We start from the raw sequence: 115,343 nt of genomic DNA on the forward strand, positions 1-115,343 counted from the left end.
GCTATCTTCAGTCCCTTGTCCAGACTCGTGCGTGCGCCGTTGGCTGTGCGTGCCGATGCGTAAGTGGCGGTCTTCATGCCGAAGAATCCTGCCAGACCCGAGAAGAGTCCACCGGTGAGGAATGCAAACGGAACCCAGGGGTTCTGCACTTTCAGCACGTAAGCCATGAAGGCAAATACGATGGCAAGCACTATGAATACGATGGTCACGACCTTGTACTGCTGCTTCAGATAGGCCATTGCGCCTTTCCTGACGTGCTCGGCAATTTCTTTCATACGGTCTGTGCCCTCTTCTTCTTTCATCATCGAACGGAAGAAGTACCATGCCATACCCAGAGCCACTACGCTGGCAATCGGGATGAGCCAAAATACTAAAGGAATGTTGTTCATTAAGATAAATTTAATTGGTTAGTAATGTATGTTCTTAGTTAATCGTTATAATAACGATGGTGCAAATATAATGAAATATATTGATACGGAAAATAAATTGATAAAAATATCTTAAAAAAAATCAACAATGGCTCCTTGGAGGTTGTCGTCAGCTCATTTTATGCCCGATATGGCGGTGCCGATTGGCCCGTTGCGGGCAGTGCTTTGCCGATGCAGACACAAAAAAACGTGGCTGCTGCTTGCGGGGGGCCAATTGCGCGTTTTATCCACTATTTATTGCGTCTATGAGGGGGTGAAGTAAATACAAAAAGCCGTGGCTGTGGCTGTCGGCTTCGCCTTGGCGTGGCTGGCGGGGCCGACAGTCGGAAAACGAGTTTTCCTCCTTGCCGCCTCCACCATCCCCACCGTCATGCACGGCATGACGACAGCCGCCGCGACGGTATAAAAAGCGGCCCTTGGCCGTAAAAAAAGTCCGCCGTTGGCGGTAAAAAAAACAGCTGCTTATTGAATGCATCTCCCCAGCCGTTTAGAAAGCCCCTCCTCAGCCCTCCTCCAGTGACTGGAGCTAATTCTTGCTGTGTTTGAGGCGGTTATGTGGTGCTCCTTCCCCTTGGGGAAGGCCGGGATGGGGCTTGCAGATGGATGGTGCGCACCCCTGGCAACTCTGTAGGAGTTGCGATTTCATAGCCCAGGGTTGAGGTGCGTAGCGCCTCTACCCTGGGTATAGATATAATAAGGTGTAGCAACTCTGTAGGAGTTGCGTTTAGCCGAAGGCGTTATACTCAGTTTAATGGTATTTTCCTATCCATTCCTGCCAATTGTCCTGGTGAGAGTAACGCCTACGGCTAATCGCAGCTTCTACAGAGTTGCCAGGTTAGTGGGGGCAGTTACCCAGGGTAGCGTGCTTCGCCCGCAACCCTGGGCTGGGGAAACGCAACTCCTACAGAGTTGCTGCTGCTTGCGGAGGGCCGATTGCGGGGTAAATCCATTAATGGATACTTCTATAATAGGTTGATATAAATACAAAAAGCCGTGGCTGTGGCTGTCGGCTTCGCCTTGGCGTGGATGGCGGTGCCGACAGTCGGAAAACGAGTTTTCCTCCTTGCCGTCTCCACCATCCCCACCGTCATGCCGTGCATGACGACAGCCGCCGCGACGGTAAAAAAAGCGGCCATTGGCCGTAAAAAAAATCCGCCGTTGGAGGTAAAAAAACAGCTGCTTGTTGGGAGCCCCTCCCCAGCCCTCCCCAAGGGGAGAGAGTTCATTCCCGTTGTGTTTGAGGAGGTTGTGGTGCACTCCTTCCCCTTGGGGAAGGCCGGGATGGGGCTTGTGGGTGGATGTCGTTGTCGGCCGGTGGGCATCGCAGTGGGGCGTCACTGCGCCTCTTGCTGTCTGCGCAACTCCCGTAACCCACGCCATGTTGCCCATGGTGATTTCGCGGAGCGTGATGGGCATTGCCGCTACCCTGTTGACCGCCATCCCGACTTGCGCAATCATCACGGCTGGCTCGTAACATATGAACCGTGGGCTTGTGCCTACTGAAACGTGGGCTCGTGACTTATGATGCGAGGGCTCGTGACATAAGGTACGAGCTGGCCATGGTGGTAGAGGTGATGGCGATGACGCCCTCTGGCTGACCCTGCGGCATGAGGGGCGAGGCGGAGCGGGTGGCGGTGCTTGGGTGGCTGGTGGCGGCGACGCAAAAAAGCCATCCCCGCTGCCTGTCGTTGGGCAGGGGGGATGGCTATGGTTGCGCCGTGGTGGCGGTGACGGTGGACTGCTGTCGCAGTGGCTATCGCAGAGGGGCGGCGGTGCGGTTCATGAACCGGTAGGTGGTGGTGCGCGCTCCAGCCTCTATCCGCAGGAGGTAGACGCCCTGGGCGAGACCCTGGAGGGAGAGTTCGGCGCGGCGGGCGTCGGTGGCTGGTGCCTGGCCGACCATTGTGCCACTCACGCTGTAGAGCCGTATGGCTCTGAGCCCCTCGGCGCTCACCGCAAGCTGACCGGCGCTGAGGCTCACTGTGGGCGCCGTGGTCGGGGCGTCGTCAATGGCTGTGGCGGTGCCGCTATAGATGGAGAAGATGCTGCCCTCGCGCTTGAGGTAGTAAGCCGGCGCCTTGGGCGAGGTCAGCTCCACATCGTTTCCGTCGGTCTTGCCGGTGACATAGATGCGATAGGTGTGGCCGTCTGCAAAGGGCTGGTTGCTCTGACGCAACCAGTAGCTGAAGAGCGGCACATCAAACGATGAATGGACGCTGACATTATCCTCGATACCCGGTATCTGGATGGTCTCATGGGTCTGCGTGTCTTCGCCAAACATATATACGTAGCCCTCGTAGCTGCGTCCTTCGGTTGCGCGTAGCGACACTCCGAGTTTGAAGAGCGGCATCCTGGTGATGTCGATGCTTCCCGACTCGACCTTGGAGTTGGAGTCGTCGGCCAGGAATATCTCCGCCTTGGCCATAATCGGTCTGTCCTGTCCCTTGACCACATCGATATAGGCGGCATCGCGGTCGTGGATGTTGAGGATGGGGTAGTGGAGCGTCTCTGCCTCGTCGCCCGTCATCTCGAGCTGCACCTCGTAGCGCGCTGGGGCGAGCGAGGCGGGGATGGAGAGGGTGATGGGTATCTCGGTCTCGGTGAAGCCCTCGATTTCGGTCAGTGCGTCCACGCGCGTGTCGAGCACCACTGTCCTGTCGGCATCGAGCAGCCTCACCCTCAGATAACAGTCGCGCGGCACGCCATTGAGATTTTTCACGGGGAAGAACGCCACCACCTTCTCGCCCTGATAGGCTTCGTCGGAGAGGCGGGGCTGGCCCATCAGCTGGAACCGCGCTTCCTCCGAACAGATTTCCGAGATACGTGCGGAGCCGTTGCTCAGTTCCACCTCGATGATGGGCGCCTTCTTTATGGGGAAGAAATCGTCCCACGAACCGTCGTCCTTGCGGGCGGTGCATACGGCGATGAGGCGGTAGTAGCCATCGGCGAGCTGGGCGAGACTCAGGTGGATGGGCTGGGGCTCGTTGATGAGATAGTCGGTGCCCATATATCCGTCGAGGCCGTCGCCGTAGATTCGCTGGGTGAGTCCGCCGGTGGCGTGGTCGTCAGAATAGGCCACGCGGACGAACTTGCCCTGGGCGTCGTAGACCGCCACGCCGATGTCGCCACGGAAGGGGTTGCCGCGGTTCACAAACGAGCTGACCTCTACGGTCTGCGTCTGCGACGGATTGAAGGTCTTGTCTGCGCCCTTGATGGAGAGCGAGCCGCCCTCGTTGAACATCAGTTGGGGCGAGGTCTCCAGCAGTCCGCGGTCGATGTCGGGATATTTGCCGTTGTTGGGGTGGGCGAGGATGGCGGTGAGGGCGCGGTTGAAGGCAAGAGGCTTGCCCTGAAATTCGCTTCCGGTCTCGGTCACGTTGAGGTTGGTGAGCGAGTAGTAGGCATCGCCCTGTCCTTCCCAACCGAAGTTCATGTGGAAGAGTCCGTTCTGGTCAAATCCGTCGGCCACCCAGGCGTGCCCCGATGCCGTCCCTGCGGGCCGTCCGTCCAGATAGACTGGGCACCCGTTGAGCAGTTCCTGCCGCAGTATCTCGGCAAAGCGGCTGGGGCCCTCTATGGCTTTGGTGACATAGGCAGCGGTGTAGTCGAAGTGCTTCTGCAGCGCCTTGTAGGCAAAGAGTCCCTGGGTGCCGCTCGCGTCGGGGGTGTACTGCATGAACGAGGCTATGCCCACGTCGCTCATCAGCAGCGCCACGGCGTCTTCCTGCTTCTGCGTGGCGGCGATGGGGTAGCGGTAGTCGGGCAGCATGTTGGCCCAGTCGTAGCGCGACTGGCTGAAGTCGGCGCTCACCGTCGTGTTGTAGTACTTGACGAGATACTCGTTGCTCCCCTTGCCCTGGGCGGGCCACTGGTAGTAGTACATCATCTGCGCCACCGCCGTAGCCACGCATCCGCTGTATGGGTAACCGGTCTTGGCGTTGAAGGGGTGCGACTGTCCCCACTTGCTCTTCAGCAGCGGCTCTACGGTCTTGGTGTAGAGTGCGTTGCGGGTTCTGGGGCTGAGGGTCACCCGGCCCTCCTTGATTGCCTCGTAGGTCTGGCGGTAACCCTCTAAGAGCAGTTTGACGCAGGGGTTGGCTGTCAGCGTGTCGAGCGTGGTCTCCCTGCTGTAGGCCAGGATTTCTCCCATCTCGTCGTCGCCGGCAACGATGACAAATCCCTGTCCCCGCGCGTCGTTATATATATAATAAGGTGGGATGGGCGTCGCCGTGCGGCTCTGCGCCCTGGCCATGGCGGCACAGTCGTCCGACAGGGTAACCACTCTTCGGGCAATCCTGACAGCCTCCATCGGGCTGATGTCCTTGGCATGCGCCGCAGGGGCAATGGCCGCCAGCATGCTCACCACGGTAGCCACCACAGCCACAGCATGGCTGCGCCACACTGCAAGTCTAAGTATTCGTGCGATATCTTTCATTTCTTTCATACCTTTTCAATCTTGAATTTTTGCCTTTTCAAGCACCACCCACACACCTGCATTAACCTTGCCTTCATGCCGAATGATGCCAGCTTTCTGCATTGCCGCCAAATCACGTTCTACTGTACGCTGTGTCACCGACAATGTTTCCGACATTTCTTTTCCAGTGATTAACGGATTTTTCTTGATAGAAGATAAGATAAATCGTTGACGTTCAGTAAGGTTCGTTTCCGACATGTTTCCGACATTTGTTTCCGACATGTTTCCGACATTATTAGTGTCATTAATGCCATTTACACCGACATTACGGTAAATGGTAATCAATGTGCCGCTGACATGATTCTCTATTTTAGGCTCAGGAAGCCCCATCTTTTTCAAGCCTTGACGTATCTTGTTAATGCCACGTCCCCATGTCTCGATAAAGCCAGCCTTGTAGAAGGCATTGGCTATGTTGCGGTTGCGAGGTTGTGAAGCATGTTCTGCGAACAATTTCTCTTGATCGATGCCTTCGGGCAGTTTGCCGTCGTTCCAAAGCATAATGCAGTCATCGTACACTTTCATCTGTGTATGCACACCCATATAGTCACGGTGTACGATGGCATTGCAAATAGCCTCACGCAACACATCCTCGGGTATTTCCAATTGCTCTATACGTGTTATCCCTTCGTAGTGAATGGGGGACAAAAGGTACTTGGAACGCAACAATTCAATGATACGGTTTACCATTTGCAGGATATTTCCTTCTACTACGTCCTGTGTGATCAAGTCGCTCTCGTCATTACGGAAACGGCCGATACGGAAATCGCAAGACACAAAGAATCTCTTCGGGTTCTTGCCAAAGATCAATAGGGCGGCTTGCTTGAGCTGTCCTTCCTCTGTTATCAAGTTCAGACTATGCAGTACAGCTTCAGTAGATGAAGTATAGGCATCACCCGAAACTCGGCCAACTTCAATGCCTTTGCGCAAGAAGTAGTCGATAGCCTGATGATCAATGTCGTTTAGCGTGGCTCCGGCGACTGGCATATCATCCCATGACCATCCCATCTTTTTCAAGATAAAGTTCTGCAATGCCAGTCCTTTTAATTCTTGCTTGGTAGAACCACTACGATAGTGGTAAGCACCACGGTAAGCCACAGGCACATTGCTTGGTGTCACCACAATCTCGATGTATTCCTTTTTGCCCTCTGTAAGCAAGTTTACATCTTCCACGATACCAAGGTAGTTCACTATCTTGTTAGGAATGTCTTCCATCAGTCTCTTGGCATCAGGCAGACCGATCACTTGTTTTTCATCGTTTACTCCGATAAAAATGCGACCGCCTTGTGCATTGGCGAAACCGCATATCCATTTCAGGTATTCGTCTCACCAAGATTCCTTGTATTCTATATTTTGACTTTCACTAAGCATATCGTGTTCATTGTTAAAGCGTAAAAACCATTTCGGCAAGGTTGCCGTTTACTTTATACTCATTCTTATTGTTTGGTATTTCTCCCATCTCGTCGTCGACGACGATGACAAAACCCTGTCCCCGCGCGTCGTTATATATATAATAAGGTGAGATGGGCGTCGCCGTGCGGCTTTGCGCCCTGGCTTTGGCGGCACAGTCGTCCGACAGGGTAACCACTCTTCGGGCAATCCTGACAGCCTCCATCGGGCTGATGTCCTTGGCATGCGCCGCAGGGGCAATGGCCGCCAGCATGCTCACCACGGTAGCCACCACAGCCACAGCATGGCTGCGCCACACTGCAAGTCTAAGTATTCGTGCGATATCTTTCATTTCCATTGTTCTATATGTAGATTCAGACATAGGGCATTATTGGGTCATTTATTGGGTCATTTATTGGGCCATTGGGCTAACCGAGTATGGCATTGCTTTGAACAAGCTGGTTCAATTTAATCTGTATCGGTTCTGGTTACTCCCGTAGGTAGGGTCTCAAGCAACGCTTCTCATTCCAAGCATTTAATAATAGCGGAAACTCCGAATAGGGTTGTCTCCTCAGCCATTTTGCAGAATATATTATGCTTGTTGCCCACTTCAAGGTATCTCTCTTCTATCCCCACACATCCCTTCAGCCAGTCAGTAGTGGTGTCTTCAAATGTAGAGGCTGACAGCCTGCCCATCGGGTGACCATGAGTGATGACTGCGCAGGTAATGGGGGCTTGGGTATACAAACTAAAAAATCCTAACTGCTTGTTGATAAGCAATTAGGATTAGCGGGTGCGCCTGATAGGACTCGAACCTACACGACCTGAGCCACCAGATCCTAAGTCTGGCGCGTCTACCAATTCCGCCACAAGCGCAATAATGGTGCAAAGTTACGATAAAAAAATGAGAAACGTGACGATGCGTGAGTTTTTATTTGCTGTCATTCAATTTTTTACGGGCTTCCTCGATGATGGTGTCGATGCCGCGCTGGAGGTCGCTGTCGGTAATGCTCACCACATGGTCGGGGGCTATGCCGTCTTCGGTGCTCTGGCGGTTGCGGTCGTAGATGGGGCAGGCAGAGAACCTCACGCTCCATCCGCAGGGCAGCTCGCTGCTGAAGGGCATGCCGCCTCCGCCACCGGTGTGGTCGCCCACGGTGATGACGCGTGGACAGCAGCGCATGTACTTGACAAACTCGTTGGCGGCGCTGAAGACGGTGCGGTTGGTGAGTACTGCCACCGGCTTGTGCCAGCGTATGCCGCGGCTCGGGCGCAACCGCTGCTCCTTCATGGCAGAGAAGTCGTTGTGGCCGCGGCCCGTCTTGTGCTGCACATATCCCACGAGGATGTCTTCGTCGGTAAAGCGGGCAGCCAGCTGCTCGGCGGCGCTTATCATTCCACCGGGGTTGCTGCGTATGTCGATGATGAGGGCGCGGCAGGTGAGCAGGTAGGCCATGATGTCGTCGAGGTTGCCTTCGCCGAAACCGTTGGCAAAGGTGGAGCAGCGCATATAGCCAATGTTGTCGTCGAGGATGCGGTAGCTGATGCCCGACGCGATGCGGTAGTCGGTGCCGAGATAGCGTCGGGAGAGTGTGTCGGAGAAGTTGGAGGGATAGTCTTCGCGCCAACTCCAGTTGCGGCCGATGTCGAAGGTGGAGTAGAGATTGACATGGCCGTCGCGCAGTTCGCTGAGCATGTTGCAGAGAACCTCAAACTGCTGGTTCTCGCTCATGTGGTTGTCTATCTGGCGCGAGTAGCGCTGGTAGACCTCGTTCCAGTCTACGCCCTTCTGGCTGAAGAAGCAGTAGTGCTCGTCCATGATGCGCCATAGGGCTTCAAAGTTGCCGCTCGGCGAGTTGGTGTATTCGTCTTCATCTACGCAGCTGGTCATGCTGATGGCGACAAGACATGCGAGGCATAGGCGGAACAAGAAAGAAAGGCGTGGAAGGGTCATGGCTGTTTAATCTTTTGGATACTGAACTTGCGCACCACACCGATGACAAACGCATGGGTGTAGATGTGTGACTTGAGGTGGTTGACGCTGGCCTGCTGGTAGTCGCCCAGATAGCCGGCGCGCAGGGTGGTGCCCCACAGGTTGTAATCGACGGTGAGCATCTGCCTCATCGACGGCGCGTTGCCTACCCAGGTGGGCACCACGTTGTGGTCGTAGTTGCCCTTGGAGAATATCTCGTAGTAGGACTGTCCGTAATTGGGCGAGAACATGACGCCGGCGACAGGCAGCCACACCTCGTATCTCACTGCCAGCGGATGGCGCCAGTGCAGGGTGTAGGTGGCGGCGGCTGTGGGCGTAAGGTTGAGATAGGCTCTGGCCTGTGCGGGATTGTTGGAGTTGCGGGTGTTGTAGATGAAACCTATGTTGGCGTCGATGTTTCCACCCACGTCGAGTCGCAGGGTGCTTCCCTTGAAATGGAAATCGCATAGATGCCAGTGCCATCCGTACTGGAAATTGTAGCTGCCTGCCATCTCGCCACCGTAGCCGCTCTTGTTTTCAAGAAGAGAGAGGCTGCCCTGGTGGATGATTTCATGGAAGAGGCGCGTGGTGTCGGTCTTCTCGCGCAGGGTGTGTGAGATGTATCTCAGTTCGGTGCCCCTGTAATGGAGCGGGGAGAGATAGGTGTCGAGCACCTCGGCACCTCCAATGCCCACCATGCGGGCATTGGTGACTATGCGCTCGCTCTGGGCCCAAGCGATGGAGCAGGGCACGACTGCCAGAAGCGCCAGGAGGATGATCTTAATTGTCGTCATTGGAGAAAAGGCTGAGTTGGCCGGTGATTTCGTCGATGACCTGCTGCTGGCTCTTGCCGGCATCGGGGTCCAGGTTGGTGTCGTCGGTGCTGTCGTCGGCGTCACTGGCAGTGGGCTCGGGCTCTGGTTGGCGGGTAGGCTCAAGCTCTTCTACCGTCTTGACCTTGTAGATGGTGAGTCGGCGGCCGTGGGCCTTGACCGAGCGGATGGTGGCGAAGTCGGCAGCCTCGACCTCCAGTGGTGGCTGCTTGACATCGACGCCCTCGAAGGTAACCCTCAGACGGGGATAGGGCGTGTCGGTGAGCAGCACCATCTTGCTCTTGGGGTTTTCGCCCATGATGTTGAGCGGCTTGCGCGAGTATTCCAGCGCAAATCGCTTGATGTAGAGCAGACGGTTGTTGTCGGCATCATAGAGCACGGCAGTCCATATCTTCTCGGGATTCCACTTCTCGATGACGACGATGCCCTCGCTATAGTGGTTGTTGGCGTCGAAGTCGGTGAAGTAGTAGCTGTAGTCGTTGAGGATAACCAGTATGCGGTCGTCGTCGCTGAACTCTCCGAGGTAGTTGCCCCGCTCTTCATAGTTGATGCGTCGCACATAGGGGTCGTACCACACCTTGCGTCCGCCCAGAGTGGAGTGGCCGCGGCTCTTGAGCGAGATGCGGTGAACGGGCTTCTTGGTGAGGATATTGCCTCGTGCCGTACGGTTCTTGATAAGTATTTCGGAGAAATCCTTTTCGAGGAATATATTGGCCTTCTTCTTGGCTGTACAGTCGGGTTCGAGCGTTATCTTTATCACTTCGGCCTCGCCGTTGGGGTTGGCAGTGAAGTACATGATGCGCGAACCCTCGGTGCCTTGGGTCAGGTCGTACTCGCGGTCACGGGTACAGCCGTTGACGAAGAAACGCTTGATGAAGCACATGCCCTTGCGGCCGTCGCGATAGACCACGTTGAAGATGGTGCGCACATCGTTCTTCTTGAACACCTGCGCCCAGATTACGTTCTTGCCTACGAAGAACTTGTCGGCCACCTTGACTATCTTGTATTTGCCGTCGCGGTAGAAGATGATGATGTCGTCTATCTTGGAGCAGTTGCACACAAACTCGTCTTTCTTGAGTCCGGTGCCCATGAAGCCGTCGCTGCGGTTGATGTAGAGCTTCTCGGTGGCCTCGATGACCTCGGTGGCCTCGATGGTGTCAAAGTTGCGTATCTCAGTGTGGCGTGGATGGTCGGCGCCATATTTCTCGATGATATACTCATACCAGTTGATGGTCACATCGGTCATGTGGGCCAGGTCGTGCTCTATCTCCTTGATTTCCTTCTTGATGCGTGCCAGCAGTTCGTCGGCCTTGTCCTTGCTGTATTTCAGGATGCGCTGCATCTTGATTTCGAGCAGACGCAGCAGGTCGTCGCGTGTGATGCTGCGCACCAGCTTCTTCTTGAATGGAGCAAACTTCTCGTCGAGGAACTCCACCACGGCGTCCTGGTTGGGAGCCTGCTCGAAGCGGGTCTCCTTGTACATGCGTTCCTCGATGAAGATGCGCTCGAGCGAGATGAAGAACAGCTGCTCGAGCAGCTCGTTGCGGCGTATCTCCAGCTCCATCCTCAGCAGGTCTTTGGTGTGCTCGACCGAGTGGGTCAGCACGTCGCTGATGGTGAGGAAGCAGGGTTTGTTGTCCTTGATTACGCAGCAGTTGGGCGAGATGTTGGTCTCGCAGTCGGTGAAGGCATAGAGCGCGTCGATGGTCTTGTCGGGACTTGTGCCCGGCGCCAGGTGTATCAGTATCTCCACCTCGGCGGCGGTATTGTCGTCGATGCGGCGTATCTTGATTTTACCTTTCTCTATAGCCTTGGTGATGCTGTCTATCAGAGTTGATGTGGTCTTGGTGAAGGGGATGTCGCGTATGGCGAGCGTCTTGCCGTCTACCTGCTCTATCTTGGCTCTCACCTTGACCACTCCGCCTCTCAGTCCGTCGTTGTATTTGGATACGTCTATCGAACCGCCGGTGGGGAAGTCGGGGTAGAGGGCAAACTTCTCGCCGCGCAGATAGGCTATGGCAGCCTGGCATATCTCGGTAAAGTTGTGGGGCAGAATCTTGGACGCCAGACCCACGGCTATACCTTCGGCTCCCTGGGCCAGCAGTAGCGGATACTTCACGGGCAGCGTGATAGGCTCCTTGTTGCGGCCGTCGTACGACAGTTGCCAGTCGGTGGTCTTGGGGTTGAACACCGTGTCGAGGGCAAACTTGGTAAGACGGGCTTCGATGTATCGTCCGGCAGCAGCACGGTCGCCGGTCAGTATGTTGCCCCAGTTGCCCTGGGTGTCGATGAGCAGCTCCTTCTGGCCCAGTTGCACCAGCGCGTCGCTTATCGACGCGTCGCCGTGGGGGTGCAGCTTCATCGCCTCGCCCACCACGTTGGCCACCTTATTATATCTGCCGTCGTCCATGCGCTTCATGGTGTGCAGTATGCGTCGCTGCACAGGCTTCAGACCGTCCTCGATATGAGGTACGGCACGTTCCAGGATCACGTAGCTGGCGTAATCCAGAAACCAGTTCTTGTACATTCCCGAAAGGTGATGCACGGCAGAAGCGTCGAAACGGTCGGCGGGGCGATAGTCAGAGTGCTGGTCGTTGTCCAGTATATCGTCTGTTTCCTCTTTGGTCTTGTCGTCGTCCATAGTTATTATCGTTTATTGCAGAAAGTATACAAAATTAGGAGTTTTTTTTGATTTATGCAACGAAAGAATGGCAAAATGCTTGATTTTTCATGATTATGATAGACACGCCGACCCCTGAAACCGAAGAGACGACAACCGGCAGGGCGCTGTGGGGCCCATCGTCGGCTGTCGTCTCTTCAGTAATGGAGTGTCTTGTATCGTTATTGCTTGTCAGCAGCGTCTTCCTTCTCCTTGGGCAGAATCAGAATGAGCACCACGGCCAGGAGGAATACCACAGCCACACAGTTGTCGGCAAATACCGTACGCACAATCTCAGGGAAGATGTTGAACATGTCTGTGGCCTGGGTGAAACCGAGTCCCACGCTCAGCGAGAGGCTCACGATAATCATGTTGCGCTGAGAGAATCCAGAGCGGGCCATCATGCCGAAACCGGCAAAGAGGATGCTGCCAAACATCATGATGGTGCAGCCTCCAAGTACGGCCTGGGGTATGGTGGTAAGCACATAGCCTATAGCCGGGAATATGCCGCCCACAATCATTACCACGGCACCCACGCCTATCGTGAAGCGGTTGACTACGCCCGACATGGCAGCCAGACCCACGTTCTGGCTGAACGAGGTGATGGGGGTACAGCCGAAGAGTCCTGATACACTGCTCACAAAACCGTCGCAGCAGATGGCAGACCCCATCTCCTTCTGCTTGGGGTCGCGTCCGAGCGCGCTGTTGCAGAGCGCCGATGTGTCGCCTATCGTCTCTGTCGCCGAGACCAGATAGACCGCCGTCACCGAGAGTATCGCGCCGATGTTGAACTCAGGCGTAAAGGGCAGCAGCTTGGGTAGCGCCACAATCGATATATCGCTGAGTCCACTGTAATCAATCATACCCATGAAGAGAGCGAGGATATAGCCCGCGATGAGGCCCATGAGTACCGACAGCGACCGCAGGAAGCCCTTGGCAAACACCTGGCAGAGCAGACAGGCCAACAGCGTAACGCTGCCCACAATCCAGTTGTCCATGCTGCCGAAGTCGGCTGCGCCCAGTCCGCCGGCAAAGGAGTTGGCTCCCACCGGCAGCAGCGAGAATCCGATGGCTGTCACCACAGTGGCTGCCACGACATGCGGAATCAGTTTTATCCAGTATTTGGCGAAAAGTCCCAGCAGTCCTTCCAGCACGCCGCCCACAATCACCGCTCCGATGAGGGTGCCCATGCCATAGGCTGCGCCAATGCTGATGGCCAGCGAGAGAAAGGTGAAGGAAATACCCATCACGATGGGCAGCCGCGAACCTATCCGCCATACGGGGTAGAGCTGCACCAGCGTACCTATACCCGCTATTACCATACAGTTTTGTACGAGCACCGCACTGACTGATTTGTCCAGCCCTATGGCGCTGGCAAGAATCATGATAGGCGCAATGTTGCTGACAAACATGGCCAGTACATGCTGAAGACCGAATGGGACTGCTTTGCCCAATGGCACTCTACCGTCAAGCTGATAGAGATTCTCTGTAGAATTTGTCATAACTATATCAGTATAAATAGAAATATCGCTTGATAACATTTCTTTCCGCTCCGTATCCATCCCACAGCCATAACTGCTTGCGCCGTCAAGCCCCAGGGTTGCCACAGAGATGCTACAAAGTTACAAAAAAACATTGACCCCCAATCCCTCAATCCCCATTTTTTCTTCTGCCATGCACAAAGGGGCGGGATTGGGCGCGGATATATACCTTATTATATATATAGGAGGCGTCACATCCGCTTTGCCATCCGCTGGTGGAGTCGCTTGGGGGAGAATGGCATCTCGTGTTGTCTGTTTCTACATCAAACCACAACTATGGTTCCGTTAGAGCCTGCCGTTACTAGTTGTATATCGTCCGTTTCCTGCATCAAACCACAACTATGCCGGAAAAGGTATTGGCAGTGGTAACGTTGTATATCGTCCGTTTCCTACATCAAACCACAACTTATCCTTGGCTTTCTTGATGGCAGCATTGGTTGTATATCGTCCGTTTCCTACATCAAACCACAACGATGATAAAGCAGTTTCAGGAATTGAAAGGTTGTATATCGTCCGTTTCCTACATCAAACCACAACCGTAACCTATAAAGGTCAAACGTGTGCTTGGTTGTATATCGTCCGTTTCCTACATCAAACCACAACTGGATAATGCTCTTTGCGTCTATATACTCGTTGTATATCGTCCGTTTCCTACATCAAACCACAATAAGGCAGTAATGCCGAAGGGTAAAACCTATACTCCCGCTTCGGTGGGAGTTTTTTTGTTTTTAGCCCCCTTGACTTTATAAATCCTCCATAATGTTTTGTCTCAGCTTGTCCTGGTTGGCTTTGTCGTAGTAGCTGAGTTGCACGAAGCAGTCGAATTTCTGATGGGTTATTTCGAGGGTTATATCTCCGTTCTTGCAGGCAAAGGTGCAATGGTATTTGCAGCGGTCAAACTGAACTTCGTACATGCGGCTGTTGTCGTCATCTGCATACTTGTTTTGAAATTCCTCCACACATACTTTGGGCTCGCCGTATTTCTCGGTGAGCATGTCCTTATAGCTGGAGTAGCAGCTTTCGAGATCGGCCCACTTGTCCATCTTAGGAAACTCTACGCAGACACGGCATATCATGCCACTTTTGTCGGCCACGGCATAGATATGGCAATTCTTGTAACCGGCAAACTCGCCTTTCAGCACCGACACTCCGTCTTCGGTGCCTAAGGGCACATATCCTTTGGCCTTGAGTTTGAGGGTAAACGACAGCAGGGTTCCTTCCATAGGGATGCCCTTAAACTTCATGTGTTCGGTCTGGGCTGAGCAGAGGCATACTGTCAATGTCAACAGCAATGTACATAATAGATGTTTCATAGTTGTATGTGTTAGTTGATTGTTATCGGGTTCTCGGTATACCCTTTTCGGCGATAGACTTGATACGAATTTCCCGGCCTATGGTTTCAGAGATGTCGTATTGCCCCCATCCTTCTTCCCGTGGATTTTTCTTTATCATCTCGTCATACCACCAGTCGTAGTGCTCGCGACTGATGATGCCCAGGTCGTGGGCTTGATGTACCATCGCAAAGCCACAGGGCAGCCACGGATGTGCTGCAAAGTTACAAAAAAACATTGACCCCCAATCCCCATCTCCCCACTTTTTTCTTTAGCTGAAGTGTGCGATGGGAGAAGGAATGGGTGGAATAGGTGCGGCTGTATATCTTTTATTATATTTAGCAATTCTGTTTTTCTGTTTCTGAGATTGAATTATAAAAAGAAGGACGAGAGCAATGTAAATAATGCCCCCGTCCGATTAGTCTTCACAACGGAATAATCTTTATTGGATGTACAAAAGTACTAATATCCTAACTAATCACAACCTTTGACGAACAGGAAATGCAGAAGCCCGGTTGTCGTTGGCATAACAAGTGCTCATAACGCTTCCTGCTCTGCGCGTGTCCGAGTCCAGCGGTCCGCATGCTGATTCTGCCCCAATGTCACGGCCGCTTTCAGCCGCTATGGGGCAGAAGAGGTGTCATCTGGTATATTCTTCGGGCAATACAGGCATGACACCATGCTGTGTGCAGACGTATGCCGATACCTTCACCGCCAGTTCGTGGGCTTCCCTTACGCTCTTGCCCTTCAGGATGCTTGCCACAAATGCGCCTGTGAACGAATCGCCGGCGCCCACGGTGTCAGCCACTTCCACTCTGGGTGTCTCGATAAATGATATCTCGCCTGAGGTAAATACGTAGCTGCCGTTTACGCCACAGGTCAGGATGAGCATCTTCAAGTTGTATTTGCCCAGGAGAAGCCAGCATTTGTTCTCCAGGTCTATGCCTGGATAGCCGAAGAGGCGGCTTATGGTGATCAGTTCCTCGTCGTTGATCTTGAGGATATTGCATCGCTTGATGCTCTCGGTGATAATCTCCTTGTTATAGAATCCTTGACGCAGATTGATGTCAAAGATTTTGAGAGTTTCTTTCTCTTCAGGCATATTGTCGAGAAAACGGTAGATGGTATTGCGTGACACCTCGTTGCGCTGGGCCAGCGAGCCATAGCAGACGGCGGTGCAGTTCTTGGCCAATCTGTCCAGGGCGGGGGTATAGGGTATATTGTCCCAGGCTGCTCCTTCCTTGATGTCATAGCAGGGTATTCCATTGGCGTCGAGCGTCACCTGTACGGTGCCGGTAGGGTAGTCTATCTTTTCTATCTCATAGTTGAGATGGTGGTCGTCGAGTTCCTTTTCCAGTTCCTTGCCCAACTCGTCATCACCCATTGCGCTGACAGCCCAACTGTCGAGCCCAAACTGAGAGACATGATAGGCGAAGTTGGCTGGAGCGCCACCGAGTTTCTTTCCACTTGGCAGCATGTCAAAGAGAGCTTCGCCGATACCTATTACTGATTGTTTCTTTTCCATTGTCGTTTTTAGTTTTAGATTGCTGGATACATCGTCTGTTTTCCGTTGCGTGGGCATCTTTCTGGCGGTGTTCATTGCTGCGGTCCAATCTTTTGGACAGTCTGCACACGTCAGTACATCCTTTCTCTGTATCTGCCAATGGTGTGCAGACTGTCTCTTCTTGCCTGTCTGCTATTTCTTCTCTTGTGGTTTCTGGTCTAAGTCGATAATAACCTTCATACTCGTCTCGCGATGGCTGTCGATGAATCTGTATGCGTCATCATATTCCTCAAAGGCGAAACGGTTGCTTATGAGAGGCTTGAGGTTGACGATGCCTTTGCTCACATAGTCGATGGCGGTGAGATAATCCTCGTGGCGGTACATCATCGATCCGATCAGGCGCAGTTCGTGTTCGCCCAGGTGAAACATGCTAAGAGCTGGGTCTTTGGCAAAGACAGCCACGACCACGATGTCGCTGCCCTTCTCGATGGTCTCCATCAGCGAGCGGATAGAAACCTCTACGCCAGCCACTTCAAAGCCTACCTGATAGCCTTCTTCGCCGAAGAGTTCTTGGGCAGCTGCCTTGAGGGGCTTCTTGGTGATGTTGAGCGTATGCTCGATGCCACACTCGCGGGCTTTGGCCAGACGCAGATCGCTCACGTCGGTGATCAGTACGTTCTTGGCGCCACGGGCGATACAGAACTGGGCGATGAGATTGCCGATGGTTCCAGCACCGCTCACCACTACATTCTTGCCTTTCACCTCGGTGCGGTTGCTGGCATGGGCACCTACGGCGGCAGGTTCTATCATGGCTCCATAGTCGAGGCTCATCCCTTCGGGCAACTTGGCTACGCGGTCATCGTCTACGACGAAGAGGTCCTGGGCTGCGCCGTCAGCCTGGAATGCCTGTACACGCAGATGTTCGCAGACATTATACTGTCCGCGTTTACAGGGGTTGCACTTGCCGCAGACCAGCTGTGGGCGGGCGGTGATGTGGTCACCGGGGCTGCATACGGTTACCTCGCTGCCTACAGCCACTACCACTCCCGAGTACTCATGTCCCTGTACCACTGGATAGAATGTGGCGGGGTGGAGACCGTGGTAAGAGTGTATCTCACTGCCGCAGATGCCGATGCGCTTGATGTTGACGAGCACCTGATGGGCTGTCAGGTCAGCTGCCTTGGGTTCTGCTATTTCCTTAAACTCGATACGTTTGGGTTCTACCAATATTGCTTGTCTCATAGTTGTATTGTTTTTTTATGGTTGTTATCGTTAATGTTAGTGTGTTGGGCAATTTTCGTTTGTCTTGTCCCACCCATCGGCCTGATGACCGATGGAGTTTTATTTCTTTTTGTTTTCCAGTTCTGTCATGATCTGGTTGTATTGTTTCTTGTTGAGTCTGTATAGACAGAGACACCCTGCGGTGATGATCCATAACACTCCTGGTATGGTGCTGAAGGCGTGGTGCATGATGCTCAGCACTTCCGGGTTCTGCACAGCGTTGCTTACATATCCTGCACTGCCCAGGGCAATGGCGAGAAGCGATGTGCCGAGCGCCATGCCTATCTTGTTGCCCAGAGAGATGAAGGCATACTGGAATCCATCGTTTCTGATGCCCGTTTTCCACTCGCCATATTCCACGCAGTCTGGGATGATGGCATAGATGGCAGTGTTGAATCCAGAGAAGAAGAACCATGACAATGCTGAGAACAGGTAGAACATGATGGCGCTACCGTTGGGACTGAAGAAGTACAGAGCGATCATCGTGACACCGGTGAGGAAGGCGAAGATGGCTGCAGCCAGACCCTTGTTGCCGGTCTTTCTGAATACCATGGGGAAGCAGGCGGCACCGATGATACTTGGCACGATGATGGCCATCGAATAGAAGGAAAAGAGCGTGGCCGAACCTTCTACATAAGTGAAATAGTAGAGCATGTCGGCGTTGCGTCCATAGTGGATGAAACCGAAGAGCAGCTGGCCTAAGAGAGCGAGCATATAGGGCTTGTTCTTCATCATGGCACAGAGCTGTACCTTCAGCGGGAGCTTCTGACCCACAGGTATCTCCACCACCTCTCTGGTTTTGCGGAAACAGAACAGATGGCAGGCGGCGAAGATGATGCCATAGAGCACAGCCACGGCGAGATAGCCATATTTGGTGTCGCCGGCGCCAAACCAGCTGATGAGTGGCACGGTTACGATGTTGATTACGCCGATGGCCATCATCGCGCTTACCGAGCGGCTGGTGTTGAGTTTGGCTCTCTCGTCGATATCCTGTGTCATGGCTCCGCAGAGAGTGCCATAAGGCAGGTTGACACAGGTATAGCCCAGTACCAGGATGCAGTAGGTCACTGCCATGTAGATGATCTTGGCGGTCTGGCTCCATTCGGGGTGTGCCCAGAAGGTGAGAATCAGCACCAGTGCCGTGATAGGGGCTCCGAAGAGCAGCCATGGGCGGAATCGTCCCCAGCGAGTATGGGTCTTGTCGGTGAGTGCGCCGATGATTGGGTCGTTGATAGCATCCCAGAATCGGGATATAAGCATCAGGGTGGCTACAGCGCTCATGCTGATTCCAAACACGTCTGTGTAGAATATCATGAGGAAGTTGCCTACAAACATCCAACTGAAGTTGCAGCCCACGTCGCCCATGCCATAGGCGAGCTTGCTGATGAAGGGAACTTTACCCTCTGCATTGTTTTTCTGCGAGCCGTTCAACTGTGAGCAGTTCGCTTGACATTTACTGTCTTGTTCCATCTTTTTTAGGTTTGGGTAGTGTATTGTTGTTTTTAATTCTTAGGTGTTGGGAAGTAGTACTCTCAGAGAGAGCCTGCTCTTCCCTTATCACGCTGTAAAGGTAGCGTGAATTCGCAGGCAATTCAAGAAAAAAAGCATCTTTTTTCCCACAACCGTTCTCGCAACCGTTCCCATTTTCTGCAACCGTTCCCAAAAAGATCCGCATTTTGTTGTTGCTCTCATGGAGAATAAGTATCTTTACAAGCGCATAGACAAAAGACCCAAAGAGATATGGCAAAATACGTCACCATTATGGATATTGCAAGGGTGCTGGGCATCTCCAAGTCCACCGTCTCCCGTGCCCTCTCGGGAGATACCGGCAATGTGAAGGCCGAAACTCTGCAGAAGATTTTGGCAACCGCTGAGCAGATGGGGTATCATCGCAACGAACTGGCAGTACATCTCAGGCAGCAGAGTACCCATAACATCGGCATCATCATCCCCGAAATCGTCACCACGTTTTATATGATCTTTATCAACGAGGCACAGGCCATCCTGCGCAGACAGGGCTACAAGGTGATGATAGCCATCTCCAATGAGAATCCCGAGCAGGAACGTGAGAATATCCTGATGATGGAGCAGCTGCGCGTCGATGGCATCTTGATGAGTGCCTGTGACAAGGAGCGCAACGTAGATCTATATAATAAGGTGATAGAGCGAGGCATCCCCATCGTGTTTTTTGACAGAACCGTGGAGAGGGTCAGGGCTTCCCAGGTGCGCATGGACGATTATATCATGGCGTTTTTCATGGTTGAGGCTTTGCTGCGCAAGGGTTACAAGCACATCATCCATATTCCCGGTCCGTCTTATATCCGCAACAGTTATGAACGGTTGAGAGGTTATCGTGAGGCGCTTGAGAAGTTTCATGTCGAGTACCAGTCGCATGATGTCCTGCTGCCGGCATTGTCGGCCGAAGAGGGCAGTTGGGTGATGGAGCAGTATCTGGCCAAGGGAGTGCCTTTTGACGCCGTCTTCGGATTTACGGAGACCGCTGTCCTGGGAGCCAAGAGCGTCATCCAGAAGCACGGCTTGCGCATCCCTGACGATGTGGCGCTCTGCTGCATGTCGGGTACGACCCTTGCCACCCTGGTACATCCCCAGCTGACGGCTGTCGAACAGCCTATCGCCAAGATGGCGCAGGAGGGGTGCCGACTGCTGTTGGAGCATCTTGCCGATGCAGACAAGCCGATAGAGGAGATTGCTCTGAGAGGCGAAACCGTAATAAGAGAGTCTACATAGAGGCAGCGGGTGTGTCATCCATAGGATATGACACACCCGCTGCTTGTCTTTTCTGCTTCCTTTACGGCTCCAGAGTCTCTGCTTCCGCTTCTGCCATGCAGTTGTAGAAATACAGGAAAATATAGTTGGTTGTCGTGGAAAAATAGTATTTTTGTAACCCGAAGGACAATATATACACTAACAGACAATATGATGAAAGTAATCCATTCTGAACTCGCCCCCAAAGCGGTGGGGCCTTACAGCCAGGCCATTGTGGCCGGTGGCTTCGTTTTTGCGTCGGGCCAGCTGCCCATCGATCCTGCCACAGGTGAATTTGCCGAGGGCGGCATCAAGGAGCAGACCCGCCAGTCGCTCACCAATGTTACCCATGTGCTTGCCGAGGCAGGCATCGACCTGAGCCATGTGGTCAAGACCACGGTGTTCCTCTCTGATATGGCCAACTTTGCTGCCATGAACGAGGTCTATGCCACATTCTTCAGCGAGCCTTATCCAGCCCGTTCGGCTGTGGCTGTCAAGACGCTGCCCAAGAATGCCCTCGTAGAGGTAGAGGTTGTGGCTGCTCTCTGATTTCCCTTCCTCCGCACCCCGATGGCGTGCGAGTCTAATTGACAAGCCGTGTGGTTTCCCGAGGTCATTGTGACTGGTATCGGGTGACCACACGGCTTGTTTTCGGGATGTCCGCAGACGATAGCTGCGCCCTTCCTCCTATGCGACGGCCGCCGAAGGCAGAGAGGAGGTTGTCGCGGTTGCTGTCAGTATGCTATAAGATGACAGGAGCATCATGGTTGCAGCGTTCTTCGCTTGCTGCCAGATGCTCCTGTTATTCGTCTTTCGTCGGTTAGGTGTCTTCTTACTTCACCACAAACACCTTTGTCTCATGCGCGGCCACGCTTCCTTTCCAGCTCTTGGCTTTCCGGGCTATGTCTCGGTGCTGCCATACATCGCGCACGGTGTACTTGCCGTTGAGCCCGAGGCTTGCAAAGTTGAGGCTTATGCGTTGGGCTTCGTCCGAGGGGTTGAGGATGGCCACGGCGTGCGAACCGTCGGCGAGCGGTTTGATGTAGACCTGCTGCGCAGGCAGGTTCACAATGCGTTCGGCAGCCTTGCCCAGAGCGTCTTGGTTGATGGCGATAATCTCCTTGTTGAGCAGAATGCGGCGGTCATCGTCGGTCACCTTGCGCAGGTCGTTGGTCATGGCAAGCACCGACGACAGCATACACCACATGCTCATCTGCGTCTGATATTCGGTCGTGGTGCAGCCTACGCCACCGAGGTCGCTCGACGGCCCGCCCGTTCCGTACAGGCCGACCACCAGCATATCCATGTCGGGCCATTGTCCCGGACGGGCGTGTTTTGCCAGAGGCGCCGTTATGTCGATGATGTCCAGAATACCCATGCCGCCTTGTTTCACGATGTCCTTCCACATATCGCGCACATCGCCTGAGGTACGCCAGAGCTGTCCTCCCACCTCTTCGCACCACTCTTCGCATTGGCGCTGACCCCACTCGCAGATGCCGAGCACGATGTCGCGCCCCGAGTTCTGCAGAGCGTTAGCCATAGTGCGGTAGCGCTGTCGGGCGGTGGCACTGTCGGCAGGAGCGTTGCAGTAGTCGTACTTCAGATAGTCTATGCCCCACGAGGCGAAGGTGCGTGCGTCCTGCTCCTCAAAACCCAGACTCGCCGTCCATCCGCCGCAGGTGAGCTGTGCCGCATCCGAGTAGATGCCGAGCTTCAGTCCTTTGGAGTGTACATAGTCGGCGAGCGCCTTTATGCCCGACGGAAACTTCTCCGGGTCGGGTATGATGTTGTTCTCACGGTCGCGTCCGCCTTGCCAGAGGTCGTCGATGAAGATATATTCGTAGCCGGCGTCGCGGAAACCGCCTTCAACCATGGCGTCAGCGGTTTCGCGTATGAGCTGTTCGTTGATGTTGCCCTGAAAGAGGTTCCATGTCATCCATCCCATTGGTGGTTTCGGAGCAAGTTGTCGACGTGGGGTGGGGGTGTTCTCTGCCCAAGCGAAGAGCGACGCGAGGCAGAGCGCTGCCGATAGGATAAGCGATTTGTTCATAATGATTTGTCAATTGGTTGTTTGTTATTGTACATAGACTGTGCCGTGGCGATATAAAGCACGGGGCTTCCGTCTGCTTTATATGCCTTGCGCATAGGCTTTTATATTATCACGTACAAATTTAGCAATTATTTCCTGAAGTCCCGTACCAAGTCTCCGATTATTTCATTATCGTGGCACCAGCCCCTCAGCCTACCGCCGGCATATATACCGCCCAAAGCACTGCCCTGTATATGATTTTTCCGTAAAAACTGCACGCTTGGCGTATTTTTTTGTATTTTTGTGACCATATTATAGTGTTTACCTATGACTATACATCAAATCACATTCAGTCCCACTGGCGGCACGCGACGCGTGAGTGAGTTGCTGTGTGCGGGCATCGGCACCACGGACACCGCCACCGAACTCTGCTCGTGGGAGGATGACATCGCTTATCCCGACATTGCTGCCGATGACCTGGCCGTCATCTCCATGCCCGTCTTTGCCGGACGCGTGCCGATGCTGGCTGTAGAGCGGCTGAAACGCGTCAGCGCCCATGGCGCCCGGTGCGTGATAGTCGCCGTCTATGGCAACCGCGCCTACGACGACGCCCTCGTAGAGATGCAGGACATAGCCACCGCAGCGGGCTTCCGGGTGATGGCAGCCGTGACAGCCATCGCCGAGCACAGCGTGTGCCGACAGTTTGCCGCCGGACGCCCCGATGCGAGCGACGCCGCGCAGCTTGGTGAGTTTGGTGCTGCCATCCTTGCCCGCGCAGCCCTGTCGGCGCCCATCCCCGAGTTCACTCTGCCGGGTCACCGTCCTTACCGCGAGTATAGCCCATGCGCCGTGCCCGAAGCCGATGACCGCTGTCAGGGCTGCGGAGCATGTGCTGCCCAGTGCCCCACCAGAGCCATCGCGCCAGACCATCCCCAGACCACCGACCCAGCCCTCTGTATCAGTTGTATGCGTTGCGTGCAGGTGTGCCCCGTCCATGCCCGAGGCATCGGACAGCGCCTCTCCATGCTGGCAGCCCATCTCGAACCGCTCTGTCGCGAGCGACAGGAGAACAGCCTCTATCTCCCATGATGCCGACTATACAGGGACCGGAAAACACCATGCACAGGGCTACGGTACGCAAGGTCGTCGCAGCCTTCGACTCGTTCAAGGGCTGTCTCTCTGCCCGGGAGGCATGCGAGGCGTGTGCCCAAGGCATAGGCAGAGTCCTGCCCCACGCCGCAGTAGTTCAGTTGCCGCTGAGCGATGGAGGCGAAGGGCTGGTCGAGTGTGTATGCCGGCTGCTGCCCTTACGCCCTGTGACCGTCGAGGTGCATGGCCCCCTGATGGAGCCTGTCACCGCCGAATATGCCGTGTCCATAGATGGTCGTACCGCCTATATGGAGATGGCGGCGGCAAGTGGACTGACGCTCGTGCCCGTAGGGCGGCGCGATGTGATGCGTGCCACCACCTATGGCGTGGGCGAGATGATGGCCGATGCCGTAAGCCGAGGCTGCACCGAGATAGTGATGGGTATCGGCGGAAGCGCCACCTGCGACGGCGGCAGGGGCATGATAGAGGCCCTGGGCGACTGTCGGCGCCTGGCGTCACGGTGTAGAGTCACCGTGGCCTGCGATGTAGACAATCCGCTGTATGGCGAGCGTGGTGCCGCCTGCATCTTTGCCCCGCAGAAGGGTGCTTCGCCCGAGCAGGTCAGGGCTCTCGACGCTCGTCTGCGCGACTTTGCCCGTGCCACTGAGCGTGCCGGACTCGCCACGTCACTACTCGCCCTCCACCCGGGGGCAGGTGCGGCGGGAGGACTGGGCTATGCGCTCATGGCATACCTCAACGCCGACCTCCGCTCGGGCATAGACATCATGCTCGAGCTTGCCCATTTCGACGACGCCATCCGTGATGCCGACCTCGTAATCACGGGCGAGGGCAGGTCTGACGCTCAGACATTTATGGGCAAGGTTCCCTATGGGGTGATGGTGCGCTGCCGCCGCGATGGAGTGAAGGCGTGGCTGCTGTCGGGCGCAGTCGACGATATCGAGGGGCAGCTCTCGACAGTGTTTGACCTGGTTGCGGGCATCAACGATGCCGACCCCCGACCGCTCGCCGTGCTGATGCAGCCCGAGGTGGCCCGCCACAACCTGGCTGCGACTGTGGCAAGACTCGTTGGTGGGGCGGGGTAGACGGAGGCGTGGAACTCCAAGCCATCATTTCTCATGAATGTGAGCACGTTATTGTATATTCATCCGCATGTGGATGAATGGTTTAAGAAGACAACGCTTCTGAGAAATGACAATTGTCAGACATATTCCGACTTGTTTACATCAAATAGTTCATATATCAAGAAGAAAGCCTGTCGGTAATGAAGAATTTTCACTATCGACAGGCTTATCTGTATTTTATCTATAAAGTTATCTCCATAGAGGATCCGAAATCCAATTCTTAGGGAATCCCATTGCTGCCGGATCTACCTGGGGATAAGAAACGAGTAAGGATTTGAGTTCATTCTTGAAGTCCAATCCATATCCCATGGAATCAAGCCAGAATGCAATACAACAGGCTATAGCATAAACTTTGTTCGCATCAACACCATTAATGTCAACCCACGCACCACGTAAAGAGGCTTTCATTTGTGGAGCGTTGGAAAGATAACGATTCCAAAGTCGTGAGTGGTGAGCGCAACAGTTTCTCAGGACCGTTACACTACGCATCCAGCTTTCCAACACCTCATGCTGTGGAAGATTGAATTGACGAGCTACACGCTGTAACTGACCTCTCCAAGAAATGTTGCAGCCTTGGATGAATCAGCAATATTTAAGCCTCTACTTTTTAGTAGTTCTATTTGTTCCGAAATAGAAACAGCCTGTTTAGTGTATAATCTTAATGTTCCCATAAAAGCAAAAGCCCCGCCCTGGTTCGCTGTTCAAATGGGAAGCGTGGCGGATTCTGTTGCTGCAACAGGTATGAATAATCATTGATAATACGAACTTTTTAGCGAGAAAAATCACGCAAAAGTGGAATTCTTTGACATATTTATATTTAATAATGTTAAATCGGACATTAAAATCATACTTTATCAGCCAAACAAAGTGGTTTCCAAGATGAAAGTGTTATCTTTGTATCGTCTATACCCATGCCGAAAGCCCCGATGGGTAGAGGTTGGGCAGACATATACATAGTAAAAGGCGTATCTGACGCTTTGGTTTTGACGATTCGTGAACTTCGCAAACTCATTTGTCAGTCAAGAACAAAGCAACAAGGAACGTCTCATGGGTGTATTGTATACAGCCCTAATTGGCTTCGGTTGCATTTTGCATTCGTTGCCAAGAAAGGGTATTTATATACTTACACATACGTGGGGCTTTCGGCGTTGCTCGTTTCGGACTGACAGGGCAATGCGAAGGCCTACGAATCGTGGAACGAGTGACAGACTGGCTCCACGTTCTTTTATTTTGTATATTCGCCAATAAAAAATTAACCCTGCTGTGGTAGCCAGGCAGTCATCTTAAAAATAATACAAGATGAAAAGATTTTTATTCGTTACCGCAGCATTGCTCGCAATGTCGGTATCATTCTGTTTCGGTCAGTCCAAAGAGGACATTAAGGCAAGTATCGACCGTTGTGCAAAATTGGAGAAACTTTGCTCTAAGCAGCCAAAGCAAACTGGAGTTGCAGATGTTGACGCCTATGTACAGGGTGTTTACAACGCAGCCATCAGTTCTGCTGCGTCATCAGCTCTACTCCAAGACCTTTATTATCGTCAGATTGGCGAGACGAAGGATGGTGTTACAGACGTAAGTATCAAGAAACCTACTGTAGAGGAACTTGTCGCATTAAGCACAACTCTAACTGCAGAAGGTGTTTCTATCGCTGAGGCTGGGAAAGGTGCAGAAGCTGCAACCAAGGCATCTTCTACTAACAAGAATCCAATGAAAATAGCTAAGATAGCATCAGCTCTCGCCTTTACAAAAGATGCTTACCCTGTCTTGCTTGAAGAGTCAAAGGCGAAGGTCGCAGCCATCAAGCAGATGATTGAAACAGCAAAAACTGCAAAGAATCTGTGATGGGAAATTATCGCATTTTATATGCGGTCATACTTGCGTGTATCCTTTGTGGGTATACGCAAGTTTCTTTAGCAGCCGATGACCGCCCTGTCGTAGGCGTAACTCAGTTTACCTGCGATGAAGAGAGTCCATACACAGGACTTGTAACAGAGAAAGTTGTGGAAATGCTGACTAACACTCACCGCTTTGTTGTAGTTGACAGAACAAGTCGCGATAAAGTAGTTGATGAACTTGAACTACAGAAGAGCGAGGCTTTTCTCGACAGCCATAATCTTGCAGAACAAGGTGCGGCTGTTGCTGCCGAGCAGTTGGTAACAGGACATATTGTTAAGATACCGGTTTATCGCATGAAGAACAGTGACGGAAGCACACGTGGTTATAAAGCAAGTGTAGCATTTCAGTTGAAAGTTGTTGACGTAGAGACAGGCGTAAGCAATGAGGCACAGAGTTTTGATGGAAAATGCAGTAAGGAAATGCTGTCGCCAGAGAGTGCTGTTACAGCAGCCATGCAAAGCCTGCAATCCGACATATATGAATATTTCCGTATCAATTTCCCCGTCAAGGGAAAAGTCTTGAAGACGATAGATAAAAGCACGATACTTCTCAACGTTGGCAAGGAAGCTGGAATCAAGGTCGGTGATACGTTTACGATAGAATCAGTAGAGATGCTTGATGGCAAACCTTATCCATCTGAACTTGGAAAGGCCAAGGTGACAAAACTCTCTGGAGAGTCATTCGCCGAATGCAGCGTGTCACGCAAAGTCATTATCGCTATTGAAAATAGTAAAGCTTCTCACAATTTAGTTCGTTGTAACTTAATTATCAAAAAATGAGTATGAAAAGAATAGCAATAATATTATTGGGACTGTGTGCTTTCTGCTGCACATGGGCACAAAACATAGAGTCTCAAGTTACTCCTTTACCTACGGCACGACCAAAGATTATGGTCATACCATATACAATGCAAGGTGAAGACATACGTACCGTTTTGGAGAATGACGTGAATAAGCGTATCGCTTTAACCAAAATAAAGGAAGCATTCGATCAAAGGGGGTATACTACAGTTGATTTTTTTGCCAAGGTAAAAGCCTTGTCAAAAGCAACCGCATTAGGCAATACCCAACAACAGGATGTTAAGACTATGATTATACAACAGTCTGGTGCAGATGTTTATGTCGAAGCGGAAATAAACCTGTTGGAATCTCCTTCTGGCAATGCCATGAAAGTAATCCTGTCTGGTTATGAAACCTCTACTGCAAATTCGCTTGCCAATGCAGTTTGCGAAAGCGGTAAGTTTTACACCGATGACTATGGTAAACTTACATCAAGAGCTGTTGAGGCAGGGATGGACAAATTCTTGAACACCATGCAGGAGAAACTGATGAACATAGCTGAAAACGGACAATCCATAGCGGTAACAGTCGGCATTGACGAGGCATCATCTCGCTCTATGTCGCAAGAGGTTGGCGCAGACGGTCTTGCTTTGTCCGATGCCTTGGAAATGTGGGTGGAAGAAAATGCCTATAAAGGTAATTACCATATCCAGGGAACAACCGACAAGCAGATGCTCTTCGACGATATTCGCATACCGCTAAAAGACGAGAACGGAAGAACGTATAATATCAATAAGTTTGGATTGAAGTTGTTGACATTTTTCAGGAATCTTGGAATCAAGATTGAGAGAACTACAAGCAACAATATGCTAATTGTAACCATTAAATAACGGGAGTGTGTATTATGAGAAAAGTCTTGCTTACATTGACAATCTTGTTGACTTCTTATGCAACTATTTTCGCACAAGGAATAGAAATAGCCTTTGCGCTTCCTGTTGGTAATTGCCAATTAAGTGATAATACGGCAAAGATGCTGAGGAGCAAGTTCTTGCCAGCCATGACTGAAAGTGGAGTTGAAACAGCCGAGGTAAGTACCATTGCCATAAAGCCAGAGATTAGTTTCGTTAATAAACAAGTTGTTGAAGGCGGTATGAGGAATATACATACAAGCGACATACAGTTCAATTTTGTCTGTACCAATCTTGCCACAAGCACAACTTTTGCAAGTTGTGTCGTTACAGTACGTGGGGAAGGATTCTCTGATGATGACGCAATAAAAGATGCCATTTCTAAATTGTCTGCCCAAGATAAACGTCTAACAGACTTTGTGAATAAGGCAAAAGATAAAATCATAGATTACTATCAGCATAATCTTAATTCTGTTATATCACGTGCTCGCACTTTTGCCAATATTCAACAATATGGTGAGGGACTGGCTCTGTTGTTTTCTTGTCCTGCGACAATCTCAGATTACACAAAAGTCAATAACGAGATAACTACAATTTATCGTCAATACCAAACGCAGGAATGTAATAATGTCATTCAGAAAGCTCGGGCAGAATTCTCTAACGGTAATTTTGATGCAGCAGTCGAATATCTGCAACAAATAGATATGACAAGCTCTTGTGCTACTGAAGCCAAACAACTATGCATGCAAATCAAGCAAACTAAAGATGCAGAAGCTAGACGGGCTGTTGAACTCATTGAAAGGCAATCACAACGTGAGACGGATATTGAAAAAACTAGAATTAAAGCGGCACGTGATGTGGCTGTTGCTTATTGTAAAAGAAGAACTGATGTGTATTTCGTTTGGTAACATTATTCGTGTATTCGATTAGGTGTGAGAAGCCTATATGATTTCTCACATCTAATCATTACTGTTTCGTATAATTGTCGTGTTTTTACGATTCTAAAAGTTTGTTGGCGAATAGAATGTTACTATTCACTGTTCTTTTATCGCCCCAGCCCTTTTCCTTTCTTTTGTGGAACGCTTCCAAGCCCTACCTTTTGTGTTCCGTCCCAATTCGTAAGTTGGTCAGCGCAGCCATTGGAGCCACCAAGCGAAACGTATGTGTCTGCACTACATGACATATGGTCAACAAAAGCGGGAAAGTTGTCAATGGCGTTGTCTGTGAATTGAACTTTATTCGTGGCGAATAGTTTTATCCAACTGGCGACACATTCCTGCTTGAAGTCTGTAAAACCATGCCAAGACATATCAGATAAGAACCTCTTTGCTGCCGATTCTATACAGGCTTTAGAGTCCAATCCAATATTATGCTTTACAGCAGATGCCATAATGCCATAGTATATGGAAGCCGATTCTTTCTCGTTGAAGTTGACTCTATCTGTTTTTGCAAAGGATGATAAAGATTCATGTCCCTCCTTGGTAAACTTGTCAAGCACTTCTATGTATCTATTTTGCCGAGCCATGCTTTCACTTTTGGCTTCGGCTTCTTGCCGAGCCTTTTCTTTTGTTTCTTTCTCCTTACGTGCTTCCACTCGTCTTCAAGCATCAGCCATTTCACCCTGAGTTCGGGATAAGAATGTCTTTGTAAAACTTGGTAATCCCAAGTTTTGGAAGACAACGCTTCTGAGGAATGACAATTGGCAAACATATTCCGACTTGTTTGTTATAATTGAGCCCCTTCTTTAAGGGGCTCTATTATTGATTTGATTTTTTCACCTTATATTATATATGATATATCCAGAAAGCGGACACAACCTGCATAACGGATAATCATATTTTATTTCCTAAACAGTTTCATCGTGCGCCATACATCCTGCATTTGGGCAGATGATGAAATGGTAGGAGTCTGTGATTTGTTATTCACAACTATTGACTTTTGCGATACATTGGTCTTGATATAATCTGCCAAATCGCCAAGAGTTACATTTCCACGTGACTCCTTTAACTTTTTAAGTAGGAAATACGTAAACAAGCCATGTCCTTTCTCTTTATATGGATAAGCTGTTTCGCTCCCATCTGCAGCAGAAAAGACTACTACATTACCAGTCTCCATGTCTTTCTTTGGCTTGATAGCTACACCTCGTGCAGAAACAATCATACCGTTTTCTCTACGGCTACCACTGAAACAGGCATCCATAAAAACTATGACTTGCTTGGCATCGATGCTTCCGATTGAAGAATACAGACCACTTAGTGGTAAACATGCCTCCAACATAGATGGTGTGGCATCTGCTGGCAGCAGATAGGCTTCATTGTTCTTTTCATTTGGCACTCCATGACCGGCATAGTAAAAAATAACATTTATATCACCCTTGTATGCTTGCGAAATCTGTTTTAATGTACTCAACGCGCCCAATATCTTACCATAAGTAGCATCGATATAAACCTTTATGTTTTCTTTCGGAAGACCTAATGTTTTATGACAATACTCAGAAAAGATCTTTGCATCATTGACTGCGAAAGGAACACTCGCCACATTCTGATAATTCTCATTGCCTATTATGAAGGCAAACGTATTCGAAGAGTTGACAGAAGAGACAGGAATGTCTTTGTCTATCGTACGGTCTATTATAGTAACAGGCTGAGTTTTCACTTTTTGTAATGATTGCGGTGTCGTTTGTACTTTATTGTCAGCTACGTCAACTATTATTTCTGGCAAATCTATATTTGCAGACAAATTCTGGTCAGGCACATAGTTGTTAAGCGATTTATATACATTGTTGCCCAGTTTGAATGAGAATGAAACAATAGCGGCTCTATCGTTAACAATATCGTAGTTCGGTGTTATTTTAACATCATTTTTCCATTTTTCCTTAAAAGTCGGAGCTTGCGCAATAGGGACTTTTATGAATAACGTATCTACATTTTTGATATACACAGGAAAGGTTTCATTTTCAGGATCATAGGCAGCAAGAACATATCTCAAGTCCACACGTTTGTTGGTGTTGAGGTATTTTGACTTATACTCTTTTGTCAGTTCCTTTACCTTTAGATTCTGATTGACGGCGGTTACGCGTTTCTTCCACTCTGACTGTTTCTCAAATTCTAATTTCTTCTGCCAATTCTTTATATCTTCCTCTATTAAGGGTTTGGCATAGTTAAACTTAATTTTTACATGCAACCCAAAGCAGAGATGTGGCACATGAGGAAAGCACCATGAAAATCGGCTATAGACGTAGAGCACATTGGTGCTGACATGAAAAAGGGGAACTCCAGTTGAGACGTACAAGTACAATAATGAATAGACGTAAGCATTGAAATTGCACATCGAGCAAGCATGATTCACGTAACAAGTGGCAAAGTGGAAAAGTGGAGTTGCAATATGCTGCAGCCATATTAAAAAGAGAATAATGTCATCCTGAAGTATAAGACGGTTTTGTTCGCTTTTGCGTTTGGCGAATGGATTGACAGATATGATTATAAAAGGAAGAGGCGACGCGGACAAACAGAGGTGAAATATATGAAGAGGGAGTCTATTTTATGAGATTTTTCAATCAAGTTCACAAAGTTGTGGGCCACAACCTTGTGGACTACTTCTTTTTTCATTACCTTTGTAATCTAATTAAGTAAGGAGTAAAGATTATGGAGAAAGCTTTTGTATATGGTATGTCGGTCGGAGGTAATAACTTTACAGACCGAATTGAAGAAACCAAGCGTATCAAGCTTGACTTTGAAAATGGCGTTAATGTTATTCTTATATCTCCAAGACGCATGGGTAAGACCTCTCTTATAAAAAAGGTGATTTCCGAGATTGACAACCCTATGCTAAAAATCGTCTATATGGATATATATGACTGCAGAAGTGAATATGATTTCTATAACCGATTTGCCGAAACAATCATGAAGTCCACTGGCAAACATTTGGAGCAAGTAATGGAGAACATCAAGCGTTTTTTGGTTAGAATCTCGCCCAAAATTTCATTTAGCCCAGAACCTAACTCTGAGTTTTCTGTATCATTGGGTATAACGCCTAAGGATTATTCTCCAGAGGAAATTTTGAATCTTCCTGAACGTATTGCCAAGGAACAGGGCGTTCGCCTTGTAGTATGTATTGACGAGTTTCAGCAGATAGGAGAGTTCACAGACTCGCTGACTATACAAAAACATCTACGCGGTGTTTGGCAGCATCATCAAAATGTGTCTTATTGTTTCTTTGGCAGTAAGAAGCATCTGATGGAAAATATTTTCCAAAGTCGTCGTATGCCTTTTTATCAGTTTGGGGAGATGCTGCATCTCAAGTGTATTCCTACGGAATATTGGGTCCCCTTCATCTGTTCTCGATTCGAGAAGTACGGCAAGAAGATAACAGAAGAGTATGCTGGCAGAATATGCCAAGTGGTAAAGAATTACTCATCTTATGTGCAGCAACTTGCATGGAACGTTATGGCAGAAACAGAAAAAGAAGTAAACGAGGAGAATTTCGAAGAAGGCTTGAAGGCTCTGTTGGAGCAAAACAGCAGTCTCTTTATACAACAGACAGAGGGGCTTACGACCTATCAGCTCAACTTCATTCGTCTTTTGTGCAAAGGCATACATTCAGGATTTACCACTCAAACGGTTTCTGAAATATATCCTTTGGGTAGTAAGTCAAATATAGACCGTATAAAGAAAAGTTTGGTTGACAAAGAGATTATCACCATTGAGAAAGAGGGTATAGTCCTTGCTGACAGTGTATTTGAACTTTGGTTTAAAAGAGAAATGATGTAGTCTATAGACGACACTATGGTTTACCCTTCACCAGCTTAACAATTATAATTAATCTGTTTATTAGCCAAAAGACAGAAAATATGAACGAGTATAAAACAATAGACTCTCTTTTGAAGAAATTTGCTGATCCAATAAAAGAGGATTACGAAGCATTGGCAGTTAGTCTGATGAAAAACTTTTCCATCGCTAAATGTGAAAAAGATAGTGAAGGAGTCAAAAACGTGAAGTACCGAATAGCTGATTTGGAAATATATCTATATTCAACAGACGATACTGAAGACGTAGCAACTTTGAGTAGAGACTGTATCGAAGGGCAATGGTTCTTTCATCGATTTGGAGTAGATGTCGCATTTCGCACTTTACGTGGAGATAACAATGAACTGATACGGTTTGGCGGTGTGCTGATTCGTGGATTGGAGAAGTACGAAAACGGAAAGCATGTCGGCAATATATCAGGTAGCCAAAGATGTTTGTTTGACATGTTTAATGCGTCAGATGATATGCCTAAACTTATTGAAGACAAACCTTTGGATCATATCGAGATATTCAATACTTATAGAGTAGAGAATCAACCTCTACCTTATCGTTATTTCAAAGGCGGTATTGATTGGCAAATGAAAAGAAAATACGTTTTTCAGACCCAGAAGACAACCAATGGGACGACCGAATATCACATATGGCACGACTATAAGGATTTGCCAAAGAATATGTATGAAAACATTCCTAAAGATTTTGATGTAATAAAGAAAATATATCCAAGATAAATCATGATTACTGATGATCAAACAAACAAAGTATACTTTTCTGAATATCTGAGGGCTTACAAATGTTGGAAAAGCATTAAAGAAGCGTTGCTTGAACATGAAATAAACTTCGAAATGCTGCCCGGTACAAAAGATATATGGGTGAGAGACTTCATGCCGATTCAAAAGGATGTAAAATCTTTTATAGGATATGAGTATAATCCAGATTATCTCAAAGAAGAACAACAGTACATCACACCAGATGTGCATAATTGCTTTGAATTCACGCACAATAGTCTAATGATAATGAACGTCATCGTAGATGGCGGCAATGTGATAAAGTGTGATGACAAAGTAATTATGACAGACAAGGTCTTCATCGAGAATAAGGAGAAAGACCGTGAGTTCTTACAGACGGTTCTCGAAGACAGTTTTGGCTGTGAAGTTGTTTTCATCCCATGGGACAAGCAGAGAAATGCGGACATTCAGATGGAATGGTACGCTATGTTGAACCAGGGCATATTGTAATAAACAATTATGCAGATATAGATGAGCAACTTCGCGAAGAATTATTGAAGGTTTTGCGTCTACACTTTTCGAAAATAAGCGAGTTACAATATGGCAAGTATGCGCGAATGAATAGTTGGGCGCATATTAATTTTCTTCGTGTTGGCAATTTCTTGCTTGTACCGCAAATAGGTATTGCCAGTGATACCGTGGCTATTGAACAATTGAAGGAGATATATCGAGACTGTGAAGTCGTGCCTTGTGAAGCAAAAGGCATTGTTGCTAAAGGTGGCGCTTTCAATTGTGTATCATGGAATATAAAAGAATAGCTAAGGTATATAAAAAGGATATAAAGAGGTTATGAAGCCCAGTTTGAAACTTTAGCAAAATATTCCGACTTGTTTGTTGTAATTGAGCCCCTTTTTTAAGGGGCTCAATTATTGATTTGCTTTTTTCACCTTATATTATATATGGTATATCCAGAAAGAGGACACGACCTGCATAACGGATAATCATATTTTATTTCCTATACAGTTTCATCGTGCGCCATACATCCTGCATTTGGGCAGATGATGAAATGGTAGGAGTCTGTGATTTGTTATTCACAACTATTGACTTTTGCGACACATTGGTCTTGATATAATCTGCCAAATCGCCAAGAGTTACATTTCCACGTGACTCCTTTAACTTTTTAAGTAGGAAATACGTAAACAAGCCATGTCCTTTCTCTTTATATGGATAAGCTGTTTCGCTCCCATCTGCAGCAGAAAAGACTACTACATTACCAGTCACAATGTCTTTCTTTGGCTTGATAGCTATACCTCGTGCAGAAACAATCATACCGTTTTCTCTACGGCTACCACTGAAACAGGCATCCATAAAGACTATGGCTTGCTTGGCATCGATGCTTCCGATTGAAGAATACAGACTACTTAATGGTAAACATGCCTCCAACATAGATGGTGTAGCATCTGCTGGCAGCAGATAGGCTTCATTGTTCTTTTCATTTGGCACTCCATGACCGGCATAGTAAAAAATGACATTTATATCACCCTTGTATGCTTGCGAAATCTGTTTTAATGTACTCAACGCACCCAATATCTTACCATAAGTAGCATCGATATAAACCTTTATGTTTTCTTTCGGAAGACCTAATGTTTTATGACAATACTCAGAAAAAATCTTTGCATCATTGGCTGCGAAAGGAACACTCGCCACATTCTGATAATTCTCATTGCCTATTATGAAGGCAAACGTATTCGAAGAGTTGACAGAAGAGACAGGAATGTCTTTGTCTATCGTACGGTCTATTATAGCAACAGGCTGAGTTTTCGCTTTTTGTAATGATTGCGGTGTCGTTTGTACTTTATTGTCAGCTACGTCAACTATTATTTCTGGCAAATCTATATTTGCAGACAAATTCTGGTCAGGCACATAGTTGTTAAGCGATTTATATACATTGTTACCCAGTTTGAACGAGAATGAAACAATAGCGGCTCTATCGTTAACAATATCGTAGTTCGGTGTTATTTTAACATCATTTTTCCATTTTTCCTTAAATGTCGGAGCTTGCGCAATAGGGACTTTTATGAATAACGTATCTACATTTTTGATATACACAGGAAAAGTTTCATTTTCAGGGTCATAGGCAGCAAGAAAATATCTCAAGTCCACACGTTTGTTGGTGTTGAGGTATTTTGACTTATACTCTTTTGTCAGTTCCTTTACCTTTAGATTCTGATTGACGGCGGTTACGCGTTTCTTCCACTCTGACTGTTTCTCAAATTCTGATTTTTTCTGCCAATTCTTTATATCTTCCTCTATTAAGGGTTTGGCATATTCGCTAAATGTCTTAAAGAGGCCACCATACTCAAAGTTGTTGGCTTTTAATGTATAAAATGCAGAACTAAATGGCGTATAACCCCAGCTGTCAAACACCCCGTTATGAATTGTAATTTTGGAAGTGAGTCCATAAATTTCAGTTAGTTTATAACAAAATGCAAAAGCCATATCTCCTATATAGGTCACTTTAGATGGAATAACAATCTTTGACAGACTATGGCAATTATCGAAAGCATAATTACCTATATATTCCAATTGTTTTGGCAGTTCGATAGAAGGAAGTGACATACATCCACTAAAGGCACCATCCTCTATTCGTTTAGTGCCTTCGAAACGGACTTTTCGAAGTCTTGTGCAATCACGCACCATGTTTTTTTCTATCACGGTTCTATAACCCAAATCCAGAGTGTCAAGATAGTTATCCTTATAGTCCCCAAAGATTTGTTTCATGGTCACTCCATGTACATTAACATACGCATAAGTAAGAGATTTGCAGTTGGAGAAAGCGCCATTTCCTATTTTCATGTTCTCATTAAACAAATATATCTTGTTTAGTTTATCACAGTATTTAAATGCAGCGGTTCCTATTTTCTTTATTGATTCAGGTAAATGAATATATTCCAGGTTTGGTAATTGATAAAAGGCGAAATTTCCAATTTCTTCTACTCCATCTTCGAAATCAACGGATACTAAAGACGTATATTTGGTAAAACTATGGTCGCCAATACGTAATGTTTTAGGTATCGTAAGGTAACGAATATTCTTGGCGACATCACTATTAAGGGAGCAAAACAATATAGGATAACTCTTACCTTTATAAGATACATAGGCAGGTATATCTAAGCAAGTAGGGTCTTTCATTTGTTCCGGGTACAAATTATCCACGGAACCATATAGAATACCTACGCTTGTGGTAAGACTATATTCAATACCCTGTATAATGACACGTTTCTCCTTCTTCGCCTCTATTTGGGAGGTGATTCCCCACAAAAAGACAAACAACATCAAATAGCGAAATAAAATCTTTTTTTGTAACATATCATGATAGTGATAGTACGTCCATACTTTGAGAAATTTGGTAGTTTGAGCAGCCACATTTGTTACTAAACAAAAAAGGGAAACCGTAAATGCAAATAATTTTTTCATTGTGATAATCGTTAGTTATTAAATGTTTTTAGTACAATACACCTTAAATGGAAAGTTCTATAAGTATCAGGACAACAACAGCCTGTCCATGATATGCTCATGCCAGACATTTCGCTTGTCTTAGTGTTACACTAAAGATGACCAAAACCTGACTATTGGCAAAAATACAAATTAAATCTGAATAGCCCGCCTCTTTTGATGCTTTTTTTGCAAATATAGTACATTTTTTTGCAATCATGGTTCAACTTGGTATTCTTTTATTCTAAATCACCGCCCCAACCTTAGACTTGCTAACTACCTTTGGTGGATGAATAAAATATCTAACCGCAGTTGCGGGCTCGTATCATTAGTTACGTGGTTGCGTGTCGTAAGTCACGAGCTCACGTATCGTAAGTCACGGGCTCTCGTGACTATTGATACGAGCCGACAACTGTGGTCAGAGGCGCGGCCGGCGTAGTTGCTGCGGTGGTCGGCTTAGTCGTCGCAGTGGTTGGCGCAGTTGCTGCGGTGGGCGGCATGGTCGGTGTAGTGGTGGCGATGGACTCTAAAGAAACCGTGATAATTGACAATCATCACGGATGGAGTGAAAATAATCGCCCTTTTCTTTTGCCATGCACCAACCTTTGGCTAACTTTGTAGAAAGTTAGGTCCCTGCGCCCTGCCCCGATGGCTGCCCTGGTCGCAGACACGATGAGCGCTCGGGCCATACCTTTTAATATATCGGTGAACACTATCTGTATATCGGTGAACACTATCAGTATATGGGTGAACACTATCTGTATATCGGCGAACACTATTAATATATATCGGCGAACAATAACTAAAAAACATATAATGATGAGAAAAATCTTTGTGATGCTGTCGTTGTTGGCAGCGGCCGTGACCCACGCCGCCGAACAGCCCCAGCGCGTGTCGGTGGAGACTCCCCACATGTCGTTAGTCCTGGAAGTGTCGAAAGACATGCAGCCCCGCTATGTCTATCTTGGCGAGCGTCTCGGCAAGCATGACCTCGACAACGCCGTACCTCTGGCGCGCACCCCCATCTATCCCACCTACGGGTCGGAACTGGTGCATGAACCCGCACTCGCCATAACCCACGCCGACGGGTCTATGGCCACCGACCTGCGCTATACAGACACCAAGGTGGTGGCAGAGCCCAAAGCCACGGTGACCATCGTGCGCATGCAGGACAAGGTGTACCCCGTGGTGGTAAACATCTGCTATCGCGCCTATAGCGACGTGGATATCATCGAGACATGGACCGAGATAGAAAACTATGAGAAACGCCCCATCACCCTCAACCGCTTTGCCAGCGCCATGCTGCCCATACGCCGCGGCGATGTGTGGATGACACGCTTCCACGGAGCATGGGGCAACGAGGCAAGGCTCGTAGAACATCCGCTGCAGCGTGGATTTGTGACCGTAAAGAACAAGAACGGTGTGCGCAACTCGCAGACAGAGCATGCCGAGGTGATGTTCTCGCTCGACGGCAAGCCCGCCGAAAACCACGGACGCACCATCGGAGCAGCCCTCTGCTATACCGGCAACTACCGTCTGCAGGTGGAGACCTACAATACCGACTACCACTATCTGCTGGCTGGCATCGACGAGGAGTGCTCTGCTTACCATCTGGCTCGGGGCGAACGCTTTGTCACCCCTGTGCTGGCGCTTACCTACAGCAATGAGGGCAAGGGCGGCGTGAGCCGCACGTTCCACCGCTGGGGCCGCGAGTACAAGCTCTGCCATGGCAACCAGGTACGCGACATCCTGCTCAACAGCTGGGAGGGCGTGTATATGAATGTCGAAGAGAAGAAGATGGACCAGATGATGGCCGATTTCAAGGCCCTCGGCGGCGAGCTCTTCGTGATGGACGACGGATGGTTTGGCGGCAAGTATCAGCGCACCGACGACGCTGCTCTGGGCGACTGGGTGGCCGACACCCGTAAGCTGCCCGGTGGCATCGAGGCTCTGCTCGACGACGCCAAACGCCACGACATCAAGTTTGGCATCTGGATCGAGCCCGAGATGACCAACGAGCGGAGTGAACTCTACGAGCGTCACCCCGACTGGATCATCAATGCCAAGAACCGTCCGCTCGTGGGCGGACGCGGCGGCAACCAGCTGGTGCTCGACATGGGCAATCCTAAGGTGCAGGACTTCGTCTTCGGCGTGGTCGACAATCTGCTTACCCGCTATCCGCAGATAGCCTATATCAAGTGGGACGCCAACATGTCTATCATGTCTCACGGTTCGCAGACGCTCTCTGCCGCCAACCAGAGTCACCTCTATATCGCCTATCACGCGGGCCTGAAGAAGGTGCTCGAGCGCATACGTGCCAAGTATCCCGACGTGGTGATGCAGAGCTGTGCCAGCGGTGGCGGCCGCGTCAACTGGGGCATACTGCCCTACTTTGACGAGTGGTGGGTGAGCGACAACACCGACGCCCTGCAGCGCATCTACATGCAGTGGGGTACCAGTCACTTCTTCCCCGCCATCGGCATGGCTTCGCACGTGAGCGCATCGCCCAACCACCAGACCATGCGCCGTCTGCCCATCAAGTATCGCTTTGATGTGGCTATGACAGGCCGCCTCGGCATGGAGATGCAGCCCTGCGATATGACCGACGCCGAGCGCGACTTTGCCAAGCGTGCCATCGCCGACTACAAGACCATACGGCCTGTGGTGCAGATGGGCGACCTCTACCGCCTGGTGAGCCCCTACGACGACCAGCACATCGCTTCGCTCATGTATGTGACTGAGGCCAAGGACAAGGCTGTGTTCTACTGGTGGAAGATGGCCAACTTCGTAGACGACCATCTGCCCCGCGTGTGCATGGCTGGTCTCGACCCACAGTGCATGTATCGCGTGCACGAGTTGACCCGCATCGACAAGGACCCCCTCTTCTGCGAGGGCCGTCTCTATAGCGGCGCCTTCCTCATGAACCACGGCCTCGACTTCCCCTACAATCACAAGACCGACGTAGAGACCAACGGATGGTCAAGCCGTGTGCTCTATCTCACAGCCGAGTGATCCCTGGGCGCACAGCCCGTGACAGATAACTTACAAATACATAGATTGCAACGCATTGCGCGTTGCAATTTATGTATATGGCAACAGGAAATAATCTTTTCGTGCTTTGATATCATTGCCTCTAACCGTTACTTGATCTTAATTTAGGCTATTTCCGGTTTTGAGCAGATTGGCTCTGGTCTGGGTGAAGCCATAGCGAGTTATGCCTCCATCAGTATGGCATGAATCAGAATCAGCTGACCTGTCGGGTTTAGACCGTTTGGAGCTAATGCGCAAAAAAAGAGGATGACGGCGCTGTGCCGACATCCTCTCGTAAGGGTTGTGATGACGGCTCCGCAGAGGAAGCCGCCATAATGGGTGCTATCAGATGATACTGTTCTTGCGGGTCCACTCGATAATCTCGGGGATGTAACCGAAGGCCAGTCCGGTGACGGTGTCTGCACAACCGTAGTAAACGGCTACGCGTCCGGTCTCGGGGTCATGAAGCTCGGCGCAGGGGAAACATACGTTTGGCACGTCGCCGGTGAGCTCATACTGCTTCTGCGGAGAGATGAGGTAGGGACCGCTGCGGTAGATGGGCTTCCAGGGCTGCTCGAGGTCGAGCAGAGCCGAACCGAAGCTGTATACATAACCATTGCAAGAGTGGAGCACGCCGTGATAGAACAGCAGCCAGCCCTCGCTGGTCTCGATTGGGATGGGGCCGGCACCAATCTTCATGCACTGCCATGCACTCTGCTCGAATGGAGCGGGAGCCATCACGTGGCGGTGCTTGCCCCAGAAGCACATATCGGGCGACTCGCTATAGAAGATGTCGCCGAAGGGAGTGTGGCCAGTGTCAGAAGGACGAGAGAGCATGGCGAAGTTGCCATTGATCTTCTTGGGGAACAGCACGCCGTTGCGGTTGTAGGGCAGGAAGGCGTTCTCCAGCTGGTGGAAGGTCTTGAAGTCGGTGGTCCATGCCACGCCGATGGTTGGGCCGTAGTAGCCGTTGCACCATGTGACATAGTATTTGTCCTCTATCTTGCACACACGTGGGTCGTAGCCATACACCCACTGTCCCACTTCCTCGTTGTCGCACTGGAAACGGAGCGGTTCTTCATTGATGTTCCACTTCTTGCCATCCTGAGAGAAGCCTACATGGAGCACCATGCGGCGGTTGGTATCATCGCAGCGGAAAACGCCAGCGAAACCATTGTCAAAGGGTACTACGGCACTGTTGAAGATACTGTTGCTGGTGGGCAGCAGGTCGCGGGGGATGATGGGGTTGTCGCTGCAACGCCACATTACATTCTTGCAGTCTTGCGGACGCTCTTCCCAAGGCATGTTGGGCAGGGCCTGTCCTTCAATAATCAGTTTGCTCATAATCGTGATGATTTTGGTTGTATGAATATTATTGTTTCTTGTCTGGATAGGTGAATGGCACAAACCAGGTGATAAGCAGTGCGGGTATGATGAATATCAGTACAAAGAGGAAGAAGCCCTCATAGCCCAACAGCGTGGTGAGCTTTCCGCTCGACATGCCGGTGACCATCACGCTGAGGTTCATGATACCCGAGGCGATGGCATAGTGGGACATCTGGTTCTTGCCGGGAGCTATCTGGTGCATCATAAACATGGTGAGGCCCACGAAGCCAAATCCGTAGCCGAAATACTCTATCACGATGCCGCCGCCGATGAGCCAGAGGCTGCTGGGCTGGTAGATGGCGAGGAAGGTGTAGACCAGGAAGGGCAGGTTGAAGATAAGGGCGAGGACAAACAGCACCCGCTTCAGACCGAAGCGTGCGATGACGTTGCCGCCGAGGATAGAGCCCACCACGAAGGCTGCGGCTCCGAAGGTGCCATAGTAGGTACCAATCTGCTCATTGCTCAGTCCGAGTCCACCCTGGGAAACGGGGTCGTGGAGGAAGAGGGGCACCACCTTCATCACAAATCCCTCGGCGAGGCGATAGATGATGATGAAGAGGATGTAGTAGATGATGTGTGCCTTCTGGACAAACTCCTTGAGCACATCCCACAGTTCCTTCAGCGTCTCGCTGGCACTCTTCTTGTCGTCGTTGTGCTTGCCGTCGGTGGGTAGGATGAAGTAGTGGTAGATACCCAGCGCGGTCATCACTACGCAGAGGAAGACGAGGATGGCGGTCCAGGCATTGAGTACTCCCACCATGGGGGTGATGATGCCGGCAATCCATACCAGCAGTCCGGTGGCAAAAATCTTGGCGATATTGTAGAATGCACCTTGCCAGCCTATCCACCGGGCTTGGTCCTCCTTGGACAGCACGCCCATATAGGTGCCGTCGGCAGCAATGTCGTGGGTGGCACCACTCAGTGCAACTACGGCAAAGAGGGCTATAGAGATGGCGAAGAAGTCGGGGAGGTGGAGCGAGATGGCTGCCAGACCGAAGACGACGCCACTGACTACCTGGGTGAGGACTACGAAGAACTTCTTGGTCTTGTAGAGCTCAAGCAGGGGGCTCCACAGGAACTTCAGGGTCCAGGGCAGCATGATGAGGCCGGTCCAGAAGGTAATCTCTGCATTGCCTATGCCCAGGTCCTTGTACAGGAGAGACAGTACCATATTGAGCACCACAAAGGGCATGCCCATGGCAAAATAGAGGGTGGGCACCCAGGCTACGGGGCTCACCTTCTTATTGGCTAAATTGATTTCTTTCATTGTTGTTATCAGGTTCTATTTCTTGCATGAGATAAGCAGGTCGGTCTTGCCGTCCTTGACGAGCTTCAGGATAAGCTCGCCGAAGAGAGTGTTCTGCCAGGCAAACCAGGGACGGGTGTAGTGCATCGAGTCCTTGATGTCGAACGACTCGTGGATGACTCCCGTGTTGGCGTCGGTGTCCATAAGCATCTGCACACACTCCTTGATCTCCTTGTCGTCACGGCTGGTCATGGCGCGCATGATGAGGCTCATAGGCCAAGCCATGTCGTAGCCCATGTGGGGACCACCGATGCCTTCGCCAGCCTTGCCGCGGAAGAAGTAGGGGTTGTCTTCGCTCCACACGAAGCGGCGGGTGTTCTGGTAGATGGGGTCATCTATGTCGACATCACCCAGATAGGGCATGGCGAGCAGACTGGGCACGTTGGCATCGTCCATGAGCAGGTGGTTGCCCATACCGTCGACCTCGTAGGCGTAGATCTTGCCATACTTGGGATGGTCGTAGACGGCATACTTCTGCAGCGCGGCCTTCACCTCGTTGGCCAGGTCTGTGCACTGGCTGGCCATCTGGCTGTTGCCGTTGACACGGGTCAGCACGTCGGCCATCTTGTTGAGGGTGGTCACTGCCATGAAGTTGGAAGGAATAAGGAAGAGGAAAGTGGTGGCATCGTCGGATGGACGGAAGACCGATGCGATGAGTCCGACAGGACGCACGGGGGCTCCAAGGCCCACGTTGCAGACGGTGTCGAGCTGTCGGTCGGTGACGCGCAGGAACCTATAGGAGCCAGGGCCATTCTTGCGCTGCTGCTCGTGGAAGGTGTCAAGGATATTCTTGACCACATCCTGCCAGAGCTGACCCTCGAAGATAGAGGCGTCGCCGGTGACGAGCCAGTACTCGTAAGCCAGGCGCAGCGGATAGCACAAGCTGTCTATCTCATACTTGCGCTCGTGCAGTCCGGGCTTCATGCCGCTGTCGTCGCTCATCCAGCGGCTCTTCTCGGCGAAGTCGCGGTGGAACGCATTGGCGTAAGGGTCGTACTGGATGTTCTTGAACTGACGCAGGATGACTCCCTTAATCATCTGCTGGATATTCTTGTCCTTCTTGGCAAACTGGAGATAGGGCCATACCTGGGCTGCAGAGTCGCGGCCCCACATGGCGTGGATGTCGCCGGTATAGACAAAGGTGTCGGGGTTGCCGTCGGCGTCTTCCTCGTAGTGCACGGTGGTGTCGAGGGTGTTGGGGAAACAGTTCTCAAACATCCAGGCGAGATAGGGCGAGTCCTTCAGACGCTTCTTCATGTCCTTGATGCACTGCTCGATGACCTTGGAACGGAAGAGGCGTTCCTCGACAGCCGGGCGCTTGGATACGTAGGGTGTGGCGACGGCTATGGCGTCGATATACTCCTGTCCGAACTCTTTCTGGTTTACCGAAGCCTGGGCCTGGGCCGAGGTCGTGGCAGCAAAGGTGAGCAATCCTGCGATTGCCACCTTTGTGATATTGCTGATGTTCATAGATAGTGTCATTTAGGGACGGTCCTTAACCTTGGTGCCGAACTTAGAGGGCTTGGCACCCATTACAAACTCGAGCACACCGCCCTTCATCAGGTCGGCATAGTCCATATACGACTTGGTATAAGGACGGCCGTTCCACTTGACGCTCTGGATGTACATATTCTTCTTGCTGTTGTTGCGGGCAACGATGTCGAGAGTCTTGCCTTCGCCGACATTGAGTGTGGCGCGGTCGAAGATGGGTGAGCCGAAGATGAACTTGCCGCCCTCGGGCTCTACCTGATAGAGACCCACGCTCGACAGGATGTACCAGGCTGACATCTGGCCTACGTCTTCATTACCGCTGAGACCGTCGAACTCGTTCTTGTACATCTCGTCGAGTGTCTGGCGGATGAGGCGTGCACCCTTCCAGGGCTGGCCTACGTAGTTATACATATATATTATATGGTGGCTGGGCTCGTTGCCATGGGCATACTGACCGATGAGGCCCGAGATGTCGGGAGAGGCTTCGGCACCAGCGTCGCCGCTGACGATAAAGAGGCTGTCGAGTTTGGAGACAAAACGCTTCTCGCTCTTGAAGCAGCTCACGAGACCGTGGACGTCGTGGGGAACGAGCCAAGCGTACTGCCAGGCATTACCCTCAGTGTAGTCGTCCTGACGGTGAACAGAGTGGAAGGGGTTGAAGGGCTCGCGGAACTTGCCCTTGCTGTCCAGACCACGCATAAAGCCGGTGGCGGGGTCGAAGAGACGGCGGTAAACCTGGCTGCGGTTGTAGAAGTACTGGTAGTCTTCCTCGTGACCGAGCATCTTGGCCACCTTGGCCACGCCGGCGTCGGCGAGGGCATACTCCAGAGCCTTTGCCACAGTCTCATAAGTGGGGTCGAGGTCGCAGGGGATGTAGCCATACTTCTTGAGCAGGTCCATGCCACGGTCGTCCTTCATGGCCGAAGCCTTCATGGCCTCGTAGGCTGCCTCTTTGTCAGCCACCAGACCCTTGAGCACGTAGTCGGCGAGGATGGCCACGCCGGGGTTGCCCACCATACAGTCGGTCTCGTTGCCCATAAGATGCCAGATAGGCAGTTTGCCCTGCTGCTTGTAGATATGGATAAAGGTCTGTGCCATATCAGCAGCCTTGTCGGCATGGATGAGCGACATCAGAGGCATGTTGGCACGGTAGGTGTCCCAAAGAGAGAATGTGGTATAGTTGGTGAACTTGCCACGGTGTATCTTGTAATCGGCACCACGGTATTCGCCATTGACGTCGGAGAATACAGAGGGAGCGGTCATCGAGTGATACATGGCGGTGTAGAAGATGGCGCGGTCGTTGGCGTTGCTGGTCTCAATCTTGATTTTGCCCAACTCGGTGTTCCAAGCCTCGTCGGCAGCCTTGGCTACAGCGTCGAAGTCCCAACCGGGCACCTCGGCCTGCATGTTGAGCATGGCGTTGCCCTCGTTGACGGCTGAGAGACCCACCTTGACCAGCACGGGACGGGTGGCGTCGGCGAGCTCGAGCACGGCGATGGTGTCATTGCTCTGCACCATCTTGACGGGAGTGGAGAACTCGGCTGCGAAATACACCTGCTGGTTCTTGGCCCATCCTGTAGACTTGCGATAGCCTGTTATCAGTGTTGGGCTCACCTGGCGCATGCCGCATACTTTCATCGTATCCCATCCGATGCCCTGCAGCAGGTCGAGCTTCATCAGCGCCTTCTTGGCATTGGCGAATGTGTAGCGATGCATACCCACGCGCTGTGTAGCGGTGAGCTCTACCTTGACATTGGGGTTGTTGAGCTTCAGGCCATAATAGCCGGGGCGGACGGTCTCGTCGCTGTGGGCGAAGATTACAGAGTCCTGCGCAGCGGTAGATACGGGCAGCAGAGCGATGTCGCCCAGGTCACCGATGCCGGTTCCGCTGAGGTGGGTGTGACCGAAACCGATGAGTACATTGTCGCTATAATGATAGCCCGAGCACCAGTCCCATCCACGGGTCTTCTCGGTAGGACCGAGCTGGATGTAGCCGAAGGGAACATTGGCACCGAGGAACACGTGGCCATGGCCGCCGGTTCCCACATAGGGATTCACATACTGCGTAAGATTTTCAGCGTGGACAGCCGTGGTGGCACCACACATTACGCTCAAAGCCAGGAAGGCCTTGACAGATAATTTTCTTAATATTTCCATTGTTAAAGCTAATAGTTTTGTACAAAGGTAGCAATAAATTGGCAGAATTTAGGCCTTAGGGATAAAAAAAACACTTGCAGAGGCATATCCGGCGCTATTTTTTATAAAAATAGCCTTCGCAGCGGCAAGCACCGTGATGATGGCGGCGTCGGCAGCGTTTGTGTAAGCCTCGTCGGGGTGCGGGTTGACCTTTGTCAACATCATCATCGATTATGGCGCGATTTATAAAGATTAACGCTATTGTCACATATTATTGCTGGTTTATCATTAACTTTGCAATAACGTATAAAGACATAGCTGATGAAACTGAAGACGATATTCCTGGCCTTGCTGTGGCTCACGACGCTTGCCGCCCATGCAGCCACCGACGGTCAGGGCAAGATGGAGGCCATGCGCGGCAAGGTTCCGGGAAGCTACAACTTCTGGATATTCACTCCCGAGGAGTACGAAGCAGAGGGACGTGGCGTGCCGCTGGTCATATTCCTCCACGGCGCCAGCCTGTGTGGCAACAATTTGGAAAAGGTGCGCCGCTACGGGGTGCTCCACGCCATACAGAAGGGTAAGATTGTGCCTGCTGTGGTGCTGGCGCCGCAGAACGGAGGTGGAGCGTGGAACCCCAAGAAAATCAACGACCTGCTGGAGTGGACCGTGGCACACTATGCCATCGACACCACCCGCGTCTATGTCCTGGGCATGAGCCTGGGAGGCTACGGCACGATGGATTTTGTGGCAGCCTATCCCGACAAGGTGGCAGCTGCCATGGCGCTCTGCGGAGGCTGTTCGGTGAAGGAGCCCGCGGGGCTGGGCCAGGTGCCCTTGTGGATTATGCATGGTACCGCCGACCGCGCCGTGCCTATAGCCCAGTCCAAGCGAGTGGTCGACTATCTGCAGCAGAGCGGCAACGACCAGCTGCTGCGCTACGACTGGATAAAAGGGGGCAACCACGGCACACCCGCACGCCTCTTCTATCTGCAGAAGACCTACGACTGGCTCTTCTCTCACTCCCTCCACGACTCGCCGCGTACGGTCGACCGCACCTTCGACATCGATATGGACGATATCCGCCAGACCTACGACGAACTGAGATGGTTCAGAGGAATGTATGACAACGATTAGACGATGATAATGAATATCAAAGCACTCTTTTTCGACATCGACGGCACGTTGGTGAGCTTCACCTCCCACACCGTGCCCGCCTCTACCGTTGAGGCGCTCGAGGAAGCCCACCGGCGTGGCGTGGGCATCTATATATCCACGGGCCGACCCATGGCCTTTATCACCAACCTCAAGCCCATCGCTCACCTCATCGACGGATATATCACCACCAATGGTGCCTACTGCGTGGTGGGCGATACGGTGGTGAGCCGTCACCCTATGGACCCCGACGACGTGGCTACCGTGCTCGCCGACGCCATCGACAACCACTATCCGGTGGTGGTAGACGGTGAGCGGACCATCGTGGTCTACAACAATTCCGACCTCGTAGACCGTATCTATGTCAAGGGGCTTGGCGTAGATGTGCTCGACTACAGCCTGACGCTCAAGGACCTGGGCACAGAGGGCATCCTGGAGTTGTCGCCCTTTATGACCCGCGCCCAGGAAGCCGCACTCAGCCCGCGTCTGCGCCATGTCACCTCGGGCCGTTGGCATCCCGAGTTTACCGACTTTACCCGCCAGGGTGTCGACAAGGCACTTGGCTTGCGCGAGATGGCCGGTTTCCTGCACCTCGACATCAGCCAGACCATGGCCTTCGGCGATGGTGGCAACGACATCGCCATCCTCAGCGCTGCCGGCATCGGCGTGGCTATGGGCAACAGCGCCGACGATGTCAAGGCGGCTGCCGACTTCGTCACCACCGATGTCGACAACCACGGCATAGCCCACGCTTTGCGCCACTATAAGATTATAGACTGAAAGGTAGGGACAAAAACTATCTCCTTTTAATCAAGAATTAGAGAAAAAAGGATAACAATCAAACATATTATCGTGGAAAACTGCGTAACTTTGCACACACTTTATAACCATAATAAATACATCGACGACAATGACCTTGACTATTGAAAGAAAGAAGGCAATACGCAAAGAGATACGTGACTATGTGATGATAAGCATAGCCATGATTTCCTATGGATTGGGCTGGACCATTTTCCTGCTGCCCAACAAGATACCTACGGGCGGTGTGCCGGGTGTATCATCGGTACTCTACTGGGGTATGGACATCCCCGTCCAGATGTCCTACTTTGCCATCAACGCCACGCTGCTTCTCATTGCGCTCCGCATATTGGGCTGGCGCTTCTGCGTGAAGACCATCTACGCGGTGTCGTTGCTCACGGCGCTTTCCGCCGTCTTCCAGGAGCATTTGGAGAGCATCCATCTGCTGGAGGGCGACCCCTTCATGACCTCCATCATCGGCGGTGTGTTCATGGGTAGCGGTATCGGCTTGGGACTGGCTTTCAACGGCTCTACCGGAGGCACGGATATCGTGGCAGCCATCATCAGCAAGTATCGCAACATATCTTTGGGCCGCGTGTTCCTCGTGGTCGACCTTACCATCATCACCTCGAGCTACTTTGTGCTGCACGACTGGGAGAAAATCATCTACGGATATGTGACACTCATCGTCTCGTCGCTCTGCATAGACTATGTGGTCAACTCCATGCGCCGTTCGGTGCAGTTCTTCATCATCTCCGACAAGTATGAAGAGATTGGTGCCCGCATCATCAATGACCCCCACCGCGGCGTGACCGTGGTCAACGGCCATGGCTTCTACTCGGGCCGCGATGTCCACATGCTCTTCGTGCTGGCCAAGAAGAGCGAGTCTCACAAGATATTCATGCTCATCAACGAGATAGACCCCAAAGCCTTTGTGTCACAGAGTGCTGTAATCGGAGTCTACGGCGAGGGCTTCGACAAGTTCAAGGTGCGCACCAAGCGTTATCAGGAATAATCCTTCATCCACCATGCGCGACGACAGTCAATACATACACGACCTCACGGCTCAGGGCGAGCACCGGCAGCAGGACTTCAAGTACGAAATCACCGACGCCGGCAAACTGGCGCGCTCGGTGTCGGCATTTGCCAATACCGTGGGCGGCCGCCTGCTTATCGGCGTGCGCGACGACGGTACCATAGCCGGAGTCAAGACCGAAGAGGAAATCTATATGATGACCCGTGCGGCCTACGGATGCTGTGAGCCCGAGGCAGACATCAACTTCAAGACCTATCATGTCGATGGGCGCAATGTGGTGGTTGCCACCATTCCGCCCGCCACTGCCAAGCCGGTGTGCGCCTTCGACGACGAGGGCCACAAGACCGCCTATATGCGCATCAAGGATGAGAATGTGGTGGCGTCGCCCGTAATTATAGAGATGTGGAAGCAAGAGCAGCGCGAAGAGAACGTGATGCCCTACACCGATACCGAGTCGGGGCTGATGGAGATGATGCGTCTCAATCCTCACCAGCCTCTCCAGGTCATCTCCAAGATAGCCCACATCAAGCGTTTCCTGGTCATCAAGATACTGGCACGCCTCATCCGCTACGACATCGTGGGCTGGGAGTGGGACGGCGAGGACTTCCTTTTCTATCTGAAATAGGCTGCATCCGTGGCAGGGTACTCTGTGCATGTGCGGGTGCCCCAGTTGGCAACAAATTGCCACGCAAGACAAAAATGTTAATGGTTTTTGTCTTTTATACCAATAGTATTGAGTAAATTTGTAGGCACAAGACTCAAACAATCATCAATATGGAAATCAACAAGGCTTTTATTACCATCGGACTGGCAACAGCTTTGCTGCAAATGCCTGTCGCCGCAGATGCCCAGCACGCCGGTAGTGCATGCTGTGACCACGGCAACAAGACCTGTCGACAGAACCCGCTGCTCCAGAAGAGCTCTCTGCCCTTTGGAGCGCCCGACTTCGCACGCATCAAGGAGACCGACTACCTGCCTGCTATCGAGGCGGCGGTCAAGCAACAACGTGAGAACATCCAGAAGATAGTGGACAACAAGGCCAAACCTACCTTCGCCAACACCATCCTCGCCTACGAGAACAGCGGTGTGCTGCTCGAGAATGTCAGCAATGTGTTCTTCGGACTCTGCAGTGCCCACAAGACGCCGGTCATCGCCGACACCGAGAAGAAGGTGACACCCTTGCTCACCGACTTGGACAACGAGATATCTTTCAACCAGAAGCTCTTCGAGCGCATCAAGTATGTATACGACCACGAGTACAAGAGCCTTACCGGCGAAGACCAGCGACTCACCGAGGTGATATATAAGGGCTTTGTGCGTTCGGGCGCCATGCTCTCTGCCGACAAGATGCAGCGCATGAAGCAGATTAACTCGCGTATCTCCGACCTCCAGCAGCAGTGGGGCAACCTCCTGCCCGAGGCGACCAACAACGCTGTGGTATGGGTCGACAGCAAGGAGAAGCTCGACGGTCTGAGCGATGCCGACATCGCCCAGTGCAAGAAGGATGCCGAGAGCCGTGGTGCCAAGGCTCCCTACTGCATCGTAATCATCAACACCACACAGCAGCCCATCCTCGCCAGTCTGCGCAACCGCGACCTGCGACGCCAGGTCTATGAGGCCAGCATCCACCGCGCCGACGGCACGCGTCCCGGGTTCAACACCTTCTCCATCGTGGCCGAAATGGCTCGTCTGCGTGCCGAGAAGGGCAGCCTGATGGGTTATGCCAACTATGCCGACTACTCGCTCGAGAAGACTATGGCCAAGAACTCGCAGAATGTCAACAAGTTCCTCGCCCAGCTCATCAAGGAGTATTCGCCCAAGGCCGACGCCGAGACTCGCGCCATCGAAGCCTATGCCCAGAAGACCGAGGGTGCCGACTTCAAGCTCCAGCCCTACGACCGTTTCTACTACTCTGCGCTCATGAAGAAGGAGGTGCTCAACATCAGCGATGACGAGGTGAAGCCTTACTTCAACCTTGACAGCGTCGTAGAGAAGGGTGTCTTCTATGCAGCCCAGCGCGTCTACGGTCTCCAGTTCAAGCACCGCCCCGACATCCCCACTTATCATCCCGATATGAAGGTCTTCGAGGTAAGCAATGCCGATGGCAGTCCTCTGGCTTTGTTCTATTGCGACTACTACCGTCGTCCCACCAAGCGCGGTGGCGCATGGATGAGCGCTTTTGCCAAGCAGAGCAGAGAGCGTCATCAGTTACCTATTATATATAATGTATGCAACTACGCCAAGGCGCCCGAAGGCCAGCCTTCGCTCCTCACCTGGGACGAGGCCACCACGCTCTTCCATGAGTTTGGTCACGCCCTGCACGGCATGTTGTCCGACTGCCGCTACAGCACGCTCTCCGGTACAGCCGTAGCCCGCGACTTCGTCGAGATGCCTTCTCAGTTCAACGAGTCGTTTGCCTCCATCCCCGAGATATTCGACCACTACGTGCGCCATGCCGTCACCGGAGCTCCCATGCCTGCCGACCTGAAGAAGCGCATGCTCGAGAGCATCAACTTCCAGACCGCCTACGCTCTGGGCGAGAACCTTGCCGCCACCAGCGTCGATATGGCTTGGCACCTGATGAAGGCCGACGAGGTGCCCACCGCCGACAAGGCTCCTCTCTTTGAGAGCCAGGCGCTCAAGAAGGTGGGCCTGCTCAACGCGCAGATACCTCCACGCTATTCCACTTCTTACTTCAACCACGTATGGGGCGGTGGCTATGCTGCCGGTTACTACAGCTATCTGTGGACCGAGGTGCTGGCAGTCAACATTGCCGACTATTTTGCCAAGCATGGCGCCCTCGACCCCGCAGTGGGCAAGGCGTTCCGCGAGAAAATCCTCAGCCGTGGCAACACCAAGGACCAGATGGAGATGTTCACCGACTTCACAGGCATGACCTCTCCCGACGCTTCCGGACTGCTCAAGGCCCGCGGTCTGTAGCCCTTCCATTGCCGCCGGTCTTCGTCTGTGGGCGAAGGCTGGCGGTACACAATACGACAGATGACAAGAGTCCCGGCGAAGACGACCATTGCGTCTTCACCGGGGCTCTTCTTTGATGCGCCTGTTGCTGTCTTTGCGCCATCCATCCATCTCTCCAGTGCGCATCTATACAGAGAGGCGGAGCCCATAGGTCATGGACTCCGCCTCATCATTTGGGTTATCATTGTTGCCGTCTATGCGGCGCGATGATTAGTCGAGGTTTGCGAGCTTGTTGTCAGAACCGAGCACGTCAGTAATCTTGTGCTTGTACATCTGCTCCATGAGGTCGCGAGCGGGACCGCAGTACTTACGTGGGTCGAACTCTCCTGGTTTGTCGTGGAATACCTTGCGAACGGCAGCGGTGAAGGCCAGACGAGAGTCAGAGTCGATGTTAATCTTGCAAACGGCGCTCTCAGAAGCCTTGCGGAGCTGCTCCTCGGGGATACCAACTGCGTCAGGCAGCTTGCCACCGTACTCGTTGATCATGTCTACATACTCCTGAGGAACAGAAGAAGAGCCGTGGAGAACGATTGGGAAGCCAGGCAGCTTAACCATAATCTCATCCAGAACGTCGAATGCCAATGGAGGAGGAACGAGCTTGCCGGTCTTGGGGTCGCGGGTGCACTGCTCGGGAGTGAACTTGTAAGCACCGTGAGAAGTACCGATAGAGATAGCCAGTGAGTCTACGCCAGTGCGTGTGGTGAAGTCGATAACTTCCTCAGGCTTTGTATAGTGGCATACGTCTGAAGAAACCTCGTCCTCAACACCTGCCAATACGCCGAGCTCACCCTCAACGGTTACGTCATACTGGTGAGCGTACTCTACTACCTTCTTGGTAAGAGCGATATTCTCCTCGTAAGGCAGAGCAGAACCGTCAATCATTACAGAAGAGAAGCCCAGGTCAACGCAGCTCTTGCAGAGCTCGAAGCTGTCTCCGTGGTCGAGGTGGAGAACAATCTCAGGATGCTTGCAGCCCAATTCCTTGGCATACTCTACTGCACCTTCTGCCATGTAACGGAGCAGAGTCTCGTTAGCATAGTTACGGGCACCCTTAGAAACCTGAAGGATAACCGGTGACTTCAGCTCAGAAGAAGCTTTGATGATAGCCTGCAGCTGCTCCAGGTTGTTGAAGTTGAATGCAGGGATAGCATAACCGCCATTGATGGCTCTCTTAAACATCTCGCGGGTGTTAACGAGGCCTAATTCTTTGTAGTTTACCATAATTGTTATTTGTTATAAAAAATGTAGTCATTTACGGACTATGCCCGTATCGTGATGATACAGGCCCTATTCCGACTGCAAAAGTACAACGAAAAATCGTCAATCCAAAGGTTGACAATGATTTTTTTTGGCTCGTTGTGGTTGTTTTTCACATTATTTTCCTATTGGCTGCGGTTAGGCGCAGAAATGCAAAATCAACTTTGCAAAACCGAGCCGTCACCACCATGGCTTCTACCGTGGCGGAGGCGCAGCGCATAGGTGGTCACCACGGCAAAGCCGATGAGGGGTATCACAAAGGGAACCACCAGGTTGACGTGGTCGGCTATCAGCCCCATCAGCAGAAAGCCACAGCCGCCGATGGGAGTCATCATCAGCAGCGACGAGGCGCTCTTGGTGTAGGCGCCGAGTCCGCGCAGCGACAGGGCGAAGATGGTGGGAAACATGATGGCTTCGAAGAGATAGATGGCCACCAGCGCCACCATCGATACGATGCCTATATCGGCAAGCACCAGCGCCGTACACGCCACGGCGCCAGCGCCGCAAGTCAGCAGCATGGTCTCTGCCGCCACGCTGCGCATAATCCAGCTGCCCACAAAGCGTCCCACCATGAAGAAGGCCAAGGCACAGGTGATGACCATCGATGCCGTCGAGTCGTCCATCCATCCCTGCCCGGTCACAAAGTTGATGAAGTAGCTGTTGATGGATATCTCGGCAATCTCATAACACAGCAGGGCCGCCAGTCCGAAGACGAAGAGGCGTCGGTGCAGCAGCAGTTCGGCGATATGGCTGCGGCTGAGCCGGGCACTGGCGTCGTCGGCATGGGCTATCTCGGGCAGATTGGCGCGGGTGAAGATTAGTGCCACCACCAGCACGGTGGCTCCCATCACCGCGTAGGGCAGCACCACGCTCTCGATGTTGCCCGAGCCGAAGAACCATTGGCCCACGGCAAAGGTGGCGAAGAGGCAGCCCAGTCCGTTGACCGACTGTGAGAGGTTCAGACGGCTGGTCGATGTCTCGGCGGGGCCTAACTCGGTCACGTAGGGATTGGCGGCAGTCTCCAGAAACACCAGTCCGCAGCCTATCACGAAGAGTGCCAGCAGGAAAGCCCTGAATGTGCCTGCCTCGACGCCGGGGATCATCAGCAGCGACCCTGCCCCGAAGAGCAGCAGACCCAGTACTACGCCGCGCCGGTAGCCATAGCGGTTGATAAACAGGCCCGCGGGGATGGCCATCAGGAAGTAGCCCAGATAGGTGGTCACCTGGATGAGCGACGACTGGGTGATGCTGATGTCCATCTGGTTCTGCAGATGCTTGTTGAGTACATCGAGTATGGCGCGCGCAAATCCCCACAGGAAGAACAGTAGGGTTACCAGTACCAGCGGTACCAGATAGCGGCGGTGGGTGAGCGGTGACAGTCTTTTCATCTTTTATTGGTTCCAATAAAGTGGGGCGCACGTCGGTGGAGTGCGCCCCTGTGAGTGATAACTAAAATCAAAGGGCAGATTAATGCCTATTCATCATCTGCTTCTTACTGGTGGCGGATGTGGCGTGCATCATGTGCATCGTGGCAATGCCGCCCGCCGATGGGGCAAAAGTAATGAAAATCGGCGAATTGCCCAACACTATTCCCGATTATTTGTTCACAAAGTTTCCGTTGGCAGTTGTCCTCTATCAGTAGTCCCTGGGGGCAATCGCAGACAGACCTCTGTCTTTTGTCCTTGCCGCCATGGCGAAAAAAAATCACATCAGGGTATTGCCAGACTCGCGATTTCACCGTATCTTTGCAGCAGGAACAAATAATAATAAGGTAGAATATGACAGCTATGACACTTACAATAATCGTGGGGCTTCTGCTTCCGCTGCTGGGTACGATGCTCGGCTCCGCATTTGTCTTTATGATGAAGCGCGATATGTCTGTGCGACTGCAGAAGTCGTTGTTGGGCTTTGCTTCGGGCGTGATGGTGGCAGCATCGGTATGGTCCTTGCTCATCCCGGCTATGGAGATGGTGGCTGGGCGTGGAGCGTGGTCGGTGGTTCCTGCTGCGGTGGGTTTTCTTCTGGGCATTGGCTTTCTGCTGGTTATCGACGAGTTTACTCCCCACCTCCATATAGGCACCGACAAGCCCGAGGGCGTCAGGTCTCACCTGTCCAAGACAGCCATGCTTGCCTTTGCGGTGACTATCCACAATCTGCCCGAAGGCATGGCAGTGGGTGTAGTCTTTGCCGGTGCCGAGAATGATGCATCATACATCTCTTTGGCCAGTGCCGTCACGGTAGCGTTGGGCATAGCCATCCAGAACATCCCCGAGGGCGCCATCATCTCCATGCCCATGAGGGCGGCTGGCAACAGCAGGTGGAAATCGTTTGTCTTGGGGACGCTCAGCGGAGTCGTCGAACCCATCGGAGCCATAGCTGTCATGGTGCTGGCCTCGCTGCTGCTGCCCGCTCTTCCCTATATGCTCGCCTTTGCAGCAGGAGCCATGCTCTACGTGGTGGTCGAAGAACTGATACCCGAAGCCTCCAGCGGTGCGCACAGCAATCTCAGCACGATAGGTTTTGCCATGGGCTTCGTGTTGATGATGGTTCTCGATGTCGTGATGGGATAGCCGTCAGCAGGGCTGCCATTGCCCAGACCCATCGGCAGTCATGCCGTGGGCGATGCCTTGATACTGATTGGAATATACGAAACAAGCCGCAGCGGTACAGACCTGCTGCGGCTTTGTCTTTTTGATGCCAGGCTGCGGCTTGCGCCGTGTTGCCGTGGCTGTAGAGGGTGGGGGGTTAGAGCGGATATTCGTCGAAGGCGTAGAGCACGGTCGAGAGATAACGCTCGCCGGTATCGGGCAGCAGCGTCACGATGCGCTTGCCGCGGTTTTCGGGGCGTTGGGCCAGTAGGGTGGCGGCATATACGGCGGCTCCCGACGAGATGCCCGTGAGCAGTCCTTCGTTGGCAGCCAGTTCGCGACCGGTGCGGATGGCGTCGTCGTTGTCGATGTCAAGCACCTCGTCTATCACCGTCGCGTCGTAGGTCTTGGGCACAAATCCGGCACCGATGCCCTGTATCTTGTGCGGACCGCTGGGCTTGCCGTTGAGCACTGCCGACGAGGCGGGTTCTACGGCGACTACCTTGACATTGGGGTCGTACTCCTTCAGACGGCGGCCGATGCCCGAGATGGTGCCTCCGGTGCCCACGCCAGCTACAAAGATGTCTATCTTGCCCTCTGTCTGCTCCCATATCTCCTTGCCGGTGGTGAGGTAGTGGGTCTGTGGGTTGGCGGGGTTCTCAAACTGCTGCAGTATCACGCTGCCCGGTATCTCGCGCTTCAGCTCCTCGGCGCGCCTGATGGCTCCCGTCATGCCGTCTTTGCCACTGGTCAGTTCTACCCGTGCCCCATAGGCTTTGACGAGGTTGCGACGCTCCACGCTCATGGTCTCTGGCATGGTGAGGATGAGGTGATAGCCTCTCACGGCCGACACCAGAGCCAGGCCCACACCCGTGTTGCCGCTGGTGGGCTCGATGATGGTGGCACCGGGTTTGAGGATGCCACGCTGCTCGGCGTCGGTAATCATGGCGAGGGCGATGCGGTCTTTGACGCTGCCGCCGGGATTGAAATACTCTACCTTGGCAATGATGGGGGTGTCAAGGTGCTTGGTGGCCGAATACTTGTTAAGTTCCAAGAGGGGGGTGTTGCCGATGAGGTCGGTCAACTGTTTTGCAATTTTTGCCATAGTGTTCTTCTTTGTGGTTGGGTCGGCAGCCTCTCCCCACTATAGCGGAAAGAGACGAGGGGAGAGGCCGGCTGACAGTTATTGTGATTATTACTTGACGTAGGTAAGTGCCTCGTCGAGGGCATCGATGAGGTCGTCTACATGCTCGATGCCGATACTCAGGCGTATGGTCGAGGGATAGATGTGCTGCTCTTCGAGCTCCTGGGGAGTCATCTGTGAGTGGGTGGTGGTGGCGGGGTGGATGACCAGACTCTTCACGTCGGCCACATTGGCAAGGAGCGAGAAGATACGCAGGTGGTCGATAAACTCCCAAGCCTCTTTCTCACCGCCCTTGAGCTCGATGGTGAAGATAGAGCCGCCGCCGTTGGGGAAATACTGGTTGTAGAGCTCGTGGTCTGGATGTGAGGCGAGCGAGGGGTGGTTTACCTTGGCCACCTTGGGATGGTGGGCGAGATGCTCGACGATGCGCAGCGTGTTGTAGACATGGCGCTCCACGCGCAGCGAGAGGGTCTCGAGGCCCTGGAGCAGTATCCAGGCGTTGAAGGGGCTGATGGCGGCTCCCGTATCGCGCAGCACCACGGCGCGGATGCGGGTGACGAAGGCGGCAGCGCCAGCCACGTCGGCGAAAACGGCACCATGGTAAGAGGGGTCGGGCTGGGCGAGCGTGGGATACTTGTCGGCATTGGCCTTCCAGTCGAAGCGGCCGCCGTCGACGATGACACCGCCGAGCGAACTGCCGTGGCCACCGATGAACTTGGTGGCAGAGTGTACCACGATGTCGGCGCCGTGCTCGAGCGGACGGAAGAGATAGGGGGTGCCAAAGGTGTTGTCGACCACCACGATGGTGTTGTGGCGGTGAGCTATCTCGCTGATGCGGTCTATGTTGGTGACGCTGGCGTTGGGGTTGCCGAAGGTCTCTACGATGATGGCCTTGGTGTTGGGACGGAAGGCTGCCTCGACCTCGTCAAAGTTGGCGGGGTCTACGATGGTCGATGTCACGCCCTGAGTGCTCAGCGTGTGTTCTATCAGGTTGAATGTGCCGCCGTAGAGATTGTTGGCGGCTATGATGTGGTCACCGTTGACGGCCACATTCTGCAGGGCGTAGGTCACTGCAGCCGCTCCCGAAGCCACTGCCAGTGCTGCCACTCCGCCTTCGAGTGCTGCCATGCGCTTCTCAAATGCCTCCTGGGTGGGGTTGGTCAGTCGGCCGTAAATGTTGCCGGCATCGCGCAGGGCAAAGCGGTCGGCGGCGTGCTGGGAGTTGCGGAACACGTAAGAGGTGGTCTGGTAGATAGGCACGGCGCGGGCGTCGGTGGTGGGGTCGGCCTGCTCCTGGCCTACGTGCAGTTGAAGGGTCTCGAAACGGTACTTCTTGTTGCTCATAATACTTTCCTTTCTAATCGTTTTTGGCTCGTCTGTGGACCTAAATGAGAGGGCAGACAGAGCGCGGTAATACATTTATTGATATTGTCGATGCAAAGTTACGGCGATTTTCACTTTCTCGCAATAGCATACATGGGTTATTTGGACTACCACGATTGTGGTATATTGCATCAGGGGCGGCAATCAGAGGGCTGGAGACGGCGTCAGCGGTCGATGGAGATGGCGTCAGCGGTCGATGGAGATGGCTTCTCCGAGGGGCTGGAGCCATCGTCGGTGGCTCGTGACTTATGATACGTGAGTCCGTGCCTTTTGAAACGTGGGCGCGTATCATAAGGCACGAGCCCACGTGACTTCCGTCACGAGCCGCCAACCGTGGTCTGCGCTCCCAGCAGAGGCGGTGTCTGCCTCGGCGGGGACAATAAAAGAGGGAGCCCGCTTCTATCAGCGAACTCCCTCGGTGTGATAACACTAATTAGGTATGGATTATATCTTGGTAATGATACCTGCTTTGCTTTGGCTCAGAAACTCCACCACCTTGCGCACCTCGGCGCCGTCGGGCACCTGGTCCTTAATCTGGTTGATGGCGTCAAAGAGCGAGGTCTGGCCGTGGAATACCAGTCGGTAGGCATTGGCCACGTGCTTGCGCACCTTCTCGTCGATGCCGGCAGCCTCCATGATGACGTTGTTGGGACCGCCGTAAGCCACCGGTTTGCCACCGGCGAGGATGTAGGGAGGCACGTCTTTGGAGAAACTGGTGCCGGCCTGTATCATGGCCATGTCGCCCACGCGGGTCTTGGCGTTCTCGATGACTGAGGTAGAGAAGATTACGCTGTCGCCTATCTCGCAGTCGCCGGCAATCTTGGTACCGTAGCCGAATACGCACTTGTTGCCCACCACGGTGTCGTGGGAGATGTGGGCGCCCTCCATGAGGAAGTTGCCGTTGCCCAGCATGGTCTTTCCGCCGGCATGGGTGCCGCGGTTGATGACCACATTCTCGCGTATGGTATTGTTGTCGCCTATCACCACATGGCTCTCTTCACCGGTGAAGTTGAAATCCTGGGGAAGGGCGGCAATGACGGCTCCTTGGAACACCTTGTTGCCGCTGCCCATACGGGTACCGTTGAGGATGCTCACGAAGGGATAGATGACGCAGTTGTCGCCAATCTCTACATCGTCTTCGATATAGACGAAGGGATATATGCGGCAGTTGTCGCCTATCTTGGCTTTGGGCGACACGTCTGCCTTGGGACTTATTATACTTGCCATATTAGTTGTAATCTTGATTAATGGGTTAATATTACTTGGCTCCACCGCCGAGGGCGTAGTAGAGGTTGACCACTGCCTGCATCTTGTTGAAGTCGTCGGCCACCTTGGACAGCTGCACATTGAGCAGTGACGACTGGGCGGTGATGATGTCCAGATAGTTGCTGCCGGCGTCGCCCACGAGCTCGCGGGTCTGCTCGACGTTCTTTTGGAGCACCTCTATCTGCTTGGCCTCAATCTGGCTCTTCTCCTCCGATGAGTTGTAGAGCACCAGGGCGTTGCTCACCTCGCTGCCGGCCTTGAGCACGGCGTTCTGCCAGGTGTTGTAGGCCTGCTCATACTGAGCCTTGGCCACGCGGAGTCCGGCGATGAGGCGTCCGTTCTGGAAGATGGGCTGCACGAGCGAGCCTACGGCAGAGAGCAGCCACTTGCCGGGGTTGACGATGCCTGCGCCGGCAGAGTTGGTGAAGGCGCCTGTGCCCGAGATGGTGATGGAGGGATAGAAACGGCTGCGGGCGGTCTCTACGCCATAGAAGCACTGGGCCAGGGCCATCTCGGCGGCATGGACGTCGGCGCGGTTGTTGAGCAGCTGCACGCCCACTCCGGTAGAGAAGCTGGTGGGCAGGCTCTGGGCCTCTATCTTGCCACGGGCTATGGTCTGCGCCTGTTCGCCCAGGAGCAGGCTAAGCGTATTCTCGGTCTCACGGATTTGGCGTTTCAGGTCGGCCTTCTTGGTCAGCACCGAGTAGTAGTTGGACTCGGCGGCCTGGACCGATACCGAACGGTAGCCGCGACGGCTGTCGATGAGCACCTTCATGGTCTCCCAAGTGTCCTTGGTGAGGGTCTCCATGTCGCTTACGAGCTCGAGCTGCTTGTCGAGCATCAGCAGGGTGTAGTAGAGGTTGGCGATATTGGCTATGAGGTTGGTCTTGACCGTGACCTGATAGTCCTTCATCTGCAAGAGCGACATCTGGGCGCCACGCTTCACGGAGAGCAGGTTGCCGAAGAGGTCGAGCGACCAGCTGGCGGTCACGGGCAGGCTGTAGGTCTGGGTGGCCTTGTTGCCGTCCCACGAGGCGATGGTGCCTTGGGGCGTAAAGGAGAGGGCGGGCACAAAGGCGAGCTTGGCCACCTTGAGCTGGTCTTCAGCCATCTTCACGTTGAGGGCGGCGTTGAGCAGGTCGGGGTTGTTGGCCAATCCCTTCTCGATGAGGCTCTGCAGCTGGGGGTCGGTAAACACCGAACGCCAGGGGATGTTGGCAAACGAGGTGGTGTCGGTGACGGCGAGCGTGTCGGTAAGCGACGCAGAGTCGCGCACCAGGCCGGCAGTCTTCACATCAGGACGCTCGTATTTGCCGTAGAGGCTCTTGCAGCTGCTCATGCTGAGCACTGCAAGACCTACGAGCAATATATTCAAATTCTTTTTCATTGTCTTTACTTCAAGTTATTGGTCGGTTTACTACTTCTTGGTCAGTCCTCTGTGGTGGGCGGCAGAGGCATACTGCTCCAGCTCGGCGGCAGCTTCCTCGTTGGTCTCGTCCTCGAACTTGAGCGGACTAATGCGCTCCTGGAGCCACTGGAATACCACGAAGAGGGCGGGCACTACGAATACCTGGATGGCGGTACCGATGAACATACCTCCCACGGCGGCGGCACCCAGAGTCTGGTTACCGTTCTTGCCTACACCCGAAGCAAACATCAGTGGCAGCAGACCGATAACCATGGCCAGTGAGGTCATCAGGATAGGACGCAGACGGGCTGCGGCTCCCAGGATGGCCGAGTACTTGATGGCCATACCCGTGCGGCGGCGCTCAAGGGCGAACTGCACGATAAGGATGGCGTTCTTGGCCAACAGACCGATAAGCATAATCAGCGAAATCTGCATGTAGATGTCGTTGGAGTGGCCGAAGAGGTTGGTGAAGATAAACGCACCAGCCAGACCGAAGGGGATGGACAGCACTACCGACAGAGGCAGGATGTAGCTCTCGTACTGCGCACTCAGAATCAGGTAAACGAATACGATACAGAGTACGAAGATGATGGCGGTAGAGTTGCTCGACTCTGCCTCAGAGCGGGTAAGACCAGAATATTCGTAGCCGTAGCCGTCGGGCAGATTGTCCTTGGACACCTCAGAGATGGCCTTGATGGCCTCACCGGTAGAGTAGCCCGTATTGGGGGTAACCGACACGTTGATAGAGGTGAAGAGGTTGAAACGGTTCACGTTGGACGGTCCGTATACTCGGCGCAGGTTGATAAACTCGCTTACAGGCGACATCTGGCCCGACGAGGTGCGCACGTAGATGTTGGACAGGTCCTCGGGGCGCATACGGCTCGACACTTCACCCTGTATCATTACACGATAGAGCTTGCCGTAGGCGTTGAAGTTAGACGCATACATACCTCCGTAGTAGCCCTGCAGGGTGGCGAGCACCGTAGAGGGTGAGATGCCGGCCTGCTTGGTCTTGGCTACGTCTACATCCACCATGTACTGGGGATAGTTGGGGTTATATGAAGTCATGGCGTTCTGTATCTCGGGGCGCTTGTTGAGCTCGGCGAGGAAGTTCTTGGTCACCTCGAAGAAGCGGTTCAAGTCGCCACCGGTCTTGTCCTGCATGGTCATCGTCACACCGCTCTGGGCAGAGAAGCCAGGAATCATAGGAGGACCGAAGGCCAGAATCTGGGCGTCCTTGATGGTCGCGGTCTGCTTGTAGATCATGCCCAGCACTGAGCCCGACTCCATAGGATTGACGAAGAGGGCCTCGATGCCGCCGCCGGTAATCGCGCTCTTGATGCGGTGGAAGAAACCGCCAGGGCGCTCGTCGAATGGCTTCAGCTTGATGATGAAGGTGGCCTGGTCTGAGCCCTGGCCTGCGATGAAGTTGTATCCGATGATGGCCTCACGCCGCTGGATGGCGGGGTTGCCTGCCAGCATCTTGTCTACCTGGTCCACAATCTTCAGCGTGCGCTCCTGGCTGGTACCAGGGGCTGCCGAAATGGTCACAAAGAGGGTACCGGTATCCTCGTCGGGCACCAGTCCGGTCTTGGTGGTAGCCATCAGGATGACCAGCACGGCAATACCTGCGACTATCGTACCGGCGGTTATCATGCCGTGGCGGATAATCCACTCGACACCACCTTTATACTTATTGGTAATCTTCTCAAACTGGTAGTTGAAGCCAGCGTGGAAGCGGTCAATGAACGACTTGGCCTTGTGGCTGTCGGCGTCGTCGGCATGGGGCTTCAGCAGCATGGCACAGAGGGCTGGCGACAGGGTGAGGGCGTTGATGGCGGAGATGACGATAGATACGGCCATGGTCACACCAAACTCGCGATAGAAGGTACCGGATGTGCCGCCCATGAATGACACGGGGATAAACACAGCCGACATTACCAGCGTGATAGAGATGATGGCACCCGAAATCTCGTTCATCGCGTCGATAGAGGCGGTCAACGCGCTCTTGTAGCCCTGGTCCAGCTTGGCGTGGACGGCCTCGACTACCACGATGGCATCATCGACCACGATGGCGATGGCCAACAGCAGCGCCGAGAGGGTAAGCAGGTTGACGGAGAAACCGAATATCCAGAGGAAGAGGAAGGTACCTATGAGCGCCACAGGTACGGCAATCATAGGGATGAGGGTCGAGCGGAAGTCCTGGAGGAAGATATACACTACCATGAATACCAGCAGCAGCGTGATGATGAGGGTAAACACTACCTCCTCGATAGAGGCGTAGAGGAACTCGGTCACATCCTGCTCGATGGTGTACTCCAGTCCGGGAGGGAAGCTCTTGCTGGCTTCAGCCAGGGCTTTCTTCACGTCGGTGGCTATCTGGGTGGCGTTAGAGCCGGCAATCTGCTGTACCATACCCATCACGGCGGGCTGGCCGTTGTTCTTCAGACTTACGGCGTAACTCAGACCGCCCAGTTCGATGCGTGCCACATCACCCAAGCGCAGGGTCTGACCTGTGGTGTTGCTCTTGAGCAGTATGTTCTCATACTCGGGCACGGTCTTCAGACGACCCTTGTAGCGCAGCACATACTCGTAAGCCATATCCGAGTTCTCGCCAAACTTACCAGGGGCAGCCTCGATGTTCTGCTCACCCAAGGCGGTTGAAATATCAGAAGGTACGAGTCCGTACTCCTTCATCTTCTCGGGCTTGAGCCATATACGCATAGAGTAGTTACGCATAGAGGGACTCTGCACATCACCCACACCGGTGATACGCTTCAGCTGGGGGATGACGTTAATCAGCGCGTAGTTGGTCACGAACTCGTCGTCGTAGCGGCCGTCCTCGGAGGTGATAGAGAACATTATCACGTTGGATGTCTGGCGTTTCGACACGGTCACACCCACGCGGGTTACTTCGGCAGGGAGCAGCGCCTGAGCCTGAGACACGCGGTTCTGCACGTTCACGGCTGCCATATCGGGGTCAGAGCCCTGCTTGAAGAATACGGTGATATTGGCCATACCGTCGTTGGTAGCCGACGAGGTCATATAGGTCATGTTCTCCACACCGTTGATGCTCTCCTCGAGCGGCACGATGACAGAGTTGAGCACCGTCTGGGCATCGGCACCGGTATAGGTGGTCGATACCGAGATTGTAGGCGGTGCGATATCGGGGTACTGCTCCACTGGCAGCGATATCAGACCGATGGTACCCAGCAAGACGAAGAAGATGGAGATTACCGTCGAGAGTACCGGTCGTTTGATAAAGTTTGTAAATGTCATGATTTACTTGTTTTCTTATACCTTATTATATATATGCTTACTTCTTCTTGCCGCTCATGGTGGCAGCGAAGTCGTGGGCGTTGCCCTGGCTCTCGGCCAGCTTGGCAGCCTCGTCTATCTTCTGCTCATAGCGTTGCTCGGTGATGGGGACAATCTCCATACCGTCGGTGAGCTTGGTGATACCCTTGGTCACGATGCGGTCACCCACGTGCAGACCCGAGGTCACGATATAAGTCTGGCCGTCGTTCTGGGGATTTATGGTTATCTCGGTATATTTCACCTTGTTGTCCTTGGTCACTACATACACGAAGGTCTTGTTCTGTATCTGTGAGCAGGCCTCCTGAGGTATCTGGATGGCACCCTGGTCTACCGAGGGCACGATGATGGTGCCGGCGCCGCCGCTCTTCAGCAGCTTGTCGGGATTGGCAAAGTGGGCTATCAGAGATACCGAACCGGTAGTGGCGTCGAGCACACCGCTCATCTTGACTACCTTGCCGGGATGGTTGTAGATAGAGCCGTCGGCCAACTTCAACTTCAGTTCGGGGAAGGAGGCGATGGCAGCCTGGGTGCTACCGTTGGTCTTGCTCAGAGCCAGCAGCTCGCTCTCAGAGACTGAGAAGAACACCTCTACGGTGCTTACATCCGACACCGTGGTCAATGCCTGACCCGACGCGCTTACCAATGCGCCAGCCTTGAAGGGCAGACTGCCCACTACACCGGCTGCCGGGCTCTTCACACTGCACCATGCCAACTGCTCGCGGGCAGCGGCAAGAGCGGCCTCGGCCTGGGCAAGTTGAGCCTGGGCTGTGGCGTAAGAGTTGGCAGAAGAGGTATACTCATACTGGCCGATGATGGCCTTGTCATACAGTTTCTTGTTGTTGTCCATGGTCAGCTTGGCGGTGCTCAGCTGAGCCTTGGCGGTGCTGACGGCTGCCTTGGCCTGACGCACGGCAGCGGCATAGGTCTCGCTGTCGATGGTGAAGAGCACCTGACCAGCAGCTACGGTCTGACCCTCATGCACCAGCACCTTGGTGATGAAGCCTGACACCTTCGGACGTACCTCTACATCCTGAATACCTTTGATGGTGGCGGGGTAGGTGGTCTGCAGCGCAGCGTTCGACGATGCTATCGTGCGTACGGCAAACTCGTTGTCACCGAAGTTGGGCATTCCGCCACCACTTTTCCCACATGAAGCTAAAAGAGTAGCCCCGATACAGGCTACCACAAGCGAGAATTTTCTTACTTTCATACCTAATTATGCTATTAATATTGATGTTTCAATTGTATCCCTAAACACGACGCTGTAGAAAACCTACAGCGGTCAAAAAGTTTTTTGACACTGCAAAGTTAATAAACTTCTCAGTAACGTAGTTCAGTTTTGTGCGTATTTTAACAATAATTGTACACTTTTTTCTGATTTTTGTGCCATTTGTCGTATGTGATTGACATGGCGCAATTTGCGTGGCTTTTTCGCCGCCTGTCGCCAGGCTTGTCACCACCGCTTTCGGCACCCTTTTCTGCCGCTTCCCGACCCTTGGAGACAACACCAGCGGCGTGGAGCATAACTCTGCGTCGCTGGAGGATGTCTTGGCGTCGCTGGAGGATACCTCTGCGTCGCTGGAGGATGCCTCTGCGCAGCTGGAGGATGTCTCTGCGCAGCTGGAGATGACCCCCCGTGCGATTTCTATTTCTTCAGCACTATGGGCAGCATGCACCACACGTTGGCTGGCTTGCCTCCCACCGTTCCTGGTGCCCATGCGGGCATGAGTCGGGCTGCGCGCATCAGTTCGCGGTCTATCCCGGGCGTGGCACTGCTCACCACGCAGGGGCGGCGTATGTGTCCGCTGGCGTCTACGATGAAGGCAATGACAGCGCGAGCCCCTGCAGGGAGCCGCTCGATAGCCACAGGGTCGAGTCTGAGGTTGTGAGCCAGATAGTTCATTAGGCTCTCGCCGTTGAAGTCAAATCGGGGAGCCTGGTCGGCATGGGTGTATACCGTGTCGCCATCCACGCGCGTGGGCAGCATATACTGGTCGGTGAGGAGAGTGACGCTGCCGCTCATGAGCCGCTTCACGTTCTTGGTCACGATACTCCTGATGCGGTCGGGAGCTACCAGCGTGGTGAAGGGGGTGATGCGCTCGCCGTCGGTGCAGCACATGTCTATCAGCAGTGCGTCGTCAGCGAGACAGGCATCGTTTACCTGTAGCGTATAGATGTTGTCGGGCAGCGGGGTGTGGGTTCCGGCGAGCAGGTTGTAGACGACGTCGTCGCCGTAGTACCCGTCGCGCAGTCGGTTGATGCGCAGCAGGTCGGCATCGCGCATGATTGTGCCGCTGCCGAGGTCATACGTGACCAGCATCGACACCGTATCGCCCTTTTGCGTTGAGTTCTGCTCGGGCGAGCATACATAGCTGGCTCTCATCGAGATATAACTGTCGGCACGGTGACCTATCAGCTTGAGCGTACAACTGACGTAGCAGAAGCGGCTGTCGTCGGGGATAGAGTCAAACTGCCGAGTCACGGGCTTGCCAAAGCGTGCGAGAAAGCGGGTGTAGGCACTGTCGAGCGTCGAGTGCTCGTTGCCGAGCAGGGTGCGTGTCAGCAGCCGCTGCAGAGGCACCGCCGCCGACCCGTCGACCATCTCGGGCCACTCCATGTCTATGTCTATCACGTTGGTCTCAGCCCCCCGCTGGTAGAGCAGATGCTCCTTGACATAGCGGGCACAGTAGCGAGGATTGGCGTGGGCGCCCATAGCCGTCACCACTATACCTATTATATATAGTATAAGGCGTCTCATCGGCGCGCCTCCTTGGTGATGTTACCGTTATAGCGTATGCGGTCGCGCTGCCGGCTGTCTACCGTCAGGTCTACCACGCCCGACGGATAGATGTGGAGCGTGTATACGTACGAGTCTTCCTCGTTCTCCACCCATATCTTCATCTGCTGCTCGCCTTTCTTCATCTCTGTCAGCGTCCATCGCTTCATCGGCTCCGAGAAGTCGAGCCCCTTGCCGCCGCCGTAGGGCACCTCGTAGGCACGGCCGAAGTAGGGGAGATACGAGCGCAGCGTGTCGCCGTGAACCTGGATGCCGTAGTCGTAGTTGAGATGGCGCATCGAAGCACCCTGGGGGAATACAGCCGACACCTCTACGCCGAAGCGGCGGCTTTTTACCAGGCTGTCGGTCTCCTGGGCTATCAGGGTCTGCCTGACGAGTTTCTCCGTCTGGCTCAACTTCTGCACGCCACAGGCGGTGAGTGCCAGCGTGGCGATGATGACTGTCAGTGTCTGTTTGGTTTTCATGCTTGTTGTCGTTATCTGAATGTCGGTTTCAAAGATACTCACATTTATCTTACCGACAAAGGTTTGGCACAAAAAAAATGCAGCCGTGCTGCATTTTTCTGAGTGTCGCGTGTCGATGCGCGATGTCCCTTGCTGTCTTTCCGGCCGCTTTCGCCGTCTTCCAGCCTGTCGCTGGTGGATCCGATGTCAGCCAGAGCCGTACCGGGGTAGGCTCTGCGCTAACCCTTGCCGCCACCGCCGCCCTGCTTCACGTCGTCGTTTTCCACGCTACGCTCTGCACGCTTCACCTGGGCCTTGAGCTTGCCGATGCGCAGGCTTGCCGACACGCCAAACGTGCGCTGGCTGTATCTGCTGCTTGATGCTGTGTAGTAGTTAGGGCCCCTCTGCTCGTCGCGCCATGTCATATATCCCTTGAAGGGATTGACGATGAATACCGAGAGATTGAGTCTCTTGTCCATCAATGTCTTGTTGAGCGAGTAGGAGTCCTGGAAGAACCCGCAGCTCTTGCCCTGCAGCATGATTTCAGGTGTGCTCTTGTAGATGTTTGCGCTCACTGTCCATGTCTTGGCGATGGTCTGCTGCACGCCGAGATTGACGTTGGCTACCCATCCATGGTTGCGCAGCTCCTGGCCGTCGCTCATGCTCTTGTATCCGCCCTGTCCGTTGAGTGTGATGCGTGTGTCTGTCCAGGGGTTCCAGTTGACATACGCGCTCAGAGCCGCTCTCTGCGTCTCGCCTATGTTGGCATAGGTGGTGTAGAGCACCTCTTTGCCCGTGGGGTGGGGCAGCCCCGCGATGTCGCGGTCGTCGGTGAGACGGGTGATGCTCTCGATGCTGTTGTTGTTGAAGCGGTAGCTGGCGGTGAGGTTATAGGTGAGCTTGCTCGAGTAGTTGCTGTACTGCAGGCTGATGTCGTGGCTCTTCTCCGACACCAGGTTGGGGTTGCCCTGCATGATGTTCTGTGGGTCCCGGTCTACGAGATAGGGATTGAGAAACCATATACCCGGACGGTAGATGCGCATCTTGTAGCCCAGTGCCACGTTGGAGGCTTCGCCGAGCTTGTAGCCCAGACGGGCGGAGGGCACCACGTCGTCGAAGTCCTTGTGGAAGTCGGCGCCGCGACCCAGCAGATACTTTACCTTCTGCAGCGTGTGCTCATAGCGCATGCCCAGACGTGCCGACCACTTGTCTTTCTGGTAGCCATAGCCCATATAGGCAGCCAGGATGTCGTTGCGGTGACGGTAGTGCGAACTGTTGTCGCTGTCGTAGGTCTCGTCGCTCTGTCCGGGTGCCTGCGTATACTTGTCGTTGTCCGAGCGGTTGTTGCGCAGTATGTATTTCACTCCCGTCTCCCAGTTGTGATACTTGGCGAAGGGCGTGGTGTAGTCTATCTGGAACGTGTGCTCCACAGAGAGCTGGTTGTCGGTGTTGCGCTGGTCGGCTATGCGGTTCATGAAGGCGTCCCAGTCGGCATTGCTGTACCTGTCGGTATATCTCAGCCGCTGTTCGCTGTCAGAGGGGTCGCTGTCTATGCGGTAGGAGAGGGTGAGGCGTCGGTCTTCTACGCTGAACGAGCGCTGGTAGTCTATGTTGGCATACAGTCCGTTCCAGTTGGCGCGGTTGTTACGGTGGATGCCATATCCGTAGAGGCGTTCGCCCGTGGCGGGTAGGGTAGACGAGACGTCGCTGTCAAAGTCGTAGTTGCTGTGATAGCGGCTGATGGAGATTGAGCCCGAGAGCAGTCTGAGCGAGTCTATCTCGTAGCTTGCGTCCAGGTTTCCGCCGTGCCAGATGGAGTGCCCGCGGTCAGTCGATGTGGTCACGTCGCGCTGGGTCTCGTTGCCGCTGTCGTCGGTCTTGACCACCAGCTGGTCGCCATGGCTCTTAGGCTGCCACTGGGGGTAGGCATTGTAGCTGGCGCTCATGGTGAGCTTGCCCTGCTTCACGGTGGCAAAGACGCCGGTGCTCACGTGGTGGTTGCTGGCTCCGGCAGAAAACGAGGCATTATATCCCTCGGGGCCGCTGCCGGTGGTGATGATGTTGAGTATGCCGCCCACGCCCTCGGCATCGTATTTCGGGCCAGGGTTGGTTATCACCTCTATTTTCTTGATGCTCGACGCAGGCATGCTCTTGAGCACCTCCTTGGGGTTCTTGGTCATCATGTTGTTGGGCTTGCCGTTCACATAGATTTTGAACGAGCTGTTGCCGTTGACCCGTATGTTGTCCTGCCCGTCTACAGTCACCATGGGCACCTTCTTGAGCATCTCTATCACTGTGTTGGTGTTGGCCTCGGGGTCGTCCTCCACGCTGTAGGCTATCTTGTCTACATCGGCCTTGACCAGCGGCTTGTAGGCCACCACCTCGACCGTCTCCAGCTGGTTGCCGCCGTCCTGCAGGAGCAGCGTGCCCAGGTCTATGGTGCGTGTGGTGGCGTCTACGGTGTAGGCGCGCTGCATTGGCTTGCGTCCCATCGACCTTACCATGAGCAGATAGCTGCCCGTGCCGCTTGAGCTGATGCTGAAGCGGCCCTTGATGTCGGTGAGCGCCTGCTTTACGGGCTTGGCTGCCGAGTCGGCTCTCGCAATGGTCAGCGTGGCGTAAGACTCACCCTCGTGGGTGACCGAGTCGGCCACCACGCCTGTGATGGTGTAGCTGTGCTGGGTGTTCTGTGCTTTGGCGCATAGCGCGAGCATCAGTATGAGCGCCATGCTTATCAGAGTCTGTTTCATTGTCATGTCTGTTTTGGTTGTTGCAGCGTAGGGCACCGTGTCCATCGGTGCCATCGGTGCGGTTACACTACTAAAGACGATTGAAACGCCGATTATGGATGCCGCAGCCCCCTTTTTTAAGATTGTTTAACGCTGACAGCGCGCCCGACGTCATGGCTGTCGCCGTGGAGGTCATGGCTGTCGGCTCGTAACATAAGTCACGAGCCCACGTGCCTTATGTCACGAGCGCACGTATCGTAAGTCACGAGCTCTCGTACCTATTGATACGAGCCGGCAGTGGCACTCCCCACGTCGCCCATGAGGGTTGCCCCACCCTCAGGTCATGCACGCTCTGCCGGGCTGCGTGGCTTGCGGCTCCCGCGATCGTGCAGCCTACTGGCGCAGACGGTACTGCTGTGGCGACAGCCCCGCATGATGGCGGAAGTAGCGGGTAAGAGCGCTCTGGTCAGAGAAGTTGTAGTCGTCGGCTATCTGCTTCAGACTGCGCTTGGAGGTACGCAGGGCGAGCTTGAGCCTCAGCATGATGTACTCGTCGATGATGCGCTTGGGCGATACGCCGGTCCTGTCGCTGACGATGAGCCCCAGATACTTGCGCGAGATGTTTATGCGCTGTGCATAGTAGTTTACCTCGTGTCCCAAGCGGTATTCGTCTTCGAGCAGCTGCATAAACCGGTTGAACAGCTCTACCTTGCGTTGGGTGCCGCGGTCATTGCCCGGTTCGCGGGGATTGGCGAGCAGATAGTCGTAGAAACCCAGGAAGAACGCCTGCAGCTGCAGGGTCACGATGCGGTCGGTGAGCGTGTAGTGTTCTACGGTGAAATAGAAGCGGAAGATACGGAACATGCTGTCTACGACATGGGCGATGAGCTCGGGGTAGCCACACCGGCGGTCGGCCCTGAGCGTATCGTAGACCGTGTGCTCGATGTTGAGGCTCGCCGTACGCAGTATGTCGCTGCTGTAGATGATGGCGTCGGCAGAGAAGTCGTCGTCCATCATTTCCCATTTTATAACATCTCCAGGAAACATGATAAGCACGCTCTCGCCCTGCATATCCCAGTGGTCGAAATTGATACGTACCGAGGCGATGCCCCTGTGGCTGTAGATGATGGCTCCCCGGTCGAGGGTGTGGCTCTCGCCGTCGATGACGGCACTGCTGATGGTGGTAAGTTGGGTCTCTTGCATGCTGCAAAATTACTCCAAGTTTCCCAAAATGTCAAATTCTGGCGTATTTTTATTCACTGTTGCTTCCCAAATAGTAACTACCTTTGCACCGATTTTTAGAAAAGATATGAACAGAAGACTATTCTATGCGATAACCGTGTGTATCGCCATTACGACCAACGCTCATGCTCAGAATGAGCACAGGATGACTATCGGAGACATGTATGGATTGATAGACCAGCACAACCGCACCATCCGCGCGGGCAAGACTGCTGTGGCAGCTGCCGACGAGGGTGTCAGGGCAGCCCGCAGCCAGCGTCTGCCCGATGTGGGAGCCCAGGTCTCTGCCAGCTATATCGGCAATGCAGTGCTTACCGACCGCGACTTTGCCCATGTGCATGGCCTCCATTCGCCCCACTTCGGCAACCAGCTGGTGGTAGATGCCCGCCAGACCGTCTATGCCGGCGGAGCCATCGATGCAGGCATCCGTCTGGCACAGCTGGGTGCCGACCAGGCTCGGGCCGAGCTGGCTCTCAATCTGCAGAACCAGCGCTTCATCGCTCTGGGCCAGTATCTGGACCTGATGAAGACCGCAAACCGCGAGAGGGTGGTAGAGAACAACATCGCACTCACCCAGAAGCTCATCGACAACATCACCGAGAAGCAACAGCAGGGCGTGGCGCTCAAGAACGACATCACCCGATACGAACTGCAGATGGAGCGGCTCCGTCTGAGTCTTACCCAGCTGCACAACAGCCGCCGCATACTCAACCACCAGCTCTGCAACACGCTCGGGCTGCCTCAGGACTATGCGATAGAGCCTGCCGACGATGCCTGCTCTGCCCTCTATGGCAAGGATGGCGAAGCCTACTGGCAGACTGCAGCCGTGGCGGCAAGCCCTAAACTGGTGATGGCGGGCGTGGGCGAGCAGATGGCACGCCAACAGGAGCGCATCGCCAAGAGCGAACTGCTGCCCAAGGTGGCTCTCGTGGCGCAGAACAACTTCAACGGCCCCATCACCTTTGAACTGCCGCCCGTAGACAAGAACCTCAACGTGTGGTATGTGGGCGTGGGCGTGCAGTATCAGCTGTCGGCGCTCTTCAAGAGCAACCGCAAGCTGGCGCAGGCCCGGCTCAACTCCCGCAACGCCGCCGAGCGCAAGGAGGTGGCTGCCGAGCAGGTAAACAACGACATACAGGCTGCCTACACCCTCTATCTGCAGAGCTATGCCGAGCTCGAAACCCAGCAGAAGAGCGTGGAGCTGGCGCGCCAGAACTATCAGGTGGTCAACAACCGCTATCTCAACCAGCTGGCGCTCATCACCGACATGATAGACGCTACCAATATGAAGCTCGACGCCGAACTGGGCGAGGTCGATGCGCGCATCAACATCGCCTATGCCTATTATAAGATGAAGTACATAGCCGGGCAGCTGTAGCCACCGGCACCCCTACGCCCCATACCCTATACACCAACCCAAGGGTCGCCACCGGCAGACCCGCAACAACCATCAAGATGAAGAATATCAAGAAATACGTTTACAACAGCATGGTGCTCCTGCTCATTGTAATCGGAGCCAGTATCGTCATTGTCAATTTCGGCCACTTCGGCCATGTAGAGTTTACCGACAACGCCCGTGTGCGACAGCACGTCACTCCACAGAACACCCGTGTGCAGGGTTTCGTCAAGGAGGTAAGGTTTGAGGAGTTCCAGCACGTCAAGAAGGGCGACACCCTGGTGGTCATCGAGGACACCGAGTATCGTCTGCGTCTGGCCCAGGCCCAGGCCGACCTTGCCCGCGCCGAAGAGGGCTCCAAGGCCACTGGCTCCAGCATAGCCACCACCGAAGCGGGCATGCAGGTGACCGATGCCAGCATCGAGGAAGCCCGTGCCCATCTGGACAACGCCCGTCGCGAGGACGCCCGCTTCGAAGCCCTGCTCGCCAAGGAGGCCGTGACCCGCCAGCAGTATGACAACGTGCATACTGCCTACCTCAGTGCCAAAGCCAGATACGAGCAGGCGGCTCGCTCGCGTGCCACCCAGACCAGCGTCAAGACCGAGCAGGGCCACCACCTCTCTGCCTCTATCAGCACGCTGCGACTCGCCCAGGCTGCCGTCCAGCTGGCCCAGCTCAACCTCTCCTACTGCTACATCATCGCTACCTGCGACGGCGTGGTGGGTACCAAGGACATCCAGGAGGGCATGCTCGTGCAGCCCGGTCAGACCCTGGTAAACATCGTCGATGCCGGCAGCCTGTGGGTCGAGGCTAACTACAAGGAGAGCCAGCTCGACCATATCCACGAAGGGTCTGAGGCGCAGCTCACCGTCGATGCCGTGCCCGGTATCGTCTATCGGGGTCGCGTGGAGCGCATCAGCCGTGCCACGGGCAGCGCCTTCTCGCTCCTTCCCGTCGACAATGCCACGGGCAACTTCGTCAAGGTAGAGCAGCGCGTCACCGTGCGCATCGCCCTCGACGGCAACAGCGCCGAAGACCTTGCCCGCCTGCATGCCGGGTACAACGTGGAGTGTGAGGTGAAATACTGATTACGACGCCAAGGACGATTATGATACCAATGCCTCCTCCCCCACAGACAGCAGGCATGGGCTTCAATATGCCCATGTTCCGCGACTGGGTGCCACGGTGCATCCGGCCGTGGATATATGTGCTGTGTGCGTTCTGCATCCAGTTCTCTGGCAGTATGTACCTGGGTTCGCTTGAGGCCATCCAGGGTTCCACCAACTTCATGATAGAAGACCTGATGATGCTGCTCTATGCCAGTCTTGCCGGCATGGCCATCTACTTCCCCATGCTCTTCCGCATGAAGTTCCGCTTTACCAACCAGCAGCTGCTCATCACCTCGGCGGTGGTCATAGCCGTGACCAACCTCGTGACTATCCATACCACCTTCATGCCGCTACTGCTGGTGGTGTGCTTCATAGGCGGCATGGCCAAGCTGCAAGGCACCTTTGAGTTGATGAGCAACATCCAGCTGTGGATAACTCCCCGCCGCGACTTTGCCGTGTTCTTCCCCGTGCTCCACATCGTGCTGCTCACGTCTATCGAGGGCAGCGCCTTCCTGGCGGCGTGGTTCGGCTATCACTTCACCTGGCAGATGATGCACGTATTCATCATCGGCGCCATGTGCGTGGTGGTGGGCGTGCAGCTGGTGATGTGCCGCCCCTTCTGCCCCATGCCCAACAGGATAAGCCTGCGTGGCATTGACTTCTGCAACGGTCTGCTTATCAGTCTGCTCATGCTCGTGCTGTCCTACATCTTTGTCTATGGCGACTACAAGATGTGGATGGACAGCCGCACACTGCGCATTCTGACGGGCGTGGCGCTGGCTCTGGCGGGCGTGGTGGTACACAGACTGCTCAGGGTGGCCAATCCCTATGTAGACCTGAGAATCTTCAGGCTGCGCAACATAGTGCCCATCATGGTGGTGGTGACAATGGGCGAGCTTCTCTTAGGCTGCGAGCACACCCTCGAGGAAATACTCTATACCGAGGTGATACGGCTGGAAGAGCATACCAAGGCACAACTGCTCTTATGGGCACTGCCCGGCGTCTATCTGGGCATAGCCATCGACCTGTTGTGGCTCAAGGTGATGAAGTGGAAGGTGTGGAAACTCTTTGCCCTTGGCTTCGGCTTCATCCTGGCTTATGCCCTGCTCATGTATTTCAGACTCGACATGCAGGTCAACATCGAGCAGTTCCGTCTGCCTATCATCTGCTGTGGTGCGGCTTATGCCATTCTCGCCGCCACGCTCATGTGGGCTCTCAACGAGTCTGCCCCCAGTCTGGAACAGTTCTTCATGGGGCTCTTCGTGTTCAATATCTTCCACATGTATCTCGCCGGTGCTGCCGGATATGGCATCTACACCCACTGGTTCTCCTGGTTCATGAACGACGACATAGCCCGCTACGGCCAAGAGCTCACGCTGACGCGTCTGGACCTGTCGCAGATGAATTTCCCTGCCTTTATGGAGCAGTATATACGCAGTATGATGAGCGTAGCCCTCAAGCAGATTTACGGCATCGTGGTCTGGATGAGCGGCGGCATGACTCTGCTCTTCCTGGCGCTCGACATACCGGCGGTAAGGACCAATGTGCGCAAGGTGCCGCTATGGCCTGTCTATGGCATAGAGTATCTCGGCAGATTGGCACAGCGTTTGAAATAGGCTGCCCATACACCCGGACCGCCTCTTGTCGCCTCTGGCAAGAGGCTGTGGCTGCGTGTGTGTCGTCTGGAAACGCATAAGGCCGACAAGGGTAGTGGCGCGTCTATATATAATATAATGTATATAGGGCGGGCGCAACGACAAGCGGCTTGAAAGGGTGGGCAACGCCACTCTTTCAAGCCGCTCTTCCTGTATAGTCAGCCAAGGAGTGAGGTTCGCTGGCGGCTCAGACCCCGAGGTGCTCTTCCATAAGCCTAATCGTTTGCAATAACTTTTCTGCCGGTTACACGGCGCAGTCTGTGGTCATCCTCTCGCCTGGGCAGAGCCATGCGGCATCTCTGCAACGGCAGCAGAGGGTGGCAGAGCAGGTCGGCAGCCGTCGCCCGATGGTGGAAGTGGCTGCCGGAGTGGTCATCGGCGACACAAATGGCCACATAATCAGCGTGGAAATGAAAAAAATGCACGGGGAACGTAAAAAAACGAGGAAAAAGATTGCCATATCGTTTTTTCTTTTTACATTTGGACATTCCTTTCTAATCCAGGAGTTTTGCGGAGCTACGCTTTGTGAATGTGTAATAAAACTATAAGCCTATGAAACCACTATCAATGATGCTGACAGTACTGGCTGTCATGTTTGCGATGCCGATGGGCGCCCAGACGCCCGCCACTGCCCCGACGTGCAAGGTTACGGGAACGGTGATGGACAAGGAGACCGGCGAGCCCGAGATGATGGCTACCGTATGCGTGGCACACAAGTCGCTGCCGGGCACCGGCGTGAAGAAGGTGCTGGCCGATAGCGTTGGCCGATTTGAGGTGGTGGTGCCCGTCATGCCCGGCCAATACACCGTCACCGCAGCCATGGTGGGCAGAGTGGCAGAGCCCCGTCGCTTCGCTCTGACGGAGGGACAGGAAGTCATGGACATAGGGGCCGTCTATGTCGCCGATGATGTGAAGATGCTGAAAGAGGTAACGGTGGATGCACAGAAACCGCTGGTGACGATGGATGTGGACAAGCTGACCTACGATGTGGCGTCGGATCCCGACGCCAAGATACTGCGACTCTCGGAGATGATGGGCAAGGTGCCACTGATAAGCGTAGACGGCGACGGCAATATAGAGATGAATGGCACCAAGAAGTTTCTCATCCTGCAGAACGGTCGCAAGACCGCCGTCACGCGCAACCCCAAGGAGGTGCTGCGCAGTCTGCCTGCCGAGATGGTCAAGAGCATTGAAGTCATCACCTCGCCGGGTGCCCGGTATGATGCCGAGGGCATAGGCGGCGTTATCAACATCGTGATGCGCTCGCAGTATGAGGGCCATCTTACCACCCTGGGGGCCAGTGCAGGTACGACGGCCTACGACGGCAGCGTGATGACGATGAGCAAGATAGGACGGTTTGCCTTTGACGCCGACTTCTCTTACAACCGCATACTGTCGCCCGAGGACAGGACGTCGCTGCTGCGCAATGGCTACGGCGCGGGTGGCGCCACCCAACTCAGGAGCGTGAACAGCACCAAGTCGCAGGACAACACCGAGTTTGCCTCGGTCAACGCCAGCTACGAGATAGACAGCGTGCAGATGATTACCTTCTCGCTGACGGGTATGGGTGCCCAACAGCACATGATGAGCGACGAGCGTACCGGCATGTGGAGCCAGGGCAACAGTCAGGCAGACTACTCGTATCTGCGCCATGGCAATCTGAAGAACTCGATGCTCAACGGCACCCTTAATCTGGACTACCAGCGCAACGGAAGGCGCAACCACCAGCGTGTCACCACGCTGTCGTATCAGCTGAGTACCGGTCCGTCGCACAGCAAGGACATCACCCAGTATGCCGACATCGTGAGTGGCGGCATGGCGAGCCTGATAGAACAGCTCCAGCTCTATGACAACCGCTCCAACCGTGACAACAAGACCAACGAACACACCCTGCAGCTGGACTATAGCACACCGCTGGGGCGGCAGCACACGCTGGAAGTGGGCGCCAAGTACATCCTGCGCAACAACGAGAGCCAGAACGACCTCTATGACAGCAGGGCCATGTCGGGGCAGTGGGCTCACAACGACCTGCGGAGCAACCACTACAAAAACCGCAATGACATCGTGGGCGGTTATCTCAGCTATACCTACCGCGGAAAGACCGTCTCGGTGATGCCGGGCCTGCGCTACGAATATACCTATCAGGACATCAAGTATCTGGCAGGCCCCATAGGCGCCGAGGGCAACTACTCGAGCCACTACGCCAACGTGGTGCCGTCGGTGAGGGTCAACCTGAAGCTCGCCAAGGCCCAGTCGCTGAGGCTGGAGTACGGCAAGAGGCTGGCACGCCCCAGTATATACTATCTCAACCCCTACTTCAACAACCTGAACCCGCAGAACATCGTGCAGGGCAACAGCAGCCTGGACGCAGAAAACAGCTATAACCTGGGCGCCACCTATGGATGGTTTACCCGCAAGACCAACCTCAGTCTGAGCCTGAGTTACCGCCATCTGAGCAATGGTATCGAGAGCTACAGCAGACTGATAGGCGAAGGGGGCGAGTATTTCGACAACGGCAAGCACTATGCCGCGCCCGGTGCCGTCTATACCACCTATCTCAATGTAGGCAAGGTGGAGCGTACGGCTGTGAATGTCTACTACAAGTGGAACATCACCTCCAAGCTCTGGCTCACGCTGAGCATGGGAGCCGCCTATATAGACCTCAGAGCGCCCAGCCGCCAGCTGCAGAACCACGGATGGACCGGCAACGCAGACCTCAACCTGTCGTGGAGGCTGCCCGCAGACATCTCGCTCTATGCCATCCTGTCGGCGCGGTCGAGAGACATCACGCTGCAGGATAGGGTAGACGGTCTCGTGTATAACTATTTCTCGCTGTCGCGTCCGTTCCTGCGCAGCAAGCGGCTCATCGTGTCACTGCGTGCCGCCGACCCGTTTCATAAGTGGCTCACCCGTACCACTTATACACAAGGCCCCGGCTATCAGAGCCAGTCGGACAGACGCTATTCGCGTCAAGGCATCAGCATAGGCGTCAGCTATCGTCTGGGCGACATGAAGTACTCCAAGACCAAGCGCTCGCGTCACTCTATCTATAATGACGACCTGAAGAAAGCGCCCACGGCGAAGTAGCGCCGTACACCCCACCGCGGTGGGCAAGGTGTAGACGGGCAAGGAGATGGACAAGCACCGGGCAGAGGACTGTGGCAAAGGTACGCCGGCGACCGCAGACTCTGCCGGGATGCTGAATAATGTAGATGCGCGGCGCGATAGGAGTATTTCGCGGCAGGATATGACGATTGCAGACTGTGAAATGACTGTTTCGCGGTCTGCAATCAGTCTGGTGATGGTCACGGCGACATCTGAGGGTGTCGGCTTTGCGGTGTCTTGCCGCTCCTTGATAATGTCTCGCCGCTCCCTGACTTTGTCTCGCCGCTCCCTGCCAGTGTCGGTGCGCTCCCTGCTGCCGTCAACCACCGCGGTCTGGATAGAGACTACGGTCGTGGTCGTAATCGTCGTGAGGCATCTCGGAGGTGTAAGAGCGGGCCTGATGGGAGTCGCCCTTTCAGCGTTAAATACAATTAATTGTGATAGAAAATCGGGAAAACACACTCGTGAATGAATTTTTATTGCTAAATTTGCATGCAATAAATTTCAAAAATACATATGTCATCATTTGTTGCAGATAAAGTAGTGATGGACGGTCTCACTTTCGACGACGTCCTCTTGATTCCCGCTTATTCAGAAGTGTTGCCCAAGACGGTAGAGTTGAAAACCATGTTTTCGCGCCATATTGAGCTCAATGTGCCTTTTGTGACGGCTGCCATGGACACCGTGACCGAGTCGTCGATGGCCATCGCCATTGCCCGCGAGGGAGGTATCGGTGTGATACACAAGAACATGAGCATCGACGACCAAGCCCGTCAGGTGGCAATCGTGAAGCGTGCTGAGAACGGTATGATCTATGACCCCGTGACCATACGCAAGGGCCGCACCGTGCAGGATGCGCTGGCCATGATGCACGACTACCGCATCGGCGGCATACCCGTAGTGGATGAGGAAAACCATCTGGTAGGTATCGTCACCAACCGCGACCTGCGCTTCGAGCGTCGCCTGGACAAGACCATCGACGAGGTGATGACCAGCGAGAATCTGGTGACCACCCATCAGCAGACCGACCTGGCTGCGGCTGCACAGATACTGCAGGAACATAAGATAGAGAAACTCCCGGTGGTAGATGCCGAGAACCATCTCGTGGGTCTTATCACCTATAAGGATATTACCAAGGCCAAGGACAAACCTATGGCCTGCAAGGACGACAAGGGTCGTCTGCGTGTGGCTGCCGGAGTGGGCGTCACCAAGGACACGCTGGAGCGCGCTGCAGCCCTGGTGGGCGCAGGTGCCGATGCCATCGTGATAGACACAGCCCACGGTCACTCACTGGGCGTGGTAGAGAAACTGCGCGAGGTTAAGGCTGCCTTCCCCGGTATAGACATCGTGGTGGGCAACGTGGCTACAGGTGCCGCAGCCAAGATGCTGGTAGACAATGGTGCCGATGCCATCAAGGTGGGCATCGGCCCGGGCTCAATCTGTACTACCCGTGTGGTAGCCGGTGTGGGTGTGCCCCAGCTGAGCGCTGTCTACGATGTCTACTCTGCACTCCAGGGTACTGGCGTGCCACTGATTGCCGATGGCGGTCTGCGCTATTCGGGCGACATTGTCAAGGCTCTCGCTGCCGGCGGTTCGTCGGTGATGATAGGTTCGCTCGTTGCCGGTACCGAGGAAAGTCCTGGCGATACCATCATCTTCAACGGTCGTAAGTTCAAGAGCTATCGCGGTATGGGTTCGCTCGAGGCTATGGAGCAGAAGAATGGCTCTAAGGACCGCTACTTCCAGGGCGACACCACCGACGTGAAGAAACTGGTGCCCGAAGGCATCGCCGGCCGAGTGCCCTACAAGGGAACTGTACAGGAGGTTATCTACCAGCTCATTGGCGGTCTGCGCTCGGGTATGGGCTACTGTGGAGCTGCCACCATCGACCTGCTGCACAATGCCAAGTTTACCCGTATCACCAATGCTGGTGTGCTGGAGAGTCATCCCCACGACATCACCATCACCAGTGAGGCGCCTAACTACAGCCGCCACGAGTAATATATATAATAAGGTATAGAGCAAGATGAAACAAACAACAATACTACTGATGGCTGCCGCACTCTGGTGGGGCAGCCCAGTTCATGCTCAGAGCGACCCCGTCATCATGACGGTCAACAACAAACCTGTGCTGCGCTCGGAGTTTGAGTACTCGTACAACAAAAACAACAATGCGGGCGTCATAGACCGCAAGAGCGTGAAGGAGTATGTCGATTTGTTCATCAACTACAAGCTGAAGGTAGAGGCGGCTCTCGACGCGAAACTGGACACGATGGAGTCGTTTCGCAAGGAGTTTGCCACTTACCGTGACCAGCAGATACGTCCATCGTTTGTCACACCCGAAGACGTGGAGGCCCAGGCCAAGAGCGTCTATGCCGAATACCGGCAGCGTGTGGATGGCAACGGCGGACTGGTAAAGCCGGCGCATATCCTCGTGATGCTGCGCCAGAAGACCACTCCGGAGAAGGTGGCTGCAGCCAAGGCGCGCATAGACTCAATCTACAGCGTGCTGCAGGCGGGAGCCGACTTTGCCGACGTGGCTCGCCGTCTCTCTGACGACAAGGGCTCTGCCCAGCAGGGTGGTGAACTGCCGTGGATAGAGCACGGACAGACGCTCAAAGAGTTTGAAACCCAGGCTTACGCCCTCGAGAAAGGGCAGATGAGCCGTCCCTTTGAGTCGCCGGCAGGATGGCACATCATCCTGATGAAAGACCGCCGCATGTGTATGCCCTACGACACATTGCGAGCGTCAATCCTGCAGTTTGTAGAACGCAGGGGAATGGTCGAGGCCATCATCAACCAGCGCATCGACTCGATAGCGCGCCAGCAGGGCAGCAAGGTGTCGCACGAGGAGGTGCTCACCGCCCGCATGAAGGAACTCGAGGCCCGGCAGCCCGAGCTGCGCTATCTCATCCAGGAGTATCACGACGGTCTGCTGCTCTTTGAAATGAGCAACCGCACCGTATGGGAGAAAGCCCAGAACGACAAGGAAGGTCAGGAGAACTACTTCAAGGCCAACCGCAAGCGCTACAAGTGGACTGAGCCTCACTACAAAGGCATTGCCTATCACACCCGTACCCAGGCAGACATCGCCGCGGTGAAGAAAGCGGTGAAGGGGCTGCCCTTTGACAAATGGGCTGAGCGGCTGCGCACCACATTCAACAATGACAGCATCCTGCGCATACGCGTAGAGAAAGGTATATTCGTCAAAGGCGACAACAAAACCATCGACCGACTGGTCTTCAAGACCGGCGATGAGGCCAAGCCCAACAAGGACTTCCCCTTCGACGCCGTCTATGGCAAGAAACTCAAGGCCCCTAAAGAGGCTGCCGACGTGAACGCCCTCGTGGTGGCCGACTATCAGGAGTATCTCGAGGAGAAGTGGGTCGGGGAGTTGCGTAAGCGGTATACTTTCACGGTCAACGAGGATGTGGTAAACACGGTAAACAAACATTAGAAGATGAAGAATTTATATAAAATAGGTATAGGTGCTGCCGCCCTCACGCTGATAGCCGGCGGCAACGCGATGGCTGGCAAGGGCCAGTGGGTCATGAAAGGCCAGGCGCCCAAAGATACCGTCAAGGTAGCTAAAGATACGGTGGCCAACGTGCCCGAGTCGGCCGTGGTCGACGAAGTAATCTGGGTGGTGGGCGACGAGCCCATCCTCAAGTCGGATGTCGAGACTATGCGCCTGCAGGGACAGATGGAAGGCATGCAGTGGAAAGGAGACCCCGACTGTGCCATCCCTGAACAGATGGCAGTGCAGAAGCTCTTCCTCCATCAGGCCGAGATAGACTCTATTGAGGTGTCTGAGAGCGAAGTGACCACAAGCATAGACCAGCAGATAAACTACTGGATCTCGATGGCGGGCTCTAAAGAGAAGCTCGAAGAGTATCGCAACCAGACCGTAGCCCAAATGCGCCAGCAGATGCGTGATGAATTCAAGAACCAGCAGCGTATAGAGAAGATGCGCAAGGAACTGGTAAAGGATGTGGCGACGACTCCGAGCGAGGTGCGCAAGTACTTCGACAAGCTGCCCGTAGACAGTCTGCCCTTCGTGCCAGTAGAGGTCGAGGTGCAGATTATCACCCGCCAGCCCAAGGCTACCCGTGAAGAGGTAAACAAGGTCAAGGAGGAGCTGCGCAACTTCACCGACCGCGTAACCCGTGGCGAGACATCGTTTGCCACGCTGGCGCGCCTCTACTCAGAGGACCCCGAGTCAGCCCGTCGTGGCGGTGAGCTCGACTATGTAGGTCGCGGTATGCTCGACCCAGCCTTCGCCAATGTGGCATTCAACCTCACCGACCCCAAGAAGATTTCCAAGATTGTGGAGTCTGAGTTCGGTTTCCATATCATCCAGCTCATCGACAAACGAGGCGACCGTATCAAGGTGCGCCATATCCTGCGCAAACCCAAGGTAGACCAGGAGGTGGTCGAGAAGACGCGCCTGCGCCTTGACTCTATCGCCGACGAAATCCGCGAGGGCAAGTATTCGTTTGAAGAGGCTGCCTCTTACATCTCGGACGACAAGGATACCCGCAACAACAATGGACTTATGGCCACAAGCCAGACAGAGGAAGGCCGAACATCACGTTTCCAGATGAAGGCGCTGCCCACAGAGGTGGCACAGCAGGTGGAAAACATGCAGGTGGGCGATGTGTCAAAAGCCTTTGAGATGATTAACGCCAAGGGACAGAAGGTCTGCGCCGTCATCAAGCTCAAGAGCCGCATCCCCGGTCATCGCGCTACGCTGGCAGAGGACTACCAGCTGCTCAAGAACATCGTGCTCAACAAGATGCGCGAGGAAAAACTGCACAACTGGGTGGTCGACAAAATCAAACATACGTATGTTTGGATGGCCGACAGATACAAGAACTGTGATTTTGAATACCAAGGTTGGGTGAAATGACGAAAGGTAAACAAGTAAAGATATATTTATCAGGGCATAGAATTGCATTGGTCGCAGTTCTATGCTTTTTTGCGCTTTGCGTGCAGTCGGTGGTGACGCAGAAGAAGCACAAGCCCAAAGGCAAGGATGAGAAGATTTATCTCATCCATTCCGATGAACTCAAGTTTGACCACTATGGCATGAACCCCGATGCGCAGATAGCCAAGGGACGTGTCCACTTCCGCCACCAGGGTGCCGAGCTCTGGTGCGACAGTGCCTACTTCTATCAGGAGTCCAACTCGGTGAAGGCCTTCGGCAACGTGCGCTTCCGCCAGGGCGACACGCTCTCGCTCACTTCCCGCTATGCCGACTACGACGGCGTGGAGCAGCGTATGGCGGCACGCTACAATGTGGTGCTGACCCACCGCAAGCAGGTGCTCAGAACCGATAGTCTCAACTACGACCGACTCTACAACTACGCTTACTTCCTTGAGGGCGGTGTGCTCGAGGACGGCAAGGACAAACTCGTGGCTGACTGGGGAAAGTACAATCTTGAGACCCGCGAGGCTGTCTTCTACTACAATGTGCGTATGCGCAGCGAAGACACCGACATCGCCACCGACACTCTCTATTATGATACCCGCAAGTCGCAAGCCCATATCGTTGGCCCAGGTTCGACGATACATACCAAGGATGGCGTGGTGCTCACCACCGATGCCTACTATGACACCAAGACCGACAAAGCCCAGCTCTTCAATCGCTCACGACTCGAGGACAGTCAGAAAGTGCTCGAGGGCGACAGCCTCTTCTACGCCAAGGATGGCGACAGCTACGGCTACGGACGCGTGGTCTACATCGACAAGAAGAACAAGAACTCTCTCGTCTGCGATAAGCTCAAGTACAACGAGAAGACCGGCGAAGGCTATGCCACCAAGCGTGCGCTGCTCAAGGACTTTTCGCAGAGTGCCGACACGCTCTACGCCCATTCCGACTCTATCCGCATCTACACTTTCAATATCAATACCGACTCTGTCTATCGCAAGATACACTGCTACAACCACGTCAGCGTCTATCGCACCGATGTCCAGGCCATCAGCGACTCTATCGTCTTCAACAGCCAGGACTCCTGCATGACCATGTACAAGGACCCGGTGGTGTGGAACGGCGGCAGACAGTTGCTCGGCGAAGTCATACGCGTCTACATGAACGACTCGACCATCCGCTTTGCACAGGTAGACGGCCAGGCATTCTCGGTAGAGCAGTTGCCAGACAAACAGCACTACAACCAGGTGTCGTCGCGACTGATGAATGCCTACTTCGAAGCAGGCAGCATACGCCAGACCGAGGCCATAGGCAACGTGAGGACCGTGTATTACTACACCGACGAGAAAGACAGTTCGCTTGTGGCGCTCAACTACATGGAGACCGACACCCTGCGCATGTTTCTCTCGCCCGAGCGTCAGTTGGAGAAGGTATGGGCAAGCAAGCCGCAAGGCACGATGTACCCCATGACGCAAATCCCGCCCGGCACGGAGCGCCTCGATGTCTTTGTGTGGCTCGAGGACCTGAAGCCCCGCGACAAGGATGACATCTTCAACTGGCGAGGTAAGAAAGCCGGCGAAGGACTCGTGGTGCGCAAGCGTCAGGAGGCCCCTCTCCAACATCTTGACCACGATGGGCTGGTTGAATAGCCGCAAGCCGCAAGGTTTCCACCATACCTATATTTATATAGATGAGCGCAACGAAGCCGTGCGCCGTCTCAGACAGAGTAGGGTGGAAGCGGCGGCAGACGAGGCTTCCCTTACCGCTGCAGCCACCGCTGCCGAGCCCTCGGTCGTAACCGCCGCGCCATCAGGAGATGACGCCGCTCCATCGGTCGATGCGTCTGCGCCCAAGTCCGCCTACGCCACTCCCGCGCCAAAGACCTCGCCAGCCGGACCGCTCTTCGTTTCGGCATTGGCAGAGCGCCGCCGCCAGTCGCGCGATGCCGCCATGAGGTTGGTGGGCGCCATCGTCGTCCCGCTGCTCATGCTCTTTCTCGTTCTTACCATTTTTATCTTCCTCCTTTAGCAAATCATCATTATGAGCGATATTATCCAATTACTCCCCGACTCGGTGGCCAACCAGATAGCCGCCGGCGAGGTGATACAGCGTCCCGCCAGCGTCATCAAGGAACTGGTCGAAAACTCAGTCGATGCCGGTGCCCGTCACATTCAGGTGCTCGTGACCGACGCAGGTCGCACGGCGATTCAGGTAATCGACGACGGCAAGGGAATGAGCGAGACCGACGCCCGACTGTCGTTTGAGCGCCACGCCACGTCCAAAATCCGCCAAGCCCAGGACCTCTTCGCACTCACCACGATGGGCTTCCGAGGCGAGGCGTTGGCTTCCATAGCCGCAGTGGCACAGATTGAACTGCGTACTCGCCAAGAAGCCGACGAGCTGGGTACCCATCTGTCTATCTCGGGCTCACGCTTCACAGGTCAGGAACCATGTTCATGCCCGTCGGGAAGCAACTTCCTCATCGAAAACCTCTTCTACAACGTTCCCGCACGCCGCAAGTTTCTCAAGTCCAATTCCACCGAGCTCGCTAACATCGTTACCGCCTTCGAGCGCATCGCATTGGTCTATCCCGACATAGCCTTTACCCTCTCGAGCAACGGCACCGAGATGTTCAATCTGCGCTCCGGAAGTCTCCGCCAGCGCATTGCCGACATCTTCGGACGCAAGATGGACAGCGACCTCATCCCCGTAGAGGTCGAGACCACCCTCTGCAGCATCAAGGGATATGTGGGCAAGCCCGAAACATCCAAGAAGAAAGGCGCCCAGCAGTATTTCTTTGTCAACGGGCGCTACATGAAGCATCCCTACTTCAACAAGGCGGTGATGGCAGCCTTCGAGCGACTCATACCGATGGGCGAACAGGTGCCATACTTCATCTATTTCACCATCGAGCCAGCCAATATCGATGTCAACATCCACCCCACCAAGACCGAGATAAAGTTTGAAAACGAGCAGGCCATCTGGCAGATTCTCTCTGCCGCTGTGCGCGAGTCGATAGGCGTCTTCAACGATGTGCCGTCCATCGACTTCGATACCGAAGACCGTCCCGACATCCCCGTCTTCACCCAGCACGCGCCCCAGGTCGAGGCCCCGCGCGTCAACTACAATCCCCACTACAACCCCTTTACCCCCGACACCTCGTCGCCGTCGTCATCAGTGCCCTGCGACTGGCAGCAGCTCTATGCCGACACACCCTCTGCCGACGCCAGCGAGGGCGAAGACTTCTTCGCCGCCAAGCCCGTGAGCAACGCCAATATCTCCGACGACCGTTCGCCCGTCCACTACCAGTACAAGGGCCGTTACATCATGACCGCCGTCAAGTCGGGCCTTATGATTATCGACCAGTGTCGCGCCCATTACCGCATCCTCTTCGAGAAATACCTCCTCCAGATGCAAAACAAGAAGGGTGACGCCCAGCGAGTGGTCTTCCCCGAGGTGCTGCAGCTCACCCCCGACGATGCGGCCATGTTGCAGGAGGTGATGCCCGAGCTCGTTGACATGGGCTTCGAACTCACCGACCTCGGAGCCAACAGCTATGCCGTCAACTCCATCCCCGCCGACATCGAGGGTATCAGCGTCACCGCCCTCATCACCGACATGCTGGCTGCCGCCCGCGAGAAGGGCAGTGGCATCAAAGACGATATCAATCATCGGCTTGCGTCGAGCATGGCCCGACATGCAGCCATCCCGCAGGGACAAGTGCTCAGCAACGTCGAGATGGAGAATATCGTCAACCAACTCTTCGCCTGCTCCAATGTCAACTATTCGCCCGACGGCAAAAACATCCTCTGCATCCTCAAACAGCAAGAGATAGAGAAACTGCTGGGCTAATCATCCCGCTCCAGCCTTACTCCAGCCCCGGTTCTGTCCTCTAAATCATCAAGAATGAGGCAGAACCGGGGTCTTTTGTTGCTCTTGGGTCCAGAAAATGGCGTCTCCAGGTTCATAAATGTGTAAAAAAGTGTTTATGCAATATAAATAAACTGAAATTACTTACGTATTTACGCTTTTTGTAACTATTTTTTTGAAGAAAACTATAAGAGCTATGGAAAATTTAACTAACTTTGCATACACTAACATACGTAGGTGCGCGTAATGCAAGGCATCCCGCGTCGACGTGAATAGCGAACAACGAGATTATTGATTGTTTAATATAAAAGTTATGAAAAAATTATTGATTGTATTGGCTTTTGCCAGCGTGTCTCTGTGCACATTTGCACAGGATGCAGATCCTACACTGAAGCACAGTGTAGCAACTAATTCTTTCTGGAGCAACTGGTTCATCCAGGTTGGTGGTGAATGGAATGCATGGTATTCAGGTCAGGAGCACGGCTCAGGCCTGTCACATAGCCCTCTGAAGGGTTTCCGTTCTAACCCCGGTGTTGCTGTTGCTGTAGGTAAGTGGTTCACTCCCGGCATCGGTCTCCGTACTAAGGTACAGGGTATCTGGGGCAAGCAGGTTAACCACACTCCCGCACGTCAGGATGTAGGTAACAAGTATTGGGTAGCTCAGGAGCAGGTTCTGTTCAACCTCAGCAACCTTATCTATGGTTACAACCCTGAGCGCGTTTGGAACTTCGTTCCTTTCCTCGGTGGTGGCTTTGGCCGTTCTATGAGCTACAACTCTTATGCTCTCGGTCTCAGCGCTGGTATCCTCAACCAGTTCTATGTAAGCAAGAAGGTCGCTATCAATGTTGAACTTGGTCTGATTACCAGCGAGAACGACAAGGATGGCAATGCTGCTTTCACAGGTACTGGCCGTGGTTGGGATGCTCACGACAACCACCTCTATGGTGAAGTTGGTCTTACTTTCAACCTGGGCAAGGCTTCTTGGGACAAGACTCCTGATGTAGACGCTATCAAGGCTCTTTCTCAGTCTCAGATTGACGCTCTCAACGCACAGCTCAACGACGCTAACGCTGAGAACGCTCGCCTGAAGAAGCTCCTGGCTGAAAAGTCAAATGAGACTCCTGCTGTTAAGGAACTCGTACACACTCCTGTATCAGTATTTTTCAACATCAACAAGTCTAAGATTGCTTCTAAGAAGGACCTCGTAAACGTACAGGCTCTCGCCAAGTACGCTGTTGACAACAACTCTAAGTTGGTTGTTACAGGTTTCGCTGATAGCGCTACCGGTAAGCCCGCTTACAATCAGGCACTGTCTGAGAAGCGTGCTGCAACTGTTGCTGACGAGCTCGTTAAGATGGGCGTAAGCCGCGACAACATTACTACTAAGGGTAATGGTGGCGTTGATGAACTGTCTCCAGTTTCTTTCAACCGTCGTGCAACTGTTACTGTTGCTGAGTAATTTATATTAGCAATACATCCAAGGGGAGTACTTCGGTGCTCCCCTTTTTTATTGCCTTTGTCCGAACACTCCCGACCGCCGAGCTTACCCTCCCGACCGCCGTTTGCGCGTTCGCGCCCTCCATGCTGTCCCTTCCGCCCTCCATGCTGCCCGTTCCGCCCTCCATGCTGACACTCCCGAGCATTATGTTAATTCTCCGGCTCATCACACGGCCCCTTCCGCCCAACATGCTGCTCCTTTTGGCCATGGCGTTGATACTCCTTCCTACCGAGCAGACCCTCCCGAGTATTATGTTAATTCTCCAGCCCATCACACAGCCCCTTCTGCCCAACATGCTGCTCCTTCTGGCCATGGTGTTGATACTCCTTCCTGCCGAGCTGACTCTCCCGCTTATATATATTAATAAGGTGTAATCCGCAGTTGCCACTCCCACCGCGCCGTCGATAGAGCCAACGCTGCTCGCTGTGTCCAGGGTTCTGTCTTTAACCGTCGCCATCCCAACCACCATCTCGATAATCCCCCAGATTCTCCCCGCCACCCTCCTGACCATCTCAGAGAGATTTATGACCACCTCCACGAGATTTATGACCACCTCCACGAAATTTATGACCACCTCCACGAAATTTATGACCACTTCCACGAAATTTTTGATCATCTCCATGAGAATTATGACCACCTCCAACATTCTCCTGATTGTCTTCGTTAATCTCGCTGACTATCGTCGGCAAGCGTTCTGACCATTGTTGGCGCGCTCCTGACCATCATCGCCGGTTCGTATCGGACGAAACGTGCTTCCGTATCGGACGACACTCGCATCCGTATCGGAAGGTACGAGCATCCGCGTCGGACGATACGCGTGGCCAACGATGGTCTCTGTGCGGCTATCTCCGCTCCTGGAGCCGCTCCGTGCGCCTCCCTTTGCAGCGGAGACAAGCAGCAATCGAGGGGTGATGGTCGCGATGGCGGTCACTGTGCGCTGCGCAGTCATGGTGGGGGAGGGGGCGCCGCGCGGTCTTTCCTCCCTGTTCTATTCCTCCAATTGCAGTCGCGTCACTGCCCTTTTGCCCTGCGCCATGGTAACGGCGGTGAAGCCGGAAATCATGTGCATTTCGCCCTTGATACCCCCGAAAACCACAAAAATCGCATATTTTTTGAAAAAACATCATGAAAAGTTTGGTGGAGTGCAGAAAAGTCACTACCTTTGCAACCGCTTACGACAAGTAAGGGCGTTTAGCTCAGCTGGTTTAGAGCATCTGCCTTACAAGCAGAGGGTCGGCGGTTCGAATCCGTCAACGCCCACTGGGGTGTTTTCCCGGTAGAGTTCTCTTATGAGACTTTGCCGGGATTTTTTTATTCCCCCAGCGCCCCCATCGTTCTTCTGCCGCCATCCCGATGTGCCGGAGAGGGTGCCATCCGCCATCAGCGTAGTGGCGTAGCCGGCAGCGGTGAACACGCAGCAAGCATCCGTAGTCGCGTCGCAGCAATCCACTATTTTGAAGATTTTTTCAAAAAATATGGGAAAACATTTGGTGGTGTCAGAAATAGTTGCTACCTTTGCAATCGCTTACGAAAAGTAAGGGCGTTTAGCTCAGCTGGTTTAGAGCATCTGCCTTACAAGCAGAGGGTCGGCGGTTCGAATCCGTCAACGCCCACTCCAAGTTGAAGAGTCTTAAAGTTAACTGCTTTAAGACTCTTTTTTTATTTTTTTCGATACATTTACGCTCTGTTTCAGATATTATTATTAATTTTGTGGGCAGTAAATAAAGCATAGAATATGAATTTGGATTTGTTGACCGCCATTTCGCCTATAGATGGCCGTTATAGAGGGAAGACAGAGGCTTTGGCCGAGTATTTTTCTGAGTATGCACTTATCAAGTATCGCGTCCGTGTGGAAATCGAGTACTTCATTACCTTGTGCGAGTTGCCCTTGCCCCAGCTGGCATCGTTTGACCATGCACTGTTTGCCCGCTTGCGCCAGATATACCTGTCGTTCTCTGAGGCCGACGCCCAGCGCGTGAAGGATATCGAGATGATAACCAACCATGACGTCAAGGCCGTCGAGTATTTCATCAAGGAAGAGTTTGACAAGATAGGCGGTTTGGATGCCTACAAGGAGTTTATCCACTTTGGTCTTACCTCTCAGGATATCAACAATACCAGCGTGCCCCTCTCGGTGAAGGACGCGCTCAACGAGGTCTTCTGCCCCCAGGTAGAAGAAGTCATTGACCAGCTGCAGCAGTATGCCGACGAGTGGCGCGACGTGCCCATGCTCGCCAAGACCCACGGCCAGCCCGCTTCGCCCACACGCTTGGGCAAGGAGATTATGGTCTTCGTCTACCGTCTTCAGGAGCAGTTGGCCACCCTTCGTGCCTGCAAACTCACCGCCAAGTTTGGTGGCGCCACCGGCAACTACAATGCCCACCATGTGGCTTATCCCGACTACGATTGGAAGTCCTTTGGCAACCGCTTTGTGAGCGAGAAGCTCGGACTGGAGCGCGAGCAGTATACCACCCAGATTAGCAACTACGACCATCTGGCCTCGGTCTTCGACGCTATGCGCCGCATCAATACCATCCTCATCGACTTGGACCGCGACGTATGGATGTACATCTCCATGGAGTATTTCAAGCAGAAAATCAAGGCCGGCGAGGTTGGCTCGAGTGCCATGCCCCACAAGGTCAACCCCATCGACTTCGAGAACAGCGAGGGCAACCTGGGCATCGCCAATGCCGTGCTGCAGTTCCTCGCCCAGAAACTCCCCGTAAGCCGTCTCCAGCGCGACCTTACCGACTCTACCGTGCTGCGCAATATCGGTGTGCCTATGGGCCACAGCGTCATTGCCTTCCAGAGCACCCTCAAGGGTCTGCGCAAGCTCATCCTCAACGAAGAGCGCATCGAGGCCGACCTGGCCAACACCTGGGCTGTGGTGGCCGAAGCCATCCAGACCATCCTACGCCGTGAGGGCTATCCCCATCCCTATGAGGCGCTCAAGGCGCTCACCCGCACCAATCAGAAGATGACCGAGCAGACCATCCATGAATTCATCGGACAGCTCAACGTGAGCGACAGTGTGAAGGCCGAACTGATGGCTATCACCCCGCTCAACTACACCGGTTTGTAAACTCAACATTATAACCGCAATAACCCTATTATTAACAACAGCCGTGAGGCTATAAAGTATTATCAATTAAATTATGGATTTAGAGAACAATTCGCAGAACCTGAACAATGGTAACAGCGATGCAACCGACGGTTTCGGTTCACAGGAGAAGAAGAGTGTAGGCGCCAGACCACAGCGTCCCCGTATTCGCACCACACGCGCCTACAGTGATAATCGTGACAACAATCAGGAGGGTGGTTTCCGCCCCGAGGGCTTTGGAGCCAATCTCCAGGGCGCTGCGGGTGGCAGCCAGCCAGGCGGCTATCGCCCTCGTTATAATAATGGTGGCGGCTACCAACCCCGTCAGCAGGGCGGTTACCAGTCCCGCCAGCAGGGTGGCTATCAGCCCCGCCAGCAGCAGGGTGGCTATCGTCCACGCTACAACAGCAATGGTGAAGAGGGTGGCTATCAGCCCCGTCAGCAGCAGGGCGGCTACCGTCCCCGCTACAATGCCAACGGCGAAGAGGGTGGCTACCAGCCCCGTCAGCAGCAGGGTGGCTATCGTCCACGCCAGCAGCAGGGTGGCTATCAGCCCCGTCAGCAGGGTGGCTATCAGCCCCGTCAGCAGGGAGGTTATCAGCCCCGTCAGCAGGGTGGTTACCAGCCCCGTCAGCAGGGTGGTTATCAGGGCCGCCAGCAGGGTGGTTATCAGGGCCGCCAGCAGGGTGGTTACGGTCAGCAGCGCGGTGGCTACCGTCAGCGTACAGCCGACTACGACCCACATGCAAAGTATAGCATGAAGAAGCGCATCGAGTACAAGGAAGACCACATCGACCCCAATGAGCCCCTGCGCCTCAACAAGTTCCTCGCCAATGCCGGCGTATGCTCACGCCGCGAGGCCGACGAGTTTATCCAGGCAGGCGTGGTCACCGTCAACGGCCAGGTAGTGACCGAACTGGGTACCAAGGTGCTGCGCACCGACGAGGTGAAGTTCCACGACCAGCCCGTGACCATCGAGAAGAAGGTGTACGTGCTGCTCAACAAGCCCAAGGACTATGTCACCACAGTGGATGACCCCCAGCAGCGCAAGACCGTGATGGACCTCGTCAAGGACGCTTGCCCCGAGCGCATCTACCCCGTGGGTCGTCTTGACCGCAACACGATGGGTGTGCTCCTGCTCACCAACGACGGCGAGCTGGCTTGCAAACTGACCCATCCCAAGTTCCTCAAGAAGAAGGTATATCACGTATATCTCGACAAGAACCTCACCGCTCACGACATGCAGCAGATAGCCGACGGCATCACCCTCGAAGACGGTGAAGTGCACGCCGACGCCATCGAGTATGCCGATGACAACGACAAGAGCCAGGTGGGCATCGAGATTCACAGCGGCAAGAACCGCATCGTGCGCCGTATCTTCGAGAGCCTGGGCTATCATGTCACCAAGCTCGACCGCGTGATGTTTGCCGGTCTTACCAAGAAGAACCTGCGTCGCGGCGACTGGCGCTATCTCACCGAGAAAGAGGTAGACATGCTGCGCATGGGTGCTTTCGAATAATCAGAAACTAAACGACTATAGATAAAGATGAAAAGAACTAAAGTAGTCGATGCCCTCAAGAGCACCGATTTCGGAAAAGAGATAAATGTAAAGGGATGGGTGCGTACCCACCGCAGCAGCAAGGCTGTCGATTTTATTGCGCTCAACGACGGTTCTACCATCAAGAACATCCAGGTGGTAGTCGACCCTGCCAAGTTTGACGCCCAGATGCTCAAGAACATTACCACTGGAGCCTGCATCAGCGCCGTGGGTACACTGGTAGAGAGCCAGGGTGCCGGCCAGACTGTAGAAATCCAGTGCGAGCAGCTCGAGGTCTATGGCCTCTGCGGCAGCGACTATCCCATGCAGAAGAAGGGCCAGACCTTTGAGTATATGCGCCAGTACGGCCATCTGCGCCTGCGCACCAATACCTTCGGAGCCGTGATGCGCATCCGTCACAACATGGCTATGGCCATCCACACCTACTTCCACGAGCACGGGTTCTTCTACTTCCACACTCCGCTCATCACCGCGAGCGACTGCGAGGGTGCCGGCCAGATGTTCCAGGTCACCACGATGAACCTCTACGACCTCAAGAAGGACGAGGATGGCAAAATCAATTACGACAACGACTTCTTCGGCAAGCAGACATCACTCACCGTGAGCGGACAGCTCGAGGGTGAGCTCGGTGCCACTGCCCTGGGTTCCATCTACACCTTCGGCCCCACCTTCCGTGCCGAAAACTCCAACACTCCACGCCACCTGGCTGAGTTCTGGATGGTAGAGCCCGAGGTGGCGTTCATCGACCTCGCCGACCTGATGGACCTCGAGGAAGACTTCATCAAGTACTGCGTCAACTGGGCGCTCGAGCACTGCAAGGACGACCTCGAGTTCCTCAACAAGATGATAGACAAGACTCTCCTGGAGCGCCTCCATTCGGTTGTGGCCGAAGAGTTTGTGCGTCTGCCTTACACCGAGGGTATCAAGATACTCGAAGAGGCTGTCGCCAACGGTCACAAGTTTGAGTTCCCCGTAAGCTGGGGTATGGACCTCGCCAGCGAGCACGAGCGCTTCCTCGTCGAGGAGCACTTCAAGAAGCCCGTCATCATGACCGACTATCCTAAGGAGATCAAGGCCTTCTATATGAAGATTAATGACGACGACCGCACCGTGCAGGGTACCGACGTGCTCTTCCCGCAGATTGGCGAGATTATCGGTGGTAGCGTGCGCGAGGAGAACTATGACAAGCTCATCGGCGAAATCAACCGTCGCAACATCCCTATGAAGGATATGTGGTGGTATCTCGACACCCGCAAGTATGGAAGCTGCCCCCACGGTGGTTTCGGCCTCGGCTTTGAGCGCCTTATCCTCTTCGTGACCGGTATGCAGAACATCCGCGACGTGATACCTTTCCCACGTACTCCCAAGACAGCCGAATTCTAAGAGCGCACCACTGCCTCTCGGACTATAGATACAAAGAGCCGGTAGAGAACTATTCTCCACCGGCTCTTTGGCGTCTTGGGCGGGCGTAGGGATGTACTATGTAGCCGTGTACATGCCCGCTATTTGAATATCTCTGGAAAATTCCAGTACGGGAACATCATATTGTCGTTGCCGAACCTTATCATCCATGCCTTTCCTGCCTTGTCAGACACATAGACTTTGGCAATGGGAAATTCTCCCCAGTCAGCGCCCTTCTTGCAGTATAGTTTGACCACATATTGTTGCGTTCCCAAGTATTCCTTGCGGTCTTTGTCATCTCCTTCTCCCTTGATGTTATAGGTAGAGATCTCCGACCTGCCGCAGTATCCATACTTGGAGTAGTATTTGCTGAACTTAGGGTTCTTGTAGATGGTCAAGGCTATCTTGGTGAGCTCTGTTTGGCGCTGCGTTTCGTCCATAGACGAGAAGGTCTGGCCCAGCACGCTTTGGCTACCGGCTATGAGTAGCAGCGATGCAATGATGGTTCGGATGAAGTTGGTCATAATTGTAACGTTTTAGTTGTAAATCTATTATAGGTTATGAGTTATTGTCGCTATGTCATTTGTAAATATAGCGTTTTTGCATGAATTGGTGTCCGAATTGATGCAAAAAGTTTGCAAAGAGCCGTGGTTTTAAGATAATTTAATCCTTGCATGTGCCTGGCTTTGCTTTCTCGCGCGCGTGTACGCGTATAATATAATAAGGTGGAAACCCACAAGACTTGCCACGCGCCCGAGCCCCCGACTGGCGACAGTCCCAGCGCAGCGCGGCAGACACAGCGTGCTGGACGATGTCGCGACGGTATCTGTATGGGCATCCATGCTGCTCGCAGCGCTCGTGGCCGAGGCGATGGGGCGGGATGCGGTGGGGCTCAGAGCGATAACGAAGGTAGAAAGGGTAGTGGGGTTGCGCAAAAAAGTTGTGCAAAAATGCATGCCGTTAACAATAATTAACGGGGGGTGAATACAACGAATAGGAAATAACCTTAAATTTGCAGCGTACGATAGATACAAATAGACAATCCAATGCCATGCGTGTCAATTGTCTACAACTTTTATCCAAGGATTTGAACCGATAACTCTAACCGATATGAAAGACTGACTTACATCATCACGCTCATGCTAATCGTCTGGATGCCCGTCACAGAGTCCAGGTCGCAGAGTCATGTGGTCAACACCCATTTCAGCGTCTTCTTTCCCGTGGGCAAAACGGTGCTCGATACTGCCTATACCAGTAACGGCTGTAGTCTGTCGGCTATGCTCGACTATCTGTCAGCGGTGCGCCGCGACAGCAGTCTTTTGCTTTTGAATGTCCAGATTACGGGTATGGCGTCGCCCGAAGGCAGTTACCAGACCAATCGCCGTCTCGCCAATCGTCGTGCCCAGGCTCTGGCCTCATGGCTTCGTGCTCATACCGACACAGAGTTGCCCCTCGTGTTGGCAGACAATATGGGTGTGGGCTGGTCGTTGCTCGATACCCTCACCCTCGATAGCCCCAGGTTGTCGCCCTACACTGCGTCGATGGCGCATATCCTGTCGCTCGACTCTACCCAGGTCTCCTATCACCGCGGTCTGACGATAGACCGCCGCGTGCTGCTCCTGCGCCGCGCCCAGGGTGGCCGACTCTGGCCCATACTCATGCGCGATGTCTATCCCCAGATGCGTATGGCACGTGCCGAGGTCGACGTGGCACGCGTAGAGACACCTCCCACCATCGTATGTCCGGCTCCCGAACCCATGCCCGAGCCTGCGCCAGCCGCTCCCACGGTAGTGCCATCTACGGCAGACACTGTGGCGACGGCGGCAGAGACTCCCTGTCAGCGCCATATCATCCTCAAGACCAATGCCGTGGCTTGGGCGTTTCTCATCTCCAATATCGCCATTGAGATGGATGTCGCCCCTCATTGGTCGGTGGCTCTGCCCGTGAACTTCTCAGCATGGAACTATTTCAGCAACAGCCGCAAATACCGCATCTTCTCGCTCTATCCCGAGTGTCGCTATTGGCCCTCAGCCTGCAATACCGGCTTCTTTGTGGGAGCCCATCTCGGCATGGCTTACTATAATGTGGCTTTTGGCGGACGATATCGCACCCAGGACCGTGGCGGTCATCGTCCGGCGCTCGGTGGTGGCGTGTCGGCAGGACTGCGACTTCCCGTCAGCCGCAACCGTCGTTGGCAGATGGAGCTCTCTGCCGGTGTTGGCGTCTATTCGCTCAACCACGACAAGTTCTACAACCAGCCCAACGGCCTCAAGGCATATACCGAGAACAAGACCTACACGGGTATAGACCAGGCTTCGCTGTCGCTCTGTTATGTGTTTGACTTCAAACGAGGGAGAAAATGATGATGCCAAACCAGTCCACTATACTCCGCCGCCTCTGCTGCCTGCATGCAAGGATGCTGCTGGCAGTGCTGCCGCTGCTCCTTGTGGGATGTGGAGTGCATGAGTTTCCCGACGTGCCCGACACGGCGAAGGTCAGTCTGCATCTGCGGTTTGATACCGATATGCCCCAGGTCTACTACACCCTCTCGCGCACTGGAGCCCCCGTCCAGGTTACCTCTGTCCGCACCCGTGGCACGATGAGATACATCATCCGTCTCTATCCTCAAGCCTCTGCTGCCCAGGCAATTCCCGTCCGCGAATACATCGTGCGTCGCGACGTCAGCCAGGGCTATGATGCCGATATAGACCTCGACGCCCCTGCCGGCAGCTATCGCGTCATGGTGTGGGCCGACCTCTCTGAGGATGATGCCGGTGTAGGTGGCTTCTACGATGCTTCCGATTTTTCCAGCATCAGAGCCCTCACGCCCTATCAGGGCAGCACCGACTACCGCGATGCGTTCAGAGGTGAGGCCGAGGCTGTCGTCGCCACCAGCACCAGTGAGCAGGCGCCCGTCGGAGTCACCGTGCAGATGACCCGCCCGCTCGCCAAGTTTGAGTTTGTGGCCAATGATGTGCGCCTCTTTATCGAGCAGCAGTCGGCAGCCATAGCCGGCCATACGCCCGTCGAGCCTTCTACGGGAGCCGCGACGCCTGCCGTAGACCTGGATATGTTCACCGTGCGCATCATCTACAACGGCTACGCACCCAACACCTATAATATATTTACCGACAAGCCCACCGACGCCATTATGGGAGTGGTCTGCGATGGCCGCGTGGAGCGCCTGTCTGCCGACGAAGCCTCGTTGGGGTTTGACTATGTGCTCGTCAACGGCCACGCCTCCGAGGTCACCGTGCAGTTGGGCATCTACGATCGCCAGGGTCGTCAGGTTTCGCTCTCCCGCGCCGTCAACGTGCCGCTCCAGCGCAGCCGCCATACCATCGTCAGAGGCGAGTTCCTCACCCAGACTGCCACGGGTGGCGTAAGCGTCAACCCCGGTTACGACGGCGAGTTCAATGTCTTCTACTGACATTCCCCTTACCATAGAACAACTAATTCACATTGTTTTATATATCAATTATCTTAATCATCTAAATTATTTACAAAATGAAAAAAGTAACTATCTTTGGAATGTTTGCCGCTCTGATGCTGGCAAACTCGTGTTCGGACGACAACAATGTCTCGCAGGCAGACAGCAGTCTTGCCCAGGTAACGTTCAAGGTAAGCGCCGATGGTGCCCTTACCCGTGCTATCAGTGACGGCACCACCGTCGATGAGCTTGTCTATCGTGTGTTTGACAAGAATGGCAACCCCATTGATGCACTGCCCCTCGTTAAAGTGTCTGCAACCGACCTCAGCTCCGGCCATACGGTAGCGCTCATCTTGGCAAAGGGCCAGACCTACAAGGTAGCCTTCTGGGCCCAGAAAGCCGGAACCACTGCTTACTCCGTGAATGACAACATGCAGGTTTCGGTCAACTACAGCGGCGCCAACAATGACGAGAGTCGCGACGCATTCTTCAATGCCGTTGAGATAACCGTCAATGGCGATGTCGCTCAGACCGTTGAACTCAAGCGCCCCTTCGCCCAGCTCAATGTGGGTACTACTACAGCAGACTGGAATGCAGCTGTAGCTTCGGGCGCCACTTTCGACGAATCAAAGGTGACCGTGAAGCAGGCAGCCACTACGCTGAATGTGCTTGACGGCAAGGTATCTGGCGCCGCCGATGTCAACTTTACCTATGCTGCTAAGCCTGGCGAGTCCCTGAAGGTCGATGCCGATGGTGATGGCACTAAGGAGGATTACGAGTATCTCTCCATGAGCTACATTCTGCCCAACGACGCTACCGACGGTACCCAGAAGACCCTGGCTTCGGCTGAATTTACCTTCAAGACAGCATCCGGCACCGAAATCGTAGTCAAGAACGGTCTGCAGAACCTGCCCCTCCAGCGCAATTACCGCACCAATATCGTGGGCAACATCCTCTCTGGTACTACCACATTCTCCGTAGTGGTCGACCCTGCTTTCTCCACTCCTGACCACAACACCACCTACCGCATGGTACATGCTTCGACCCAAGCCGAGATGACTGCTGCTGCCTCTCAGCCCAACACCGTTGTGAAGTTGGCTGCCGGCAACTCCTATACTCTCTCTACTGCACCTGCCGACGGCGTGGTATTCTCCAGCGACGATGCCGCTACGACCACAATCAGTATTCCCGCCGCTGTAACTGCCACGAATGTTTCGTTTGAGAATGTCACCGTAGAGTCGCCCAATGCCGACTACGTAGGTATCCAGCATGCTACCACGGTGAAGTACAAAGGCTGCGTGATTACCGGCCAACCCTTCTCTTATGCAGCCGATGCTTCGTATGAAGACTGTAACTTTGTGCAGACCGTGAGCACCAGTTACAACATCTGGACCTATGGTTCATCTAACATTACCTTTACCCGCTGCGCCTTCAGCTGCGCCGGCAAGAGTGTGCTCATCTACAACGAAGGTTCCATAACAGGCCAGACAGCCACATTCCAGGACTGCACCTTTAACGCCTCGGCTTCCGTTACAGGCAAGGCTGCCATAGAGATTGACAGCTCTCTCCCCGCAGGCGTAGGCACTCCCTACAAGGTGGTTATCAACAACTGCACAGCTACCGGATTCGACAACGGCTCTGTCAGCGGCAACTCGCTGTGGAACGAGAAGAGGGGTACCAAGGCTACCGTCATCGTCGACGGTGTTACCGTGAAGAACCCTTCATAGACTGATATAATCCCAAGACCTTAGGGTCTCTACTCTGCGACGGGCTGCCAACTGCGAGAGCGTGCTGGCAGCCCGTATTCTGTAGCAATTCATTCCTTGTAATACTCAGTACATTAGTAAATTATCATAAATTACCGCGAGTCATGTCAAAAAACTCAACAAGTATGTCTTTTTGTCCGATAGTTTCAGTAACTTTGCATCCGAATTTAAGGTAACATTTGATGCAAGACATTAGGAATATTGCAGTGATTGCACACGTCGACCACGGTAAAACTACGCTGGTCGACAAGATGATGCTCGCCGGAAAACTCTTCCGTGAGGGCCAGGATAATAGTGGTGAGGTGTTGGATGCTAACGATTTGGAACGTGAGCGCGGTATCACCATCCTCTCCAAAAACGTTTCTATCAACTGGAAAGGTGTTAAGATAAATATCCTCGACACGCCGGGTCACTCCGACTTCGGTGGCGAGGTAGAGCGTGTGCTCAATATGGCCGACGGCTGTCTGCTGCTCGTCGACGCCTTTGAGGGCCCTATGCCCCAGACCCGATTTGTGCTGCAGAAGGCGCTGCAGTTGGGCTTGAAGCCCATCGTGGTGGTCAACAAGGTAGACAAACCCAACTGCCGTCCCGAGCAGGTCTATGAGATGGTGTTCGACCTTATGTGCGACCTCAACGCCACCGAAGACCAGCTTGATTTCCCTGTCGTTTATGGCTCTGCCAAGAACGGCTGGATGTCGGCAGACTGGACCAAGCCTACCGACAATATCGAATATCTGCTCGACGAGATACTCGAGAAGATTCCTGCTCCACGCCAGTTGGACGGAACGCCCCAGATGCTTATCACTTCGCTCGACTATAGCAGCTACACGGGTCGTATCGCCGTGGGCCGCGTGCATCGTGGCGTGCTGCGCGATGGTATGAACATCACCATCTGTCACCGCGACGGCAGCAAGGAGAAGACCAAGATTAAGGAGCTGCATACCTTTGAGGGTATGGGTCACAAGAAGACCGCCGAGGTATGCTCTGGCGACATCTGTGCCGTTATCGGTCTCGAGCGTTTCGAGATTGGCGACACCATCGCTGACTTCGAGAACCCCGAGCCTCTGCCACCCATCGCCATCGACGAGCCTACGATGAGTATGCTCTTCACCATCAACGATAGTCCTTTCTTCGGCCGTGAGGGCAAGTTCTGCACCTCGCGCCACATCAACGACCGACTGCAGAAGGAGCTGGAGAAGAACCTCGCGCTCCGCGTCGTTCCTGTCGAGGGCTGTACCGACCGTTGGATTGTCAGCGGCCGTGGTGTGCTCCACCTCTCTGTGCTCATCGAGACCATGCGCCGCGAGGGCTATGAGCTCCAGGTAGGTCAGCCACAGGTTATCTACAAGGAGATAGACGGCCAGAAGTGCGAGCCCATTGAGGAACTCACCATCAATGTGCCCCAGGACTTCTCCAGCAAGATGATTGACATGGTTACTCGTCGCAAGGGCGAGCTCGTGGGTATGGATACCGAGGGCGACCGCGTCAATATACAGTTTGAGATACCCTCCCGCGGTATCATTGGTCTGCGTACCAATGTGCTCACCGCCTCTCAGGGCGAGGCCATCATGGCCCACCGTTATAAGGAGTATCAGCCGTTCAAGGGCGAGATTATTCGTCGTACCAATGGTTCGATGATAGCCCTCGAGACGGGTACCGCCTACGCCTATTCGATTGACAAGCTGCAGGACCGTGGCAAGTTCTTCATCGACCCGGGCGAGGAGGTATATGCCGGCGAGGTTGTGGGCGAGCACGTTCATGACAACGACCTGGTCATCAATGTCACCAAGGCCAAGCAGCTCACCAACGTCCGCGCCAGCGGTAGCGACGAGAAGGCCCGTGTCATCCCCAAGGTGGTGATGAGTCTCGAGGAGTGTCTGGAGTATATCAAGGGCGACGAGTATGTCGAGGTGACACCCAAGAGCATGCGTATGCGCAAGGTGCTGCTCGACCATCTCGAGCGTAAGCGTGCCAACAAGGAGTAACTGCCTCACCATAGGCATCCTATAGACTGCGTCTGTCGCGGCTCTTGCCCGTCAGACTGCCGGCGGCAAGCCCATCCCGCCGGCTGCAATCCCAAGCTGTGTCAAGCTATCCTGTCGATAGCTTGGCACAGTTTCTTTTTGTGCCAGACAGAGGTACAACAAAAAAGGATGCCCATCCTTGCGGACGGGCATCCTTGTATGGGTCTTTCGACCAACCGTTGCGTTGCGATTACTTACGCAGACCGAGAGCCTTGATGATGGCGCGGTAGCGGTTGATGTCGATGCGATAGAGATAGTCGAGCAGCGCGCGACGCTTACCTACGAGCTGAGTCAGTGAGCGGGTGGTAACGAAGTCCTTGCGGTTCTGCTTTACGTGCTCAGTGAGGTGAGCGATACGATAGGTGAACAGAGCAATCTGGCTCTCGGCAGAACCAGTGTTCTTGGCGTCATTACCATACTGTGCGAAGATCTCTTCTTTCTTAGCTTTGTCTAAATACATGATTATAAGTTGATTAATTGTTGTGCTATTACATCCATCGGGCGCCTGCTGGCCTTAATCACAACCGGCCACGCCTTCGAATGCATCGGATTTTCCGAAATTGCGGTGCAAAGGTACTGCTTTTTGCGCTAACTGCCAAGCATTTTGCCGATTATTTTGTTTACAGCTGCCACAATCTCAGTCTTTTTGCGCTACGAGTCTTATGCCTCCGTCCTCCATGACGATGAGTCTGCGTCGGTAGAGGTCGCCGATGGCCTTCTTATAGACCTTCTTGCTCACCTCGAAGCGCGCCTTGCCTTTCTATCTGTTATTCCTGTTGCTTGTTGGCGTTGTGCCCGTACTTTATAGACGCTATCTCTTGCCTTCTCAGTTGCCCACGACGGCTTGCGATTCATTTTTTGCTTATAGACAATATCTACTCGATGGCCGTTTCTCTTGATGCCTGTTATATAGTCGGGGCTGAGAAGGGGTTCGTATAACGTCCCGATGGGAAGAGACTGGTAGTAAACGGTGTCATTCTTATGTATAGTGATACCTTTACGCCTTATAAAGTCCTTCCATGCCATTGCTTTTACATCGGCAGGAAGTTTGAAAAGTATCATTGTCTTTACTCCCATTCTCTTGTATTTCTCTTCTACTTTCAGCCAGCCCATATAGGTTATCTCTGAAGAATGAAATAACGCATCACTTGTTAGATATCTCTTGCCGTCATGTGTCTCGATAGTGAAAAGGACAGAGTTGCTAACCCTCTGTTTCTCTCTGAAATCCCTTTGGGCATAGATATGACAGGTGAAGGTAGATAAAAGGATAAAGGACAATAGCTTCCTCATCTTGTTTTCATACTTTGTCTATCAGGCGTATGCCTCCGTTCTCCATGACGATGAGTCTGCGTCGGTAGAGGTCACCGATGGCCTTCTTATAGACCTTCTTGCTCACCTCGAAGCGCGCCTTTATCTCCTCGGCATCGCTCTTGTCGCCCAGTTCGCAGTATCCGTCGTGCTGTTGCAGCCAGTTGAGCAGCGTCTCCGAGAAGTCGAGTGTCTGCTGGCGGCCTGTGGGCTGCAGCGTGAGGTCTATCTTGCCGTCGGGGCGTACGCAGGCGATGTAAGCCTTCATGCGGTCGCCCGTCTGCACGTGCTTGAATATCTGGTCGCGGTAGATGAGGCCGGCATACTGGTTGTCGATGATGACCTTGAAGCCCAGATCGGTCTTCTGCCATATCATGATGTCTACCTCGTCGCCGGCGTTGTATGTGGGCTTTTCCTTGTTGAGGTATTTCTCCACCTTCGCCGTAGCCATAATGCGGTAGCTCTCTTCGTCGATGGTCACATAGACGATGTACGACGAACCTATCTCCATGCGGCGTTTCTGTTCGCGGAAGGGGCAGAAGAGGTCTTTCATCAGGCCCCAGTTGAGGAAGGCACCGTATTCGTTCACCCACGAGCACTCGAGGTAGGCAAAGTCGCCCGGCTTAGCCAGCGGGTGCTCGGTGGTAGCCACGAGGCGTTCGTCCTGGTCGAGGTACAGAAACACGTCGAGTTCGTCACCTATCTTATAATCTTTGGGTACATAGCGTTTGGGCAGCAGTATCTCGCCCTCATCGCCTCCGTCGAGGTAGAGTCCGAAGTCTACCTCTTTCACTATTTTCAGCAGGTTATATGCTCCCAGTTGTATCTTCTCCATTGTCTTCTTGATTTGGTGTTTCGGTGTGGATGATCATGCCGTCCTTCAGGTGGATGGTGCGGTCGGTGATGGCAGCCAGCTGTTCGTCGTGGGTCACGATGACAAAGGTCTGGCCCATCTTCTCGCGCAGGTCGAAGAAGAGCTGGTGCAACTCCTGCTTGTTCTTGCTGTCGAGCGAGCCGCTGGGTTCGTCGGCCAGTATCACGTCGGGGTCGTTGACGAGCGCTCTTGCCACGGCGATGCGCTGCTTTTCACCTCCTGAGAGTTGGGCGGGCTTGTGCTGTGCCCGCTCTTCGAGTCCCATAAACTGCAGCAGCTGCATGGCTTTCTCGCGAGCCTCGCTCTTGCTTGTTCCGGCGATGAGGGCGGGAATCATGATGTTTTCGATGGCGGTAAATTCGGGCAGAAGCTGATGGAACTGGAACACGAAACCGATATGACGGTTACGGAAATCGCTCAGCTTGTTCGACTTCAGCCGGCTTACCTCTACGCCGTCGATGCACACCTGTCCGCCATCGGGCTTGTCCAGTGTGCCTATTATCTGCAGCAGTGTGGTCTTGCCGGCACCGCTGGGGCCGACGATACTCAGTATCTCGCCCTTGTCGATGTGCAGGTCTATGCCCTTGAGCACCTGCAGCGAGCCGAAACTCTTGGTTATGCCTTTGATATCTATCATAGTGTCTGTCTTAGTTCTTGTGACGCCAGTGCTTGGCTATCCAGTTGTGTATCATGTCATAAGCGCTGTCTTCCTCCGTGTGCTGTGGCTGGGCGAAGGTCATCTCGTCCATGGTGCCTCCATACTGGTCGGGGAAGATTATCATCAGGTTGGTACCGTTGAAGTAGTGCTCTATCTCGTAGGGCAGCTTCTCCTGCGCCGACTTGTACGACACCGTGCCCTTGCGGGCTGTCACCACCACAAACAGGTGGTCGTCGGCAATCGTCGTAGCCAGATGCGGCAACTGGTTCCAGTGGTTCATGCTTATGTATTCGGCCCTGAGCGCGGGGTGCTGGTTGCGCACCCATTCGGTAATCAGTGCCATGGTGTCTTCGCGGGCGTGGTAGGTGATGCGACATTCCAGGTTCTCAGCCATACGGGCCAGTCGTTCCATCCATCGATAGAATCCAGGCTCATACTGGGCCCTCGACGGCACAGCCACCTGTATGCGGCGCAGCGTGGAGAGCGGCTGGTTGAGGCGCGCCATGATAATCTGGCAGTTGAGTCCGTTGAAGAGACTCTGGTGGAAGTTTCCCCAGAATTTGTTGGACTTGTCGGCGTGCATGTGCATGCCTATGAGTATCTCCGAAGCCTGAAACTCCTTGAAGGCATGCTTGATGCCGTTGGCTATGTTGGCGGCTATGCGCACCTGAGTCTCCATCTGCACGTCTGCTGATGCGGCATGGCGCACCAGATGTTCCAGCAGCTTCTGCCCCTCTTCCTGGTTCTGCATCAGGTCGGCGTCGTCGTAGACCACGTTGAGGCCCACGATGGGCGTCTTCAGCTTGGGGTTGCGCATCATGAACGCCATTGACATCAGCTGGTCGGCATACTCGGGATATTTCACCGGCACCAGTATCTTCTCGTTGTCCTTGCTGGGGTTCTTGGGTGCATACTCCTTGTCGCGGAACACTATCTGCTGCGCCGCCCTGTCGGTGACGATGGTCGAGATGACGCAGGTGAAGAGTATCATCAGCACCACGCCGTTGAGCAGCGTGTCGTCTATCATCGATACGCCTCCGGGCGAGGTCAGCTTCATGCCCGTCATCAGTATGGCTATGGCTCCGGCGGCATGTGCCGAGGTGAGACCAAACATCATGTTGCCCGATGTCCACGGCAGCCGCAGTGCCACCGATGAGATGTAGGCTGCCAGCGCCTTGCCCAGCGTGCCGAAGATGGTAATCACCGCTGCCACCCAGATGATTTGCCCTCCGGTGAAGAGCAGCCTCACGTTGATGAGCATGCCCACACCTATCAGGAAGTAGGGGATAAACAGGGCGTTGCCGATAAACTCGATGCGGTTCATCAGCGGCGACAGGCGGGGTATGTATCTGTTGAGTATCAGTCCGGCAAGGAATGCGCCGAGGATGCCTTCAAGCCCAGCCAACCCCGACAGCACGGCACTCATGAAGAGTATGGCGAGCACAAAGATAAACTGCATCACCGAGTCGCTGTATCGGCGCAGAAAGCAGCGCGTCAGCCTCGGTATCACCATGCTCATAAACAGGCAGAGCGCCACGGTCTTGGCGGCAAACAGAGCCCAGAACCCTATGCCGCTGTCGCCCTGGTGTATGCCCACGATGGCTGCCAGCGCCATGAGCGCCATGAAGAGCGACAGCATCGACGACCCCACGCTCAGCGCCACACTCGGTTTGCGCTGCAGACCATAACGTCCCACGATGGGGTATGCCACCAGCGTGTTTGAAGCCATCAGACAGCCCAGCAGCAGACAGGTCTGCACCGGATAACCCAGTATCCAGCGCGCAGCGCCACCCGTGAGCAGTGCCGGCAGGATAAAGGTGAGTATGCCGTAGATACCCATCTGACCCTTCGTACGCTTCACGCCCTCCATATCCATCTCCAGGGCGGCGAGGAACATGATGTAGTACATGCCCACCTTGCCGAAGAGCTCGAAAGAGGCGTCGCGCGAGAGTATATTCAGACCGTAGCTGCCTATCGCCATACCCGCCAGCACCATGCCGATGATGTGGGGAATACGCAACTTGCCCATGATGATTGGCGCAAAGAGGATGATGAGCAGCACGACAAAGAATATGATTGTCGGGTCGGTTATGGGGAAATATTGGGATAAATCGGGCATAGCTCTCTGTGACGTATAAATCTACTGCAAAGGTCCGAAAAAAATGTCACATTTGATGATAAAATCCCTAAAAATTAACTGATAAGTGCCCCAAATGTTGTAATTTTGCACACGATAACAGATAATCAATAAGAAATAAACAAAATGAAAGTAGCAATTGTGGGCGCGAGTGGCGCTGTAGGACAAGAGTTTCTTCGTATTCTCGCAGAGAGAGAGTTTCCCATCGATGAGCTGGTACTGTTTGGCTCCAAGCGCAGCGCAGGTACCAAATACGCTTTCAAAGGTAAAGAGTACGAAGTCCAGCTGCTCCAGCACAACGACGACTTCCGCGATATAGATATAGCCTTCGTTTCTGCCGGTGGCGGCACTTCCAAGGAGTTTGCCGAGACCATCACCAAGCACGGTGCGGTGATGATAGACAATTCCAGCGCCTTCCGCATGGACGAGGACGTGCCACTGGTAGTGCCCGAGGTCAATCCCGAGGACGCCCTCAACCGCCCCCGTGGCATCATCGCCAACCCCAACTGTACCACCATCATGATGGTCGTAGTGCTGCAGCCCATCGAGAAGCTCAGCCACATCCGCCGTGTCCATGTCTCTTCTTATCAGAGCGCCAGCGGTGCAGGTGCCGCAGCCATGGCCGAACTCGAGCAGCAGTACCGTGAGGTTCTCACCGAGGGCAAGGTAAAGACCATCAACAAGTTTCCCCATCAGCTGGCCTACAACGTCATTCCACAGATTGACGTGATGACCGACAACGACTATACCAAGGAGGAGATGAAGATGTATAATGAGACCCGCAAGATTATGCACAGCGACGTGCGCACCAGCGCCACCTGTGTGCGCGTCTCTTCGCTCCGCTCTCACTCCGAGTCTGTGTGGATAGAGACCGAGCGTCCGCTCACTGTCGACGAGGTGCGCTCTGCCATCGCTGCAGCTCCCGGTTGCACCCTCGAGGACGACCCCCAGCACTATGTTTATCCCATGCCGCTTGAGAGTGCGGGCAAGGACGATGTCTTCGTAGGCCGCGTGCGCCGCGACCTGGCCGACGACCATGGCATCACCCTCTGGCTTACCGGCGACCAGATACGCAAGGGCGCCGCGCTCAATGCCGTGCAGATAGCCGAGTATCTCGTCAAGGTGGGCAATGTGAAGTAAAGCCCCACGCTGATATACCATCGGGCCACCGCCAGCCATCCTGTAGAGAGCAGTAGGGCAGGCGGTGGCTTTTTCTTTGCCTCAGCCACGGGGGGAGGTTAGGGCAGCGCCCCGTCAGAGAAAAAATATGGGCATGGGGTGTAATAATAGCGCCCCGCCGTCGTCTTATGATAAAATGACAATGAAAACAGAGATGACCGACAGACAACTGGTGACGCTCGTGCTGGGCGGCAAGACCCAGGCTTACAGCGATATCGTGAGCCGACATTCGGCCCTGGTCTTTGCCAAGGCCATGGGCGTGGTGCGATGTCGTGACCTGGCTGCCGAGATAGCCCAGTAGACCTTTGTGCGCGCCTATACCCGGCTTGCCGACTGGCATGGCGACGACTCCATCGCGCCGTGGCTCGCCATGATTGCCGTGCGCCTGTCGCTGACCCATCTCGACACCGCCCGCCGCCGTCGTGCCGGTCAATTGGACCACGATGTGCCCTACGATGACTATTCCCCCGAGCACGAACGCCGCCTGCAGCGCATGGAGCAGGCTGTCTCGCAGTTGGGCGAGCCCGACAGGAGCATCGTGCAGCTGCATTACTACCGCCACCAGACCACCGCCGAGATAGCCGCCAGGCTCAGTCTCACCCAGGCCAATGTGCTGGTGCGGCTCAACCGTATACGTCAACGATTAAAGAAACAACTGGAACATGGAGAAGATGAATGAACAAGAGTTTGACCGCCTCATCAGCGAGGCGGTAGAGCGGCAGATGCTGCTCTCGGATATCAACACCAGGGTGATGACCGAGGTAAGACGCTCGGCACGCCGCACCCTGCTGCGCCGTTGGGCGCGCGTGGTGGCTTTTGCCTTTGGCATGCCGCTGCTGGTCTTTGTCGTCGGCGTCTTGTCAGACAGCGTGGCTTCGGCGTCTACTCCCGTCGTCGCCGTGTCTATGGCAGTGGCGGCAGTGACTACCCTCGTGGCTGTCGTCCGCGTCATCTGCGATTTTTCTGTCACCAGAGTGTAATAATTTGTCTGCATGCCGGTCTTTAGGTAAAGCAATGACAACAACAGTATTAACAACATTAACACATTAAGCATTATGGATTGCATTATTGTTTTAAAACAAATCGTCTTCATCATTATGGTGTTCTCCGTCCCCCTCTCGTTGATTATCGGTCAGGTCTACTACCTTGTAGACAAGAAACGCAACGCTTTCAGACTGCGTAGCGAAATCATCAGCGGCGGTGTGGACTGCGACACGGCACGCTTACTGCTCGAGGAGACCGGGCGCCGTCACTCTCTCTCGTTCGCCACCCTGCGCCTGGGTCTGCTGCTGTTCTTTACAGGCATCGCAGCCGTGCTGGCCCGTGTGGCTGACTTCACCATACTCACCCTCTGGCTTACGGCAGCCATAGGCGGCGGCGTAGGCTTGCTCATCGCCTTCGTCATCGAGTGGAAGATGGTAGAGAAGAAGTAGGCGTCTCTCCGCGCCATAACGGTTACAAGCATCAGTCCCGGGCAGCAGGCAGTTGTCCGGGATTTTTCTATTTCCTCCGTCGCCGAGGTGGCGTCCTCTGCTCCCGCGTTGGCGTCTTTTGCTCCCGCGCTGGCGTCAGTCTAAGTATATCTGCCGCCCATAGCAGCCAACTCTCTGGCGATGTCTTTATTTATCATTTCGTGGTTTGATACCACTATTTCGGGGCTTGCCGTAATCATTGCAAGTCCCGATTTCTCTATTTCATGCCCCGCCTCCAGCTTATATGCCCCCCCCATCCCCATTGATAGCCACGCCGCACCCGCCGCCATAACGCCCGCCGTCGCAGACGGTCACATCGGCGGTTCGTGACGGATGATACGTGGTCACGTGCCTTATGATACGGGCTCACGTAACAAACGGCACGTGAGCCCGTAACAACCGTCACGAGCCGCCAAGGACGATTAGGGCATGGCGGAACACAATTCGCCGATGGCGCAGTTCCATCGGCAGCGCTGGGGCGAGGCCCATCGGCGCGATGGCGTGTGTCGCGTTTATGGGGAATGTGGTGAGGGTGTAACCCAAAGTAGAGGCGTGCAGTGGATATGCCCATGACAGTGATACAAGTAGCCCATTGTGGATGGTACGCACCCCTGGCAACTCTGTAGGAGTTGCGATTTCATAGCCCAGGGTTGAGGCGTGCAGCGCCTCTACCCTGGGTGCTGATACACAAAGATATAGCAACTCTGTAGGAGTTGCGTTTAGCCGAAGGCGTTATACTCAATCTGCTAATAACCGCCTACCCATTCCTACCCTTTGTCCTGCTGTGGGTAACGCCTGCGGCTAATCGCAACTCCTACAGAGTTGCCAGGTTAGTGGGGTCGCTACCCAGGGTAGCGGTCTTCGCCCGCAACCCTGGGCTGGGGAATCGCAACTCCTACAGAGTTGCTGCTGCTTGTGGGCTCTCTATTTGTATCATTCCCCACGTAGCTGCTGCTTGTGGGTTCCTCGTTTGTATCATTCCCCACGTTGCTGCTGCTTGTGGGCTCCTCGTTTGTATCATTCCCCACGTAGCTGTTGCTTGTGGACTCCTCGTTTGTATCATCTCCTATGTAGCTGCTGCTTGTGAGCTCCTTATTTGTATCATCCCCACTTAACTGCTGCTTGCGCACACCTCTTGTCAATACCTGGACAGGGTGTACTCCGCTGCCCCTGCTGGCGCCAACCGTGGGGCTGTGCTTTACTCCCTTTACACCTTATTATATTATAATGCGCGCGACTGTAATGGCGGGCGCCATTTTTTCATGAATAAATAGGTTAATATCAAAAAAAATTAATACTTTTTCATGAATATAACATGTTATAGTTGTGGACAAGAATAAATTCGGACTACTAAGCCAAATAAAATACCCTTCTGACCTGCGCAAGTTGGATATAGACCAGTTGGCAGAGGTTTGCAGCGAGCTGCGCCAAGACATTATCGACGAGGTGTCGGTCAATCCCGGTCACTTTGCCTCGAGTCTGGGCGTCGTTGAGATTACCGTTGCCCTGCACTATGTCTTCAATACCCCCGACGACCGCATAGTGTGGGATGTGGGTCATCAGGCTTATGGTCACAAGATACTTACAGGACGTCGCGACACGTTCTGCACCAACCGTCATCTGCACGGCGTCCGCCCGTTTCCCTCCCCATTGGAGAGCGAGTACGACACTTTCGCCTGCGGTCATGCCTCCAACTCCATCTCTGCCGCCCTCGGTATGGCGGTGGCTGCCCGCAAGACCGGGCACGACGACCGTCATGTGGTGGCCGTCATCGGCGATGGTGCCATGAGTGGCGGTCTGGCCTTTGAGGGTCTCAACAATGTCTCGTCGACCCCCAATGATCTGCTCATCATCCTCAACGACAACGACATGAGCATAGACCGCGCTGTGGGTGGTATGGAGAAGTATCTGCTCAATCTCGACACCAATGCCACCTATAACAAGATAAGGTTCAAGGTGGCCCGATGGCTCGAGGACAATGGCCATCTGAGCGACCGCCGCCGCAAGGGCATCATACGACTCAACAACGCCATCAAGTCGGTGCTGAGCCATCAGCAGAATATCTTTGAGGGCATGAACATACGCTACTTCGGTCCCTTCGACGGTCACGACGTCAAGGAGGTGGTGCGCCTGCTGCGCCAGCTCAAAGACATGAAGGGCCCCAAGCTGCTGCACCTGCATACCACCAAGGGCAAAGGCTACAAGCCCGCCGAAAACGAAGCCACCATCTGGCACGCTCCGGGCCGATTTGATGCCGAGACCGGCGAGCGCATCGTGAGCGACTCGTCCAACAAGCCTCCCAAGTACCAGGATGTGTTTGGTGAGACCCTGCTCGAACTGGCACAGATGAACGACCGCATTGTGGGCGTGACACCCGCCATGCCCACCGGCTGCTCGATGAACATACTGATGAACGCCATGCCCGACCGCGCCTTCGACGTGGGCATAGCCGAGGGCCACGCCGTGACCTTCTCTGGAGGTATGGCCAAAGACGGTCTCCAGCCCTTCTGCAATATCTACAGCTCGTTTGCCCAGCGCGCTTACGACAATATCATTCACGACCTCGCTCTGCTCTCGCTGCCCGTGGTGCTCTGTCTGGACCGCGGCGGACTGGTGGGCGAGGACGGCCCCACCCACCATGGCGCCTTCGATATGGCGGCGCTGCGCCCCATCCCCCATCTCACGATTTGCTCGCCCATGGACGAGCACGAACTGCGCCGGATGATGTACACCGCACAGCTCCCCGACATGGGTACGGTGGTGATACGCTATCCCCGAGGCGCTGCCGAGCACAACGACTGGCGCTGCAAGCTCGAAGCCATCGAGGTGGGCACTGGCCGACGCATGCACGAGGGTCACGATGTGGCTGTGCTCACCATCGGCCCTATAGGCAATGTGGCTGCCGAGGCTGTGGCTGAGGTTGAGGCTGAGGGCCAGCTCACTGTGGCCCATTACGATATGCGCTATCTCAAACCCATCGACGGCGGCATACTCGACGAGGTGGGCCAGAGGTTCAGCCGCGTCATCACCGTGGAAGACGGTGTGAGATGCGGTGGTCTGGGAACGGCTGTCACCGAATGGATGGCCGACCATCACTATACGCCCGAGATTGTAAGGCTGGGCCTGCCCGACGAGTTTGTCGAGCACGGCACCGTAAGCGAACTGCGCCGCATCGCGGGTATAGACAAGGCAACGATTATTCAACATATTAAAGGATGAAAATCATTATTACCGGTGCCTACGCCATAGGTACCCATCTGGCACGACTGCTCTCGCGCAACCACGAGGACATCACGCTCATAGACCCCGACCCCGACCGGTTGGCACGTATCGGCAGCGACTACGACCTGCTGACGATGGTGGCCGACCCCGACAGCATACAGGCCCTCACCGATGCCGGCGTGGGCCACACCGACCTCTTCATCGCCGTAACCCCTGACCAGAGTCTCAACCTCAACTGCTGTATCCTGGCCAAGGCACTCGGTGCCCACAAGACCGTGGCGCGCATAGACCGCGCCGAATATATCGAAGACGACAAGCGCGAACTCTTCGTCAGACTGGGCGTCGACGAACTCATCTACCCCGAGGTGCTCGCTGCCCGTGACATCAACAACGGTCTCAAGATGTCGTGGGTGCGCCAGCGTTGGGATGTGCACAACGGAGCCCTCATCCTGCTGGGCATCAAGCTGCGCGAGGGATGCGAGATACTCAACCGTCCGCTCCGCGAGCTCTGCGGTGCGCAGGACCCTTACCACGTGGTGGCGGTGAAGCGTGGCCCCGATACCATCATCCCTGGCGGTAACGACGTGCTGCAGCTTTACGACCTGGCCTACTTCATGACCACGCGCCAGTTTATCCCCTACATCCGCAAGATAGTGGGCAAGGAGCAGTATGCCGATGTCAAGAACGTGATGATTATGGGCGGTGGCAACACAGCCGTCAACGCCGTCAAGGGCATGCCCGAATACATGGATGTCAAAATCATCGAGAGCAGTCTGGAGCGCTGCGAACAGCTCAACGACATGCTCGACAGCCATAAGGCGCTCGTCATCAACGGCGACGGCCGTGACCTGTCGCTGCTCACCGAAGAGAGCATCAACAATACCCAAGCCTTTGTGGCGCTCACGGGCAACACAGAGACCAACATCCTGGCCTGCCTCACCGCCAAGCGAATGGGCGTGAGAAAGACCGTGGCCATGGTCGAGAACCTCGACTATGTAAGCATGGCAGAGAGCCTGGATATAGGTACCATCATCAACAAGAAGGCCATCGCCGCCAGCCGCATCTACCAGATGCTGCTCGATGCCGATGTGCTCAATGTCACCTTCCTCATGTCGGCCAATGCCGATATCGCCGAGTTTATCCCCAAGGAGAACTCCAAGATTACCCAGAAGCCCGTATACGAACTGGGACTGCCACAGGGCATGACCATCGGCGGACTGGTAAGAAACGGCGTAGGTATGCTGGTGTCGGGTAACACCCAGATTATGGCGGGCGACACGGTGATGGTGTTCTGCCACAATATCAATATGAAAAAGATAGAGAAGTTCTTCATCTGATAGAGTGCAGCCGTTATGATCAACTGGAACATGATAAGCAAGATTATGGGAGCGCTCCTCTTCTTCGAGGCAGCCCTCATGTCGCTGAGCCTGGGCATCTCTGTCTATAGCGGCGAGGGCGACACGCCGGCGTTTGTCACCTCGGTGGGGCTGATACTCCTTGCCGCCATCGTCTTCAGGTATTTCGGACTCAAGGCGGGCAACCGCCTCTCGCGCAAGGATGCCTACATGGTCGTCACGCTGTCGTGGGTGGTCTTCAGCCTCTTTGGCTCGCTGCCCTTCATGCTGAGCGGATATGTCAACAACTTCACCGACGCGTTCTTTGAGAACATGTCGGGATTTACCACTACCGGCGCCACCGTGATAGACGATGTCGAGG

Annotated in this window: 90 protein-coding genes, 3 tRNA genes, 1 pseudogene and 1 CRISPR repeat array (2 of these 95 cut by a window edge); of the genes and pseudogenes, 47 read left to right on the top strand and 47 right to left on the bottom strand. The window is 53.9% G+C overall.

All coding sequences use genetic code 11. The annotated features are described in order from the left end of the window. The 14 genes from CIK87_RS01270 to CIK87_RS01335 form a co-directional block, all read right to left on the bottom strand. Positions 1 to 389, bottom strand: the beginning of a protein-coding gene (locus CIK87_RS01270; protein WP_022311732.1) for a sodium-translocating pyrophosphatase. It extends 1,816 nt beyond the left edge of the window; only the first 389 of its 2,205 coding nucleotides appear in the window; it begins with the start codon at positions 387 to 389; its stop codon lies beyond the left edge, outside the window. 1,792 nt (positions 390 to 2,181) lie between these two features. Beyond that, the gene (locus CIK87_RS01275; protein WP_094384789.1) at positions 2,182 to 4,872 is read right to left on the bottom strand and encodes a thiol protease/hemagglutinin PrtT; all 2,691 of its coding nucleotides are present in this window, start codon (positions 4,870 to 4,872) and stop codon (positions 2,182 to 2,184) included. A gap of 6 nt (positions 4,873 to 4,878) precedes the next feature. Then, positions 4,879 to 6,216 carry an ATP-binding protein gene (locus CIK87_RS01280; protein ID WP_371327094.1) on the bottom strand — a complete coding sequence of 446 codons (1,338 nt, stop codon included), beginning with the start codon at positions 6,214 to 6,216 and terminating at the stop codon, positions 4,879 to 4,881. A gap of 67 nt (positions 6,217 to 6,283) precedes the next feature. Continuing rightward, positions 6,284 to 6,640 (bottom strand): Spi family protease inhibitor, encoded by a 357-nt coding sequence (locus CIK87_RS01285; RefSeq protein ID WP_158216169.1) that lies wholly within the window; start codon positions 6,638 to 6,640, stop codon positions 6,284 to 6,286. A 442-nt stretch (positions 6,641 to 7,082) separates the two neighbouring features. Next, positions 7,083 to 7,164 (bottom strand) — tRNA-Leu (locus CIK87_RS01290). A gap of 55 nt (positions 7,165 to 7,219) precedes the next feature. Further along, complete coding sequence (locus tag CIK87_RS01295; RefSeq protein WP_254046187.1) at positions 7,220 to 8,179, bottom strand: S41 family peptidase; 960 nt, start codon at positions 8,177 to 8,179, stop codon at positions 7,220 to 7,222. Between the two features lie 59 nt (positions 8,180 to 8,238). Continuing rightward, on the bottom strand, positions 8,239 to 9,054 hold the full coding sequence (locus CIK87_RS01300) for a DUF3316 domain-containing protein (RefSeq protein ID WP_094384795.1): 816 nt from the start codon (positions 9,052 to 9,054) through the stop codon (positions 8,239 to 8,241). Next, positions 9,041 to 11,734, bottom strand: a complete 2,694-nt coding sequence (locus CIK87_RS01305) for a DNA gyrase/topoisomerase IV subunit A (RefSeq protein ID WP_094384797.1) — start codon at positions 11,732 to 11,734, stop codon at positions 9,041 to 9,043. Before CIK87_RS01305 ends, CIK87_RS01300 begins: the two co-directional genes overlap by 14 nt. 200 nt (positions 11,735 to 11,934) lie before the next feature. After that, entirely contained in the window at positions 11,935 to 13,254 is a 1,320-nt protein-coding gene (locus tag CIK87_RS01310; RefSeq protein WP_094384799.1) for a nucleobase:cation symporter-2 family protein, read from the bottom strand. Positions 13,255 to 13,532: 278 nt separating this feature from the next. Next, positions 13,533 to 13,961: direct repeats of the CRISPR family, unit length 36 nt; unit sequence GTTGTATATCGTCCGTTTCCTACATCAAACCACAAC. Between the two features lie 75 nt (positions 13,962 to 14,036). Continuing rightward, entirely contained in the window at positions 14,037 to 14,606 is a 570-nt protein-coding gene (locus CIK87_RS01315; RefSeq protein WP_144008061.1) for a hypothetical protein, read from the bottom strand. A 22-nt stretch (positions 14,607 to 14,628) separates the two neighbouring features. Further along, positions 14,629 to 14,811: a hypothetical protein gene (locus CIK87_RS01320; RefSeq protein WP_094384803.1), complete on the bottom strand. Its 183-nt coding sequence runs from the start codon at positions 14,809 to 14,811 to the stop codon at positions 14,629 to 14,631. A gap of 453 nt (positions 14,812 to 15,264) precedes the next feature. After that, positions 15,265 to 16,149: a carbohydrate kinase gene (locus tag CIK87_RS01325; RefSeq protein ID WP_094384805.1), complete on the bottom strand. Its 885-nt coding sequence runs from the start codon at positions 16,147 to 16,149 to the stop codon at positions 15,265 to 15,267. A gap of 171 nt (positions 16,150 to 16,320) precedes the next feature. Then, entirely contained in the window at positions 16,321 to 17,370 is a 1,050-nt protein-coding gene (locus CIK87_RS01330; RefSeq protein ID WP_094384807.1) for a zinc-binding dehydrogenase, read from the bottom strand. Between the two features lie 99 nt (positions 17,371 to 17,469). Then, a complete protein-coding gene (locus CIK87_RS01335; RefSeq protein WP_094384809.1) occupies positions 17,470 to 18,879 on the bottom strand; it encodes an MFS transporter in 1,410 nt (469 codons plus the stop codon). Positions 18,880 to 19,149: 270 nt separating this feature from the next. Here CIK87_RS01335 and CIK87_RS01340 point away from each other — a divergent pair, with 270 nt between their 5' ends. Both CIK87_RS01340 and CIK87_RS01345 read left to right on the top strand, forming a co-directional pair. After that, the gene (locus tag CIK87_RS01340) at positions 19,150 to 20,157 is read left to right on the top strand and encodes a LacI family DNA-binding transcriptional regulator (RefSeq protein ID WP_094384811.1); all 1,008 of its coding nucleotides are present in this window, start codon (positions 19,150 to 19,152) and stop codon (positions 20,155 to 20,157) included. Between the two features lie 192 nt (positions 20,158 to 20,349). Next, on the top strand, positions 20,350 to 20,724 hold the full coding sequence (locus CIK87_RS01345) for a RidA family protein (RefSeq protein WP_094384958.1): 375 nt from the start codon (positions 20,350 to 20,352) through the stop codon (positions 20,722 to 20,724). A 283-nt stretch (positions 20,725 to 21,007) separates the two neighbouring features. Here the strand turns inward: CIK87_RS01345 and CIK87_RS01350 are convergent, their stop codons facing one another. Next, positions 21,008 to 22,225, bottom strand: coding sequence for a glycoside hydrolase family 27 protein (locus CIK87_RS01350; protein WP_094384813.1), 1,218 nt, complete (start codon positions 22,223 to 22,225; stop codon positions 21,008 to 21,010). 306 nt (positions 22,226 to 22,531) lie between these two features. On the opposite strand from CIK87_RS01350, the gene CIK87_RS01355 reads away from it, so the two are divergent. Both CIK87_RS01355 and CIK87_RS01360 read left to right on the top strand, forming a co-directional pair. After that, positions 22,532 to 23,293, top strand: a complete 762-nt coding sequence (locus CIK87_RS01355; protein ID WP_094384815.1) for a 4Fe-4S binding protein — start codon at positions 22,532 to 22,534, stop codon at positions 23,291 to 23,293. Further along, the gene (locus tag CIK87_RS01360; protein ID WP_094384817.1) at positions 23,290 to 24,396 is read left to right on the top strand and encodes a glycerate kinase; all 1,107 of its coding nucleotides are present in this window, start codon (positions 23,290 to 23,292) and stop codon (positions 24,394 to 24,396) included. The genes CIK87_RS01355 and CIK87_RS01360 overlap by 4 nt, the downstream gene beginning before the upstream one ends. Before the next feature lie 228 nt (positions 24,397 to 24,624). Here the strand turns inward: CIK87_RS01360 and CIK87_RS14605 are convergent, their stop codons facing one another. Beyond that, a complete protein-coding gene (locus CIK87_RS14605; RefSeq protein ID WP_254046188.1) occupies positions 24,625 to 24,843 on the bottom strand; it encodes a hypothetical protein in 219 nt (72 codons plus the stop codon). Positions 24,844 to 25,734: 891 nt separating this feature from the next. Here CIK87_RS14605 and CIK87_RS01370 point away from each other — a divergent pair. From CIK87_RS01370 to CIK87_RS01385, 4 genes are read left to right on the top strand one after another with little or no spacing between them, the layout of a single operon-like run. Beyond that, positions 25,735 to 26,277, top strand: a complete 543-nt coding sequence (locus CIK87_RS01370; protein WP_144008062.1) for a hypothetical protein — start codon at positions 25,735 to 25,737, stop codon at positions 26,275 to 26,277. Next, on the top strand, positions 26,277 to 27,110 hold the full coding sequence (locus CIK87_RS01375) for a CsgG/HfaB family protein (RefSeq protein WP_044065103.1): 834 nt from the start codon (positions 26,277 to 26,279) through the stop codon (positions 27,108 to 27,110). Before CIK87_RS01370 ends, CIK87_RS01375 begins: the two co-directional genes overlap by 1 nt. Positions 27,111 to 27,112: 2 nt before the next feature. After that, positions 27,113 to 28,000 (top strand): DUF6175 family protein, encoded by an 888-nt coding sequence (locus CIK87_RS01380; RefSeq protein WP_254046184.1) that lies wholly within the window; start codon positions 27,113 to 27,115, stop codon positions 27,998 to 28,000. 14 nt (positions 28,001 to 28,014) lie between these two features. Next, a complete protein-coding gene (locus tag CIK87_RS01385) occupies positions 28,015 to 28,926 on the top strand; it encodes a hypothetical protein (RefSeq protein WP_094384824.1) in 912 nt (303 codons plus the stop codon). Positions 28,927 to 29,063: 137 nt separating this feature from the next. Here the strand turns inward: CIK87_RS01385 and CIK87_RS01390 are convergent, their stop codons facing one another. Next, complete coding sequence (locus CIK87_RS01390) at positions 29,064 to 29,612, bottom strand: hypothetical protein (RefSeq protein ID WP_254046487.1); 549 nt, start codon at positions 29,610 to 29,612, stop codon at positions 29,064 to 29,066. A 245-nt stretch (positions 29,613 to 29,857) separates the two neighbouring features. After that, a complete protein-coding gene (locus CIK87_RS01395; protein WP_158216170.1) occupies positions 29,858 to 31,264 on the bottom strand; it encodes a caspase family protein in 1,407 nt (468 codons plus the stop codon). Positions 31,265 to 31,662: 398 nt separating this feature from the next. On the opposite strand from CIK87_RS01395, the gene CIK87_RS01400 reads away from it, so the two are divergent. The 4 genes from CIK87_RS01400 (at position 31,663) to CIK87_RS01410 (ending at position 34,366) form a co-directional block, all read left to right on the top strand. Then, the gene (locus tag CIK87_RS01400; protein WP_094384828.1) at positions 31,663 to 32,787 is read left to right on the top strand and encodes an ATP-binding protein; all 1,125 of its coding nucleotides are present in this window, start codon (positions 31,663 to 31,665) and stop codon (positions 32,785 to 32,787) included. A gap of 80 nt (positions 32,788 to 32,867) precedes the next feature. Continuing rightward, positions 32,868 to 33,551, top strand: coding sequence for a hypothetical protein (locus CIK87_RS01405; RefSeq protein ID WP_094384830.1), 684 nt, complete (start codon positions 32,868 to 32,870; stop codon positions 33,549 to 33,551). A 3-nt stretch (positions 33,552 to 33,554) separates the two neighbouring features. After that, positions 33,555 to 34,058 carry a hypothetical protein gene (locus CIK87_RS13855; protein WP_144008063.1) on the top strand — a complete coding sequence of 168 codons (504 nt, stop codon included), beginning with the start codon at positions 33,555 to 33,557 and terminating at the stop codon, positions 34,056 to 34,058. Further along, positions 34,025 to 34,366: an agmatine deiminase family protein gene (locus tag CIK87_RS01410; RefSeq protein ID WP_158216171.1), complete on the top strand. Its 342-nt coding sequence runs from the start codon at positions 34,025 to 34,027 to the stop codon at positions 34,364 to 34,366. The genes CIK87_RS13855 and CIK87_RS01410 overlap by 34 nt, the downstream gene beginning before the upstream one ends. 190 nt (positions 34,367 to 34,556) lie before the next feature. Here CIK87_RS01410 and CIK87_RS01415 read toward each other — a convergent pair whose 3' ends face one another. After that, positions 34,557 to 37,025, bottom strand: coding sequence for a leucine-rich repeat protein (locus CIK87_RS01415; protein WP_094384834.1), 2,469 nt, complete (start codon positions 37,023 to 37,025; stop codon positions 34,557 to 34,559). An 834-nt stretch (positions 37,026 to 37,859) separates the two neighbouring features. Between CIK87_RS01415 and CIK87_RS01425 the strand changes: the two genes are divergently transcribed. Further along, on the top strand, positions 37,860 to 40,055 hold the full coding sequence (locus tag CIK87_RS01425) for an alpha-galactosidase (protein ID WP_094384838.1): 2,196 nt from the start codon (positions 37,860 to 37,862) through the stop codon (positions 40,053 to 40,055). Between the two features lie 363 nt (positions 40,056 to 40,418). Here CIK87_RS01425 and CIK87_RS01430 read toward each other — a convergent pair whose 3' ends face one another. The 5 genes from CIK87_RS01430 to CIK87_RS14190 are packed head-to-tail and all read right to left on the bottom strand — an operon-like array spanning position 40,419 to position 46,614. Then, positions 40,419 to 41,417, bottom strand: coding sequence for a glycoside hydrolase family 130 protein (locus CIK87_RS01430; protein WP_094384840.1), 999 nt, complete (start codon positions 41,415 to 41,417; stop codon positions 40,419 to 40,421). Between the two features lie 28 nt (positions 41,418 to 41,445). Then, the gene (locus tag CIK87_RS01435) at positions 41,446 to 42,726 is read right to left on the bottom strand and encodes an MFS transporter (protein WP_022311710.1); all 1,281 of its coding nucleotides are present in this window, start codon (positions 42,724 to 42,726) and stop codon (positions 41,446 to 41,448) included. A 15-nt stretch (positions 42,727 to 42,741) separates the two neighbouring features. Beyond that, positions 42,742 to 44,235 (bottom strand): glycoside hydrolase family 125 protein, encoded by a 1,494-nt coding sequence (locus tag CIK87_RS01440; RefSeq protein ID WP_094384842.1) that lies wholly within the window; start codon positions 44,233 to 44,235, stop codon positions 42,742 to 42,744. Positions 44,236 to 44,247: 12 nt separating this feature from the next. After that, the gene (locus CIK87_RS01445; RefSeq protein ID WP_094384844.1) at positions 44,248 to 46,413 is read right to left on the bottom strand and encodes a GH92 family glycosyl hydrolase; all 2,166 of its coding nucleotides are present in this window, start codon (positions 46,411 to 46,413) and stop codon (positions 44,248 to 44,250) included. Between the two features lie 48 nt (positions 46,414 to 46,461). After that, positions 46,462 to 46,614 (bottom strand): hypothetical protein, encoded by a 153-nt coding sequence (locus CIK87_RS14190; RefSeq protein ID WP_158216172.1) that lies wholly within the window; start codon positions 46,612 to 46,614, stop codon positions 46,462 to 46,464. 99 nt (positions 46,615 to 46,713) lie between these two features. Between CIK87_RS14190 and CIK87_RS01450 the strand changes: the two genes are divergently transcribed. The 5 genes from CIK87_RS01450 to CIK87_RS01470 all read left to right on the top strand — a co-directional run bounded on the left by CIK87_RS01450 (position 46,714) and on the right by CIK87_RS01470 (position 52,321). Continuing rightward, a complete protein-coding gene (locus CIK87_RS01450; RefSeq protein ID WP_022311706.1) occupies positions 46,714 to 47,529 on the top strand; it encodes a prolyl oligopeptidase family serine peptidase in 816 nt (271 codons plus the stop codon). Between the two features lie 9 nt (positions 47,530 to 47,538). Then, positions 47,539 to 48,327: a Cof-type HAD-IIB family hydrolase gene (locus CIK87_RS01455; RefSeq protein ID WP_022311705.1), complete on the top strand. Its 789-nt coding sequence runs from the start codon at positions 47,539 to 47,541 to the stop codon at positions 48,325 to 48,327. 130 nt (positions 48,328 to 48,457) lie between these two features. Continuing rightward, positions 48,458 to 49,360, top strand: a complete 903-nt coding sequence (locus CIK87_RS01460; protein WP_022311704.1) for a YitT family protein — start codon at positions 48,458 to 48,460, stop codon at positions 49,358 to 49,360. A 13-nt stretch (positions 49,361 to 49,373) separates the two neighbouring features. Continuing rightward, on the top strand, positions 49,374 to 50,006 hold the full coding sequence (locus tag CIK87_RS01465; protein WP_094384846.1) for a helix-turn-helix domain-containing protein: 633 nt from the start codon (positions 49,374 to 49,376) through the stop codon (positions 50,004 to 50,006). Between the two features lie 149 nt (positions 50,007 to 50,155). Beyond that, positions 50,156 to 52,321, top strand: a complete 2,166-nt coding sequence (locus CIK87_RS01470) for a M3 family metallopeptidase (RefSeq protein ID WP_173823470.1) — start codon at positions 50,156 to 50,158, stop codon at positions 52,319 to 52,321. Positions 52,322 to 52,570: 249 nt separating this feature from the next. Here the strand turns inward: CIK87_RS01470 and CIK87_RS01480 are convergent, their stop codons facing one another. Together CIK87_RS01480 and CIK87_RS01485 are read right to left on the bottom strand one after the other, a co-directional pair. Beyond that, positions 52,571 to 53,581 carry a class II fructose-bisphosphate aldolase gene (locus tag CIK87_RS01480; protein ID WP_094384852.1) on the bottom strand — a complete coding sequence of 337 codons (1,011 nt, stop codon included), beginning with the start codon at positions 53,579 to 53,581 and terminating at the stop codon, positions 52,571 to 52,573. Positions 53,582 to 53,775: 194 nt separating this feature from the next. Next, entirely contained in the window at positions 53,776 to 55,005 is a 1,230-nt protein-coding gene (locus CIK87_RS01485; protein ID WP_094384853.1) for an MFS transporter, read from the bottom strand. Positions 55,006 to 55,404: 399 nt separating this feature from the next. On the opposite strand from CIK87_RS01485, the gene CIK87_RS01490 reads away from it, so the two are divergent. Continuing rightward, entirely contained in the window at positions 55,405 to 56,187 is a 783-nt protein-coding gene (locus CIK87_RS01490) for a ZIP family metal transporter (protein WP_094384962.1), read from the top strand. 175 nt (positions 56,188 to 56,362) lie between these two features. On the opposite strand, the gene cysK is transcribed toward CIK87_RS01490, so the two are convergent. The 10 genes from cysK to CIK87_RS01545 all read right to left on the bottom strand — a co-directional run bounded on the left by cysK (position 56,363) and on the right by CIK87_RS01545 (position 71,896). After that, the gene (gene cysK, locus CIK87_RS01495) at positions 56,363 to 57,310 is read right to left on the bottom strand and encodes a cysteine synthase A (protein WP_094384855.1); all 948 of its coding nucleotides are present in this window, start codon (positions 57,308 to 57,310) and stop codon (positions 56,363 to 56,365) included. Positions 57,311 to 57,400: 90 nt separating this feature from the next. Then, entirely contained in the window at positions 57,401 to 58,693 is a 1,293-nt protein-coding gene (locus tag CIK87_RS01500; RefSeq protein WP_022311697.1) for an O-acetylhomoserine aminocarboxypropyltransferase/cysteine synthase family protein, read from the bottom strand. Between the two features lie 483 nt (positions 58,694 to 59,176). Beyond that, the gene (lpxA, locus tag CIK87_RS01510) at positions 59,177 to 59,959 is read right to left on the bottom strand and encodes an acyl-ACP--UDP-N-acetylglucosamine O-acyltransferase (RefSeq protein ID WP_022311696.1); all 783 of its coding nucleotides are present in this window, start codon (positions 59,957 to 59,959) and stop codon (positions 59,177 to 59,179) included. A gap of 31 nt (positions 59,960 to 59,990) precedes the next feature. Continuing rightward, positions 59,991 to 61,385, bottom strand: coding sequence for an efflux transporter outer membrane subunit (locus CIK87_RS01515; RefSeq protein WP_094384859.1), 1,395 nt, complete (start codon positions 61,383 to 61,385; stop codon positions 59,991 to 59,993). Positions 61,386 to 61,415: 30 nt separating this feature from the next. Next, the gene (locus tag CIK87_RS01520; protein ID WP_022311694.1) at positions 61,416 to 64,685 is read right to left on the bottom strand and encodes an efflux RND transporter permease subunit; all 3,270 of its coding nucleotides are present in this window, start codon (positions 64,683 to 64,685) and stop codon (positions 61,416 to 61,418) included. Positions 64,686 to 64,722: 37 nt separating this feature from the next. Beyond that, a complete protein-coding gene (locus CIK87_RS01525; protein ID WP_094384861.1) occupies positions 64,723 to 65,934 on the bottom strand; it encodes an efflux RND transporter periplasmic adaptor subunit in 1,212 nt (403 codons plus the stop codon). A gap of 435 nt (positions 65,935 to 66,369) precedes the next feature. After that, positions 66,370 to 67,482, bottom strand: a complete 1,113-nt coding sequence (locus CIK87_RS01530) for an energy transducer TonB (RefSeq protein ID WP_094384863.1) — start codon at positions 67,480 to 67,482, stop codon at positions 66,370 to 66,372. Continuing rightward, positions 67,479 to 67,985 carry a DUF4251 domain-containing protein gene (locus CIK87_RS01535; RefSeq protein WP_094384865.1) on the bottom strand — a complete coding sequence of 169 codons (507 nt, stop codon included), beginning with the start codon at positions 67,983 to 67,985 and terminating at the stop codon, positions 67,479 to 67,481. Before CIK87_RS01535 ends, CIK87_RS01530 begins: the two co-directional genes overlap by 4 nt. Positions 67,986 to 68,203: 218 nt before the next feature. Beyond that, positions 68,204 to 70,714, bottom strand: a complete 2,511-nt coding sequence (locus tag CIK87_RS01540) for an outer membrane beta-barrel family protein (RefSeq protein ID WP_254046488.1) — start codon at positions 70,712 to 70,714, stop codon at positions 68,204 to 68,206. 372 nt (positions 70,715 to 71,086) lie between these two features. After that, the gene (locus CIK87_RS01545; protein WP_094384867.1) at positions 71,087 to 71,896 is read right to left on the bottom strand and encodes a helix-turn-helix domain-containing protein; all 810 of its coding nucleotides are present in this window, start codon (positions 71,894 to 71,896) and stop codon (positions 71,087 to 71,089) included. 106 nt (positions 71,897 to 72,002) lie between these two features. Between CIK87_RS01545 and CIK87_RS01550 the strand changes: the two genes are divergently transcribed. From CIK87_RS01550 to CIK87_RS01560, 3 genes are all read left to right on the top strand, one after another. Beyond that, positions 72,003 to 73,313 carry a TolC family protein gene (locus CIK87_RS01550; protein WP_094384869.1) on the top strand — a complete coding sequence of 437 codons (1,311 nt, stop codon included), beginning with the start codon at positions 72,003 to 72,005 and terminating at the stop codon, positions 73,311 to 73,313. Between the two features lie 71 nt (positions 73,314 to 73,384). After that, positions 73,385 to 74,419: an HlyD family secretion protein gene (locus CIK87_RS01555; protein WP_371327095.1), complete on the top strand. Its 1,035-nt coding sequence runs from the start codon at positions 73,385 to 73,387 to the stop codon at positions 74,417 to 74,419. Positions 74,420 to 74,439: 20 nt separating this feature from the next. Continuing rightward, positions 74,440 to 76,056 carry a hypothetical protein gene (locus tag CIK87_RS01560; RefSeq protein WP_094384873.1) on the top strand — a complete coding sequence of 539 codons (1,617 nt, stop codon included), beginning with the start codon at positions 74,440 to 74,442 and terminating at the stop codon, positions 76,054 to 76,056. A 283-nt stretch (positions 76,057 to 76,339) separates the two neighbouring features. Here CIK87_RS01560 and CIK87_RS14195 read toward each other — a convergent pair whose 3' ends face one another. Continuing rightward, complete coding sequence (locus CIK87_RS14195) at positions 76,340 to 76,492, bottom strand: hypothetical protein (RefSeq protein WP_158216173.1); 153 nt, start codon at positions 76,490 to 76,492, stop codon at positions 76,340 to 76,342. A gap of 155 nt (positions 76,493 to 76,647) precedes the next feature. Here CIK87_RS14195 and CIK87_RS01570 point away from each other — a divergent pair, with 155 nt between their 5' ends. The 8 genes from CIK87_RS01570 (at position 76,648) to CIK87_RS01605 (ending at position 89,459) form a co-directional block, all read left to right on the top strand. Continuing rightward, positions 76,648 to 79,182 carry an outer membrane beta-barrel family protein gene (locus tag CIK87_RS01570; RefSeq protein ID WP_094384877.1) on the top strand — a complete coding sequence of 845 codons (2,535 nt, stop codon included), beginning with the start codon at positions 76,648 to 76,650 and terminating at the stop codon, positions 79,180 to 79,182. A 534-nt stretch (positions 79,183 to 79,716) separates the two neighbouring features. Continuing rightward, a complete protein-coding gene (gene guaB / locus CIK87_RS01575) occupies positions 79,717 to 81,201 on the top strand; it encodes an IMP dehydrogenase (RefSeq protein ID WP_094384879.1) in 1,485 nt (494 codons plus the stop codon). Between the two features lie 25 nt (positions 81,202 to 81,226). Next, positions 81,227 to 82,657, top strand: a complete 1,431-nt coding sequence (locus tag CIK87_RS01580) for a peptidylprolyl isomerase (protein WP_094384881.1) — start codon at positions 81,227 to 81,229, stop codon at positions 82,655 to 82,657. A gap of 3 nt (positions 82,658 to 82,660) precedes the next feature. Then, positions 82,661 to 84,109 (top strand): peptidylprolyl isomerase, encoded by a 1,449-nt coding sequence (locus tag CIK87_RS01585; protein ID WP_094384883.1) that lies wholly within the window; start codon positions 82,661 to 82,663, stop codon positions 84,107 to 84,109. Continuing rightward, positions 84,106 to 85,779, top strand: a complete 1,674-nt coding sequence (locus tag CIK87_RS01590) for an OstA-like protein (RefSeq protein WP_094384885.1) — start codon at positions 84,106 to 84,108, stop codon at positions 85,777 to 85,779. The genes CIK87_RS01585 and CIK87_RS01590 overlap by 4 nt, the downstream gene beginning before the upstream one ends. Continuing rightward, on the top strand, positions 85,763 to 86,158 hold the full coding sequence (locus tag CIK87_RS01595; RefSeq protein WP_094384887.1) for a hypothetical protein: 396 nt from the start codon (positions 85,763 to 85,765) through the stop codon (positions 86,156 to 86,158). The genes CIK87_RS01590 and CIK87_RS01595 overlap by 17 nt, the downstream gene beginning before the upstream one ends. 12 nt (positions 86,159 to 86,170) lie before the next feature. Continuing rightward, positions 86,171 to 87,982, top strand: a complete 1,812-nt coding sequence (mutL, locus tag CIK87_RS01600) for a DNA mismatch repair endonuclease MutL (RefSeq protein ID WP_094384889.1) — start codon at positions 86,171 to 86,173, stop codon at positions 87,980 to 87,982. A gap of 331 nt (positions 87,983 to 88,313) precedes the next feature. Then, positions 88,314 to 89,459, top strand: a complete 1,146-nt coding sequence (locus CIK87_RS01605) for an OmpA family protein (RefSeq protein WP_094384891.1) — start codon at positions 88,314 to 88,316, stop codon at positions 89,457 to 89,459. A 1-nt stretch (position 89,460) separates the two neighbouring features. Here the strand turns inward: CIK87_RS01605 and CIK87_RS01610 are convergent, their stop codons facing one another. Beyond that, positions 89,461 to 90,120, bottom strand: coding sequence for a hypothetical protein (locus tag CIK87_RS01610; protein ID WP_144008064.1), 660 nt, complete (start codon positions 90,118 to 90,120; stop codon positions 89,461 to 89,463). Between the two features lie 563 nt (positions 90,121 to 90,683). On the opposite strand from CIK87_RS01610, the gene CIK87_RS01615 reads away from it, so the two are divergent. The 5 genes from CIK87_RS01615 (at position 90,684) to asnS (ending at position 95,539) form a co-directional block, all read left to right on the top strand. Next, positions 90,684 to 90,758, top strand: a tRNA-Val gene (locus CIK87_RS01615). 278 nt (positions 90,759 to 91,036) lie between these two features. Beyond that, positions 91,037 to 91,111, top strand: a tRNA-Val gene (locus CIK87_RS01620). A 122-nt stretch (positions 91,112 to 91,233) separates the two neighbouring features. Next, the gene (gene purB / locus CIK87_RS01625; protein WP_022311676.1) at positions 91,234 to 92,580 is read left to right on the top strand and encodes an adenylosuccinate lyase; all 1,347 of its coding nucleotides are present in this window, start codon (positions 91,234 to 91,236) and stop codon (positions 92,578 to 92,580) included. 73 nt (positions 92,581 to 92,653) lie between these two features. Next, positions 92,654 to 94,117: a pseudouridine synthase gene (locus CIK87_RS01630; RefSeq protein ID WP_094384895.1), complete on the top strand. Its 1,464-nt coding sequence runs from the start codon at positions 92,654 to 92,656 to the stop codon at positions 94,115 to 94,117. Positions 94,118 to 94,144: 27 nt separating this feature from the next. Then, positions 94,145 to 95,539, top strand: a complete 1,395-nt coding sequence (gene asnS, locus CIK87_RS01635) for an asparagine--tRNA ligase (RefSeq protein ID WP_022311674.1) — start codon at positions 94,145 to 94,147, stop codon at positions 95,537 to 95,539. A gap of 119 nt (positions 95,540 to 95,658) precedes the next feature. Here the strand turns inward: asnS and CIK87_RS01640 are convergent, their stop codons facing one another. Next, entirely contained in the window at positions 95,659 to 96,081 is a 423-nt protein-coding gene (locus CIK87_RS01640) for a hypothetical protein (protein WP_094384897.1), read from the bottom strand. A gap of 615 nt (positions 96,082 to 96,696) precedes the next feature. Between CIK87_RS01640 and CIK87_RS01650 the strand changes: the two genes are divergently transcribed. The 4 genes from CIK87_RS01650 to typA all read left to right on the top strand — a co-directional run bounded on the left by CIK87_RS01650 (position 96,697) and on the right by typA (position 102,738). Then, the gene (locus tag CIK87_RS01650; RefSeq protein WP_094384901.1) at positions 96,697 to 97,920 is read left to right on the top strand and encodes a DUF3575 domain-containing protein; all 1,224 of its coding nucleotides are present in this window, start codon (positions 96,697 to 96,699) and stop codon (positions 97,918 to 97,920) included. Continuing rightward, complete coding sequence (locus CIK87_RS01655; RefSeq protein ID WP_094384903.1) at positions 97,917 to 98,987, top strand: DUF6562 domain-containing protein; 1,071 nt, start codon at positions 97,917 to 97,919, stop codon at positions 98,985 to 98,987. Before CIK87_RS01650 ends, CIK87_RS01655 begins: the two co-directional genes overlap by 4 nt. A gap of 77 nt (positions 98,988 to 99,064) precedes the next feature. Next, positions 99,065 to 100,714 (top strand): DUF6562 domain-containing protein, encoded by a 1,650-nt coding sequence (locus tag CIK87_RS01660; RefSeq protein ID WP_144008065.1) that lies wholly within the window; start codon positions 99,065 to 99,067, stop codon positions 100,712 to 100,714. A 221-nt stretch (positions 100,715 to 100,935) separates the two neighbouring features. Then, positions 100,936 to 102,738 carry a translational GTPase TypA gene (gene typA / locus CIK87_RS01665; protein ID WP_094384907.1) on the top strand — a complete coding sequence of 601 codons (1,803 nt, stop codon included), beginning with the start codon at positions 100,936 to 100,938 and terminating at the stop codon, positions 102,736 to 102,738. 229 nt (positions 102,739 to 102,967) lie between these two features. Here typA and rpsO read toward each other — a convergent pair whose 3' ends face one another. The 6 genes and pseudogenes from rpsO to CIK87_RS01690 all read right to left on the bottom strand — a co-directional run bounded on the left by rpsO (position 102,968) and on the right by CIK87_RS01690 (position 107,736). Then, the gene (gene rpsO / locus CIK87_RS01670; RefSeq protein WP_022311668.1) at positions 102,968 to 103,237 is read right to left on the bottom strand and encodes a 30S ribosomal protein S15; all 270 of its coding nucleotides are present in this window, start codon (positions 103,235 to 103,237) and stop codon (positions 102,968 to 102,970) included. 177 nt (positions 103,238 to 103,414) lie between these two features. Beyond that, positions 103,415 to 103,531, bottom strand: a pseudogene (locus CIK87_RS13860) (GntR family transcriptional regulator); the annotation flags it as partial. After that, the gene (locus tag CIK87_RS01675) at positions 103,513 to 104,067 is read right to left on the bottom strand and encodes a hypothetical protein (protein ID WP_022311667.1); all 555 of its coding nucleotides are present in this window, start codon (positions 104,065 to 104,067) and stop codon (positions 103,513 to 103,515) included. The gene CIK87_RS01675 and the pseudogene CIK87_RS13860, both read right to left, overlap by 19 nt. Positions 104,068 to 104,074: 7 nt before the next feature. After that, entirely contained in the window at positions 104,075 to 104,920 is an 846-nt protein-coding gene (locus CIK87_RS01680; RefSeq protein ID WP_022311666.1) for a S1 RNA-binding domain-containing protein, read from the bottom strand. Then, positions 104,892 to 105,596 carry an ABC transporter ATP-binding protein gene (locus CIK87_RS01685; RefSeq protein WP_094384909.1) on the bottom strand — a complete coding sequence of 235 codons (705 nt, stop codon included), beginning with the start codon at positions 105,594 to 105,596 and terminating at the stop codon, positions 104,892 to 104,894. The genes CIK87_RS01680 and CIK87_RS01685 overlap by 29 nt, the downstream gene beginning before the upstream one ends. 10 nt (positions 105,597 to 105,606) lie before the next feature. Beyond that, positions 105,607 to 107,736: a cation:proton antiporter gene (locus CIK87_RS01690; RefSeq protein ID WP_094384911.1), complete on the bottom strand. Its 2,130-nt coding sequence runs from the start codon at positions 107,734 to 107,736 to the stop codon at positions 105,607 to 105,609. A gap of 144 nt (positions 107,737 to 107,880) precedes the next feature. Between CIK87_RS01690 and CIK87_RS01695 the strand changes: the two genes are divergently transcribed. The 5 genes from CIK87_RS01695 (at position 107,881) to CIK87_RS01710 (ending at position 110,366) form a co-directional block, all read left to right on the top strand. Continuing rightward, positions 107,881 to 108,894 (top strand): aspartate-semialdehyde dehydrogenase, encoded by a 1,014-nt coding sequence (locus CIK87_RS01695; RefSeq protein WP_094384913.1) that lies wholly within the window; start codon positions 107,881 to 107,883, stop codon positions 108,892 to 108,894. Between the two features lie 181 nt (positions 108,895 to 109,075). Next, positions 109,076 to 109,234 (top strand): hypothetical protein, encoded by a 159-nt coding sequence (locus CIK87_RS14200; protein WP_158216175.1) that lies wholly within the window; start codon positions 109,076 to 109,078, stop codon positions 109,232 to 109,234. Positions 109,235 to 109,240: 6 nt separating this feature from the next. Further along, positions 109,241 to 109,612 carry an RNA polymerase sigma factor gene (locus CIK87_RS01700; protein WP_094384916.1) on the top strand — a complete coding sequence of 124 codons (372 nt, stop codon included), beginning with the start codon at positions 109,241 to 109,243 and terminating at the stop codon, positions 109,610 to 109,612. Beyond that, a complete protein-coding gene (locus CIK87_RS01705) occupies positions 109,596 to 109,913 on the top strand; it encodes a hypothetical protein (protein WP_022311661.1) in 318 nt (105 codons plus the stop codon). Before CIK87_RS01700 ends, CIK87_RS01705 begins: the two co-directional genes overlap by 17 nt. A gap of 75 nt (positions 109,914 to 109,988) precedes the next feature. Beyond that, on the top strand, positions 109,989 to 110,366 hold the full coding sequence (locus tag CIK87_RS01710; protein ID WP_144008066.1) for a hypothetical protein: 378 nt from the start codon (positions 109,989 to 109,991) through the stop codon (positions 110,364 to 110,366). Positions 110,367 to 110,807: 441 nt separating this feature from the next. Here CIK87_RS01710 and CIK87_RS14205 read toward each other — a convergent pair whose 3' ends face one another. Next, positions 110,808 to 111,107: a hypothetical protein gene (locus tag CIK87_RS14205; RefSeq protein ID WP_158216176.1), complete on the bottom strand. Its 300-nt coding sequence runs from the start codon at positions 111,105 to 111,107 to the stop codon at positions 110,808 to 110,810. Positions 111,108 to 111,247: 140 nt separating this feature from the next. Further along, a complete protein-coding gene (locus CIK87_RS13865) occupies positions 111,248 to 111,535 on the bottom strand; it encodes a hypothetical protein (RefSeq protein ID WP_144008067.1) in 288 nt (95 codons plus the stop codon). Between the two features lie 196 nt (positions 111,536 to 111,731). Here CIK87_RS13865 and dxs point away from each other — a divergent pair, with 196 nt between their 5' ends. The 3 genes in view from dxs to CIK87_RS01725 are tightly spaced (at most 15 nt apart) and all read left to right on the top strand, a layout consistent with a single transcriptional unit that may run on beyond the window. Next, on the top strand, positions 111,732 to 113,624 hold the full coding sequence (gene dxs, locus CIK87_RS01715; protein ID WP_022311206.1) for a 1-deoxy-D-xylulose-5-phosphate synthase: 1,893 nt from the start codon (positions 111,732 to 111,734) through the stop codon (positions 113,622 to 113,624). Continuing rightward, positions 113,621 to 114,964: a Trk system potassium transporter TrkA gene (gene trkA, locus CIK87_RS01720; protein WP_022311205.1), complete on the top strand. Its 1,344-nt coding sequence runs from the start codon at positions 113,621 to 113,623 to the stop codon at positions 114,962 to 114,964. Before dxs ends, trkA begins: the two co-directional genes overlap by 4 nt. Before the next feature lie 15 nt (positions 114,965 to 114,979). Continuing rightward, positions 114,980 to 115,343 carry the 5' end (the start) of a TrkH family potassium uptake protein gene (locus CIK87_RS01725; RefSeq protein WP_094384920.1) on the top strand. 1,094 nt of this gene lie beyond the right edge of the window, so 364 of the gene's 1,458 nt are visible here — the first part of the coding sequence; it begins with the start codon at positions 114,980 to 114,982; its stop codon lies beyond the right edge, outside the window.

It is taken from the genome of Prevotella sp. P5-64, from assembly GCF_002251285.1.
Lineage (GTDB): Bacteria > Bacteroidota > Bacteroidia > Bacteroidales > Bacteroidaceae > Prevotella.

Bases quoted from the DNA above. Each gene is read 5' to 3' on its own strand.
- CIK87_RS01275 (WP_094384789.1), bottom strand. From the start codon at position 4,872: ATGAAAGAAATGAAAGATATCGCACGAATACTTAGACTTGCAGTGTGG.
- CIK87_RS01285 (WP_158216169.1), bottom strand. From the start codon at position 6,640: ATGAAAGATATCGCACGAATACTTAGACTTGCAGTGTGGCGCAGCCAT.
- CIK87_RS01295 (WP_254046187.1), bottom strand. From the start codon at position 8,179: ATGACCAGCTGCGTAGATGAAGACGAATACACCAACTCGCCGAGCGGC.
- CIK87_RS01300 (WP_094384795.1), bottom strand. From the start codon at position 9,054: ATGACGACAATTAAGATCATCCTCCTGGCGCTTCTGGCAGTCGTGCCC.
- CIK87_RS01305 (WP_094384797.1), bottom strand. From the start codon at position 11,734: ATGGACGACGACAAGACCAAAGAGGAAACAGACGATATACTGGACAAC.
- CIK87_RS01310 (WP_094384799.1), bottom strand. From the start codon at position 13,254: ATGACAAATTCTACAGAGAATCTCTATCAGCTTGACGGTAGAGTGCCA.
- CIK87_RS01315 (WP_144008061.1), bottom strand. From the start codon at position 14,606: ATGAAACATCTATTATGTACATTGCTGTTGACATTGACAGTATGCCTC.
- CIK87_RS01320 (WP_094384803.1), bottom strand. From the start codon at position 14,811: ATGGTACATCAAGCCCACGACCTGGGCATCATCAGTCGCGAGCACTAC.
- CIK87_RS01325 (WP_094384805.1), bottom strand. From the start codon at position 16,149: ATGGAAAAGAAACAATCAGTAATAGGTATCGGCGAAGCTCTCTTTGAC.
- CIK87_RS01330 (WP_094384807.1), bottom strand. From the start codon at position 17,370: ATGAGACAAGCAATATTGGTAGAACCCAAACGTATCGAGTTTAAGGAA.
- CIK87_RS01335 (WP_094384809.1), bottom strand. From the start codon at position 18,879: ATGGAACAAGACAGTAAATGTCAAGCGAACTGCTCACAGTTGAACGGC.
- CIK87_RS01340 (WP_094384811.1), top strand. From the start codon at position 19,150: ATGGCAAAATACGTCACCATTATGGATATTGCAAGGGTGCTGGGCATC.
- CIK87_RS01345 (WP_094384958.1), top strand. From the start codon at position 20,350: ATGAAAGTAATCCATTCTGAACTCGCCCCCAAAGCGGTGGGGCCTTAC.
- CIK87_RS01350 (WP_094384813.1), bottom strand. From the start codon at position 22,225: ATGAACAAATCGCTTATCCTATCGGCAGCGCTCTGCCTCGCGTCGCTC.
- CIK87_RS01355 (WP_094384815.1), top strand. From the start codon at position 22,532: ATGACTATACATCAAATCACATTCAGTCCCACTGGCGGCACGCGACGC.
- CIK87_RS01360 (WP_094384817.1), top strand. From the start codon at position 23,290: ATGATGCCGACTATACAGGGACCGGAAAACACCATGCACAGGGCTACG.
- CIK87_RS14605 (WP_254046188.1), bottom strand. From the start codon at position 24,843: ATGAAAGCCTCTTTACGTGGTGCGTGGGTTGACATTAATGGTGTTGAT.
- CIK87_RS01370 (WP_144008062.1), top strand. From the start codon at position 25,735: ATGAAAAGATTTTTATTCGTTACCGCAGCATTGCTCGCAATGTCGGTA.
- CIK87_RS01375 (WP_044065103.1), top strand. From the start codon at position 26,277: ATGGGAAATTATCGCATTTTATATGCGGTCATACTTGCGTGTATCCTT.
- CIK87_RS01380 (WP_254046184.1), top strand. From the start codon at position 27,113: ATGAAAAGAATAGCAATAATATTATTGGGACTGTGTGCTTTCTGCTGC.
- CIK87_RS01385 (WP_094384824.1), top strand. From the start codon at position 28,015: ATGAGAAAAGTCTTGCTTACATTGACAATCTTGTTGACTTCTTATGCA.
- CIK87_RS01400 (WP_094384828.1), top strand. From the start codon at position 31,663: ATGGAGAAAGCTTTTGTATATGGTATGTCGGTCGGAGGTAATAACTTT.
- CIK87_RS01405 (WP_094384830.1), top strand. From the start codon at position 32,868: ATGAACGAGTATAAAACAATAGACTCTCTTTTGAAGAAATTTGCTGAT.
- CIK87_RS13855 (WP_144008063.1), top strand. From the start codon at position 33,555: ATGATTACTGATGATCAAACAAACAAAGTATACTTTTCTGAATATCTG.
- CIK87_RS01410 (WP_158216171.1), top strand. From the start codon at position 34,025: ATGGTACGCTATGTTGAACCAGGGCATATTGTAATAAACAATTATGCA.
- CIK87_RS01415 (WP_094384834.1), bottom strand. From the start codon at position 37,025: ATGAAAAAATTATTTGCATTTACGGTTTCCCTTTTTTGTTTAGTAACA.
- CIK87_RS01425 (WP_094384838.1), top strand. From the start codon at position 37,860: ATGATGAGAAAAATCTTTGTGATGCTGTCGTTGTTGGCAGCGGCCGTG.
- CIK87_RS01430 (WP_094384840.1), bottom strand. From the start codon at position 41,417: ATGAGCAAACTGATTATTGAAGGACAGGCCCTGCCCAACATGCCTTGG.
- CIK87_RS01435 (WP_022311710.1), bottom strand. From the start codon at position 42,726: ATGAAAGAAATCAATTTAGCCAATAAGAAGGTGAGCCCCGTAGCCTGG.
- CIK87_RS01440 (WP_094384842.1), bottom strand. From the start codon at position 44,235: ATGAACATCAGCAATATCACAAAGGTGGCAATCGCAGGATTGCTCACC.
- CIK87_RS01445 (WP_094384844.1), bottom strand. From the start codon at position 46,413: ATGGAAATATTAAGAAAATTATCTGTCAAGGCCTTCCTGGCTTTGAGC.
- CIK87_RS14190 (WP_158216172.1), bottom strand. From the start codon at position 46,614: ATGTTGACAAAGGTCAACCCGCACCCCGACGAGGCTTACACAAACGCT.
- CIK87_RS01450 (WP_022311706.1), top strand. From the start codon at position 46,714: ATGAAACTGAAGACGATATTCCTGGCCTTGCTGTGGCTCACGACGCTT.
- CIK87_RS01455 (WP_022311705.1), top strand. From the start codon at position 47,539: ATGAATATCAAAGCACTCTTTTTCGACATCGACGGCACGTTGGTGAGC.
- CIK87_RS01460 (WP_022311704.1), top strand. From the start codon at position 48,458: ATGACCTTGACTATTGAAAGAAAGAAGGCAATACGCAAAGAGATACGT.
- CIK87_RS01465 (WP_094384846.1), top strand. From the start codon at position 49,374: ATGCGCGACGACAGTCAATACATACACGACCTCACGGCTCAGGGCGAG.
- CIK87_RS01470 (WP_173823470.1), top strand. From the start codon at position 50,156: ATGGAAATCAACAAGGCTTTTATTACCATCGGACTGGCAACAGCTTTG.
- CIK87_RS01480 (WP_094384852.1), bottom strand. From the start codon at position 53,581: ATGGTAAACTACAAAGAATTAGGCCTCGTTAACACCCGCGAGATGTTT.
- CIK87_RS01485 (WP_094384853.1), bottom strand. From the start codon at position 55,005: ATGAAAAGACTGTCACCGCTCACCCACCGCCGCTATCTGGTACCGCTG.
- CIK87_RS01490 (WP_094384962.1), top strand. From the start codon at position 55,405: ATGACACTTACAATAATCGTGGGGCTTCTGCTTCCGCTGCTGGGTACG.
- cysK (WP_094384855.1), bottom strand. From the start codon at position 57,310: ATGGCAAAAATTGCAAAACAGTTGACCGACCTCATCGGCAACACCCCC.
- CIK87_RS01500 (WP_022311697.1), bottom strand. From the start codon at position 58,693: ATGAGCAACAAGAAGTACCGTTTCGAGACCCTTCAACTGCACGTAGGC.
- lpxA (WP_022311696.1), bottom strand. From the start codon at position 59,959: ATGGCAAGTATAATAAGTCCCAAGGCAGACGTGTCGCCCAAAGCCAAG.
- CIK87_RS01515 (WP_094384859.1), bottom strand. From the start codon at position 61,385: ATGAAAAAGAATTTGAATATATTGCTCGTAGGTCTTGCAGTGCTCAGC.
- CIK87_RS01520 (WP_022311694.1), bottom strand. From the start codon at position 64,685: ATGACATTTACAAACTTTATCAAACGACCGGTACTCTCGACGGTAATC.
- CIK87_RS01525 (WP_094384861.1), bottom strand. From the start codon at position 65,934: ATGAAAGTAAGAAAATTCTCGCTTGTGGTAGCCTGTATCGGGGCTACT.
- CIK87_RS01530 (WP_094384863.1), bottom strand. From the start codon at position 67,482: ATGAGACGCCTTATACTATATATAATAGGTATAGTGGTGACGGCTATG.
- CIK87_RS01535 (WP_094384865.1), bottom strand. From the start codon at position 67,985: ATGAAAACCAAACAGACACTGACAGTCATCATCGCCACGCTGGCACTC.
- CIK87_RS01540 (WP_254046488.1), bottom strand. From the start codon at position 70,714: ATGAAACAGACTCTGATAAGCATGGCGCTCATACTGATGCTCGCGCTA.
- CIK87_RS01545 (WP_094384867.1), bottom strand. From the start codon at position 71,896: ATGCAAGAGACCCAACTTACCACCATCAGCAGTGCCGTCATCGACGGC.
- CIK87_RS01550 (WP_094384869.1), top strand. From the start codon at position 72,003: ATGAACAGAAGACTATTCTATGCGATAACCGTGTGTATCGCCATTACG.
- CIK87_RS01560 (WP_094384873.1), top strand. From the start codon at position 74,440: ATGATACCAATGCCTCCTCCCCCACAGACAGCAGGCATGGGCTTCAAT.
- CIK87_RS14195 (WP_158216173.1), bottom strand. From the start codon at position 76,492: ATGTGGCCATTTGTGTCGCCGATGACCACTCCGGCAGCCACTTCCACC.
- CIK87_RS01570 (WP_094384877.1), top strand. From the start codon at position 76,648: ATGAAACCACTATCAATGATGCTGACAGTACTGGCTGTCATGTTTGCG.
- guaB (WP_094384879.1), top strand. From the start codon at position 79,717: ATGTCATCATTTGTTGCAGATAAAGTAGTGATGGACGGTCTCACTTTC.
- CIK87_RS01580 (WP_094384881.1), top strand. From the start codon at position 81,227: ATGAAACAAACAACAATACTACTGATGGCTGCCGCACTCTGGTGGGGC.
- CIK87_RS01585 (WP_094384883.1), top strand. From the start codon at position 82,661: ATGAAGAATTTATATAAAATAGGTATAGGTGCTGCCGCCCTCACGCTG.
- CIK87_RS01590 (WP_094384885.1), top strand. From the start codon at position 84,106: ATGACGAAAGGTAAACAAGTAAAGATATATTTATCAGGGCATAGAATT.
- CIK87_RS01595 (WP_094384887.1), top strand. From the start codon at position 85,763: ATGGGCTGGTTGAATAGCCGCAAGCCGCAAGGTTTCCACCATACCTAT.
- mutL (WP_094384889.1), top strand. From the start codon at position 86,171: ATGAGCGATATTATCCAATTACTCCCCGACTCGGTGGCCAACCAGATA.
- CIK87_RS01605 (WP_094384891.1), top strand. From the start codon at position 88,314: ATGAAAAAATTATTGATTGTATTGGCTTTTGCCAGCGTGTCTCTGTGC.
- CIK87_RS01610 (WP_144008064.1), bottom strand. From the start codon at position 90,120: ATGGAGATGATCAAAAATTTCGTGGAAGTGGTCATAAATTTCGTGGAG.
- purB (WP_022311676.1), top strand. From the start codon at position 91,234: ATGAATTTGGATTTGTTGACCGCCATTTCGCCTATAGATGGCCGTTAT.
- CIK87_RS01630 (WP_094384895.1), top strand. From the start codon at position 92,654: ATGGATTTAGAGAACAATTCGCAGAACCTGAACAATGGTAACAGCGAT.
- asnS (WP_022311674.1), top strand. From the start codon at position 94,145: ATGAAAAGAACTAAAGTAGTCGATGCCCTCAAGAGCACCGATTTCGGA.
- CIK87_RS01640 (WP_094384897.1), bottom strand. From the start codon at position 96,081: ATGACCAACTTCATCCGAACCATCATTGCATCGCTGCTACTCATAGCC.
- CIK87_RS01650 (WP_094384901.1), top strand. From the start codon at position 96,697: ATGCTAATCGTCTGGATGCCCGTCACAGAGTCCAGGTCGCAGAGTCAT.
- CIK87_RS01655 (WP_094384903.1), top strand. From the start codon at position 97,917: ATGATGATGCCAAACCAGTCCACTATACTCCGCCGCCTCTGCTGCCTG.
- CIK87_RS01660 (WP_144008065.1), top strand. From the start codon at position 99,065: ATGAAAAAAGTAACTATCTTTGGAATGTTTGCCGCTCTGATGCTGGCA.
- typA (WP_094384907.1), top strand. From the start codon at position 100,936: ATGCAAGACATTAGGAATATTGCAGTGATTGCACACGTCGACCACGGT.
- rpsO (WP_022311668.1), bottom strand. From the start codon at position 103,237: ATGTATTTAGACAAAGCTAAGAAAGAAGAGATCTTCGCACAGTATGGT.
- CIK87_RS01675 (WP_022311667.1), bottom strand. From the start codon at position 104,067: ATGAGGAAGCTATTGTCCTTTATCCTTTTATCTACCTTCACCTGTCAT.
- CIK87_RS01680 (WP_022311666.1), bottom strand. From the start codon at position 104,920: ATGGAGAAGATACAACTGGGAGCATATAACCTGCTGAAAATAGTGAAA.
- CIK87_RS01685 (WP_094384909.1), bottom strand. From the start codon at position 105,596: ATGATAGATATCAAAGGCATAACCAAGAGTTTCGGCTCGCTGCAGGTG.
- CIK87_RS01690 (WP_094384911.1), bottom strand. From the start codon at position 107,736: ATGCCCGATTTATCCCAATATTTCCCCATAACCGACCCGACAATCATA.
- CIK87_RS01695 (WP_094384913.1), top strand. From the start codon at position 107,881: ATGAAAGTAGCAATTGTGGGCGCGAGTGGCGCTGTAGGACAAGAGTTT.
- CIK87_RS14200 (WP_158216175.1), top strand. From the start codon at position 109,076: ATGAAAACAGAGATGACCGACAGACAACTGGTGACGCTCGTGCTGGGC.
- CIK87_RS01705 (WP_022311661.1), top strand. From the start codon at position 109,596: ATGGAGAAGATGAATGAACAAGAGTTTGACCGCCTCATCAGCGAGGCG.
- CIK87_RS01710 (WP_144008066.1), top strand. From the start codon at position 109,989: ATGGATTGCATTATTGTTTTAAAACAAATCGTCTTCATCATTATGGTG.
- trkA (WP_022311205.1), top strand. From the start codon at position 113,621: ATGAAAATCATTATTACCGGTGCCTACGCCATAGGTACCCATCTGGCA.